General features: G+C 52.3%; 91 protein-coding genes, 1 tRNA gene, 2 pseudogenes and 1 riboswitch (1 of these 95 only partly in view). Of the genes and pseudogenes, 51 read left to right on the top strand and 43 right to left on the bottom strand.

The window, feature by feature from the left end; translation table 11 throughout:
* Window positions 1-684 (top strand): c-type cytochrome biogenesis protein (locus J4645_RS09740; RefSeq protein ID WP_109261956.1); only part of this gene is annotated, 684 nt, incomplete at its 5' end.
* Window positions 685-727: 43 nt separating this feature from the next.
* Here J4645_RS09740 and narP read toward each other — a convergent pair.
* Entirely contained in the window at window positions 728-1375 is a 648-nt protein-coding gene (gene narP / locus J4645_RS09735) for a nitrate/nitrite response regulator protein NarP (RefSeq protein ID WP_001115500.1), read from the bottom strand.
* An 818-nt stretch (window positions 1376-2193) separates the two neighbouring features.
* On the opposite strand from narP, the gene pagL reads away from it, so the two are divergent.
* A complete protein-coding gene (pagL, locus tag J4645_RS09730) occupies window positions 2194-2757 on the top strand; it encodes a lipid A 3-O-deacylase PagL (protein ID WP_077946956.1) in 564 nt (187 codons plus the stop codon).
* 192 nt (window positions 2758-2949) lie between these two features.
* Here the strand turns inward: pagL and J4645_RS09725 are convergent, their stop codons facing one another.
* The 5 genes and pseudogenes from J4645_RS09725 to J4645_RS09710 form a co-directional block, all read right to left on the bottom strand.
* Complete coding sequence (locus tag J4645_RS09725; protein WP_001110923.1) at window positions 2950-3153, bottom strand: DinI-like family protein; 204 nt, start codon at window positions 3151-3153, stop codon at window positions 2950-2952.
* A pseudogene (locus tag J4645_RS22220) lies at window positions 3147-3239 on the bottom strand (hypothetical protein); the annotation flags it as partial. The pseudogene J4645_RS22220 and the gene J4645_RS09725, both read right to left, overlap by 7 nt.
* Window positions 3195-3271, bottom strand: a tRNA-Pro gene (locus J4645_RS09720). The pseudogene J4645_RS22220 and the gene J4645_RS09720, both read right to left, overlap by 45 nt.
* A 73-nt stretch (window positions 3272-3344) precedes the next feature.
* Window positions 3345-5105: an LPS biosynthesis-modulating metalloenzyme YejM gene (gene yejM, locus J4645_RS09715; protein WP_023215257.1), complete on the bottom strand. Its 1761-nt coding sequence runs from the start codon at window positions 5103-5105 to the stop codon at window positions 3345-3347.
* Between the two features lie 31 nt (window positions 5106-5136).
* A complete protein-coding gene (locus J4645_RS09710) occupies window positions 5137-5364 on the bottom strand; it encodes a YejL family protein (protein ID WP_001135904.1) in 228 nt (75 codons plus the stop codon).
* Window positions 5365-5543: 179 nt separating this feature from the next.
* Here J4645_RS09710 and yejK point away from each other — a divergent pair, with 179 nt between their 5' ends.
* Window positions 5544-6551 (top strand): nucleoid-associated protein YejK, encoded by a 1008-nt coding sequence (gene yejK, locus J4645_RS09705; RefSeq protein ID WP_000050812.1) that lies wholly within the window; start codon window positions 5544-5546, stop codon window positions 6549-6551.
* A 120-nt stretch (window positions 6552-6671) separates the two neighbouring features.
* On the opposite strand, the gene rplY is transcribed toward yejK, so the two are convergent.
* Both rplY and J4645_RS09695 read right to left on the bottom strand, forming a co-directional pair.
* The gene (gene rplY / locus J4645_RS09700) at window positions 6672-6956 is read right to left on the bottom strand and encodes a 50S ribosomal protein L25 (RefSeq protein ID WP_000494192.1); all 285 of its coding nucleotides are present in this window, start codon (window positions 6954-6956) and stop codon (window positions 6672-6674) included.
* Window positions 6957-7080: 124 nt separating this feature from the next.
* Window positions 7081-8841 carry a DEAD/DEAH box helicase gene (locus tag J4645_RS09695; RefSeq protein ID WP_023215256.1) on the bottom strand — a complete coding sequence of 587 codons (1761 nt, stop codon included), beginning with the start codon at window positions 8839-8841 and terminating at the stop codon, window positions 7081-7083.
* 151 nt (window positions 8842-8992) lie between these two features.
* On the opposite strand from J4645_RS09695, the gene rsuA reads away from it, so the two are divergent.
* The 3 genes from rsuA (at window position 8993) to J4645_RS09680 (ending at window position 11641) form a co-directional block, all read left to right on the top strand.
* Window positions 8993-9688: a 16S rRNA pseudouridine(516) synthase RsuA gene (gene rsuA, locus J4645_RS09690; RefSeq protein WP_001234836.1), complete on the top strand. Its 696-nt coding sequence runs from the start codon at window positions 8993-8995 to the stop codon at window positions 9686-9688.
* A gap of 27 nt (window positions 9689-9715) precedes the next feature.
* Window positions 9716-10906, top strand: coding sequence for a Bcr/CflA family multidrug efflux MFS transporter (locus J4645_RS09685; protein WP_023215255.1), 1191 nt, complete (start codon window positions 9716-9718; stop codon window positions 10904-10906).
* A 390-nt stretch (window positions 10907-11296) separates the two neighbouring features.
* Window positions 11297-11641: a YejG family protein gene (locus tag J4645_RS09680; protein ID WP_001094639.1), complete on the top strand. Its 345-nt coding sequence runs from the start codon at window positions 11297-11299 to the stop codon at window positions 11639-11641.
* A 3-nt stretch (window positions 11642-11644) separates the two neighbouring features.
* Here the strand turns inward: J4645_RS09680 and yejF are convergent, their stop codons facing one another.
* The 9 genes from yejF to yeiP all read right to left on the bottom strand — a co-directional run bounded on the left by yejF (window position 11645) and on the right by yeiP (window position 22664).
* Entirely contained in the window at window positions 11645-13234 is a 1590-nt protein-coding gene (gene yejF / locus J4645_RS09675) for a microcin C ABC transporter ATP-binding protein YejF (protein ID WP_000203619.1), read from the bottom strand.
* Between the two features lies 1 nt (window position 13235).
* Window positions 13236-14261, bottom strand: coding sequence for an ABC transporter permease (locus J4645_RS09670; RefSeq protein ID WP_001137748.1), 1026 nt, complete (start codon window positions 14259-14261; stop codon window positions 13236-13238).
* Complete coding sequence (locus J4645_RS09665) at window positions 14261-15355, bottom strand: microcin C ABC transporter permease YejB (RefSeq protein ID WP_001634717.1); 1095 nt, start codon at window positions 15353-15355, stop codon at window positions 14261-14263. Before J4645_RS09665 ends, J4645_RS09670 begins: the two co-directional genes overlap by 1 nt.
* Window positions 15356-15364: 9 nt before the next feature.
* The gene (locus J4645_RS09660; protein WP_000561742.1) at window positions 15365-17170 is read right to left on the bottom strand and encodes an extracellular solute-binding protein; all 1806 of its coding nucleotides are present in this window, start codon (window positions 17168-17170) and stop codon (window positions 15365-15367) included.
* Window positions 17171-17276: 106 nt separating this feature from the next.
* Window positions 17277-18833, bottom strand: coding sequence for a cyclic di-GMP phosphodiesterase (locus tag J4645_RS09655; RefSeq protein ID WP_000957765.1), 1557 nt, complete (start codon window positions 18831-18833; stop codon window positions 17277-17279).
* 325 nt (window positions 18834-19158) lie between these two features.
* On the bottom strand, window positions 19159-19731 hold the full coding sequence (gene mepS, locus J4645_RS09650; RefSeq protein WP_000241015.1) for a bifunctional murein DD-endopeptidase/murein LD-carboxypeptidase: 573 nt from the start codon (window positions 19729-19731) through the stop codon (window positions 19159-19161).
* Between the two features lie 413 nt (window positions 19732-20144).
* A complete protein-coding gene (locus J4645_RS09645) occupies window positions 20145-20864 on the bottom strand; it encodes a phosphatase PAP2 family protein (protein WP_000178091.1) in 720 nt (239 codons plus the stop codon).
* Between the two features lie 29 nt (window positions 20865-20893).
* Complete coding sequence (locus tag J4645_RS09640) at window positions 20894-21880, bottom strand: GTP-binding protein (protein WP_023196923.1); 987 nt, start codon at window positions 21878-21880, stop codon at window positions 20894-20896.
* Between the two features lie 211 nt (window positions 21881-22091).
* Window positions 22092-22664: an elongation factor P-like protein YeiP gene (gene yeiP / locus J4645_RS09635; protein WP_001136822.1), complete on the bottom strand. Its 573-nt coding sequence runs from the start codon at window positions 22662-22664 to the stop codon at window positions 22092-22094.
* A 324-nt stretch (window positions 22665-22988) separates the two neighbouring features.
* Between yeiP and J4645_RS09630 the strand changes: the two genes are divergently transcribed.
* From J4645_RS09630 to J4645_RS09620, 3 genes are all read left to right on the top strand, one after another.
* On the top strand, window positions 22989-23243 hold the full coding sequence (locus J4645_RS09630; RefSeq protein WP_001523448.1) for a YkgJ family cysteine cluster protein: 255 nt from the start codon (window positions 22989-22991) through the stop codon (window positions 23241-23243).
* Window positions 23244-23630: 387 nt separating this feature from the next.
* Window positions 23631-23753: a membrane protein gene (locus tag J4645_RS09625; protein WP_001519564.1), complete on the top strand. Its 123-nt coding sequence runs from the start codon at window positions 23631-23633 to the stop codon at window positions 23751-23753.
* Window position 23754: 1 nt separating this feature from the next.
* The gene (locus J4645_RS09620) at window positions 23755-24420 is read left to right on the top strand and encodes a GNVR domain-containing protein (RefSeq protein ID WP_023215252.1); all 666 of its coding nucleotides are present in this window, start codon (window positions 23755-23757) and stop codon (window positions 24418-24420) included.
* Between the two features lie 64 nt (window positions 24421-24484).
* Here the strand turns inward: J4645_RS09620 and setB are convergent, their stop codons facing one another.
* Window positions 24485-25666, bottom strand: a complete 1182-nt coding sequence (gene setB / locus J4645_RS09615) for a sugar efflux transporter SetB (protein ID WP_000551934.1) — start codon at window positions 25664-25666, stop codon at window positions 24485-24487.
* A gap of 368 nt (window positions 25667-26034) precedes the next feature.
* On the opposite strand from setB, the gene fruB reads away from it, so the two are divergent.
* From fruB to fruA, 3 genes are read left to right on the top strand one after another with little or no spacing between them, the layout of a single operon-like run.
* Window positions 26035-27165, top strand: a complete 1131-nt coding sequence (fruB, locus tag J4645_RS09610) for a fused PTS fructose transporter subunit IIA/HPr protein (RefSeq protein WP_000487287.1) — start codon at window positions 26035-26037, stop codon at window positions 27163-27165.
* Window positions 27165-28103 (top strand): 1-phosphofructokinase, encoded by a 939-nt coding sequence (fruK, locus tag J4645_RS09605; RefSeq protein ID WP_000091249.1) that lies wholly within the window; start codon window positions 27165-27167, stop codon window positions 28101-28103. Before fruB ends, fruK begins: the two co-directional genes overlap by 1 nt.
* 16 nt (window positions 28104-28119) lie before the next feature.
* Window positions 28120-29808, top strand: a complete 1689-nt coding sequence (fruA, locus tag J4645_RS09600; protein ID WP_023215251.1) for a PTS fructose transporter subunit IIBC — start codon at window positions 28120-28122, stop codon at window positions 29806-29808.
* Between the two features lie 64 nt (window positions 29809-29872).
* Here the strand turns inward: fruA and nfo are convergent, their stop codons facing one another.
* Complete coding sequence (gene nfo / locus J4645_RS09595) at window positions 29873-30730, bottom strand: deoxyribonuclease IV (RefSeq protein ID WP_000873912.1); 858 nt, start codon at window positions 30728-30730, stop codon at window positions 29873-29875.
* 78 nt (window positions 30731-30808) lie between these two features.
* On the bottom strand, window positions 30809-31858 hold the full coding sequence (locus J4645_RS09590) for a YeiH family protein (protein ID WP_000137966.1): 1050 nt from the start codon (window positions 31856-31858) through the stop codon (window positions 30809-30811).
* 120 nt (window positions 31859-31978) lie between these two features.
* Here J4645_RS09590 and yieE point away from each other — a divergent pair, with 120 nt between their 5' ends.
* From yieE to cirA, 3 genes are all read left to right on the top strand, one after another.
* Window positions 31979-32842 (top strand): DNA-binding transcriptional regulator YeiE, encoded by an 864-nt coding sequence (gene yieE, locus J4645_RS09585; protein ID WP_000548316.1) that lies wholly within the window; start codon window positions 31979-31981, stop codon window positions 32840-32842.
* Window positions 32843-33031: 189 nt separating this feature from the next.
* Window positions 33032-34501 (top strand): lysine-specific permease, encoded by a 1470-nt coding sequence (gene lysP / locus J4645_RS09580; RefSeq protein ID WP_000534999.1) that lies wholly within the window; start codon window positions 33032-33034, stop codon window positions 34499-34501.
* A gap of 344 nt (window positions 34502-34845) precedes the next feature.
* Window positions 34846-36837: a catecholate siderophore receptor CirA gene (gene cirA, locus J4645_RS09575; protein WP_000488258.1), complete on the top strand. Its 1992-nt coding sequence runs from the start codon at window positions 34846-34848 to the stop codon at window positions 36835-36837.
* Window positions 36838-36880: 43 nt separating this feature from the next.
* Here the strand turns inward: cirA and J4645_RS09570 are convergent, their stop codons facing one another.
* Together J4645_RS09570 and serB are read right to left on the bottom strand one after the other, a co-directional pair.
* Entirely contained in the window at window positions 36881-38203 is a 1323-nt protein-coding gene (locus J4645_RS09570; protein WP_208208955.1) for an MFS transporter, read from the bottom strand.
* A 32-nt stretch (window positions 38204-38235) separates the two neighbouring features.
* On the bottom strand, window positions 38236-39123 hold the full coding sequence (gene serB / locus J4645_RS09565; RefSeq protein ID WP_023215250.1) for a phosphoserine phosphatase SerB: 888 nt from the start codon (window positions 39121-39123) through the stop codon (window positions 38236-38238).
* A gap of 216 nt (window positions 39124-39339) precedes the next feature.
* On the opposite strand from serB, the gene J4645_RS09560 reads away from it, so the two are divergent.
* Both J4645_RS09560 and J4645_RS09555 read left to right on the top strand, forming a co-directional pair.
* Window positions 39340-40707: an L-serine ammonia-lyase gene (locus tag J4645_RS09560; RefSeq protein WP_023212313.1), complete on the top strand. Its 1368-nt coding sequence runs from the start codon at window positions 39340-39342 to the stop codon at window positions 40705-40707.
* A 4-nt stretch (window positions 40708-40711) separates the two neighbouring features.
* Window positions 40712-41101: a helix-turn-helix transcriptional regulator gene (locus tag J4645_RS09555; protein WP_000876817.1), complete on the top strand. Its 390-nt coding sequence runs from the start codon at window positions 40712-40714 to the stop codon at window positions 41099-41101.
* On the opposite strand, the gene fghA is transcribed toward J4645_RS09555, so the two are convergent.
* Complete coding sequence (gene fghA / locus J4645_RS09550; RefSeq protein ID WP_000425497.1) at window positions 41090-41947, bottom strand: S-formylglutathione hydrolase; 858 nt, start codon at window positions 41945-41947, stop codon at window positions 41090-41092. The genes J4645_RS09555 and fghA overlap by 12 nt on opposite strands.
* Before the next feature lie 329 nt (window positions 41948-42276).
* On the opposite strand from fghA, the gene folE reads away from it, so the two are divergent.
* The 6 genes from folE to mglC all read left to right on the top strand — a co-directional run bounded on the left by folE (window position 42277) and on the right by mglC (window position 49451).
* Entirely contained in the window at window positions 42277-42945 is a 669-nt protein-coding gene (folE, locus tag J4645_RS09545) for a GTP cyclohydrolase I FolE (protein ID WP_001139611.1), read from the top strand.
* 14 nt (window positions 42946-42959) lie between these two features.
* The gene (yeiB, locus tag J4645_RS09540; protein ID WP_023213877.1) at window positions 42960-44102 is read left to right on the top strand and encodes a DUF418 domain-containing protein YeiB; all 1143 of its coding nucleotides are present in this window, start codon (window positions 42960-42962) and stop codon (window positions 44100-44102) included.
* Window positions 44103-44251: 149 nt separating this feature from the next.
* Window positions 44252-45274, top strand: coding sequence for an HTH-type transcriptional regulator GalS (gene galS / locus J4645_RS09535; RefSeq protein ID WP_000628634.1), 1023 nt, complete (start codon window positions 44252-44254; stop codon window positions 45272-45274).
* A 498-nt stretch (window positions 45275-45772) separates the two neighbouring features.
* Entirely contained in the window at window positions 45773-46771 is a 999-nt protein-coding gene (gene mglB / locus J4645_RS09530) for a galactose/glucose ABC transporter substrate-binding protein MglB (protein ID WP_001036937.1), read from the top strand.
* 133 nt (window positions 46772-46904) lie between these two features.
* A complete protein-coding gene (gene mglA / locus J4645_RS09525; protein WP_023215249.1) occupies window positions 46905-48425 on the top strand; it encodes a galactose/methyl galactoside ABC transporter ATP-binding protein MglA in 1521 nt (506 codons plus the stop codon).
* 15 nt (window positions 48426-48440) lie between these two features.
* A complete protein-coding gene (mglC, locus tag J4645_RS09520) occupies window positions 48441-49451 on the top strand; it encodes a galactose/methyl galactoside ABC transporter permease MglC (RefSeq protein WP_001275101.1) in 1011 nt (336 codons plus the stop codon).
* A gap of 74 nt (window positions 49452-49525) precedes the next feature.
* On the opposite strand, the gene preA is transcribed toward mglC, so the two are convergent.
* The 8 genes from preA to J4645_RS09480 all read right to left on the bottom strand — a co-directional run bounded on the left by preA (window position 49526) and on the right by J4645_RS09480 (window position 56507).
* Window positions 49526-50761: an NAD-dependent dihydropyrimidine dehydrogenase subunit PreA gene (gene preA, locus J4645_RS09515; RefSeq protein ID WP_000956095.1), complete on the bottom strand. Its 1236-nt coding sequence runs from the start codon at window positions 50759-50761 to the stop codon at window positions 49526-49528.
* A complete protein-coding gene (locus J4645_RS09510) occupies window positions 50755-51996 on the bottom strand; it encodes an NAD(P)-dependent oxidoreductase (protein WP_001136398.1) in 1242 nt (413 codons plus the stop codon). Before J4645_RS09510 ends, preA begins: the two co-directional genes overlap by 7 nt.
* A gap of 204 nt (window positions 51997-52200) precedes the next feature.
* Entirely contained in the window at window positions 52201-52446 is a 246-nt protein-coding gene (locus tag J4645_RS09505; protein WP_000605187.1) for a DUF2542 family protein, read from the bottom strand.
* Complete coding sequence (gene sanA, locus J4645_RS09500; protein WP_000920081.1) at window positions 52443-53162, bottom strand: outer membrane permeability protein SanA; 720 nt, start codon at window positions 53160-53162, stop codon at window positions 52443-52445. The genes J4645_RS09505 and sanA overlap by 4 nt, the downstream gene beginning before the upstream one ends.
* A gap of 176 nt (window positions 53163-53338) precedes the next feature.
* A complete protein-coding gene (gene cdd / locus J4645_RS09495; RefSeq protein WP_000553526.1) occupies window positions 53339-54223 on the bottom strand; it encodes a cytidine deaminase in 885 nt (294 codons plus the stop codon).
* Window positions 54224-54376: 153 nt separating this feature from the next.
* Window positions 54377-55072, bottom strand: coding sequence for a CidB/LrgB family autolysis modulator (locus J4645_RS09490; RefSeq protein WP_000989296.1), 696 nt, complete (start codon window positions 55070-55072; stop codon window positions 54377-54379).
* Window positions 55069-55467 (bottom strand): CidA/LrgA family protein, encoded by a 399-nt coding sequence (locus J4645_RS09485; RefSeq protein WP_000045719.1) that lies wholly within the window; start codon window positions 55465-55467, stop codon window positions 55069-55071. Before J4645_RS09485 ends, J4645_RS09490 begins: the two co-directional genes overlap by 4 nt.
* Before the next feature lie 131 nt (window positions 55468-55598).
* Window positions 55599-56507, bottom strand: coding sequence for a LysR substrate-binding domain-containing protein (locus J4645_RS09480; RefSeq protein ID WP_000024658.1), 909 nt, complete (start codon window positions 56505-56507; stop codon window positions 55599-55601).
* A gap of 125 nt (window positions 56508-56632) precedes the next feature.
* On the opposite strand from J4645_RS09480, the gene J4645_RS09475 reads away from it, so the two are divergent.
* From J4645_RS09475 to dusC, 6 genes are all read left to right on the top strand, one after another.
* On the top strand, window positions 56633-57991 hold the full coding sequence (locus J4645_RS09475; protein ID WP_000194217.1) for an aromatic acid/H+ symport family MFS transporter: 1359 nt from the start codon (window positions 56633-56635) through the stop codon (window positions 57989-57991).
* An 11-nt stretch (window positions 57992-58002) separates the two neighbouring features.
* Window positions 58003-59040 (top strand): gentisate 1,2-dioxygenase, encoded by a 1038-nt coding sequence (gene gtdA / locus J4645_RS09470; RefSeq protein ID WP_001289857.1) that lies wholly within the window; start codon window positions 58003-58005, stop codon window positions 59038-59040.
* Between the two features lie 15 nt (window positions 59041-59055).
* Entirely contained in the window at window positions 59056-59757 is a 702-nt protein-coding gene (locus J4645_RS09465; protein ID WP_000170621.1) for a fumarylacetoacetate hydrolase family protein, read from the top strand.
* An 8-nt stretch (window positions 59758-59765) separates the two neighbouring features.
* Window positions 59766-60410 carry a maleylacetoacetate isomerase gene (maiA, locus tag J4645_RS09460; protein WP_000781183.1) on the top strand — a complete coding sequence of 215 codons (645 nt, stop codon included), beginning with the start codon at window positions 59766-59768 and terminating at the stop codon, window positions 60408-60410.
* 14 nt (window positions 60411-60424) lie between these two features.
* The gene (locus J4645_RS09455) at window positions 60425-61618 is read left to right on the top strand and encodes a 3-hydroxybenzoate 6-monooxygenase (protein ID WP_000150103.1); all 1194 of its coding nucleotides are present in this window, start codon (window positions 60425-60427) and stop codon (window positions 61616-61618) included.
* A gap of 108 nt (window positions 61619-61726) precedes the next feature.
* Window positions 61727-62665 carry a tRNA dihydrouridine(16) synthase DusC gene (dusC, locus tag J4645_RS09450; protein ID WP_001264834.1) on the top strand — a complete coding sequence of 313 codons (939 nt, stop codon included), beginning with the start codon at window positions 61727-61729 and terminating at the stop codon, window positions 62663-62665.
* A gap of 57 nt (window positions 62666-62722) precedes the next feature.
* Here the strand turns inward: dusC and yohP are convergent, their stop codons facing one another.
* Entirely contained in the window at window positions 62723-62806 is an 84-nt protein-coding gene (gene yohP, locus J4645_RS09445; RefSeq protein ID WP_000698460.1) for a small membrane protein YohP, read from the bottom strand.
* Between the two features lie 317 nt (window positions 62807-63123).
* Here yohP and mdtQ point away from each other — a divergent pair, with 317 nt between their 5' ends.
* Both mdtQ and J4645_RS09435 read left to right on the top strand, forming a co-directional pair.
* A complete protein-coding gene (gene mdtQ / locus J4645_RS09440; RefSeq protein ID WP_001081457.1) occupies window positions 63124-64560 on the top strand; it encodes a multidrug resistance outer membrane protein MdtQ in 1437 nt (478 codons plus the stop codon).
* Window positions 64561-64625: 65 nt separating this feature from the next.
* Window positions 64626-65387 carry an SDR family oxidoreductase gene (locus J4645_RS09435; RefSeq protein WP_000169608.1) on the top strand — a complete coding sequence of 254 codons (762 nt, stop codon included), beginning with the start codon at window positions 64626-64628 and terminating at the stop codon, window positions 65385-65387.
* Window positions 65388-65435: 48 nt separating this feature from the next.
* Here J4645_RS09435 and J4645_RS09430 read toward each other — a convergent pair whose 3' ends face one another.
* Complete coding sequence (locus J4645_RS09430; protein WP_023215246.1) at window positions 65436-66005, bottom strand: DedA family protein; 570 nt, start codon at window positions 66003-66005, stop codon at window positions 65436-65438.
* Between the two features lie 158 nt (window positions 66006-66163).
* On the opposite strand from J4645_RS09430, the gene J4645_RS09425 reads away from it, so the two are divergent.
* Window positions 66164-66751, top strand: a complete 588-nt coding sequence (locus J4645_RS09425) for a Yip1 family protein (protein WP_001017057.1) — start codon at window positions 66164-66166, stop codon at window positions 66749-66751.
* Between the two features lie 165 nt (window positions 66752-66916).
* Entirely contained in the window at window positions 66917-67864 is a 948-nt protein-coding gene (gene pbpG, locus J4645_RS09420; RefSeq protein WP_023207583.1) for a D-alanyl-D-alanine endopeptidase, read from the top strand.
* Window positions 67865-67922: 58 nt separating this feature from the next.
* On the opposite strand, the gene dld is transcribed toward pbpG, so the two are convergent.
* A complete protein-coding gene (dld, locus tag J4645_RS09415) occupies window positions 67923-69653 on the bottom strand; it encodes a D-lactate dehydrogenase (RefSeq protein ID WP_023215245.1) in 1731 nt (576 codons plus the stop codon).
* A 266-nt stretch (window positions 69654-69919) separates the two neighbouring features.
* Here dld and bglX point away from each other — a divergent pair, with 266 nt between their 5' ends.
* The 5 genes from bglX (at window position 69920) to J4645_RS09390 (ending at window position 76143) form a co-directional block, all read left to right on the top strand.
* Complete coding sequence (gene bglX / locus J4645_RS09410) at window positions 69920-72217, top strand: beta-glucosidase BglX (protein WP_023215244.1); 2298 nt, start codon at window positions 69920-69922, stop codon at window positions 72215-72217.
* Window positions 72218-72397: 180 nt separating this feature from the next.
* Window positions 72398-73315 carry an ABC transporter substrate-binding protein gene (locus J4645_RS09405; RefSeq protein WP_000155876.1) on the top strand — a complete coding sequence of 306 codons (918 nt, stop codon included), beginning with the start codon at window positions 72398-72400 and terminating at the stop codon, window positions 73313-73315.
* A gap of 3 nt (window positions 73316-73318) precedes the next feature.
* Window positions 73319-74488 carry an ABC transporter permease gene (locus tag J4645_RS09400; RefSeq protein WP_023215243.1) on the top strand — a complete coding sequence of 390 codons (1170 nt, stop codon included), beginning with the start codon at window positions 73319-73321 and terminating at the stop codon, window positions 74486-74488.
* Complete coding sequence (locus J4645_RS09395) at window positions 74481-75428, top strand: ABC transporter ATP-binding protein (protein WP_000569166.1); 948 nt, start codon at window positions 74481-74483, stop codon at window positions 75426-75428. Before J4645_RS09400 ends, J4645_RS09395 begins: the two co-directional genes overlap by 8 nt.
* Window positions 75412-76143 (top strand): ABC transporter permease, encoded by a 732-nt coding sequence (locus J4645_RS09390; RefSeq protein ID WP_000824854.1) that lies wholly within the window; start codon window positions 75412-75414, stop codon window positions 76141-76143. The genes J4645_RS09395 and J4645_RS09390 overlap by 17 nt, the downstream gene beginning before the upstream one ends.
* Here J4645_RS09390 and J4645_RS09385 read toward each other — a convergent pair.
* Window positions 76124-76231, bottom strand: a complete 108-nt coding sequence (locus J4645_RS09385; protein WP_001261696.1) for a protein YohO — start codon at window positions 76229-76231, stop codon at window positions 76124-76126. The genes J4645_RS09390 and J4645_RS09385 overlap by 20 nt on opposite strands.
* Before the next feature lie 59 nt (window positions 76232-76290).
* Window positions 76291-77022, bottom strand: coding sequence for an HTH-type transcriptional regulator MlrA (mlrA, locus tag J4645_RS09380; protein ID WP_023215242.1), 732 nt, complete (start codon window positions 77020-77022; stop codon window positions 76291-76293).
* A 225-nt stretch (window positions 77023-77247) separates the two neighbouring features.
* On the opposite strand from mlrA, the gene J4645_RS09375 reads away from it, so the two are divergent.
* From J4645_RS09375 to J4645_RS09365, 3 genes are read left to right on the top strand one after another with little or no spacing between them, the layout of a single operon-like run.
* Window positions 77248-78933, top strand: a complete 1686-nt coding sequence (locus J4645_RS09375) for a sensor histidine kinase (protein ID WP_023215241.1) — start codon at window positions 77248-77250, stop codon at window positions 78931-78933.
* Window positions 78930-79649: a two-component system response regulator BtsR gene (gene btsR, locus J4645_RS09370; protein WP_000598637.1), complete on the top strand. Its 720-nt coding sequence runs from the start codon at window positions 78930-78932 to the stop codon at window positions 79647-79649. Before J4645_RS09375 ends, btsR begins: the two co-directional genes overlap by 4 nt.
* 46 nt (window positions 79650-79695) lie before the next feature.
* Window positions 79696-80163: a DUF1456 family protein gene (locus J4645_RS09365; protein ID WP_000950413.1), complete on the top strand. Its 468-nt coding sequence runs from the start codon at window positions 79696-79698 to the stop codon at window positions 80161-80163.
* 56 nt (window positions 80164-80219) lie between these two features.
* On the opposite strand, the pseudogene J4645_RS09360 reads toward J4645_RS09365, so the two are convergent.
* From J4645_RS09360 to metG, 3 genes and pseudogenes are all read right to left on the bottom strand, one after another.
* A pseudogene (locus J4645_RS09360) lies at window positions 80220-80749 on the bottom strand (YehR family lipoprotein).
* Window positions 80750-80920: 171 nt separating this feature from the next.
* Window positions 80921-81379, bottom strand: coding sequence for a YehR family lipoprotein (locus J4645_RS09355; RefSeq protein ID WP_000703136.1), 459 nt, complete (start codon window positions 81377-81379; stop codon window positions 80921-80923).
* 240 nt (window positions 81380-81619) lie between these two features.
* Window positions 81620-83653 carry a methionine--tRNA ligase gene (gene metG, locus J4645_RS09350; protein ID WP_023215239.1) on the bottom strand — a complete coding sequence of 678 codons (2034 nt, stop codon included), beginning with the start codon at window positions 83651-83653 and terminating at the stop codon, window positions 81620-81622.
* Window positions 83654-83817: 164 nt separating this feature from the next.
* Between metG and apbC the strand changes: the two genes are divergently transcribed.
* The 6 genes from apbC to J4645_RS09320 all read left to right on the top strand — a co-directional run bounded on the left by apbC (window position 83818) and on the right by J4645_RS09320 (window position 90593).
* The gene (gene apbC, locus J4645_RS09345) at window positions 83818-84927 is read left to right on the top strand and encodes an iron-sulfur cluster carrier protein ApbC (protein ID WP_001005424.1); all 1110 of its coding nucleotides are present in this window, start codon (window positions 83818-83820) and stop codon (window positions 84925-84927) included.
* A 277-nt stretch (window positions 84928-85204) separates the two neighbouring features.
* Entirely contained in the window at window positions 85205-85486 is a 282-nt protein-coding gene (locus J4645_RS09340) for a YehE family protein (protein WP_000760404.1), read from the top strand.
* 278 nt (window positions 85487-85764) lie between these two features.
* Entirely contained in the window at window positions 85765-86298 is a 534-nt protein-coding gene (gene yehD / locus J4645_RS09335) for a fimbrial protein YehD (protein WP_000830680.1), read from the top strand.
* A 61-nt stretch (window positions 86299-86359) separates the two neighbouring features.
* Window positions 86360-87040 (top strand): fimbrial assembly chaperone, encoded by a 681-nt coding sequence (locus tag J4645_RS09330; RefSeq protein ID WP_000827109.1) that lies wholly within the window; start codon window positions 86360-86362, stop codon window positions 87038-87040.
* A gap of 28 nt (window positions 87041-87068) precedes the next feature.
* Complete coding sequence (locus J4645_RS09325) at window positions 87069-89555, top strand: fimbrial biogenesis outer membrane usher protein (protein WP_023215238.1); 2487 nt, start codon at window positions 87069-87071, stop codon at window positions 89553-89555.
* Between the two features lie 15 nt (window positions 89556-89570).
* The gene (locus J4645_RS09320; RefSeq protein ID WP_000825909.1) at window positions 89571-90593 is read left to right on the top strand and encodes a fimbrial protein; all 1023 of its coding nucleotides are present in this window, start codon (window positions 89571-89573) and stop codon (window positions 90591-90593) included.
* A 43-nt stretch (window positions 90594-90636) separates the two neighbouring features.
* Here the strand turns inward: J4645_RS09320 and rcnB are convergent, their stop codons facing one another.
* The gene (gene rcnB, locus J4645_RS09315; RefSeq protein ID WP_000837534.1) at window positions 90637-90951 is read right to left on the bottom strand and encodes a Ni(II)/Co(II) efflux transporter accessory subunit RcnB; all 315 of its coding nucleotides are present in this window, start codon (window positions 90949-90951) and stop codon (window positions 90637-90639) included.
* A 281-nt stretch (window positions 90952-91232) separates the two neighbouring features.
* Window positions 91233-91329: riboswitch (TPP riboswitch) on the top strand.
* A gap of 31 nt (window positions 91330-91360) precedes the next feature.
* Between rcnB and thiM the strand changes: the two genes are divergently transcribed.
* From thiM to J4645_RS09300, 3 genes are read left to right on the top strand one after another with little or no spacing between them, the layout of a single operon-like run.
* Window positions 91361-92158, top strand: coding sequence for a hydroxyethylthiazole kinase (gene thiM, locus J4645_RS09310; protein ID WP_023215237.1), 798 nt, complete (start codon window positions 91361-91363; stop codon window positions 92156-92158).
* The gene (gene thiD, locus J4645_RS09305; protein WP_001634636.1) at window positions 92145-92945 is read left to right on the top strand and encodes a bifunctional hydroxymethylpyrimidine kinase/phosphomethylpyrimidine kinase; all 801 of its coding nucleotides are present in this window, start codon (window positions 92145-92147) and stop codon (window positions 92943-92945) included. Before thiM ends, thiD begins: the two co-directional genes overlap by 14 nt.
* A 36-nt stretch (window positions 92946-92981) precedes the next feature.
* Window positions 92982-93728, top strand: coding sequence for a GntR family transcriptional regulator (locus tag J4645_RS09300; protein WP_000434059.1), 747 nt, complete (start codon window positions 92982-92984; stop codon window positions 93726-93728).
* Here J4645_RS09300 and J4645_RS09295 read toward each other — a convergent pair.
* From J4645_RS09295 to J4645_RS09285, 3 genes are read right to left on the bottom strand one after another with little or no spacing between them, the layout of a single operon-like run.
* Window positions 93702-94667 (bottom strand): PfkB family carbohydrate kinase, encoded by a 966-nt coding sequence (locus J4645_RS09295; RefSeq protein ID WP_023215236.1) that lies wholly within the window; start codon window positions 94665-94667, stop codon window positions 93702-93704. The two genes, J4645_RS09300 and J4645_RS09295, sit on opposite strands and share 27 nt — an antisense overlap.
* Window positions 94664-95668 (bottom strand): ADP-ribosylglycohydrolase family protein, encoded by a 1005-nt coding sequence (locus tag J4645_RS09290; protein ID WP_023215235.1) that lies wholly within the window; start codon window positions 95666-95668, stop codon window positions 94664-94666. Before J4645_RS09290 ends, J4645_RS09295 begins: the two co-directional genes overlap by 4 nt.
* Window positions 95665-96936 carry a nucleoside permease gene (locus tag J4645_RS09285; RefSeq protein WP_001656639.1) on the bottom strand — a complete coding sequence of 424 codons (1272 nt, stop codon included), beginning with the start codon at window positions 96934-96936 and terminating at the stop codon, window positions 95665-95667. Before J4645_RS09285 ends, J4645_RS09290 begins: the two co-directional genes overlap by 4 nt.
* 253 nt (window positions 96937-97189) lie before the next feature.
* On the opposite strand from J4645_RS09285, the gene fbaB reads away from it, so the two are divergent.
* A protein-coding gene (fbaB, locus tag J4645_RS09280; protein ID WP_208208954.1) for a class I fructose-bisphosphate aldolase crosses the window boundary here: on the top strand, window positions 97190-97314 show its start. 928 nt of this gene lie beyond the right edge of the window; only the first 125 of its 1053 coding nucleotides appear in the window; the start codon lies at window positions 97190-97192; its stop codon lies beyond the right edge, outside the window.

The raw sequence follows: 97314 nt of genomic DNA, 5'->3' as shown, positions 1-97314 counted from the left end.
TGGATAATCGTTGCCCGCACGCGCCGGCGGGTGCGCCTGCGCCGGGAGCCGCTGCCGGCGGACACCCCGGTTTGCGGCGCGCGCGCCGGGTGGGGCGTTTACGTGCCGGGGGCCGTCATTGCGCTGGTCGTGGCCGCCATCAGTTACTCACAGACCGGCAGCTATCAGCAGGTCAGGGCCTGGCAGCAGGCAACGGCGCAGACGCCCGGGCTGCTGGCGCGGGCGCTGGACCCGCAGGCGCAGCCGCTGAATGAGGAGGAGATGGCGCGGCTGGCGCTGGGGCTGCGCACCCGCCTGCAGAATGATGCCGGCAATGTTGAGGGCTGGCTCATGCTGGGACGCATCGGTATGGTACTGGGTAATGCCGGTACCGCCACCGGGGCGTATGCGAACGCCTGTCGCCTGGACCCGAAAAACAGCGATGCGGCGCTGGGCTACGCGGAGGCGCTGACGCGCTCGTCCGACCCGGAGGATAACCGCCGCGGCGGGGAGCTGCTGCGCCGGCTGGTGAGCCGTGACCACACGGATATCCGGGTGTTAAGCCTGTATGCGTTCAGCGCCTTTGAGCAGCAGCGCTTTGATGAGGCGGTGGCGGCCTGGGAGATGATGCTGAAGTTACTGCCGGCGGGTGACGCCCGGCGGGCGGTGATAGAGCGCAGTATCCGGCTGGCGCAGGATAAATAATGCCCTGACGGCCCGGTGGCGTGGCGCCACCGGGCCTGGCTTGTTACTGCATTCCGCGTGTTTGTAAAAATAGAATGGTCGCCGCGACGCGCGAGCGCACGTTTAGCTTGCGAAGCAGATTACGAATGTGCACCTTAACCGTCTGCTCAGAAATATTCAGTACTGACGCAATCTGTTTGTTAGAAAGCCCCTGCGCCAGCTCATGCAAGACATCTAACTCTCGTTCGGTCAGGATACTAAAGGGATCTTCCTGCGCGCCAAACCGTTCGCGCTCACGCAGATATTCATTGACCCGATCGCTAAAGACTTTACCGCCGTTAGCGCCTTTGCGAATGGCCTCCAGCAGCACTTCTGGATCGCTATCTTTGAGCAGATAACCGTCGGCACCGGCGTCGATCAGCGCGTAGATGTCGCTGGCGGAATCCGAGACGGTAAGAATAATAATTTGCGCCGTCACACCATCCCGGCGTAGCGCGTTCAGGGTATCTAACCCGCTCAGACCTTTCATATTCAGATCCAGCAGGATCAGATCGGGCTCAATGCGATTCGCCAGATCGATCGCACTCGCCCCGTCACCCGCTTCGGCAACGACATAAAAAGCCGGGTCCAGTTCCAGTAATTGACGAATACCTCGCCGCATAAGTGGATGGTCGTCCACAATAAGCACCTGAAAAGGTGTTACTTCAGGCATGCTATATCTCCTGAGTTTTATTAGAATGATTATTGTTTTCAGCGCGGAAATCGTCCAGATTTGCCACATTGTCAAGCGCGTAAATTTTACCTTAATTAGTGCATGGGTAAGTAGTAAAACCTGTGACAGGCGAGTAATTAGCTGAACGATAGAAAGGATAAAACAACCCGTTGTGAGAGAAAACAGAATACTCCCTGAGGTTGAATACTGGTCTGGACGCTTTTTTCGGACAATGTGACATAACAGAAGTGTGGCATATGTAGCTGCGCCCTTGCACCCGTAAGCCCAGACTATCTTTACTGGCAGGAAATTCCTTATTAAAAGTCATAGTGTCTAAAGTTTGTCATTATTAACAAATTATTTTAATTGAATTTATTTATTGTTTTATTAATGTCAATGAAATACATCTGAGCAGAACGAATAAACCGCGACATCTGTTAAATTAAATATTAAGTCAATAGCAGAGGTATTTTTATGCGATAAAGAGATTCTGACGATATTCTTATCATAAATGAAAATGTGGTCAGGAATGAGCGTCATTCACTTATAACTTATCCTGGATGTGCCTGAACAACACTCGCGGCGTTTTGAGCACCCGTTGGGGCGACTCAAGGGGAAAGCGTAGTGAGTATGTTTTGATGTCTGCACACAGTCCATGTCCAGCCTGTTTGCATCAAAAATGCTGGTTGGAGTAATTATGAAAATAATATTAATACTGGATGCTATATCAGCCGTTTCTGTGAGCGTAAGTGTGGCGTAGAAAATTTTAAATATATTAGTCGGTTAAAAATAGCTATTGACATTGAAATGGTGGTGGAGTGTATATGAAAAGAATATTTATATATCTATTATTACCTTGTGCATTCGCATGTTCTGCTAATGATAATGTTTTTTTTGGTAAGGGAAACAAACATCAGATCTCTTTTGCTGGGGGAGAAAGTATAAGGAGAGGAGGGGTTGAGCACTTATATACGGCTTTTCTGACATACAGTGAACCCAGCGATTTTTTCTTTTTACAGGCAAGAAATAATCTGGAGTTAGGAGGATTTAAGGCTAAGGGGAACGATGATTGCAGTAAACATTCTGGCAGCGTTCCCTGCAATAAATATAACCAGGGCGTATTGGGTATCTCGAAGGATGTGGCGCTGGTTCATTTCGCTGGTATCTATACCGGTATTGGTCTGGGGGCTTATATAAAATCTAAGTCGCGAGATGATATGCGTGTCAATTCTGCATTTACCTTTGGGGAAAAAGCGTTTCTTGGTTGGAACTTTGGGGCTTTTTCTACAGAAGCTTATATTCGGCATTTCTCGAATGGATCACTCACGGATAAAAATTCAGGGCATAATTTTGTAGGTGCTTCAATTAGTTATAATTTCTAAAGTTGAATAACAATTAGCGAGTTGCTGGCTGAAGGAGTAATTAATCACAGTACGTTGTCTACAAAAACGTGTTGTGACTAGCCGATCGTTATCGGCCCTATGGCGACAGGGAGGCTAATTGTTAGTGACAAAGAAGTGGTAAGCCATTTACCTTACCAGAACGTTTTATTATTGCTGCAACAGATTGCTTACTCATTTACCTGCCACTGCGAACATTTCTTCCAGCATAGGGTGTAGATGCGCTTTTTCTGTTTTAGTACAAACATGGTTTACGTTATTTGCCTGCATTGACTTTACTGTGACCACTGCACAGGAAAGATGTCCGATCAGTTCATGCAAAATCAGTTCATGCAAAATAACGTCTCTGGCATCAGCTAACTTTTTAATTGCAGGCATAAAAAAACCAGCCCTGAGAGGCTGGTTTTTAAGGGGAATTTTGGTCGGCACGAGAGGATTTGAACCTCCGACCCCCGACACCCCATGACGGTGCGCTACCAGGCTGCGCTACGTGCCGACTTGTGGGTGCTAATACTACCTCTTTCCAACGCGAATGCAAGGGGAAACGGTGCTAACTGATTTATAATTAATCAGTTAGCGATAAAACGTTTCTCTTCTGTTAGCACTTGCAGCAGCAGACTGAGCTGCGGCTTCTGATCTTTGATCTTCTCGCCGTATAAGTCATAGGTCTGATAATGACCGTTATTATTGAGCACCAGGGTCATTTGCGGCGTCGTGATTGCCAACGTACTGCCGTCTGCCGCCGTTACCCAGTTATGGCGACGTGGAACGGTAAAGATGTCCTGGCCCTGTGAATATTCGTTCGCTGGCGTGCTGACATGTAACAGGCGTTGCATCAACGTGGTCATTACATCGGTATGATCGGTAAGCGCATTAATACGCTGCGCAGGCGTCCCCGGCCAGTGGATCACCAGCGGTACTTGCAGATGACCTTGCGACCAGTCGAAGCGATTTTCTTCCGGCGTCAACGGTATGCCGCGTCCTGCGGTAATGATCACGACGGTATTGTCGAATTTACCGGCCTCTCGCAGCGCGTTCAGAACCCGATTGATTTGCGCATCCACGTCGCTGGCGGCGCTGGCGTAACGCTTAACAAAATTCTTCTGATTACTGTCATCAATGTTAGTACCGTTAAACGATACCCATGAGAACCAGCGGTTATCTTCCTGTGCGTAGCGCCCAAGCCAGTCTATCCACTGGCTGGCCGTTTGCGCATCAGACTGCGTCTGCGCTGTCGGCATCGAGAAATCGGACAGTAATGCCTGACGGTAAAGCGGGCTGGCGAAACCATCCGAAGAAAACAGTCCTAGTTGGTAGCCTTGCTGATTCAACGCGGTAATGAGCGCCGCAGGCGTTCTGGTGGATAACACGCCATCCATATAGCCTGGCGATATGCCATAGAACAGGCCGAAAATACCGTTATCAGTGGTATTCCCTGAACTCATATGACGGGTGAAGTCGATGTTTTGTTCGGCAAATGTAGCCAGTTCCGGCATCTGCTTCTCAAAGCGAGAATAGTTCAGGCCGTCTACGGTAATGAGCAGCACATTCTGACCGGTGCCCATATCGCGATAGTGCAAATTGCTGAGCGGGTACTGTACGGAGACCGCTTCCGGATTGCCTTGCTCTACCAGACGGCGCTGATATTCCTGCGCATCCAGCAGACCGTGTTTTTCAAGAAAACGTCGCGCCGTCATCGGATAAGAGAGCGGCAGGTTTGCCCGCTGCATGGTAATCGGCCGGTAAAAATTAGCGTCTGCCCAGATGTAGATAAGATGCGATGCAATAAAGGAGACGAAAAAGAATGCCGCAAGCGGCCTTGCGAAATGGCGGCGGCGCGTGAGACTGCGCAGCTTTTGCCAACTCCATGTCGCAAATAGCATCTCAATCAATAAGATAACCGGCACGCTAATAAACATAAGCTGCCAGTCGCGCGCCGTTTCGTTCTGGTCAGGGTTGATGACCAGCTCCCAGACAATGGGATTAAGATGCAGGTGAAAACGGGTAAAGACTTCGCTGTCGATAAGCAACAACGTCATGCCCGCGGTCGCCAGAATGGCTGATAAAAACCGCATCAGCCGCTGGGACATCACGATAAACGTGAGCGGAAAAAGAATAAGCAAATAGGTGGCGAACACCAGAAAGCTAAAGTGCCCGACAATGCTCAGGTAGGAGTATATGCGACCCGCAAGCGTTGTCGGCCAGTCGGCGACAAACAGGTAACGGCTGCCGAGCAACGTAGCCAACAGTATATTGAACAGAGCGAACCAGTGCCCCCAGCTAACCATCTGGGAGACTTTTTCACGGTAGCGCTGACGATGAGTTACCATACCTGTCGCTTGTTTCTCCGGAGTCGGCTTTTTAGTGCGCGTTGTCTTCGCTAATCGAAGACTGCAAGGCGCGGGCAAAAGAGTTCGCAATCGCCTGGCGTTGAGCCGGCGCAACGCTGGTGTTGATAAGGTTGGTGACCATATTTCCCAGCACCATCAGGGAAAGATCGGTCGGCGCCTTATGTTTTTCCAGTACACTGAGCAGTTCGCTCAGCAATTGTTCAACATGTTCATCACTATAGCGGGAGAGTTGTGGCATAAATCAAAATCTGTTTGTTCATGAAAGGGCAACATATTACCGTAGCAACAGTTTTTTTTCTGCATTTTTATCCCCTAAATCATTCGCGTTACGGATAACGCCTGAAATGGCAGGGCGATTGCTTGCGTCTTCCGGCAGGCGGTGGTTGAATACCGCCCAGTCTTAAAGGAGAGTTTATCATGAGTCTGGATATCAACCAGATTGCCCTGCACCAGCTTATCAAGCGCGATGAGCAAAATCTTGAGCTGGTCTTGCGCGATTCATTGCTGGAGCCGACAACCACCGTTGTCGAGATGGTGGCTGAACTGCATCGGGTCTATAGCGCCAAGAATAAGGCGTATGGCCTGTTTAGCGAAGAGAGTGAACTGGCGCAAGCGCTGCGGTTGCAACGTCAGGGGGAAGAAGATTTTCTTGCCTTTAGCCGGGCGGCGACCGGACGCCTGCGTGACGAACTGGCGAAATATCCCTTTGCGGACGGCGGCATTGTATTGTTCTGCCATTATCGCTACCTGGCGGTGGAGTATCTGCTGGTTACGGTACTGAACAACCTGAGTAGTATGCGGGTCAATGAAAATCTGGACATTAACCCGACGCATTATCTTGATATCAACCATGCGGATATCGTGGCACGTATCGATCTTACCGAGTGGGAAACTAATCCGCAATCGACCCGCTATCTGACGTTCCTGAAAGGTCGGGTAGGGCGCAAGGTCGCTGACTTCTTTATGGATTTCCTCGGCGCCAGCGAAGGGTTGAACGCCAAAGCGCAGAATCGCGGCCTGTTGCAGGCAGTGGATGATTTCACCGCAGAAGCGCAGTTGGATAAAGCAGAACGTCAGAACGTGCGCCAGCAGGTGTACAGCTACTGCAACGAGCAGTTACAAGCCGGGGAAGAGATTGAGCTGGAATCGCTGTCTAAAGAGCTTTCCGGCGTCAGTGAAGTCAGCTTCAGCGAATTTACCGCCGAAAAAGGCTATGAGCTGGAAGAGAGCTTCCCGGCGGATCGCAGTACGCTACGCCAGTTAACCAAATATGCCGGCAGCGGCGGCGGGTTAACGATTAACTTTGATGCGATGCTGCTGGGCGAGCGGATTTTCTGGGACCCGGCGACCGATACCCTGACTATCAAAGGGACGCCGCCGAATTTGCGCGATCAGTTGCAGCGACGCACGTCGGGCGGGAAATAAAGTCGCTTGCCGGATGGGGGAGGAAACGCCTTATCCGGCAAGTGTGATTCATCTTTACCGCGAACTAAATTCCATAAAAAAACCCCGCCGGGGCGGGGTTTTTCTTCAACTTCCAGGCGATTACGCGCGAACGAAGTCGATGTGAGTCAGCTTCGGTTTGTAAGCGTGACGCTGTACAGCCTGAGCTTTAACTTTTACTTCTTTACCGTCAACAACGAGGGTCAGAACTTCGCTGTAGAATTCAGCTTTAGCTTGCATGTTCATCACCTGGTCGTGGTCCAGTTCGATAGCAATCGGGGCTTCAGAACCGCCGTAGATGATTGCCGGGAACTTGTTAGCGGCGCGCAGGCGGCGGCTCGCACCCTTACCCTGCTCTTTACGTACTTCTGCGTTGATAGTAAACATTTAAATCTCTCTTTAATAATTCCTGCTACAGGCGACCCAGCAACAGGTAAGTGATCTGCTTTGCGTATGCAAAGGCGGGCGGGATTCTATACTCAAATCGCCGTTACATCAATGAAAAGTACAATTAACCACGTAATTCGTGCGCCCGGCGGAAGCGGCCTTCATAGTCGAACACTTTTTCACGCACCTGCCAGTACTGGCCTTTCATCCGCGCGACCACAAAGTCGGGATGCCGCAACAGCGCCTGCTGCGCGACAATATCCGCCGCCGTGATCCAGCGTAAAGGAACGCCGGGCGTGCGGGTATGCGGGCGAATAAATAGCTGTTCGAAAGCGGTACGCTGGGCGGGCGTGTGCAAGCGGAAGCGCTCACTGACATCCGCGCCGTCCTCGTCATAGTAAGTGATTTTCAGCCATTCGCCTTTCTCATCCTGCCCATGCTGCATCGTCATTCCGCTACAGCGCAGGACTAACGCATCCTTGAGCCTGAGCGCCGCTTTTAACATATCGTCCGGGTCGACCAGAATGGCGTCACATTCCCGGCAGCGTCGGGCGGCAATATCGTTTTCGGCATTACACTGCGGGCAGTTTTTGAAGCGAAAGCGAAAATCGCACTGCTCGCGATGGCCGTCGTCATCGTCAAACCAGCCCTGGCAGCGACGGCCAAAGTGTTCAATCAGCGTGCCGTCGGCAGTGGTTTTCCCCCAGAAGGTGTTGGCAAAGCCGCAGGCCGGACAAAATACCTGGACAGGGACGTTATCGCTTTTTCCCTTCGGGCTACCGACCTCCGGGGCATACAGGTCGTGCGGGTTGCCAGCGTAATCAAGAATCAGGCAATCGGTCTTTCCCGACGCAAGGCGCAGACCACGCCCGACAATTTGTTGGTAAAGACTAACTGACTCGGTGGGACGTAGAATCGCGATGAGATCAACGTGTGGGGCGTCAAAGCCGGTGGTCAGCACCGAGACGTTAACCAGATAGCGAAAACGCTGCGCCTTGAAATTATCAATCAGCGCATCGCGCTCGGGCCCTGGCGTATCGCCGGTAATCAGCGCCGCGTCGTCCGCCGGAAGCAGACCGACAATCTCTTTCGCATGTTCGACCGTGGCGGCGAAAATCATCACGCCTTTGCGCGTTTGCGCAAATTCCATAATCTGGCTGATGATGTGCGGCGTAATCCGCTGCTGCTTTTTCAGCTCGCGGTTCAGGTCGGCTTCGCTGAACAGCCCATTGCTTTGGGCCTGCAGGCGGCTGAAATCGTATTGGACCACTGGCATATCAAGCCGCTCAGGCGGCGTCAGATAGCCGTGTTTAATCATATAGCGCAGCGGCAGTTCATAAATACAGTCGCGAAACAGAGCGTTGTCGTTGCCGCGCACCATACCGTGATAATGAAATTGATAAATCCAGCCTTTTCCGAGGCGAAAAGGCGTGGCGGTTAGCCCAAGCAGACGTAAGTGAGGATTAACTTTACTCAGGTGAGTGAGGATTTGCTGATACTGACTGTCTTCATCGTCACCGATGCGGTGGCATTCATCGACAATCAACAGCGAAAACTCCTCCTGGAAGGCGTCAAGATTACGCGCCACCGACTGTACGCTGCCGAACACGACTTTGCCCTGACTCTCTTTACGTTTGAGTCCGGCGGCGAAAATATCCGCTTCCAGCCCCAGCGCGCAATATTTGGCGTGGTTCTGCGCGACCAGCTCTTTCACATGCGCCAGCACCAGTACCCGTCCGCGGGCGACGCGCGCCAGTTCGGCGATCACCAGGCTTTTACCTGCGCCGGTCGGCAGAACAATCACGGCGGGCGTACGGTGGCGGCGAAAGTGGTTGAGCGTGGCGTCTACGGCTTCTTGCTGGTAGGGGCGGAGTGTAAAAATCATGGTCTCACTACGTTAAACGGTTCCGGGAATAGTATGCCATGAATCATTTCCCTTGAGGGATATAGTTAGCCCGCTATACTGAGCGGATAGCAATTCCCTTTTTTCGGGTAGAATGCCCGATTTCCGTATTATTACAGGCTAAATCACACACATGCGACTTGATAAATTTATCGCTCAGCAGCTTGGCGTCAGCCGCGCTATTGCCGGGCGTGAAATTCGTGGTAACCGCGTTACCGTCGATGGCGACATCATTAAAAATGCGGCCTTCAAACTGCTCCCGGAACATGCGGTTGCGTATGACGGCAATCCCTTAGCGCAGCAACACGGGCCACGCTATTTTATGCTTAACAAGCCGCAGGGATACGTTTGTTCAACCGATGATCCCGATCATCCAACGGTACTGTATTTCCTGGATGAGCCGGTGGCGTATAAGCTGCATGCCGCAGGACGTCTGGATATCGATACTACCGGTCTGGTGTTAATGACAGATGACGGTCAGTGGTCGCACCGCATTACGTCGCCGCGCCATCACTGTGAAAAAACCTATCTGGTGACCCTGGAGTCGCCGGTGGCCGACGATACGGCAGCGCAATTTGCGAAAGGCGTGCAGTTGCATAATGAAAAAGATCTCACTAAACCCGCTACGCTGGAGGTGATAACGCCTGTGCAGGTCCGTCTGACCATCAGCGAAGGCCGTTATCATCAGGTGAAGCGGATGTTTGCCGCAGTAGGCAATCGCGTTGTGGAACTGCACCGCGAACGGATTGGCGCCATTACGCTGGATGAGAATCTGGCTCCCGGCGAGTACCGCCCGTTGACTGAAGAAGAAATCGCCAGCGTCGGCTAACTATCTCGTTAAATTCAGGAGTTCGATGTGACCACCCGGCAGCACTCTTCCTTTGCCATTGTCTTTATTCTTGGCCTGTTGGCCATGTTAATGCCGCTGTCGATTGATATGTATCTTCCAGCGCTGCCGGTGATTTCTGCGCAATTCGGCGTGCCTGCCGGTAGCGCGCAGATGACGCTCAGTACCTATATTCTGGGGTTTGCGCTGGGTCAGCTTATCTATGGACCGATGGCAGATAGCCTCGGGCGTAGGCCGGTCATCCTGGGCGGGACGCTGGTATTTGCCGCTGCGGCGGTCGCCTGTGCGTTGGCGCAGACTATCGATCAACTGATCGTGATGCGTTTCTTTCACGGTTTGGCGGCCGCAGCGGCAAGCGTCGTCATCAATGCGCTGATGCGGGATATTTATCCAAAGGAAGAGTTTTCGCGCATGATGTCATTTGTCATGCTGGTCACTACGATAGCGCCGTTAATGGCGCCCATTGTCGGCGGCTGGGTGTTGGTATGGTTAAGCTGGCACTATATCTTCTGGATACTGGCCATTGCGGCGATTCTGGCGTCAGTCATGATCTTTGCTTTGATTAAAGAGACGCTGCCCATTGAGCGGCGTCAGCCTTTTCATATTCGTACCACAATAGGTAACTTTGCCGCGTTGTTTCGCCACAAACGCGTACTGAGCTATATGCTGGCGAGCGGGTTTAGTTTTGCCGGTATGTTCTCTTTTTTGAGCGCGGGGCCGTTTGTTTATATCGAAATTAATCATGTTCCGCCGCAGGATTTCGGCTACTACTTCGCGTTGAACATCGTATTTCTGTTTGTGATGACGATTATCAACAGCCGTTTTGTCAGACGGGTAGGGGCGCTAAACATGTTTCGGGCCGGGCTATGGATTCAGTTTGCGATGGCGGTGTGGATGGTTTTCAGCGCGCTGATGGGCATTGGATTCTGGGCGCTGGTGGTCGGCGTTGCGGCGTTTGTCGGCTGTGTGTCGATGGTTTCGTCCAATGCGATGGCGGTCATTTTGGATGAGTTTCCGCATATGGCCGGAACGGCGTCTTCGTTGGCGGGCACTTTCCGCTTTGGTATTGGCGCTATCGTCGGCGCGTTGCTGTCGCTGGCTACCTTTACCAGTGCGTGGCCGATGATCTGGTCGATTGCGCTTTGCGCCGCCTGTTCCATTCTGTTTTATCTCTACGCCAGCCGTCCCAAAAAACGGTGACGGGCGCGCTGTCCCTCAATGGCGACTGAGAATGCGCAGGCGGCGTTGGGGGACGCTATCCGCTACACGATGGCAAAGCCAAACGGCTTTCATAGTTGATGCATATCAATTACCAATTCATCATTTTCCTCATTTATGTTTATTTTATGTAAAATCCATTTATGTAAAAAGTCACATCATTGTAGTTAAAAAGGTTGAGTTAGATCGCAGAAACGGGTACATATAGCCCGCCGCTATCTCCGCGTCGGTAAAACTATTTTAACTCCCGCTTGCTGTAGAGCCACTGACGGAGAGAAGGGCGTTAGCAATCTGTTTAAGGACGGGTTGTCAATGATGTGTTAATATAAATGTAATTAAATTGTGAAGTAATTGTGCTTCCGGGGAAAGAAAGTGAATACATTACAGCTCTCAATTGTTCACCGTCTGCCGCAAAACTATCGCTGGTCGGCGGGTTTTGCGGGGTCAAAGGTTGAACCGATTCCGCAAAACGGGCAGAGCACCGAGAATAGTCTGGTGGCGCTTAAACTGTTGAGTCCGGCAGGCGATAGCGCGTGGTCAGTGATGCATAAGCTCAGCCAGGCGCTAAGCGATATTGAAGTTCCTTGCTCCGTGCTGGAGTGCGAAGGGGAACCGTGCCTGTTCGTTAATCGTCAGGATGAGTTTGCCGCCACCTGTCGGCTGAAAAATTTCGGCGTAGCGATAGCGGAACCTTTTTCTAACAATAATCCTTTTTAGGCGTCAGCTTAACGCGAGTAGCTGACGTGTATAGGCCTGTTGCGGTGCGGTAAACACGCGCTCGCATTGCCCCTGTTCAACCACCTCCCCCTGTCGCAGCACGATAACCTGATGGCACAGCGCGCGTACTACATGCAGATCGTGGCTAATGAAGATATAGGCCAGACGGTGCTTTTGCTGGAGCGATTTCAGGAGGGCAAGAATCTGCGCCTGAACGGTTTTATCCAGCGATGAGGTCGGTTCATCCAGAATAATAAGCGAAGGTTTTAAAATCAGTGCCCTGGCGACGGCGATACGTTGACGCTGGCCGCCGGAAAACTCAGCGGGGTAACGATGCCGCGTTTCCGGGTCCAGGCCGACTTCCATCATGACCGCTTTCACCTGCTGTTCGCGCTGCGCGCCTGAAAGCGTAGGCTGGTGGACGCGCAGGCCTTCTTCGATAATTTGCAAGACGTTTAAACGCGGGTTTAGCGATGAGTTCGGGTCCTGGAATACGACCTGGATACGGTGGCGAACAGGTAAAAGCTGGCGGCGGTTTAACGTATCCAGCGATTGACCGTCAAACACGATGCGGCCTTCGGAGCGGATAAGCCGTAACAGCGCCAGACCGGTGGTACTTTTTCCCGATCCTGACTCGCCGACCAGACCCAGCGTTTCGCCTGGATGCAGGGTGAAACTGATATTGTTAACCACCACATTATGATCCACGACGCGCTTCAGAATGCCTTTGCGGATCGGGAAGGCGACGCGCAGCCTGTCCACCTCCAGCAACGGCGTCTGCCCGGCGGGGAGCGGAACCGGATCGCCTGTGGGTTCGCTGTTGAGTAGTTTTTGCGTGTACGGATGGGTCGGCGCGGAGAGCAGCGTGTCGGCGCGTTGGTTCTCTACGCACTTGCCGTGTTGCATTACCGCCACCGAATCCGCCAGTTTTTTTACAATGCTGAGGTTATGGGTGATAAACAGCAATCCCATATTGAGCTCGCGCTGGAGTTCCCGCAGTAGAGATAAAATCTGCGCCTGTACGGAGACGTCGAGGGCGGTGGTCGGCTCATCGGCGATCAGTAATTCCGGCCGTGTTAACAGCGCCATGGCTATCATGACGCGCTGGCGTTCGCCGCCGGAAAGCTGATGCGGATAATCGCGCAGACGCTGGCTCGCCTGGCGGATACCGACCCGATCCAGACAACCGATCATCTCCGCCCTTGCCGCCTCCCGACGCATTCCCCGATGGAGCGACAGCACTTCATAGAGCTGTTTTTCCAGCGTATGCAGCGGGTTAAGTGAAACCATCGGTTCCTGAAAAATCATGGCGATTTTATTGCCGCGTACGCCGCGTAGCGTCTGCTCGCTGGCATGAAGCAATGATTCGCCGTGAAAGCGAATATCGCCGGAGAGGTAGACGGCGGGAGGGGTAGGCAAAAGACGCAGAATGGAAAGCGCCGTCACGCTTTTTCCTGACCCGGACTCGCCGACCAGCGCCAGCGTTTCCCCGGCGTTCACCTGTAACGAAATGGCGTTAACGACAGGGCGCACGTGCTGTTGCTGACGGAAACCTACCGATAAATTTTCAATCGCAAGCAATGGAGATGTCATCTTATACCGCCTTAGCAGGATCAAAGGCGTCGCGTACCGCTTCGCCGATAAAAATCAGCAGCGATAGCAGAATGGCGACAGACAGAAAGGCGGCGATCCCCAGCCAGGGAGCCTGTAAGTTGTTTTTCCCCTGTAAAAGAAGTTCGCCGAGAGAAGGGGAGCCAAGCGGTAGACCAAATCCCAGAAAATCCAGCGACGTCAGGGTGGTGATGGAGCTACATAAAATGAACGGTAAAAATGTCAGGGTAGCGACCATCGCATTAGGCAACATATGGCGCAGGATAATGTCACGATCGCTGACGCCAAGCGCCTGCGCGGCGCGGATATAGTCAAAATTGCGGGTCCGTAAAAACTCGGCGCGCACCACGCCCACCAGACTCATCCAGCCAAACAGTACGGTTATGGCCAGCAGCCACCAGAAGTTAGGCTGCACTACGCTGGAAAGTAAAATAATCAGAAACAGGGTCGGCATCCCCGACCAGACTTCGATGAGACGTTGCCCCCATAAATCGACTTTGCCGCCATAATAGCCCTGTAGCGCGCCCGCCAGTACGCCCATGACGCTGGAGCAAATCGTTAACATCAGACCGAATAAAATAGAAATGCGGGTGCCGTACAGGATGCGGGCGAAAACGTCGCCGCCATTCGCATCGGTGCCCAGCCAGTTTTTCGCCGAAGGCGGGGAGGGGAAAGGCTGCGTGGTGGCAAAATTAATGGTATTGGCGCCAAAGCGTACGGGGGCCCACAACACCCAGCCCCGATTCTCAAGCTGCCGTTGTAGCCAGGGGTCCTGATAATCTGCCGTTGTCGCCAGCGGGCCGCCGAAATCGCGCTCGCTGTAATTTTTTACCAGCGGAAAATACCACTGGCCTTCATAGCGCACCAGCAATGGCTTATCGTTAGCAATCAGTTCCGCGCATAAGCTCAGGCTGAACACGATCAGGAAAATCCATAGTGACCAGTAGCCCCGGCGATTATGGCGGAAACGCGCCCAGCGGGCCTGATTGACCGGGCTTAATCGCGGCATTATCGTCCCTCAAAATCAATGCGTGGATCGACCAGCGTATAGCTGATATCGCTCAGGATATTCAGTAATAAGCCAATCAGGGTAAAGATATAAAGCGTGCCGAACATCACCGGATAGTCGCGCGAAACGGTTGCTTCATAACCCAGCAGCCCCAGGCCGTTGAGCGAGAACATGACTTCAATTAGCAGCGAGCCGGTGAAAAACATACTGATAAAAGTGGCGGGAAACCCGGCGATCACCAGCAGCATGGCGTTACGAAAAACATGTTTCCAGAGAATGTTTTTTTCACTCACGCCTTTAGCGCGAGCGGTAACGACATACTGTTTACGCACCTCGTCGAGAAACGAATTTTTCGTCAGCATCGTCAGGGCGGCAAAACCGCCGATGACGGTCGCCAACACCGGTAGCGTAATATGCCACAAATAATCGGTGATTTTCTGGTACCACGGTAATGTGCCAAAGTTGGCGGAGACCAGGCCACGTAGCGGAAAGATATCGTAGTAGCTGCCGCCGGCAAAAAAGACGATTAATAAAATAGCGAACAGAAAGGCGGGGATCGCATAACCAATAATGATAAACGCGCTGCTCCACACATCAAAGCGACTGCCGTTATGGACGGCTTTGCGAATCCCCAGCGGGATAGACACCAGATAAATAATCAGCGTGCTCCATAATCCCAGGGTAATGGAGACGGGAAGACTATCTTTGATCAGCGTCAGTACGGATGCGCTGCGAAACAGACTGTCGCCGAAGTCAAAAGAGAGATAGTCCAGTAGCATCTTGAAATAACGCTCATGCAGCGGTTTGTCGAAGCCGTAGCGATGGGTGATCTCCGCGATCACCTCCGGATCGAGTCCCCGGCCGCCGCGATAATGGCTGTCGCTGATATTGCCGACGCCGGTTTGCGCATGACTGGCGCGAACGCCTTCGCCGCTGGCGCCGGGCAACGCGCCGCCCTGGCCAAATTCAATCGCGGCAATCGCCTGATCGACAGGGCCGCCGGGAGCGATCTGCACGATAAAAAAGTTAATGGTAATAATGGCCCATAGCGTGGGGATCACCAGTAACAGACGGCGGATAAGATAGGCGCCCATTGATTCTTACTACCTCCTGGCTGCCGGTAGTTTGGCGGCTTTGTTGACATCATACCACCAGGTATCTAACCCGATGGTATATACCGGGCGAATCGCCGGATGGGAGAATTTATCCCACCAGGCGAGCCTGTCTTGCGCCATATACCACATCGGCAGCATGTAATAGTTCCAGGTCAGCACGCGATCCAGCGCCCGTCCCAGCGGCACCAGTTTCGCTTTATCACCCTGCGCTGCGATAATTTGCGCGATCAGTTTATCCACCACCGGGCTTTGTACGCCGGGAGCGTTATAACTGGAGTCAATGTATTCCGACGCCCATGAGATTTGTAGATCGGAGCTGGGCCAGGGCATCGCCCGCCATAGCCTCGGCATCATGTCATAGTCGCGGCTACGCATCCGGTTGGTGAGTTGAGAATTATCAACCTGACGGATAGTCATCGTAATGCCCAGACGCTGAAGATTATGCTGGAAGGGCAGAACCCACTGGCTATTACTGCTGGCAGGAAGGAGAAGTTCAAACGTCAGAGGCTTACCGGTGACGCTATTGACCCGTTGCTGTCCGTTGATCACCCATCCGGCCTGCGTCAACAAGGCGTCAGCTTTAAGAAGATTTTCGCGATCGTAGCCGTCGCCGTTAGAGACCGGCGGCTGATAGATCTGAGTGAAGACTTCAGGAGGAAGATCTTTTTTCATCGGCGCGAGTAATACCAGCTCATCGGCGTCAGGATAATTTCTGGCGGCGTACTCGGTATTCTGGAAGTAACTGTTGGTTCGGCTCCAGGCATTATAGAACAGCGCTTTATTCATCCACTCAAAATCGAAAGCCAGGGTGACAGCTTCACGTACCCGCCGGTCTTTAAATACCGGGCGCTGAATATTAAAGGCCAGCCAGCGTGTGTCCTGCGCCGACTCGTTTTTCTGCTCTTCTTTAATGATGTAATGATTATCGAAATTTTTACCGATGTAGCGCGTTGCCCAGTTTTTAGCGTCGTTTTCCAGCCGTAGATCAAATGCGCCCGCTTTAAACGCCTCGAAAGCGACATTGTCATCAAGGTAGTAATCGTAGCGGATAGTGTCGAGGTTAAAACGTCCACGATTGACCGGCAGATTAGCCGCCCAGTAGTTTTTGACGCGTGAATAGACAATGTACTGGCCCATTTTCCACTGAGTAATCCGGTATGGCCCGCTGGCTAAGGGCGGCGTTGAAAGCGGATCGCTGAGTTTGTGATTTTTCCAGAATTTTTCGGGCATGATCGGTAGTGAAAACAGACTAAGCATGTCTTCTTTACCAGGCTTCGCCAGCTCAATTCGCACGGTTAAAGGCGCAATCGCCTTCACGGTAGTACCTTTATAGACCAGACGGAACTGCGGTACGCCTTCGGTCATAAACTTATGAAAGGTAAAGGCCACATCGCGGGCGGTAATGGGCGTGCCATCGTGAAAACGAGCACGGGGATTAATCGAGATTTCCACCCAGGAATAGTCGGCGGCATAGCGGGCATGGTCGGCAATCAGCGGATAATAGCTTCCGGGTTCATCATCCGAGGTGGTAAAAAGCGTATCGTAAAGGGCTTCGGTACGTACGCCGGGATTGCCGCGCAGCGAATAGCGATTGAAATTATCGAACGTACCAATGGCGGAAAGCGTCATCTGACCGCCTTTCGGCGCAGCAGGATTCACATAATCAAAGTGATCAAAGTTAAAAGCATACTTAGGTTCGCCGAGTACGGCGAAAGCGTAGCTTTCTTTGATTTCCTGGGCCTGGGCGCCAGCGCTAACCAGTGCGACAAGCAGAAGCATTACGCGCGCAATCATCTGAAGGCGGTTTCCTTATCGTATTGCCCGCTGCAAACCGGCAGGCGTTTCGCTGAATAATAAGTGACGTTGCGTCTGATGTGAATCCGTTAAAACCGTAAGGGGACTACCATTCAGGCACGGAAGGCGCCGACATCCACAGCACGAAATCTTTAAGGGGTAAAGGACGGCTAATCCAGTACCCCTGCAAGTAATTAACACCGTGATCGCGTAGCCAACGGGCCTGCTCCGGCGTTTCAACGCCCTCGGCCACCGTCAGCATATTCAAGCGTCTGGAGAGCGTCAGCACGGTATCCAGAACCGGCGACGTGACGGTTTCCGTGCCGATCGCCTGGATAAAGCCGCGATCGATTTTCAGATAATCTAAAGTAAATCGCTCCAGATAAATCAGGGCGCTATGGCCTGTACCGAAATCATCTATAGCGATTTCAAACCCGGCGGAATGCAGCCATTCGAACAGTTTGGCCGCTTCATACTGCTGAAGCATATCGCGTTCAGTGATTTCCAGCACGATATGAAAATGGTGCGCGGGCAGGGCGTCCCTGAGCCGGTGCATATCCTCTTTAAAACTGTCGCTGTGCAGATGTTCCGGCGCGATGTTAATGCCAAATTTGGCACCGACGGGCATCACCTTCTGTAGCGTGGGCGCGTCGCGGGCGATCAGCTCGAACAGATGCTGCGTTAACGGTACGATAAGTTGCTGCGCTTCGGCATAGTGGATAAAGGCATCCGGCGGAATCTCGCCTGCCGTAGGGTGACGCCAGCGCAGTAAGACTTCAAGCCCGGTGACGCTCAGCGTACGAGTATCGACGACGGGCTGATAAACCACATAAAACTGCTCGTGTTTGATCGCCGTTAAAATCTCTTTGCCCGGTCGCGTCCTGAGGGCATAGATAAAGTAACAGATAAACCCCGCTACGATGCCGCTAATGCAGCCCAGCATCAACGCATACCATAAATCATTGTAGGTCCAGCTATCGGCATAAAGCTGTATTTTAAGCGGCAGGCCGTTGATAGTTGTCTGTCGTGATGGCGTACCCGGCAGCTCCGCGACGGTCAGCAGACGCGAAGAAAAAGTCGACAGCGCGGTATTGCCGACAATCAGCGCGATGCCGTTAAAATCGTCCTGGCGCGTGGTATAGAGTAAGTAGGGCGTCAGGTTAATATTCAGCGATGTGAATACGCCGCTGTCATTTAATAATGGGTTCCGATACCAAATCACCATTGTCGGTTTGTTGGGCATCATTGGCGTGCCGGGCAGAATCGCCATAGCAACGTCTTTGCGGATATCTATATCCGGTACCAGTTGCTGAAGCGGCATATTCATGGCGCCAGTGGCGGAAGAGCAAAACACTTTTTTATCTTTAATCAATAAGAAGGCGCGGACATTAAGGCTAAAAGCGGCTCTTGAGGTAAGTTCTGCGCCAACCTGCTGACAGGTGTTGATCGTCAACGGCTGAAGAATATCGGTGGTGGCTTTCAGGTCGGCGAAATAGCTGGCCAGGTAATGTTGTACATCAGAAAGGAGCGTATTGTATTTAACATCCCGTTTATGCCACGACAGGAAAAATTGCAGGCTACCAATAAGTAATGCTGCTGCCATCCCCGTAATGATACAGGTAAGCAGGATTTTCCGACCGGAAGAGGAGTCGCGTGTAAGCATAATTCCTGGTGTGACCTGAAAAGGCGGATGCCGGTTAATCTGGTTGATTTATAAGACTATAGCCTGGATTACCCCGGATAGTCATGCTTTTCTGTGATGCGCAGGAAAGCGTATTGTCGCAGTAGGCGTTGGGGGAAACGACCTGAATGCCTGATGGCACTATGTTTATCAGGCCTACGTTCGTGTGTGGTAGGCTGGATAAGAGGCCACACGTCGCTATTCGGCAAAACGGGTTCAGAAGGGATAATAAGCAAAAGCACTGCCGAAGCAGTGCTTTTTATGTCGTCTCATCAGGTAAGCCAAGGGAGGTGCTGCCTGATGAAGATTAACTGCGGCTCAGAACTCGACGTGCTTCATTGTAGCGTTTTTTCCAGTACGGTTCGTTCATACTGGAGATAATGACGCCGCTACTGGTAGACGCATGGACAAACTGGTTATTGCCGATATAAATACCGACATGACGACCAGTGGAACCGGCGCGGAACAGAACCAGATCGCCCGTACGCAGGTTATTGCGTGAAACCGCTTTGCCCATTTCCTGCTGTTCATAGGTTGAACGCGGAAGCTCTAAACCAAACTGTTCACGGAAGGTGCGCTGTACAAAGCTGGAACAGTCGACGCCTTTCTTGGTGCTGCCGCCCAGGCGGTAACGCACGCCTTTCCAGTCAGCATACTGATCCATAATCCGCGACTTAACGTCGAGGTTACGCACCATATTTTCAAATTCATCCTGAGAGGCTTGCAGTGAAGAGCTATCGCTATTGCCCACAGCATGCGTCTCAGAATGCATATTCTTTGCGGTATTGGTGGTTGTGCTACAAGCAGAAAGCAGAACCGCAACTGCAATCGCAGGAATCCCGCGCAAAATATATCTCAAAATCGGTTGAGATTTGACCATGTTGTTTGTTTTCCCTTGAAGTCCTTAACGATAAATATCGTTATAAAAATGCCAAACGTGATGAGACTAATTACCTGCACAGCTTGAGACAATTCTTTGTGCACAAATCTGTGGCGGAACGCACAAATTTATTCGCAATGAGAATAATTATCTGGCGAGGCAAAACGAGTTTGAGATTACCCGATTGTTGCTGTCATTGCGAGCGATTTCGCGTGATTTTTTATAAGAATTTATGATACGAAAAGTGAACTATCAGCACGGGTCAAATTAAGCGCAAATCGTTTAAAAATCGTGCAACCTGTTCATTTTGCAGAGGAATAATATGACCGAAAAATGATGGGCTGGGGGAATATCATCATAAATTACCTTCAACGATGTAAAACTATCGCTGAAGGTAATGTTAATTACATGGGTTATTTGTTTAAAATTTGTTTATTTCCGCCCGGGAGATAATTCTCAAAAAGCGCTATCGCCCGGTCGCTGAGCGGGGTCATCAGCCACCAGGGGAGGCCAATCAAAATAACCGTGAGCGACCCGACCACAATATCGGTGAACCAGTGAGCGCCAATCATAACGCGCGGAAACGCGAAAACCACAAATATAATAAGGGCGATAATCCCCGCCGTTTTGCCGAAATAACGCAGCATAAAGGCGGAAAATATCAGCAGCATCATACCGTGATCGCCTGGGAAACTGTCTTTTGACGCGTCTTTTGTCGGGATGTGCAGCAACTCGCTGACGCGATAAATATGCTCAAAAGAGAGCGTTGGGCTGGCGCGCTTGACGGGGATCAGCGCCTGACCGAGTTGGTTAAGCACCACCGCTGTTAGCAGCATGACCAATCCGATTATCACAATGCGCCGCCGACCCGACGCGTCTTCTTTTAGCCAGAAACTGAGCATCAGTCCGCCCATCGCCAGCAGCGAACAGCCGTCAAACGCCCGATTATTGGTAATAGCGACCCACCAGAGGAACGCGTGGCTTTCCACCAGTTTCTGGTTAAAGAAGTGGAATATGCCGGAATCAATGGTGAACCAGAAACCGTGATTGACGGGGAGATACCATGACAAAAACAGCGCCAGACCGGCGGCATTAAGCAGAATTATCAAGGAATAGCGGGTTTTCATCGTCATTTCGCCATAGTTTTTAAACGGTGGCAACCTTACGCGTGCGTCGCTAAACGAAGCTTCAACAAGGCCGTCTGTAACGTATTCCAGTCGGTTTCTGTGCTTGAGATAAGTTCAACCCGGCTATCCGGCGGCGCGACACTCTGTGTTTCGATGTGCAGGTCATCGCCCTGGCGATTGATGCGTACCAGCCCCTCTTGTATGCGCATAACGCCTTTCACCCGGCCCACCGGCGCCAGACGAGCCCATTCGAGGAGGCCAATGGTGTCAAACACGGTATCGGCATCGAAAATCCAGCCGCAGGCCTGATGACCTTGTCCGCTATTGAGGCTGCGTCGCCAGCGCTGCTGGGCGGGCAGATTTAGCGCGGCGAGTCCTTTTTTACTGGCATGAGTGTGAGAATGCGCGGCGCTGGCTGGCAGTTCCGCCAGATTTTGTCGCGGTAAATCCAGAAGCTTACCGTCTATCTGTCCATGTTCGGCATGAATCAGTTGGCGATCGCCGCCGTACTGTCGCCACCACTGTTGCAGGGCGGCATCGCTCTGCGCCGTGGCGCGATCGGTTTTATTGGCGATGATAATATCGGCTGAGGCGAGCTGATCGCGGAAATTTTCATTGGCGACGCTCTGTTGGTCCAGTAGCAGGCGAGGGTCAAGGATGCAGAGCGTAGCGCGTAAATCAATCCACGGCTCATAAACCGGCGCAGTTAATAAATCCAGAATCTGTTTTGGGTGCCCCAGTCCGGTTGGTTCAATCAGCAACCGGTCAGGTTTGCCCTGGCGTAGCAGCGTGTTGAGCCCCACCTGCATAGGCAATCCGTTGACGCAGCACATGCAGCCGCCGGGGATCTCTTTTAGCAGTGCGCCGCTGTCGGCAAGCAGCGCGCCGTCAATACCCACTTCGCCAAATTCATTAACCAGGACGGCCCAATTTTCAGCCGGATCTTTATGGGCTAATAAATGAAGGATAGAGGTGGTTTTTCCGCTACCGAGAAATCCAGTAATAAGATTGGTTTTGGTCACGTCAGCTCCAGAATATTGATACAACATAACAACTTTTAATAATCCTGGCGAATAAACGTGAAAAAGAGAAGCGCTGAGTTGACGAAGTCGTGCTTCTGCCATCTTAAGAGCAGAAAATGTTAAATTTTTAACGTTTCTCTTTCCTGGTGCAGAACAGTCAATAAATAAAAGGTCAGACTGCGCCCTGGGGCGCAGCCGAAAAATGCGAAACTTAATCCGCGCGCCCCATATAACGGCGCTCTTCGATATGAATGCGGATTTTCTCACCTGCGCTCAGGTATTCGGGAACCTGAATCACCAGACCGGTGCTTAATGTCGCGGGTTTGTTACGTGCGCTGGCGGACGCTCCTTTAATACCCGGCGCGGTTTCGACGATTTCCAGATCCACGGTCTGCGGAAGCTCTAGCGCCAGCAGTTGGCCGTCCCAGGTCAGAACCTGCATATCCGGCATTCCGCCTTCAGGCATAAACAGCAACTCTTCTTCAATCTGATCTTTGGTGAAGGTATACGGCGTATAGTCTTCTTTATCCATGAACACATATTCGTTGCCATCGACATAAGAAAAGTCAACGCCGCGACGGCTCAGGGTGACGGTATCAACGATATCGTCGCCTTTGAAACGTTCTTCCACTTTCAGACCGGTGCGGACATCAGAAAAACGCATTTTATACAGTGTGGCGGCGCCACGGGCGGTAGGCGACTGAATGTCGATATCTTTCACAATCAGCAATTTGCCGTTGTAGTTCAGTACCATACCTTTTTTGATTTCGTTCGCTCTTGGCATCGAGGAGATCCTGTTGTAGAGATTATCTAAAATATCGCGTAAAACTACTCGCGCCGGGCCGTCCAGGCAAGTGGAATTGTCACTTTTGCTGGTGCAAAAAAGGTGATACTGTTCGCCCGCTTTCCGCTCCGCGTTCAACGAGAATACGCGATGGCATGTCGCCCGGAGGGGGGAGGTGTGCTGTGTTGTCCCTTCTGTTTCCAGCCTTGTCTTCGGAATGTCTGAGGGCAGGCCTGATCATGATGACGTCCACATTTTAAATCTGGATTTTTCTTTGGACAAATTCTGTTATCTTTCATTCGGTTATAAATAGAGGGGCTGAGCATGGACTGTCGTAGCGGTTGTGGCGCTTGCTGTATTGCGCCTTCAATTTCGTCGCCGATACCCGGAATGCCGAATGGCAAGCCGATGAATACCAGATGCGTGCAGCTTTCGGAAGATAACTTGTGCCTTATCTTTGGCTCGCCTTTACGCCCAAAAGTGTGCTCTGGTTTGCAACCGACAGGGGACATGTGTTTAACGACCCGGGAAGAGGCCATTATTTATTTGCTGGAACTCGAACAGAAAACTTTACCATGAGCTAAGCCGCTTTTGATAAATGCGTAGGGGCTTATGTTATATCCCGAAATAGTCTGAAAAAGCTGCGCATCAAATTACCTCCTTTTACCATTAAATAGCGTAATACATGCTTCCCTTATTTCGTGGCTTCTGAAGCGGTAGATGTCGCCGCTCAACCCCGTTGGTGACTGAGCGTGTACCGAATAAACCGTCACACAAAACAAAAACGATCAATTTTATTTATATGATAGTTTCTATCTATTAAAAAGAGGGGTTTTGATCGATTTTAATTATTTATAACGATCGATATCGTGAATTTGATAGTTTATATCTATCATTGATGTATTTACCGATCGATATAACCAGTGTGAATGTGTTGTTATTTTCCTTTAAAATACTCGAATTCTTATGTGTGGGTTTTATCTTATGAAGAAATATACGTTCGCAGCCAGGGCGTTTATTTTTACGCTGGTGTTGCTTTTTGTTATTTCAGTATTCGGGTTGACTATTAGCGTTTTAAAAGGGATGTGAAATGCGGGGAGAAAATAGTGAAATTGATTTAGTCGACGTTTCCTTATTCCTTATAAGAAAATGGCTAAGTATCATGATCGCTACCTTTATTTTTGTTGCCATTGGCTATGTTTTTGTGAGCGTGCAGCATGATACAAAGGTTGTGAGTATGACAATCAAACCTAATCTGGATACGCCTGCTACCTATGCGTTATGTGGCTATGCTAATGATATTCAATGTAAAACAACGGTTATCCTTAACCAGTTTAGCCGTTTCTTGCCTGCGGACTATAAAAATAAAATAAGTTTTGACGCGAAAAATCAGCTTGTCCTTTTTAAGGGGCAGGGGAGGGAAGAAAGCGTCAATAATATTATTTCCACCCTGAAAAATAGTGTCGATAAAATGGCAGAATGGTATATCGATGATGGTGACATTAAACGCTATAGCGTGCATAAAAATATGTTACAAACGGAAACATACGCAAAGCTATCATTGTTGTCGGAGGCGGTTAAAAATAATGCTAACATTGAAGTGATAGATGTTGCTGTAACACCAAAATATAAGATGCGGCTGGTGCTGGTCCTTTGCGGGCTGATGGGCGTAATTTTCTCAATAACCGGTCTTTTATGTAAGAGGGCGCTTACAGAATATCGTATTGAGAAAAAGACAATGAATGACCGCGCATGAACATTGCGCAGAGATAAACTCTGCGCTGAAATGTGTCGAAGAGTAAAAGTATCAGGCTTGCAAGTTAAACATCTTTAATACGCGCCAGGCAGAACATGGTGGCGACAATCATAACTAACGCAAACCAGAAGACCGCATGATAATTCCAGATTTCTGCAGCGATTCCCGCCAGCGAACCGGCAATGATCCAGCCGACGCGAATGGTATTGGTATACAGCGTGGTGGCTGAACCCGCCTGGCCTGGCATGAGATCCTGAAAATAGAGCATGCCAATCCCGCCAAGAATGCCGATGTAAATCGCGTTCAGCAACTGCAAGCCGAGCAACGTCGCCGGTGCGTGCGCCAGCAACATACCCGCATAAAAGCACAGTCCGGCGACAACGGCGATGCACATTAACAGGCGTTTTCCCAACCGTTTGGCGAAGTAACCTGCAATCAGCATTGTGGGAATCTCCAGCCCGGCGGCGGTGCCCATCATCACGCCTGCAAGTTTTTCCGGAAGATGCAGCTCATTGATGATAAACAGCGGCATATTAATGATATACAGGCTGTTAGTTCCCCACATTAACGTACAGATGACAAACAACAACAGCGTATCGCGGCGATTACGACGCGGTGCTTCCAGCGTACCGGTTGCCAGCGGCGCATCTTTGCGCATTGACGGTAAAAAGAACCACACCATGACGCCGCAGACGATAAAAGCTACCGCCGCGCTCAAATACATCACCGTAAAGCTAAAACCCATCGCCAGAGCATAGGCCAGCGGCGGCCCAATGACCCAGGCCAATGAGACCTGGGCGCGGAGGATTGAGCTGAACATCACCGCTTCACGACCTGTACGATCGGCATGTTCACGGGCCAGCGCAAACATCTGCGGGTTGGCGGTAGAGCCGAAGCTACTGAGAAAGACGCCGATGAACAGCAAAATAAAGTAGTTGCGGTTCCAGGCAAACAACACGCAGGCCAACATGCCCAGCACGCAACAGAAAACGATCAGTTTTTTGCGATCGCCTTTTTTATCTGAGCGACCCGCCAGAAACTGGCTCACGATAATGCCGATAACCGCGCTGCCGGTAAAAAAGAATCCCACCATGCCGGGACGGGCGTGAACCTCATCCGTCAGAAAAATACTGAGCGTCGGCGTCTGTAACGCACCGGCAATACCGGTGAGAAAAGCGACGATCAAAAAGGCGGTAGACGTCAGGTCAAATGATTTAGGCGCAGCGGCGGCGGGACTGTTGTGCATGTTTCTATATCAGTGGTGTGAAGAGAGGCGGAGTTTACGCTGCCCGTCAGAAAATAAACAGGCGTCTGAATCAAAATCGACACGAAAAATCAAAATAGCATTCCAATTTGTTACCAGGGTGTGCTGACGCAAGCTGAAAGAAAAAAGCTGAAGCCTTTTATGCGTCAGCTATTGAGGGGCTGTTGGAGAAAAAATGTGCTTCACCTCAAAAAATTGCTACAAAACCGGTAACTTTTCTTGCGTGCTGAAGCAGAAAGATCCAGACTTCTTGAAACGTTTCAGCGCGATCTGGTTTTTTTGATAACTCAGATTGGCGCTTTTTTTCTCATAGTGGCTGAATCGTTTCAATTCAGCAGGAGAGGAGACACATGTTCCAGTTATCGGTTCAGGACATTCATCCGGGCGAGCAGGCCGGAAATAAAGAAGAGGCCATTCGGCAAATCGCCGCCGCGTTAGCGCAGGCGGGGAATGTGGCGGGCGGCTATGTTGACGGTATGCTGGCGCGCGAACAGCAAACCTCGACCTTTCTTGGCAATGGTATTGCGATTCCCCATGGCACAACAGACACGCGCGATCAGGTGCTGAAAACCGGCGTCCAGGTCTTTCAATTCCCGCAGGGCGTTACCTGGGGAGAAGGCCAGGTCGCCTATGTGGCGATTGGTATTGCCGCCAGTTCGGACGAACACCTCGGCCTGCTGCGTCAGTTGACGCATGTGCTGAGCGATGACTCCGTGGCTGAACAGCTGAAATCCGCGACAACGGCGGAAGAGCTGCGCGCATTGCTGATGGGCGAGAAGCAAAGTGAACAATTAAAACTTGATAACGAGACGATGACGCTGGATGTCATCGCCAGCTCGCTGGTCACATTGCAGGCGCTAAATGCGGCGCGTCTGAAAGAGGCGGGAGCGGTTGATGCAGCGTTCGTCGCAAAAACGATTAACGATAGTCCGATGAATCTGGGACAAGGCATCTGGCTGAACGACAGCGCGGAAGGCAATTTGCGCAGCGCTGTTGCGGTAAGCCGTGCGACCCAGGCGTTTGACGTAGAGGGTGAAAAAGCAGCCTTATTAGTCACTGTCGCGATGAACGACGAGCAGCCGATTGCCGTGTTAAAACGCCTCGGCGACCTGTTGCTGAACAATAAAGCCGATCGTCTGCTGAGCGCCGACGCCGCGACGCTGCTGGCGTTGCTGACCAGTGATGATGCGCTGACGGATGACGTACTGAGCGCGGAATTTGTAGTGCGTAATGAGCATGGTCTCCATGCCCGTCCGGGCACCATGCTGGTGAATACGATTAAACAATTTAACAGTGAAATTACCGTGACAAACCTTGATGGAACCGGCAAACCGGCAAACGGACGTAGTCTGATGAAAGTGGTGGCATTAGGCGTGAAGAAAGGCCATCGTCTGCGCTTTACCGCGCAGGGTGAAGATGCTGAACAGGCGCTGAAAGCGATTGGCGATGCGATCGCCGCCGGTCTCGGGGAGGGCGCATAATGAGCAGGCGTGTTGCCACCATTACCCTTAATCCGGCTTACGATCTGGTTGGGTTTTGCCCTGAAATCGAACGCGGCGAAGTGAACCTGGTGAAAACCACGGGTCTGCACGCGGCGGGCAAAGGCATTAACGTTGCCAAGGTGCTGAAAGACTTAGGCATCGACGTCACCGTCGGCGGTTTTCTCGGTAAAGATAACCAGGACGGTTTTCAGCAATTGTTCAGCGAACTGGGCATCGCTAACCGCTTTCAGGTGGTTCAGGGCCGGACCCGCATCAACGTGAAGCTGACGGAAAAAGATGGCGAAGTGACCGACTTCAACTTTTCCGGCTTTGACGTGACCCCCGCAGACTGGGAACGCTTTGTTAACGACTCCCTGAGCTGGCTGGGTCAGTTCGATATGGTCTGCGTCAGCGGTAGCTTACCGGCTGGCGTGAGTCCGGAAGCGTTCACCGACTGGATGACGCGTCTGCGCAGCCAGTGTCCATGCATTATCTTTGATAGTAGCCGTGAAGCGTTAGTCGCCGGTCTTAAAGCTGCGCCGTGGCTGGTGAAACCGAATCGCCGCGAACTGGAAATTTGGGCGGGTCGTAAGCTCCCGGAAATGAAAGATGTGATTGATGCGGCGCACGCGTTACGCGAACAGGGTATCGCCCATGTGGTGATTTCGCTGGGGGCGGAAGGCGCGCTGTGGGTTAACGCCTCAGGAGAATGGATCGCTAAACCACCGGCAGTTGACGTGGTAAGTACCGTCGGCGCAGGCGATTCCATGGTTGGCGGATTGATTTACGGCCTGCTGATGCGCGAGTCCAGCGAACATACGCTGCGTCTGGCGACGGCGGTTGCCGCGCTGGCGGTCAGCCAGAGCAATGTGGGTATTACCGATCGTCCTCAGTTGGCCGCAATGATGGCGCGTGTCGACTTACAACCGTTTAACTGACAGCAGGAGAGGCATAATGAAAACGCTGCTGATAATTGACGCTAATCTCGGCCAGGCTCGCGCTTACATGGCGAAAACCCTGCTTGGAGCGGCGGCGCATAAAGCAAATCTGGAAATTATCGACAATCCGAATGATGCTGAGCTGGCGATCGTGCTGGGCGAATCTCTGCCGAACGACAATGCTCTGAACGGCAAAAAGGTTTGGCTGGGGGATATTGGTCGCGCCGTCGCGCATCCGGAACTGTTTCTGAGTGAAGCCAAAAGCCATGCGACCCCTTACAGCGCTCCTGCTGCGGTTGCTCCTGCGGCGAGCGGCGGTCCGAAACGCGTGGTCGCGGTAACGGCCTGCCCGACCGGCGTCGCCCATACTTTTATGGCGGCTGAAGCCATTGAAACCGAAGCGAAAAAACGCGGCTGGTGGGTAAAAGTCGAAACGCGCGGCTCCGTGGGGGCCGGCAATGCCATCACCCCGGAAGAGGTGGCGGAAGCGGATTTAGTGATTGTGGCGGCGGATATCGAAGTGGATCTGGCGAAGTTTGCCGGTCTCCCGATGTACCGCACGTCGACCGGCCTGGCGCTGAAAAAGACGGCGCAGGAGCTGGATAAAGCCGTAGTGGAAGCGACGCCGTATCAACCGGCGGGTAAGGCATCGCAAGCGGCGACCGAAGGGAAGAAAGAGAGCGCTGGCGCATACCGGCATCTGTTGACGGGTGTTTCTTACATGCTGCCTATGGTGGTTGCCGGGGGACTGTGTATTGCGCTTTCCTTCGCTTTTGGTATTGAAGCCTTTAAGGTGCCGGACACGCTAGCGGCGGCGCTGATGCAGATTGGCGGCGGTTCGGCGTTTGCGCTGATGGTGCCGGTACTGGCGGGTTATATCGCTTTCTCCATCGCGGATCGCCCAGGCCTTACGCCAGGTCTGATTGGCGGTATGCTGGCGGTTAGTACCGGTTCCGGTTTTATCGGCGGGATCATTGCCGGCTTCCTTGCCGGGTATATGGCGAAGCTTATCAGTACCAAACTGAAACTTCCGCAAAGTATGGAAGCGCTGAAGCCAATCCTGATCATCCCGTTAATTTCCAGTCTGGTGGTGGGGCTGGCGATGATTTACCTGATCGGTAAACCGGTTGCCGGGATTCTGGAAGGGCTCACCCACTGGCTGCAAACGATGGGGACGGCAAATGCGGTGCTGCTGGGCGCGATTCTCGGCGGGATGATGTGTACCGACATGGGCGGCCCGGTGAACAAAGCGGCGTATGCGTTTGGCGTTGGTCTGCTGAGTACGCAAACTTACGCGCCGATGGCGGCGATCATGGCCGCAGGTATGGTACCGCCGTTAGCGCTGGGTCTGGCGACGATGGTGGCGCGTCGTAAATTCGACAAAGCGCAGCAGGAAGGCGGTAAAGCGGCGTTGGTGCTGGGGCTGTGCTTTATCACTGAAGGCGCTATTCCGTTTGCGGCGCGCGACCCGATGCGTGTACTGCCGTGCTGTATCGTTGGCGGCGCGTTGACCGGGGCCATTTCTATGGCGGTAGGCGCAAAATTGATGGCGCCGCATGGCGGTCTGTTTGTTCTGCTTATCCCAGGCGCAATTACGCCGGTATTGGGATATCTGCTGGCAATTGTGGCCGGTACGCTGGTGGCAGGGCTGGCTTATGCCGTCCTGAAACGTCCGGAGACGGAAGTCGCGGCAAAAGCGGCGTAAGAGAAACACGCTAAAAAAGGCAGAGCGCGCTCTGCCTTTTTTATTGCCTGAAGAACATTGAGCGTCAGGCCACCGCTTCGGCAATTTGCTGGGCTTTTAACCACGCAATCTCTTCCGCCCAGATATCAGGATTGATGGTCTCCAGTATCAGCGGAATACCGTCAAAACGCGCATCCTGCATAATCCAACGAAACGCATCGTGGCCGATATTGCCTTCACCCAGACTGTGATGGCGGTCAACGCGGCTACCGAAGGCGCTTTTGGCGTCGTTCAGGTGCATTCCGCGCAAATACTGAAATCCGACAATTTTCCCGAATCCGGCGAACGTTTTTTCGCACGCCTCTGGCGTACGCAGATCATATCCGGCGGCAAAGGCATGGCAGGTATCGATACAGACGCCAACGCGCGACTTATCTTCCACGCCGTCGATGATGGCGGCTAACTGTTCAAACTCAAACCCCAGATTACTGCCCTGACCGGCTGTATTTTCGATAACCGCCGTAACGCCCTCGGTCTGCGCGAGGGCAATATTGATGGATTCCGCGATCCGCGCCAGGCAATCCTCCTGTGCAATCTGCATCAAATGGCTACCGGGATGAAAATTAAGCAAGGTTAAGCCGAGTTGTTCACAGCGTTGCATTTCATCGAGAAAGGCATCACGTGATTTTTCCAGTGCTTCACTGACCGGATGGCCCAGATTAATCAGGTAACTATCGTGGGGAAGAATTTGCGCCGCCGAGAAATGATACTTTTCACAGGCGATTTTAAAGTCATCAATGACCTGGGGAGTAAGGGGGGCGGCACGCCACTGACGCTGGTTTTTTGTGAAAAGCGCAAAGGCCGTTGCGCCAATTTCAGCCGCGCGGGCAGGGGCGTTAGCCAGACCGCCAGCAGCGCTGACGTGCGCTCCGATGTATTTCATAAAAGACTCCTGTTAAACCCGCTAACGGTTCATTACGAACGCTATGATAACGGGTTAACAGGCGTGAAACGTAATAATTTATGCGATAAGGCTATGGATTAGGACGTTAATGGCGCCACCGCCAATAATCAGCCAGGCGAATAATGCCAGCGCCATCAGCAGCGGTTTCGCCCCCGCTTTTTTCAATGCGCTAACGTGAGTGGTCAGACCCAACGCCGCCATCGCCATCGCCAGCAGTACCGTGTCCAGCGTCACCAGCATATCCACCACGGCTTTCGGCAGCAGGTGGAAAGAGTTGAAGATCGCCACTACGATGAAGAAAATAGCAAACCACGGAATGGTAATTTTGCTTTTTTCCGCGCCGGTCGCCGGGGAAAGCTGTTTAACGCGTGCTGCCAGAATGATCAGGAACGGCGCCAGCATCATGACACGCAGCATCTTAGCGATAACTGCCGCATTTTCCGCATCCGGGCTAACGGCATGACCCGCTGCGACCACTTGCGCGACTTCATGCATGGTTGAGCCGATATAGATGCCGTAAGTTTCCGGGCTGAACCAGTGCGCCAGCAGCGGATACATTGCCGGGTAAAGGAAAATAGCGATGGTGCCGAAAATAACGACAGTCGCGACGGCTACAGTAACCTTACTGGCTTCCGCTTTTACCACCGGTTCTGTCGCCAGTACCGCTGCCGCGCCGCAGATACTGCTACCGGCGCCAATCAGCCAGCTGGTATGCCTGTCCAGACCAAAGACTTTTTGGCCTAAGAAGCAGGCCAGCATGAACGTGCTGGAAAGCGTTAATACGTCAATCACAATACCGCTAATGCCCACATCGGCGATTTGTGAAAAGGTAAGGCGGAAGCCGTAAAGGATAATCCCTAAACGCAGCAGATGTTGTTTTGCAAACAGCACGCCGCCGTCGCATTGTTTCCATATTTGTGGATAGACGGTATTCCCGATAACCATACCCAGCAGGATAGCCAGGGTCAGGGCGCTGAACCCCGCGCCTGCAACGGCAGGGATAGCGCCGCCCCACAGGGCGACTCCTGTAATGACGGCGCTCAGAGCGAGCCCCGGTATAAAATGCCACATTGTACGACGATGATTCTGCAAGGTGAGTTCTGTCATAACCTTCTCCTGTATATGGACAATAAGGTTACGGTGATCTGGTTTAAAAATAAAATTGATTATATATTTATAATTAATCTTTATAAGTGGTAAGTGAAACGCTATCGGTGGGATACGACTATGCATATTACGCTACGACAACTTGAAGTGTTTGCTGAAGTACTGAAAAGCGGTTCAACAACCCAGGCGTCGGTCATGCTGTCATTATCGCAGTCCGCCGTTAGCGCCGCGCTCACCGATCTGGAAGGTCAGCTCGGCGTACAGTTGTTTGATCGGGTGGGGAAACGGTTGGTGGTCAACGAACATGGGCGCTTATTATATCCGCGCGCGCTGGCATTGCTGGAGCAAGCGGTAGAAATTGAGCAGCTATTTCGTGAAGATAACGGCGCGATACGGGTTTATGCCAGTAGCACCATCGGCAATTACATTTTACCCGCCATGATTGCCCGCTATCGCCAGCATTATCCGGCCTTGCCGCTGGAACTCAGCGTGGGAAACAGCCAGGACGTGATTAACGCGGTGCTGGATTTTCGGGTTGATATCGGCCTGATTGAAGGACCATGTCACAGTACAGAGATTATCTCTGAGCCGTGGCTGGAAGATGAGCTGGTGGTCTTTGCCGCGCCGTCCTCGCCGCTGACGCAGGGGCCGGTGACGCTGGAACAGCTTGCGGCATCCCCATGGATTTTACGCGAGCGCGGTTCCGGTACGCGGGAAATTGTCGATTATTTGCTGTTGTCGCATTTGCCGCGCTTTCATATGGCGATGGAGTTGGGGAATTCAGAAGCGATCAAACATGCGGTGCGTCACGGACTGGGGATAAGCTGTTTATCGCGCCGGGTGATTGCTGAACAACTCCAGGCGGGAACCCTGGGCGAAGTCGCGGTGCCGTTACCGCGCCTGGTGCGCACGTTGTGGCGTGTTCATCATCGGCAGAAACATCTTTCTAACGCGTTGCAGCGTTTTTTGAGTTACTGTGAATAAAGGTGAAGAGGAGGGCTGCCCGGGCGGCATCGCCATTTTTAGTATCCGCTTACGTATACGTTATTCTCTGCTTTACTTATAATCCGTGGCCGGTCATGAAGGTCTCTTATAACCGCGCATTTGTGTCGGAAGGATAGTATTTCGTCTGTTACAATCGCGCCTCATTTTTTGGATGGATAGCATTTTCACATGGGTTCCAAAACTAAAACCACAGAAGCGCCCGCGCTACGTCGCGAATTAAAGGCGCGTCACCTGACGATGATTGCCATTGGCGGCTCCATCGGGACAGGTCTTTTCGTTGCATCTGGTGCGACAATTTCTCAGGCGGGGCCAGGCGGCGCGCTGTTTTCTTATATTCTGATTGGTTTGATGGTCTACTTCCTGATGACCAGTCTTGGCGAGCTGGCGGCCTATATGCCGGTATCTGGCTCGTTTGCGACATATGGTCAGAACTATGTGGAAGAAGGCTTTGGTTTCGCGCTGGGCTGGAACTACTGGTACAACTGGGCGGTGACTATCGCTGTTGACCTGGTTGCCGCACAATTGGTGATGGGCTGGTGGTTCCCGGATACGCCGGGCTGGATCTGGAGCGCGCTATTCCTCTGCGTCATTTTCTTGCTGAACTACATTTCCGTACGCGGTTTTGGCGAGGCGGAGTACTGGTTCTCGTTAATTAAAGTCGCGACCGTTATTATCTTCATCATCGTTGGCGTAGCGATGATTATCGGCATCTTTAAAGGTGTCGAGCCGGTCGGCTGGAGCAACTGGACGACGGGCGATGCGCCTTTTGCTGGCGGTTTTGCGGCAATGATTGGCGTCGCGATGATCGTGGGCTTCTCTTTCCAGGGAACTGAGCTGATTGGTATTGCCGCCGGGGAATCTGAAAACCCGGAGAAGAATATTCCGCGCGCGGTGCGTCAGGTGTTCTGGCGTATTCTGCTGTTTTATGTTTTCGCGATTTTGATTATCAGCCTGATCATTCCTTATACCGATCCAAACCTGCTGCGTAACGACGTCAAAGACATTAGCGTCAGTCCGTTTACCTTAGTGTTCCAGCATGCGGGCTTGTTGTCTGCGGCGGCGATAATGAATGCGGTTATCCTGACGGCGGTACTGTCTGCGGGCAACTCCGGAATGTATGCCTCGACCCGTATGCTCTACACCCTGGCCTGTGACGGTAAGGCCCCGCGTATTTTTGCGAAATTGTCCCGCGGCGGCGTACCGCGCAATGCGCTTTATGCCACCACCGTGATTGCCGGTCTTTGCTTTTTGACCTCAATGTTCGGCAACCAGACGGTCTATCTGTGGCTGTTGAACACCTCCGGTATGACGGGCTTCATCGCCTGGCTGGGGATTGCCATTAGCCATTATCGTTTCCGTCGCGGTTACGTGATACAAGGGTATGATGTGAATGATTTGCCGTACCGTTCCGGGTTCTTCCCGCTGGGGCCGATTTTCGCCTTTGTACTGTGCCTGATTATTACGTTGGGGCAGAACTATGAAGCGTTCCTGAAAGATACCATCGACTGGGGCGGCGTCGCGGCGACCTATATCGGTATTCCGCTGTTCCTGCTTATCTGGTTCGGCTACAAGCTGATAAAAGGCACGCATTTCGTGCGCTATAGCGAAATGCACTTCCCGGAACGCGTTAAAAAGTAACGCGGTATTCTCGTCATGGCCGGATAAGGCTTTATACCGCTATCCGGCACTGACTGCCTGAACCTGACTCTTCTAACCCTCTCATTCGAGAGGGTTTTTTGTTTTTTCTTCATGATTGGTTCAAATGACATAATTATTAACAATTAAATTGATAATTATTATCGTTTGCTTTATCGTTACGCTCGAAATCAGAAAGGATGAAGATTCGGGCGCGACCGTCACTCATGAGCCCGACTCGCCTGCATAAAAAGAGTTCGCCGTGATAACTGTTATCGCAGGCGAAACGTAATGCGTTGTGAGCGATAACCGATTTTTTTGTCGTATTTACCTCATGGAGAAATGGAATGTTTAGGTTTAACCCTTTCGTTCGGGTAGGGCTTTGTATGTCCGCAGTTACGTTGGCCTGGCCGGTTGCCGCGGCAACGGATGATGGTGAAACCATGGTCGTTACCGCGTCCGCTATCGAACAAAATCTGAAAGATGCGCCAGCAAGTATCAGCGTCATTACCCAGCAAGATTTACAGCGCAGGCCCGTGCAAAACCTGAAAGATGTCCTGAAAGAGGTGCCGGGCGTACAGCTCACTAACGAAGGGGATAACCGTAAAGGCGTGAGTATTCGTGGTCTGGACAGCAGTTATACGCTGATCCTGATCGACGGTAAGCGCGTTAACTCCCGTAACGCGGTCTTCCGCCATAATGATTTTGATCTGAACTGGATACCGGTTGACGCTATCGAACGCATTGAAGTGGTGCGTGGCCCCATGTCCTCGCTGTATGGCTCCGATGCGCTGGGCGGCGTGGTCAACATTATTACCAAAAAAATTGGTCAGAAATGGCACGGTAGCGTCACGGTTGACTCCACTATTCAGGAACATCGCGACCGTGGCGATACCTATAACGGCCAGTTCTTTACCAGCGGTCCGCTGATCGACGGCGTGCTGGGAATGAAAGCCTACGGTAGCCTGGCGAAACGCGGAAAAGACGAGCAGCAGAGTTCCGCCACCACCGCTACGGGTGAAACGCCGCGCATTGAAGGATTTACCAGCCGGGATGGAAACGTCGAGTTTGCCTGGACACCAAACGAAAATCATGACGTTACCGCAGGCTACGGTTTTGATCGCCAGGACCGGGACTCCGACTCGCTGGATAAAAACCGTCTGGAACGGCAAAACTACGCGTTGAGCCATAACGGACGTTGGGATCTCGGTAACAGCGAGCTCAAGTTCTACGGCGAAAAAGTGGAAAACAAAAACCCCGGCAACAGTAGCCCTATCACGTCAGAAAGCAATTCGATTGACGGGAAATACGTTCTGCCGTTAGCGTCTGTCAACCAGTTCCTCACCTTCGGCGGCGAATGGCGTCACGATAAACTGAGCGATGCGGTCAACCTGACCGGCGGTTCCAGTACTAAAACCTCCGCCAGCCAGTATGCTCTGTTCCTTGAAGATGAGTGGCGCATCTTCGAACCGCTGGCGCTGACCACCGGTATTCGTATGGATGACCATGAAACCTATGGCGATCACTGGAGCCCGCGTGCTTATCTGGTCTATAACGCAACGGATACCCTGACGGTGAAAGGTGGGTGGGCCACGGCCTTTAAAGCGCCGTCGCTATTGCAATTAAGTCCGGACTGGGCGACCAACTCCTGCCGTGGAGGATGCCGCATTATCGGTAGCCCGGATCTGAAACCTGAAACCAGTGAAAGCTGGGAGCTCGGCCTTTATTACCGTGGCGAAGAAGGCATACTGGAGGGCGTGGAAGCGAGCGTTACCACGTTCCGTAACGATGTGGACAATCGCATCAGCATTAGCCGTACCGCTGACGTTAACGCCGCGCCCGGCTATTCCAACTTTGTCGGTTTCGAAACCAATAGTCGGGGACAGCGCGTTCCGGTCTTCCGTTATTACAACGTGAATAAAGCGCGTATTCAGGGTGTGGAAACCGAGTTGAAAGTTCCGTTTAACGAGGCGTGGAAACTGTCGTTGAATTACACCTATAACGACGGACGCGACGTCAGTAATGGCGGGAACAAGCCGCTTTCCGATCTGCCGTTCCACACCGCGAACGGTACGCTGGACTGGAAACCGGCGCAGCTCGAAGACTGGTCATTCTACGTATCAGGGAATTATACCGGGCGTAAGCGGGCCGACAGCGCAACGGCGAAAACGCCGGGTGGGTACGTGGTCTGGGATACCGGCGCGGCATGGCAGGCGACGAAAAATGTTAAACTGCGTGCGGGCGTTCTGAACGTGGGCGATAAAGATCTCAAACGCGACGACTACGGTTACACCGAAGACGGACGTCGTTACTTTATGGCGGTGGATTACCGTTTCTGACAGAGACTGGCGACAGCCGCGTTTTGCCGCTGTCGCCAGAATGTTATAACCGATGCAGCCTGGAGAGCAGCGCCAGCGACAAAGTCGTTAGCAGAATGGCGATTAACGCATAGATATAAACGCCCGACCACGCCCAGCTATTTTTCACCATAATTACCGGCACACCGGCCATTGCCGCGCCGACATAGCTGAACAATCCCCGAAAGCCGGTAATCGATCCCGCCGCATCCTTATGGGTCACAGCCAGACAGCCGACGGCAAAAAGCATATGCGGTCCGTATAAGGCGAAGCCCATGATGGTGAACAGAATCGCGGTGAGGGTGTAAGAGGTATCCTGAACCAGCGGCACCAGCACGATGCATATGCACAGCGCTAACGCGAAGATTAACCCGGTCATCCAGCGGTTACTTTTGAACATAAAGTCAGACAAGTAGCCTGCCAGCAACCCACCTGCCAGTCCGCCCGCCTCAAACCAGGAAATAATCGAGTTCGCTTTTATCAGGCTCCAGCCGTGAACCTGCGAATAGTAAATCTGCGGCCAGTCGTTAAGGATGGTGCGCGCAATATAAACCGACATATCGCCGATAATAATGATCCATACCAGTGGATTGGTCAGGATATATTTCACAAAAATCTGCCAGAAGCTCAGGTTGACCGGGCTGGCCTTGACCTGGGCCAGTTCCGTCGGGTCGTTACGCCACTGCCCCACGTTGGGCAAACCTAACGTACCGGGACGATCTTTAATGGTAAATAGCGCCACTATCCCCATCAGCAGCGAAATGGCGCCGGGAACATAAAACCCCATTTTCCAGCTACCGCTAAAGGCGATAGCAAAACTGGTCAGCAGCGGCGCGAGGCTGCCGCCGATATTGTGCGCCGCTTCAACGATAGCCCACCAGCGTCCCCGTTCGTTTTTCGAAAACCACGAGGCCATAATTTTCGCCATCGGCGGAAAGCTGGTGCCCTGTAATATCGCGTTGAGGCTGTACAGTACGTAGAATGCCGCCACGCTATCGGAAAAGCCGAACAGAATATTTACAATCCCCACGCCAATCAGCACCGGGCCGGTCATGGCTTTCGGGTTAATTTTATCGACCAGCATCCCGCCGACAAACTTCATCGCGCCATAAAGAATGTAAAAAATAGAAGACATAATGGCGAAGTCTTCTGCGGTCAGCGACGTTTGCGTCAGCATGGCCGGCATCGCGGCGGAGAAGTTTTTACGGGTAAGATAAAAGACGGCATAAGAGATAAAGACCGAGGCGATAATCTCAAAACGAAATTTTTTATAGGTCTGGTCTATCTCTTTTTTCTCTTTTACAATCGGCTTATCGGGCTGGCTGAAAATAAATGTTTTTATACTCATTTTAAAATTCCCTTCCGGCGAGGTGAGTCGCGTTATAATTCATCTTCAATAAGAAAAAGAAGCAATTCGAAACCGTGATAATTAATCTGATGGTGGATTTTTTCCCGTACAACCGGCTTCGCTTTCCAGGCAATACCGGTGCCAGCATGTTCTAACATCGGCAGATCGTTGGCGCCATCGCCGCAGGCAATAATATTCTCCGTGGCAATATTTAACCGGGCAGCCAGGTCAACCAGCGTCTGTTTTTTGTTTGCGGCGTTCATAATCGGCAAGGTAATGTTATCCGTCAGAACGTTATCGCGTATTTCAACCGTATTCGAAAAGGCATAATCCAGTTGATACCGTTCTTTTAGACGCTGGGTGAATATATCCAGTCCCCCGGAGATAATCGCGGTTTTAAATCCTTTGGCCTTGATGACTGGCAGAATAGTTAACAGGCCTGGCGAAAGGGTCATGCGATCGCATACGGCGTTCAGCACTGCTTTCGGTGTGCCTTTCAACATTCCGATACGTCGGGTAAAACTGGCGTTAAAATCAAGCTTGCCCTCCATCGCCTGTTGGGTAATGGCGGTGATTTGCGTCGACATGCCAAGCTCGCGGGCAATTTCATCCACGCCTTCTTCCGCAATAAATGTCGAGTCCATATCAAAAGCGATAATACCGTTAGCAGGCAGTGGCTGCGGCTTAATAAAAAATTCAAACTGCCATTGTAATGAGAGTTCGCGTAAATAGCGATAAAATTCAGGCGTCAGACATTCCGTTGGCAGCGTAAGCTTTAAATAAGCGGTATTGATAAGCGCGGCATAACGTTTATCAAATAATAGCGGAAATGGCATGGTGACGGCATCAAATAACGTTTCCTGTAATTTTTTCTGAAACGTATCGATATCCTGTGTAGTAATAAAATAAATAATGCTCATATGATAACTCCCTTAATTTAAGGGTATTATAATGGCTCTTTTGCGGCGTGGAATCTCGTGCTATCACAGATATCACAGCCAGAAAAGGGCTAAAAAAGCGTTGTTTTTGATACCAGGTAAAGTTCAGACACAAAAGGTATCACTTTTGATATGCCAACTATGCGAGGATGTTATTTATTACTGAACGCGAATGACACTGAAAGGATTGATATAACGATGGAGAGTTGCCTTGATATATTCAAAATAGTAATAGGTCCATCCAGCTCACGTACCGTAGGGCCGATGCGCGCCGCCTGTCACTTTATTTCATTGCTCAGAGAACAAGAGACGTTGCCGCTAATTCGGGAAATAGAAATCGAGCTGTATGGCGCGTTATCGTTAAGCCGCAAGTGCCACAATGTGGATACCGCCCTTTATCTTGGGCTGCTGGGCTACCAGCCGGAGAATGTCGATCTCCGTTCGCATATGGCGGTGATTAAGCGTGCGGAAAATGAAAACAAAATCGAGCTCCCGCTCTCTGACGCGGGCGGAATCACGATAAAAGTCAAGATTATCGCCAATCACCAGGCGCATCCAGGTCATCCTTATGCCATGACGTTTCGCGCCAGAGATGATTATTTCACGGTGTATGAAGAGACCTGGTTTTCGACCGGCGCCGGGCAGGTCCGCAAACATGGCGAGCCGCTGACGCCATCGCTTCCTTTGCGTACAGTGTCGCCCTTTGAATTTAGTCATGCCGCGCAGTTGCTGGCGCTGTGTCGGCGTAACGGCCTGTCCGTGGCGGCGCTGATGATGAAAAATGAGCTGTGCCGCCACTCGCCACAAACGTTGCAGAATTATCTGGCGCAAATATGGAACGTGATGCAGCAGGCGGTTTATCGCGGCCTGCATACTGAGGGGGTATTACCCGGTCCCTATCAGGTACCGCGGCGCGCCTGTGCGTTACATAAGACGTTACAGGCTAACCGTTCCGCCAGCGATTTTTTAACCGCGCTGAACTGGGTCAATGCCTTCGCGATTGCGGTAAGCGAAGAAAATGCCAGCGGCGGACAGATTGTTACCGCGCCAACCAATGGCGCGTGCGGCATCATTCCGGCAGCGCTCTGCTGGTATGATAAATTTGTCACGCCGCTGGAGCCCGGTGCTCTGACCCGTTTCTTCCTGACCGCCGCCGCTATCGCGATGTTGTTTAAACAAAACGCCTCTATTCTGGGATCTGAAGTTGGCTGTCAGGGGGAAATCGGCGTGGCATGCTCAATGGCGGCGGCGGGCCTGGCTGAACTGATGGGCGCATCCGTGGAGCAAACGCTGAGCGCCGCTGAAATTGCCATGGAACATCATCTGGGATTGACCTGCGATCCGCTGGGCGGACAGGTACAAATTCCCTGCATAGAGAGAAATGCCATCTCTGCCGTGAAAGCGATAAACGCGGCGACGATGGCGATGAGTCGCGTAAGCGAACCCTGTATTTCGCTCGATGAGATCATTGCTGCGATGTACGAGACCGGTAAAGATATGAGCGCTAAATACCGTGAAACGTATCATGGTTCGCTGGGGAAAATTCAGCCGCGCAAGAGAGGGTAACAGCGTGAAATACAATACGATGAATAACGACGAGATTATCCTGTCGTTGTGCGCTCGCTTAAAGGAGACGCGTCTGTCTCTTTCGATGACCCAGCAGCAGCTTGCCGATCGCGCGCACGTTGGCATCGCCACCATCAAGCGTATCGAGAAGGGGGGAGGGCTCAATCTTGATACGTTAATTTCTCTCCTGCGGGCGCTGGATAAGTTGCATAATCTTGATGCGGTGCTGTTTGAATCCGAGCTGCGTAATTTTCACGAAAGTTATGAAGGCGGAGAGGGGAGCGGCCGCCTTCAGGTACGCCAGCAGGCCGCGGATTTAAATAATAAATCTTCCGCGCCGCAGTCGGAGGAGGTGAATTACAGCGCGGCGCTGGAAAATTCATTATGTTGGTGACGTCTCACGCTCGCCCCGTAAATACCGGGCATGAAAGCGCAGATGGTCCTCGATGAAGGACGCAATAAAATAATAGCTATGATCGTAACCGGGCTGGATTCGTAGCGTCATCGGCCAGGCGGTTTGCCGCGCGGCTTCCGCCAGTACGGCTGGCTGAAGTTGATCGGCGAGGAATTGATCGCTGTCGCCCTGATCGATGAGCACAGGAATGGCGTCCTGCGGCTGGCTGGCCAGCATTAATTCGCAGCTATCCCACTCACTCCAGGCTGATTCATCTTCGCCGAGATAAGCGGTAAGCGCTTTGATTCCCCACGGCACGCGGCTGGGGTTGACGATAGGCGCAAAAGCAGAGACGCTGGTGTATTTACCCGGATTTTTCAGCGCCATGATTAACGCGCCGTGGCCGCCCATCGAGTGCCCGCTGATGGCGCAACGGTCGCTGACGTTAAACTGTGTCTGGATGAGCGCCGGAAGCTCATCGCGCAGGTAATCGTACATGCGATAATGGCTGGCCCAGGGCGGCTGTGTGGCATTGAGATAAAACCCGGCGCCGTGGCCTAAATCGTATCCGCTATCGTTGGCGACCTGTTCACCGCGTGGACTGGTATCCGGCATCACCAATACAATGCCCAGTTCTGCTGCGATACGCTGCGCGCCTGCTTTGGTGGTAAAGTTCTCATCATTGCAGGTCAACCCGGACAACCAGTACAGTACCGGAGGCGGTTCATTATCCTGAGTCGGCGGAAGAAAAATGCTGAATGTCATGGCGCAGTTTAGCGTGGCGGCATGATGACGCCAGCGCTGCTGCCAGCCGCCAAAACATCGGTGCTCTTCGAGCATTTCCATGCGGGGGCTCCTTTTATAGTGAACCTGATAAGGTATGCAGATTCTTCATAATACAGATTATTCACCGCGTTGTGAGTAACTTTCACTTCCGTAATACATAAACATGCTTCATCATTTAAATAACGTTGCGTTAACAAATATGACCTTTGTCCTGCCAGCATTCTCGCACCGGAAAAGATGTCATGAAAGGCAGCGACAATTTCAACAATTATGGGCGTGAATACTGGATTATGTGCGCTACCTCACGCACAATAATCACACTGTCACAATATTGACAAACTTTGCCCCATGCAGGGCAGAGGCGCCACACCTGCAGGAGAACACGATTAATGCCATCACTCAGTAAAGAAGCGGCCCTGGTTCATGACGCGCTGGTTGCCCGGGGGCTGGAAACGCCGCTGCGCCCGCCTATGGATGAACTGGATAATGAAACGCGAAAAAGCCTTATCGCAGGGCATATGACTGAGATTATGCAGTTGCTGAATCTAGATTTGAGCGATGACAGTCTGATGGAAACGCCGCATCGTATCGCTAAGATGTACGTTGACGAGATTTTCGCCGGCCTCGACTACGCCAATTTCCCGAAAATTACCCTCATTGAAAATAAAATGAAGGTGGATGAAATGGTCACCGTCCGCGATATCACGCTGACCAGCACCTGTGAACATCACTTCGTGACCATTGATGGCAAAGCGACTGTCGCGTATATCCCCAAAGATTCCGTGATCGGCCTGTCGAAAATTAACCGTATCGTGCAATTCTTCGCCCAGCGTCCGCAGGTTCAGGAACGTTTGACCCAACAAATTCTGACGGCGCTGCAAACCTTGCTCGGCACCAATAATGTAGCGGTATCGATTGATGCGGTGCATTACTGCGTGAAAGCGCGCGGTATTCGTGACGCAACCAGCGCCACGACGACGACATCGCTGGGCGGATTGTTTAAGTCCAGCCAGAATACGCGCCAGGAGTTTCTGCGTGCCGTTCGCCATCATCCATGATTAAGGCGGAGACGATGGAGCGTAATGTCACGCTGGATTTTGTACGTGGCGTCGCCATCCTCGGTATCCTGCTTCTTAACATTAGCGCCTTTGGATTGCCTAAGGCGGCTTATCTCAATCCCGCCTGGTACGGCGCGATCGTTCCCGAAGACGCCTGGTCCTGGGCGATTCTCGATATTGTGGCGCAGGCTAAGTTTCTTACGCTGTTCGCGTTGTTGTTTGGCGCGGGGCTACAAATGCTGCTTCCGCGTGGTAAACAGTGGATTCAGTCGCGCTTAACGCTATTGGTACTGTTAGGTTTTATCCATGCGTTATTCTTTTGGGACGGCGACATTCTGCTGGCCTACGGTCTGGTCGGGTTAATTTGCTGGCGACTGGTACGCGACGCGCCTTCGGTAAAAAGCCTGTTCAATACCGGCATACTCCTTTATCTGGTCGGGATTGGCGTGCTACTGCTGCTGGGCGTAGCATCGAGTAGCGAAACCAGCCGCGCCTGGACGCCGGATGCGTCGGCAATATTGTATGAAAAATACTGGAAGCTGAACGGCGGCATGGAGGCTATCAGCAACCGGGCAGAGATGCTGTCGAATAGTTTACTGGCGCTCGGCGCGCAGTATGGCTGGCAACTGGCGGGTATGATGCTGCTGGGCGCCGCGCTAATGCGTAGCGGCTGGCTGAAAGGTCAGTACAGTCTGCGGCACTATCGCCGTACCGGGATTCTGCTGGTGGCGTTAGGGCTAATGATCAACCTGCCTGCGGTCATCTTACAATGGCGGCTGGACTGGGCGTACCGCTGGTGCGCCTTCTTATTGCAGGCGCCGCGCGAACTGAGCGCGCCGTTGCAAACGCTGGGCTATGCCGCGCTGATGTTTGGCTTCTGGCCGCAGCTTAGCCGATGCAGACTGACGCTTGCCATTGCCTGCGTAGGGCGAATGGCGCTGACCAATTATCTGCTGCAGACGATCATCTGTACCACACTGTTTTATCAGTTTGGCTTATTTATGAAATTCAATCGACTGGAACTCTTGTTCTTTGTCGTTCCGGTATGGGCAATAAACCTTCTCTTTTCCGTCATCTGGCTACGTTTCTGGCGACAGGGACCGGTCGAGTGGTTATGGCGTCAACTCACGTTGCGCGCGTCAGGATCGTTCAGATAACGATCTGGATCACATTCATTAACAAAATGGCTGTAACCGTTTCCATCCCTGTGATGTTTCTCACGCAGCCCTGGGCAGGGTGCTGACAAAATAGCCGCCTGCTAACGGGGCATTTGTGAGCATTTTTGAACTCAAACAGGGCAGTGAATATGATCACCATTCGTGATGTAGCGCGCCAGGCTGGCGTGTCTGTAGCGACCGTTTCCCGCGTACTGAATAACAGCGCGTTGGTCAGTCCCGACACCCGTGACGCCGTTATGCAGGCCGTCACCCTGCTGGGATATCGGCCAAATGCGAATGCGCAAGCGCTGGCCACCCAGGTGAGCGATACCATCGGCGTCGTGGTCATGGATGTTTCCGATGCCTTTTTCGGCGCTCTGGTGAAAGCCGTAGATCTGGTCGCGCAGCAGCACCAGAAATATGTTCTCATTGGCAACAGTTATCATGAGGCGGAAAAAGAACGTCATGCGATTGAGGTCTTGATCCGTCAGCGTTGTAACGCATTGATTGTTCACTCAAAAGCCTTAACCGATCGCGAGCTGAGCGACTTTATGGATCAGATCCCTGGTATGGTGCTGATTAACCGTATCGTGCCGGGTTATGCGCACCGTTGTGTCTGTCTCGACAATGTGAGCGGCGCCAGAATGGCGACCCGAATGTTGCTGAATAATGGACATCAACGCATCGGCTACCTGGCCTCCAGCCACCGTATTGAAGATGACGCGATGCGCAGAGAAGGGTGGTTACACGCGCTGCAAGAGCAGGGGGTTGCTGCGTCGGAGAGCTGGATTGGCACCGGCACGCCGGATATGCAGGGCGGCGAGTCGGCAATGGTTGAGTTGCTGGGACGCAATCTGCAACTGACGGCGGTATTTGCCTATAACGATAATATGGCGGCGGGCGCGCTGACGGCGTTAAAAGATAACGGCATCGCCATTCCCTTGCATCTGTCTGTCATCGGTTTCGATGATATCCCTATTGCTCGTTATACCGATCCTCAGTTGACTACCGTGCGCTATCCTATTGCTTCTATGGCGAAAATCGCGACCGAGCTGGCGTTACAGGGGGCCGCAGGCACCCTGGATATCACGGCGACGCACTGCTTCATGCCGACGTTGGTACGGCGCCATTCGGTGGCGTGGCGACAGAATGCGGTACTGATCACTAACTGATTACGCACCGCATGTAACCGTTTTCAATCTGTGAGTAAATTCACAGTTTATTAACATTGTGATAGCTATGATGACAACGTTTGTCGCACTGTAACTAATGTGTAACAGTTAGTTGTCAGTTTTGCTGGGGTATTTCGCTTATAAAAACCGTTATCACAATATCCCGCGACTACCGGACAAAAATAAAGAGTTGAATAAGAGCCTATCCCATTAGGGCTATTTTACTTGCCATTTTGGACCTGGGCAGTGCTCGCCAAAACGCGTTAGCGTTTTGAACGCCGCTAGCGGCGGCCCGAAGGGCGAGCGTAGCGAGTCAAACCTCACGTACTACGTGTACGCTCCGGTTTTTGCGCGCTGTCCGTGTCCAAACTGGCTGCGCCAATAACGCCTGGTGGGATAGGCTCTAAATACGCTTCGGCGTTCAGTAACACGCGTTAACGTGCTGAACAGCCGGGCATTTTTTTACGCTATACCCTACATAATAAAACCGGAGCTACCATGAATAAGAAGGTACTGACCCTTTCTGCCGTGATGGCAAGTCTGTTATTCGGCGCGCACGCGCACGCGGCTGATACTCGTATTGGCGTGACGATTTATAAATATGACGATAACTTTATGTCCGTGGTGCGTAAGGCTATTGAAAAAGATGGCAAATCCGCGCCGGATGTTCAGCTACTGATGAATGACTCGCAAAACGATCAGTCCAAACAGAATGATCAAATTGACGTTTTATTGGCGAAAGGGGTTAAAGCTCTGGCGATTAACCTGGTCGACCCGGCAGCCGCCGGTACGGTGATTGAGAAAGCTCGCGGGCAAAATGTGCCGGTGGTGTTCTTTAACAAAGAGCCTTCCCGCAAAGCGCTGGACAGCTATGACAAGGCGTATTATGTCGGGACTGACTCTAAAGAATCCGGTGTGATTCAGGGCGACTTGATTGCCAAACACTGGCAGGCGAATCAGGGTTGGGATCTGAATAAAGACGGTAAAATTCAGTATGTTCTGCTGAAAGGCGAGCCGGGGCACCCGGATGCGGAAGCCCGTACGACGTATGTGGTGAAAGAGTTAAATGCTAAAGGTATTCAGACCGAGCAACTGGCGTTAGACACCGCCATGTGGGATACCGCGCAGGCAAAAGATAAGATGGATGCCTGGCTGTCTGGCCCGAACGCTAACAAGATTGAAGTGGTTATCGCGAATAACGATGCGATGGCGATGGGCGCGGTAGAGGCGCTGAAAGCGCATAATAAATCGTCGATTCCGGTCTTTGGCGTCGATGCGTTACCGGAAGCTTTGGCGCTGGTGAAATCGGGCGCGATGGCCGGTACGGTACTGAATGACGCCAACAATCAGGCGAAAGCGACATTCGATCTGGCGAAAAACCTCGCCGAAGGCAAGGGCGCGGCTGACGGCACCAACTGGAAGATTGAGAACAAAATCGTGCGCGTGCCTTATGTCGGCGTGGACAAAGACAATCTGAGCGAATTTACCCAAAAATAACTTTTCCGTCTGTGGGCGCAATTTTGTTGCGCCCTGAAACCGTGGAAGGGTGACGCGTCGCAGACCGGATAACGTATTTCTTTTGCCATCCGGCGCGGATAGTCATAATTAAAAAGGCCGACAGGGTATCATTATGGGCAGCACGATTTCTCCGTCGTCGGGTGAATATTTGTTGGAAATGCGTGGCATTAACAAATCATTTCCCGGCGTGAAAGCGCTTGATAATGTCAACTTAAACGTTCGTCCGCACTCTATTCATGCATTAATGGGCGAAAACGGCGCAGGCAAATCAACGTTATTAAAATGTCTTTTCGGTATTTATCAAAAAGACTCCGGCAGCATTATATTTCAGGGAAAGGAAGTGGACTTCCATTCGGCGAAAGAAGCGCTGGAGAATGGGATTTCGATGGTACACCAGGAGTTAAATCTGGTATTGCAACGTTCGGTCATGGATAACATGTGGCTGGGGCGTTATCCCACCAAAGGTATGTTTGTCGACCAGGATAAAATGTACCAGGATACCAAAGCGATATTTGATGAGCTGGATATCGATATTGACCCGCGCGCGCGCGTGGGAACGTTATCCGTTTCGCAAATGCAGATGATCGAAATTGCGAAGGCGTTTTCCTATAATGCTAAGATCGTTATTATGGATGAACCGACCTCATCGTTAACTGAGAAAGAGGTTAATCATCTGTTCACCATTATTCGCAAGCTGAAAGAACGCGGCTGCGGAATTGTTTATATCTCGCATAAAATGGAAGAAATTTTTCAATTGTGCGATGAAATTACTATCTTGCGCGACGGTCAGTGGATTGCCACCCAGCCGCTGGAAGGGCTGGATATGGATAAGATCATTGCGATGATGGTCGGGCGTTCCCTGAACCAGCGCTTCCCGGATAAAGAAAATAAGCCGGGCGACGTGATTCTGGAGGTCCGTCACCTGACCTCGCTGCGCCAGCCTTCCATTCGTGATGTCTCCTTTGATTTGCACAAGGGCGAAATTCTGGGCATTGCCGGTCTGGTTGGGGCAAAGCGTACCGATATCGTCGAAACGCTGTTTGGCATTCGTGAGAAGTCGTCCGGGACAATCACTTTACATGGCAAGAAAATTAATAATCACACTGCGAACGAAGCGATTAACCACGGTTTTGCGCTGGTGACGGAAGAGCGTCGTTCCACCGGAATTTATGCCTATCTGGATATCGGGTTTAACTCATTAATTTCGAATATCCGTAATTATAAAAATAAAGTGGGGTTACTGGATAATTCCCGGATGAAAAGCGACACCCAATGGGTCATTGATTCCATGCGGGTAAAAACGCCGGGGCATCGCACGCAAATTGGTTCACTTTCCGGCGGCAATCAGCAAAAGGTGATCATTGGTCGCTGGCTATTAACGCAGCCGGAAATATTAATGCTGGACGAACCGACCCGCGGCATTGATGTCGGCGCAAAGTTTGAAATTTATCAGCTTATTGCGGAACTGGCGAAAAAAGGCAAGGGGATCATCATTATCTCTTCTGAAATGCCGGAGCTGTTAGGGATTACCGATCGTATCCTGGTGATGAGTAACGGTCTCGTTTCCGGCATTGTCGATACTAAAACAACAACGCAAAATGAAATTTTGCGTCTTGCTTCTTTGCACCTTTAAGATCAGGGGCTCCTTATGAGTGCGTTAAACAAGAAAAGCTTTTTGACCTGGCTGAAAGAAGGCGGAATTTACGTCGTTCTTTTAGTGTTGCTGGCGATTATTATTTTCCAGGACCCGACTTTTTTAAGTTTGCTGAATTTAAGTAATATTCTGACGCAATCTTCGGTACGTATTATTATCGCGCTGGGCGTGGCGGGACTCATCGTCACCCAGGGGACAGACCTGTCGGCGGGGCGTCAGGTAGGGCTGGCGGCGGTTGTGGCGGCAACATTACTGCAATCAATGGAAAACGCCAACAAAGTGTTTCCGGAAATGGCGACCATGCCGATTGCGCTGGTCATCCTGATTGTCTGCGCGATTGGCGCGGTGATTGGCCTGGTGAACGGTATCATCATTGCTTACCTGAACGTGACGCCGTTTATTACCACGCTTGGCACGATGATTATCGTTTATGGAATCAACTCCCTTTACTATGATTTTGTCGGCGCTTCGCCCATTTCCGGCTTTGACAGCGGCTTTTCCACCTTTGCACAGGGCTTTGTGGCGATGGGCAGTTTCCGGCTCTCATACATCACCTTTTACGCCCTGATTGCGGTAGCGTTTGTCTGGGTGCTGTGGAATAAGACCCGCTTTGGTAAAAACATTTTTGCTATTGGCGGCAACCCGGAAGCGGCGAAAGTTTCTGGCGTAAACGTGGCGCTGAACCTGCTGATGATTTATGCGCTCTCCGGCGTGTTTTATGCCTTCGGCGGCTTACTGGAAGCAGGGCGTATTGGTTCTGCCACCAACAACCTCGGCTTTATGTATGAACTGGATGCGATTGCCGCGTGCGTGGTCGGGGGCGTATCGTTTAGCGGCGGAGTGGGGACGGTCTTCGGCGTGGTGACCGGCGTCATTATCTTTACCGTCATCAACTACGGCCTGACCTATATCGGGGTAAACCCGTACTGGCAGTACATTATCAAAGGCGGCATTATCATTTTCGCCGTGGCGCTGGACTCGCTGAAATACGCGCGTAAGAAGTAGTTCTCCAGACCTATTGCCTTGCTTATCAGATAACCCGGCGCAGCGAAACTGCGCGCCGGGCTTCATACCGCGAGCTACAGCGTTAACGCGTGCTCTTTTTCGCCTTTTTTAAATTTGACCTCGCCTAAATCAATACAGGCGACCGGGCAGACATGACCGCACAGCAGACAACCGACGCATTTTTCCGTATTGCAATGCGGCGTGCGGCTGTGTTCATCCCACTCCATCGCCTGATGACCGCCGTCATAGCAGGAGATATAGCAACGTCCGCAGCCGACGCATTTCTCCTGATTAATCCGCGGATAGACGATATAGCTGCGATCCAGGTCTTCCGCCGGGATAATATTGCCATTCGCCAGCCCGATCATCTCCTGTAATGAGGCAAATCCCTGATCGGCCAGATAGTGGCTGAGGCCGCTCGCCATATCTTCTACAATGCGGTAACCGTATTGCATAATGCCTGTCGTCACCTGTAGGGTCGCCGCGCCCAGCAGCAGAAATTCGGCAGCGTCTTCCCAGGTTTCAATGCCGCCGATACCGCTAATCGGGAAATCGCGCAGTTCAGGGTGCATTCGCAACTGCTGGATAAAACGCAGCGCAATGGGTTTCACCGCTTTTCCTGAATAACCGGAGATGCTGGATTTACCGTTAACCACCGGCATCCCGATTTTGCGGTTCAGGTCGATGTTAGTAATGGATTTCACGGTGTTGATGGTGGCGATACCGTCGGCTCCGCCGCGTTTGGCGGCCAGCGCGACTTCGCACATATCGCCAATATTCGGCGTCATTTTCGCCAGCATTGGCAAAGATGAACCGCGTTTTACGGCGCGGCAGTATTTTTCAACCAGCTCCGGGCTTTGCCCTACATCGCTTCCCATGGCGTGCGAGGTCATCTGCGGGCAAGAGAAGTTACACTCAATCATATCCGCGCCGGCTTCTTCAACCAGACGCGCCAGTTCCTGCCACTGCTGCTCATTTTCCCCCATGATGGAAGCAATCAGCACCTTATCCGGATAATCCTGTTTTAGCCGTCGAATGGCGGCCAGGTTCTCTTCCAGCGGATGCTCAGCAATTTGCTCCATGTTTTTGAAACCAATAAAACCGGTATCTTCTTTCGTCAGGTGGTCAAAACGTGGAGAGACTTCGTTGGCAATAAAAAAACCAATGGTTTTAAAAACGATCCCGCCCCAGCCGGTATCATAGGCTTTGGCGCACATCTCATAACAATTGCCTACCGGAGAAGAAGAAAGACAAAACGGATTGGGAAACTTAACGCCGCAAAAGGTAACAGACAAATCTTTTGTTAACATGAGCAGGCCTCCTCTAAATAATGATGAATAGCCTGAGCGGCTTCTTTTCCGGTTTTTACCGCATAAACGACGGTCTTATCGCCTTTAACAATATCGCCAGCGGCAAAGATCGCCGGGTCGTCGGTTTGATAATTGTGCGTGTCGATAATATTATGCTGCGCTTTTATCTCCGCAAAGGTATCCAGTCGCGCGTGCTGACCCACGGCCAAAATAATATTTTCCGCTTCCAGCGTCAGTTCTCCTGAGTGGCGTACATGGTGGAAGGTCACTTTATTTCCGCTGACGGCGACAGGCGTAAAACCATCAATAATCGATACGCCTAATGCCTGCGTGCTGGTAAATTCTTTTTCGCTGGCGGGGAATTCGGCTAATTCTTCCCGCGCCACGCAGGTGACGGAAGGACAGCCGAGAATTTTTAACGTACTGGCGACATCCATCGCTACGTCGCCGCCGCCAATAATTAATGCGCTACGCGGAACGCTAATATCGCCGTCGGCCTGACGGGCGCGCTGTAAAAAATCAACGGCAATCTCTACGTGACTGGCTTGCTCAAATAACGGTAAATCAGATCCATAGGACATCCCGATGGTCATCAGCACGGCGCGATATTCGGCTTTGAGTTGCGCAAGCGATAGCGACCCGCCCACGTCACAATTACATTTAATATTGACGCCCATTTCTACAATGCGGGCAATTTCCTGATCGAGTACGCTTTGCGGCAGACGAAATGCCGGGATGCCGTGACGCAGCCATCCGCCGGGCTGCGGCTGTTTTTCGTAAATGGTGACGTCATAGCCTAAATGCGTTAGCGTCACGCTTGCCTGCAAACCTGCCGGACCCGCGCCAATAATCGCGACTTTCCCGCGTGTTTTACTCCCGGGCTGATAAATCTGCATGGCAGTCTGCTGTTCAAAATCGGTAATAAAACGTTGCAGGCGTGCAATATCAATAGGTTTATCTATTCCGGAACGTGTACATCCGCGCTGGCACAATTTTTCCGTCGGACAGACTCTGGCGCAGACGGCGCCAAGCGCGTTATTTTCCCGGATAGTTTCCGCTGCGCCTTTAAAATTGCGAAAGTAAATAGAACGAATAAATTTCCCCGGATCGGTTTGCGCCGGGCAAGCCTGACTACAGGGCGCATCGTGACATAATAAACAACGGGAAGCCTCTTTTATTGCCAGTAATGGCGTAAAACCAGGCGTGAGTTCATCCAGATAATTTTGTTGCGGCATATAATCTTCCTTAATGCTTGAATAAATTAAGGCGAAACGCAAATAACGCGTTTTAATGATCCAAAATCTACCGCCAGCCTAAGCATTGAAAGAAGGGTATTCTGTGAAAGAATTCACAAAAAAATGAAACCAGAATGCAAAACAGCATTTGTTCCTTATATCATAATAATAACTATTCTCAATTTTAAAGGAGTAATAAATAGATTAACGATAAAAAAGAAGATAAATAATCATTCCAGTAAATAAAAAACCGCAACCGGTATAAAGAAAAAGATAAGACCAATATTGTACGGGATCGGCATGGCGATAAACATAAACCGGTTTTCGCGCATTTTTGACAACTTTATCTACCGCGCCGGTTCGCCAGCCTTTCCAGGCCTCACGGAAGCAAAAAAGCGGGAGTAGCAGAAAGGCTAATATGACAAATATCGTCTGTACATCCATGATCATTTCCCTTTTTTCTTTTCCAGTTCAAGCAATTGTTCCGGCGTAACGGCCGGATACCCCTGGGCGTCATTCGGCACCTGATGCTGCGTGGGAATAGGTACCAGCGGGCCTAAAAAACGCGGTTCGCGTTTAAAAATATAGAGATCCGCCAGCGCGCTAAAGCGGGCGCCAAATTCGCGCAGGCGCACTGTCAGCATATTTTTGGGCGAAGGTACCGCGTAACACTGCGCCTGAATGCCCATATGCAACGCAATAAACAAGGCGCGTTCGCAGTGGAAGCGCTGAGTGATGATAATAAAGTCGTTGGTATCAAACACTTTGCGGGTACGCACAATGGAGTCAAGCGTACGGAAGCCAGCGTAATCAAGCACAATGTCCGCAGGATCGACGCCCGCCGCGATAAGGTCTTTGCGCATGGTCATCGGTTCGTTATAGCTTTGCAGGGCATTGTCGCCGCTGAGCAGCAGGTAATTGACTTTACCGCTATTGTAAGCGTTTAACGCGCCCTGAATACGGTAACGATAGTACTGATTAATGACACCCTTGCGATAGTATTTGGCCGTCCCTAACACGACGCCAACCTGGCGGTAGGGGAGATCCTGTAGCTCGTCATAGATATAGGGCGCTGTTTTCCAGCTCATCCACCGATCGAGGCCAAGCACCGTCAACAGCAGCAAGCCTACCAGGACCAACAGGCTGTAAAACACGCGCTTTAACATGCAGGAAACTCGATACCAGGATGAAAGTACGATCAGGCTACTGTACCCGAAGACGTAGCGCAAGAAACCGCCGTCTGATTGCGGAGATTTTCAGCATGATTTCCCTTGTATCGGGTCGCGGGAGAGGAGAGTCAGGCCGGATAAGACGCCAGGGCGTCGCTATCCGGCACATTTGCTTAGCCGAGAAGCACGCGGTCAATATTATGGCAACCTAACGCTTTCAGCGTTGCGGCGGTGGCATCCCATTGAATTAATGCCGCATCGCCTTTTTCCGCCAGAATCGCGCGCTGAATATCCGCATAGTCATAGCCATTGAGACTCAGCAGGTTTAGCGCGCCTTGCAGTGGGGGAAGCGTAGGGTTAAAGGCGGCGTTTTCCGCATAGCTGCCGGTGAAAATACGGCCATCTTTACATTCCAGCGCCACGCCGCTCGGTGAGTGGCTATAAGGCATATGGCTCTTATTGGCTGCCGTAATCGCCGCTTGCGTTAGCGTATCGCCCGTTAACGTAAAGCCATGATCCTGCTCGTCCATCAGCAGCGTTTTGATCTCCAGATCTTTTGGCCCGAAAGCGTCAGGCAGATAATCGCGTAACGTATGCGGCGCGCGGCCCGGCAGATGAATGCGCAGATCCAGACCGCTGTTCAGCTCGTTCATAAACTGGCGACAGTGGCCGCAAGGCGTGTAGTTAACGGTGACGGCGGCGAGCCCTTTTTCGCCGCGTAGCCAGGCGTGGCTAATCGCGCTTTGTTCAGCATGCACAGTTTGTTGCATGGTGGCGCCCAGGAACTCCATATTCGCGCCGAAATACCAGTTGCCGCTAACGCCGCGCGCAATCGCGCCGACGTTAAAATGGGACAAATCGGTACGGGCGCAGGCCGCCGCCAGAGGTAACAGTGCGAAAGCCAGCGCGTCTTCGTCCAGTCCCGCCGTATTTTTAAGCGTCGAGACCTGCTCTGCGGTTAGCATGGCGGGAAAATGGTGGTCCGCCAGGATAGGGGCCAGCGCTGATTGCAAATTATCCGCAAGCTGGGCAAAAGCAGTTTGAAAACGTGGATGCATGGCGTTGCCTCATAACAATGTAATGGAACCGTAGTTTACGGGCCTGCTATGTCTTAATATGTGATCTAAATCTCATTGCTTATGCAACTTGTGAAACTTCAATGAAAAATGCGCGACGTATCGCAAATTTTAACCCGGTCTTTTGTCCCGTCGTTAGCGCATTACCGCCAGAATGAGCGGAAACAAAAAGGGCGCTACCAGCGAGGTAATAATGCCGCAGATCACCAGCGCCAGGGAGCTAAACGCGCCTTCCTGGTAATCCAGCTCGGCGCAGCGCGCAGTACCGAGCGCATGTGAGGCGGTCCCCATTGCCAGCCCGCGTGCGGCTTTAGTACGGATGTGCATCGCGTTTAACAGCGTGTGGCCAAACACCGCGCCCAGAATACCGACAAAAATTACGCATACCGCACTGATCGCAGGGATGCCGCCGATGCTGCCGCCCACCGCCATCGCGATAGGCGTAGTCACGGATTTAGGCAGTACCGATGCCGCGATTTCAGGCGTTGCGCCCATCAGCAAGGCAACGGATGTTCCGGTAATCATCGCTACCAGACTGCCGACAAAACAGATGCTAATAATGGATTTCCAACGCGCGCGAATCTGGTGCAACTGTTCATAAAGGGGATAGGCCAGCGCCACCACCGCCGGTTGCAGCAGATCGTTAAGTACTTCGCTGCCTTTGAAGTAGTGCTCGTAGGGAATACCGGTCAGCAACAGAAAAGGAATAATGACTACCATTGCCACCAGCAGCGGATTCAGCAACGGCATTTTAAAATGCGCCGCCAGTCTGCGGGCGGCGAAAAATACCGCCAGCGTCAGCGGTAACGACCACCAGATATATGTCATCATTTTTTCGTTCCCTTCTGCCCAACCACTTTACGCTCACCGTGTATCAGATGTGAACTCCAGCTTACGACCACAAAAACGACCAGCGTACTGATAGCGCAAGAGACCACCACCGGGCCGAATTGCGCGCGCAGTAAGTCAAAATATTGCATGACCCCAACGCCAATCGGCACAAACAGCAACGCCATATAACGAATCAGCACATAACAGCCGGGGTTAACCCACTTTGCCGGCAGAATTTGCAGCGCCAGCAACACAAACAGAATTAACATCCCGATAATGCTGCCGGGAATAGTGATAGGAAGCAGTGATGCAAGAAAAATGCCTGCGTACAAACAGGCATAAATCAATACAAAAGCGCGTATATATTGCCAGATAATATTCAGTGACTTACTCATGTTTAAAGCCCTTGATGAGATGGATTCATCATACAATTAAACGTTAAAACGTGCTACCGATCACATCATGAATTCTTAGCATAGTGGGTATAGACAGCAGGAACATCGGGCAATGCCCCTGGTCGGCGGCGTTAAACCTGGGCTAAAAAATACAAAAAGCGACTCAGGGCCAAAGACGGCGTCTCATTCTTACGCCAGAACATCCCTACGCTGCCTTTTTGCTCAATTTTTGGCAAGTTTAAAATCGCCAGTTGCCCCTGGCTGGCATAGCGTTGCGCCAGCCGTAAAGAAAGAATAGAGATCATATCGCTGCTTTGCAGCAAATTGGTGCTGACGTTCATTGACGCCGATTCAATGGTGTTTTCCGGGAGCATGACGCCGTTATCGACGAGGGCGTTATCAATACTGATGCGAATAGGGGTGCCGGTTGGCCAGACTATCCACCGCCAGTGCGCCAGATCGCTCCAGGCGATCTGCGCTCGCGCGGCCAGCGGATGGTGCGGACGCGCCACAAAGCAGACCGGTTCGGTATAAAGTACCTGATAATTAAGCGGCAGTTGCAGGGCGCGGCCGCCGACACGCCCTACCACCACATCCACCTGACCGGCAAGCAAATCGTGCAGCAGCGGCGTCATTACCTTCTCTTCAATATTCAGATGCAGCGTCGGCATTTCGTTAAGCAGGCTCAGAATCGCCTGTGATACGCAGTCAGTCGCCACGGGCGAACAGCCGATCTTCAGGCTGCCAACCAGGCCGCCCTGCTTGAAACGGGCGATTTCATACTGTGAACGCTCCAGATCGTTAATTAGGCGCTGGGCGTGCTGGAGCAGTAATTTACCGCCTTCCGAGGGCCGTAGCCCTTTACTGTGGCGCTCAAAAAGCGTGATGCCTATCTCATCTTCGAGTTGAGATAACCACTTCGATAGCGCCGGCTGGGAGATATTCATCATCCGGGCGACGTGCGTCAGGTTGCCCTGTTCGCCCAGCGCAACCAGCGTTTGCAGGTGATGTAATTTCAATTTCTGCGCCCAGTTCGCCATTCGCTATAACCTCCAGGTTATGTCTCTGCCTGAAAAGCCATTGTACATTTTATCGCTCACTCTACAAACTCGTAACATAGCAAACATAAAAACAACATCTATCTCCCTGCACTGAGGCATTAGCTATGACTCAACGACGTGATCTACAAGCCCTTATTGATGCCGCGCCCGTCGGCAAAATGCAGTGGCGCGTTATCATCTGCTGTTTTCTGGTGGTTATGCTCGATGGTTTCGACACCGCCGCGATTGGCTTCATCGCCCCGGATATTCGTACTCACTGGCAGCTAAGCGCCAGCGAACTTGCGCCGCTGTTTGGCGCAGGGCTGCTGGGGCTTACGGCCGGCGCGCTGCTATGCGGGCCGCTGGCGGATCGCTTTGGCCGCAAGCGGGTCATTGAGCTTTGCGTGGCGCTATTCGGCGCATTGAGCCTGCTTTCCGCTTTCTCGCCGGATATAGAAACCCTGGTGTTGCTGCGCTTCTTAACCGGTCTGGGACTGGGTGGAGCGATGCCGAATACCATCACCATGACGTCGGAATACCTTCCCGCTCGTCGACGCGGAGCGCTGGTCACGCTGATGTTCTGCGGTTTTACCCTGGGGTCGGCGATGGGTGGGATTGTGAGCGCGCAACTGGTGCCGCTGATTGGCTGGCACGGAATTCTGGCGCTAGGCGGCATCTTGCCTTTGATGCTGTTTTTCGGCCTGTTGTTCGCGCTGCCGGAATCTCCCCGCTGGCAGGTACGTCGCCAACTACCGCAAGCCGTTGTCGCCCGGACGGTCAGCGCCATTACCGGCGAGCGCTATCACGATACGCACTTCTTTCTGCATGAGACGGCAGCCGTCGCCAAAGGCAGTATTCGCCAGCTTTTTGCCGGGCGACAGCTTGTCATTACCCTGATGTTATGGGTGGTGTTCTTTATGAGCCTGCTCATTATCTATCTGCTTTCCAGCTGGATGCCGACGTTACTTAACCATCGCGGTATTGATCTGCAACAGGCGTCGTGGGTGACTGCCGCATTCCAGGTTGGCGGCACGCTTGGCGCGCTGTTACTCGGCGTGTTGATGGACCGGCTTAACCCGTTCCGGGTACTGGCGGTGAGCTATGCGCTGGGCGCGGTTTGCATTGTCATGATAGGCCTGAGCGAAAACGGCCTTTGGCTGATGGCGCTGGCGATTTTTGGTACCGGCATCGGTATTAGCGGTTCCCAGGTAGGGCTGAATGCTCTGACGGCGACGCTGTACCCCACCCAAAGCCGGGCGACGGGCGTGAGCTGGTCGAACGCCATTGGACGCTGCGGGGCGATTGTCGGTTCGCTCTCCGGCGGCATGATGATGGCCCTCAATTTCTCTTTCGATACGTTGTTTTTTGTCATTGCTATTCCGGCGGCTATCAGCGCGGTAATGCTTACCCTGCTGACGGTGGTTGTCCGCCTTTCGATTTCTGTACCTGACGACCTGCCGCGTGCCAGCGTCGTAAACGAATAAGGAGAATCTCCATGTCTGAAATAAATCAGAACGTAAAAGATAGCCGTCAGCAGTATTACCAGCATATTTCCGGGCAGAATCTGACGCCGCTGTGGGAATCGTTACATCACCTGGTACCGCAGACGCCAAACGCCAACTGCGCGCCGGCCTACTGGAATTATCAGGAAATTCGTCCGCTACTGATGGAAAGCGGCAATGTCATTGGCGCGAAAGAGGCGATCCGCCGGGTGCTGGTGCTGGAAAATCCGGCATTGCGCGGTCAGTCGTCGATCACGGCGACCTTATATGCTGGTTTACAGCTGATCCTGCCCGGCGAAGTCGCGCCGAGTCATCGCCATAACCAGTCGGCGCTGCGTTTTATCGTCGAAGGTAAAGGCGCATTTACCGCGGTGGACGGCGAGCGCACGCCAATGCATACCGGCGATTTTATCCTGACGCCGCAGTGGCGCTGGCACGATCATGGTAATCCGGGGTCAGAGCCGGTGGTATGGCTGGATGGTCTGGATCTGCCGTTAGTCAACCTCCTGGGCTGTGGGTTTGCGGAAGACTATCCCGAAGATCAGCAGCCGGTAACGCGAAAAGAGGGCGATTATCTGCCGCGCTATGCAGCGAATATGCTGCCGCTGCGCCACCAGCGCGGGAATTCGTCGCCGATTTTCAACTACCGTTACGACCGCAGTCGCGAGGCGCTGCACGATCTGACCCGTATGGGCGATCCGGATGAGTGGGAAGGTTACAAGCTGCGTTACGTTAATCCCGTCACCGGCGGTTATCCGATGCCGTCAATGGGCGCGTTCCTGCAACTGCTGCCAAAAGGCTTTGCCTCGCGTGTGGCGCGGAGCACCGACAGCACTATCTACCACGTCGTTGAAGGGGCAGGGCAGGTCACTATCGGCAACGAAACTTTTCATTTTTCCGCAAAAGACATTTTTGTGGCGCCGACCTGGCATGAGGTGTCGTTTCGCAGCAGTGAAGACACGGTGTTATTCAGCTTTTCGGACAAGCCGGTTCAGGAAGCCCTGGGGCTGTTCCGCGAAGCACGTTATTAATTAGGGAGAGAGAACATGACCAAATATGTATTCCAGCCGCAGGCCCCGGTGACAGTACCAGTGGCGGGTAGTGATGAGCAGTTTCCGGTACGTCGCGTTTACTGCGTGGGTCGCAACTATGCCGCCCATGCCCGTGAAATGGGCTTTGATCCCGATCGCGAACCGCCGTTCTTCTTTTGTAAACCAGCGGACGCTGTCGTCCCGGTAGCGGCGGGGGATACCCTGGAACTGCCGTATCCGGCGCAGACCGATAACTACCATTATGAAATTGAGCTGGTGGTGGCGATTGGTAAAAAGGGGAGCGATATCCCGCTGGAAAAAGCCCATGAATATGTCTGGGGATACGCCACCGGTCTGGACATGACGCGTCGCGATCGTCAGATGGAAATGCGTCAGATGGGACGCCCGTGGGAAATTGGCAAAGCGTTCGATCTCTCCGCGCCCATTGCGCCATTACACAAAGCCGCTGAAACGCATAATGTGGATAACGCCCCTATTTGGCTACAGGTTAACGGCGAAGACCATCAGCGCAGCGATATTCGTCATCTGATTTGGTCGGTGAATGAAACCATCAGCTATTTGTCCGGCTTCTTTGAATTGCAGCCAGGCGATTTGATTTTCACCGGTACGCCAGAGGGGGTGGGCGCAGTGGTGAAAGGGGATGTCATCACCGGGAACGTAGAAGGTCTGACGCCGATTGCTGTGAAAATTGTCTGAGGTGAACGATGAAGCTGTACAGTTTCTTTAATAGTTCGGCGTCTTATCGTGTACGTATTGCGCTGGCGTTAAAGGGGATTGATTACCAGACGGTGGGCGTCAATATTCGTATCGGCCAGCAGAATGCGCTGGCCTACCGACGGATGAATCCGGTAGGCCTGGTGCCGACGCTGGTCACTGATGATGGCGAATCGTTGGGGCAATCACTGGCCATCGTCGACTGGCTGGACCGACATTTTCCGCAAACGCCGCTGCTGCCGACGAGCGACCCGGCGCGCAGCCAGGCGCTGGAAATTGTCTACGCTATCGCCTGCGATATACACCCAATCAATAACATGCGCGTGTTGCGCTACCTGACCGATGAGCTGAAGGTTAGCGAAGAGGATAAAAAACGCTGGTACGCCCACTGGATACAGCAAGGGTTAAGCGCGGTAGAGCAGCTATTGCGTAAAAGTCAGTCCGGACGATTCTGCGTGGGCGACGCGCCAGGCCTTGCGGACTGCTGCCTGATTCCGCAGTGGGCGAATGCGCTCAGGATGGGCTGCGATTTATCAGGCTATCCGCGCTGTAAAGCCGTTTATGACGCCTGCGTACAGCTACCGGCGTTTATTGCCGCCGCGCCGGAAAATCAACAAGATAAAATCCCGGCCTGAAAAGGAGAATGACCATGACTCACGTGACAAGCGCAATTATTGTAGGTGGCGGAATCGGCGGCGCGGCGACCGCGCTGTCGCTGGCGCGCCAGGGAATAAAAGTCATGCTGTTGGAAAAAGCGCACGAAATTGGCGAGATTGGCGCGGGTATTCAGCTTGGGCCGAACGCTTTTTCGGCGCTGGATAGTCTCGGTGTGGGCGATGTTGCCCGCCAGCGTGCGGTGTTTACCGATCACATTACCATGATGGATGCCGTGAATGCCGAAGAAGTGGTATGCATTGAAACCGGACAGGCGTTCCGCGACCATTTTGGCGGGCCGTATGCGGTAATTCACCGGGTAGATATTCATGCAACGGTATGGGAAGCGGTGCTGACGCACCCTGGCGTGGAGTATCGTACCTCGACCCATATTGTCGATATCCGCCAGACGCCGGATGACGTTACGGTGTTTGATGAGCAGGGAAATAGCTGGACGGCGGATATTCTCGTGGGCTGCGACGGCGTTAAATCGGTCGTGCGGCAAAGTTTACTCGGCGATGCGCCGCGCGTAACGGGGCATGTAGTTTATCGGGCGGTGATTGATTGCGACGATATGCCGGACGATTTACGTATTAACGCACCGGTGCTGTGGGCAGGCCCGCATTGTCACCTGGTCCATTATCCGCTGCGCGGAGGCCAACAGTACAATCTGGTGGTGACATTCCACAGCCGCCAGCAAGAAGAGTGGGGCGTGAAAGACGGCAGTAAAGAAGAGGTGCTCTCTTATTTTGCCGGTATTCATCCCCGCCCGCGCCAGATGCTGGATAAGCCGACCTCCTGGCGCCGCTGGTCGACCGCCGATCGCGAGCCGGTCGCGAAATGGGGAACCGAGCGTATCACTCTGGTGGGCGACGCCGCGCATCCGGTGGCGCAATATATGGCCCAGGGGGCCTGTATGGCGCTGGAAGACGCCGTCACGCTGGGCAAAGCGCTGGAACGCTGCGACGGCGACGCGCAGCAGGCATTTGCGCTGTATGAGTCGGTGCGTATTCCCCGCACGGCGCGTATCGTCTGGTCTACCCGCGAGATGGGGCGTCTCTATCACGCCGCCGGGGTGGAGCGTCAGGTACGTAATCTGTTGTGGAAAGGAAAATCGCAGGAGGCGTTTTATCGCGGTATCGAATGGCTGTACGGCTGGAAAGAAGATAACTGTCTTGAGCCGCGTTGAGCGCTTTACGTGACGTAGCGTGGCGTTTGCGCCGCCACCCGGCAAAAAGTTTTGCTCATCGCAGAGAGGCGTTATGATAGCGCCTCTTTTTTTGCTGTGGATACCGATATGCGTGTTTTACTGGCGCCGATGGAAGGCGTGCTCGACGCGTTAGTGCGCGAGCTGCTGACCGAAGTGAATGATTACGATCTCTGCATCACCGAATTTGTGCGCGTGGTGGATCAGCTGCTGCCGGTAAAAGTGTTTCATCGCATCTGCCCGGAGTTGCATCATGCCAGCCGCACGCCGTCCGGCACGCCGGTGCGTATTCAGCTTCTGGGCCAGCATCCGCAGTGGCTGGCGGAAAACGCCGCGCGGGCGACGGCGTTGGGATCGTATGGCGTGGACCTGAACTGCGGCTGTCCGTCAAAAGTGGTGAACGGCAGCGGCGGCGGCGCGACATTGCTCAAAGATCCCGAACTCATCTATCAGGGCGCGAAAGCGATGCGGGCCGCGGTACCGTCGCATCTGCCGGTGACGGTAAAAGTGCGTCTCGGCTGGGATAGCGGCGATAGAAAATTTGAAATCGCTGATGCGGTGCAGCAGGCCGGCGCCAGTGAACTGGTGGTGCATGGCCGTACCAAAGCGCAGGGCTACCGCGCCGAGCATATCGACTGGCAGGCGATCGGCGAAATACGCCAGCGTCTGACTATTCCGGTTATCGCGAATGGCGAAATCTGGGACTGGCAGAGCGCGCAGGCATGTATGGCGGCCAGCGGCTGCGATGCGGTGATGATTGGCCGTGGGGCGTTAAATATTCCTAACCTGAGCCGGGTGGTGAAGTATAACGAGCCGCGTATGCCGTGGCCGGAAGTGGTTGCATTATTACAAAAATATACCCGACTGGAAAAGCAGGGCGATACCGGTTTATACCATGTCGCGCGTATTAAACAGTGGTTGGGATATTTACGTAAGGAATATATTGAGGCGACGGAACTCTTTCAGTCGATTCGGGCGTTAAACCGTTCGTCCGAGATTGCGCGGGCGATTCAGGCTATTAAAATCTAATCTCTACAGCGTCCAGAACGTGTGCCGGACAGATACTATCGCTGCCCGGCGCAGGAATCAGAAAATCATCTTAAACACGCCCGTTACCACCAACAGCCCAATCAGAAAAATAATTAAGATTGCCCATAGAAGAATTTTCATTGTTTGTCCCTTTATTGGTAAATACAAACAAAGTATAGGAAAGTATTAAGCCATCTGCTGCTTTGTTGGGCGCGGCGACGTTTAACTCATGAAGGCTGCTGGCGCGTATTGCAGCAAAATCGTTCATTTATTAACGGGTTAATGGGACTTTACATTGAATCATTACATCAAAAAATGTATCAGATGAAATTATTTGCTAATCATATAAATTTCAAAATATGTCTTTTGTTGTCTGATGATGTATTGCCACGCGTAACTAAAAAATAGATCGTCGTAAGACGTACTCTCTGCGCACCTTTTTTTATCAGAACACCTCCATGAATCGTAATTCTTTCCTTGCCGCGACAGCGAGCTTACCGCTTTTTATTTTGCTGGCGGGCTGCGCCCCTATGCACGATACCCGCCAGTCGCTGACCCAGCAGACGCCCTCTTCTCATGTTGATTCCAGCCTGCCGGCGGCATTGAAAAACGGTTGGCCGGATAGCCAGTGGTGGAAGGCGTATCACGATGCGCAGCTTGACGCGCTGATTGATAATGCCATACAGCATTCGCCGGATATGCAGGTGGCTGAACAGCGTATTCAACTGGCGGAAGCGCAGGCGAAAGCGGTTGAGGCGCAGGACGGCCCGCAGCTCGACTTTTCTGCCGACATTGAGCGCCAGCGAATGTCCGCGGAAGGGCTGATGGGGCCATTCGCGATTACCGACCCCGCGGCGGGAACGACCGGGCCGTGGTATACCAACGGTACATTCGGCCTGACGGCGGGCTGGGATCTGGATTTATGGGGGAAAAACCGCGCTGAAGTTACCGCGCGGATCGGGGCGGTCAAAGCGCGCGAAGCGGAGCAGGAGCAGACCCGACAATTGCTGGCAAGCGGCGTGGCGCGACTCTACTGGGAGTGGCAGACGCAGGCGGCGCTGAAAAATGTGCTGATGCAAATCGAGCATGAGCAGCAAAACGTGGTGACGGTAAACCGGGAGCTGTATCAACACGGCATTACTTCTTCTGTTGAAGGGGTCGAGACCGATATCGACGCCAGCAAAACCCAGCAGCAGCTGAATGACGTTAACGGTAAAATGAAGGTTATTGAAGCGCGGCTCAGCGCGTTAACCAATACGCAATCGGCGGCGCTCAAGCTGCGTCAGGTGAGTCTCCCCGCCGTTGAAAGCCAGTTACCGTCGCAACTGGGGTATTCGTTGCTGGCGCGCCGGGCGGATCTACAGGCCGCGCACTGGTACATTGAATCCTCGTTGAGCAGCATTGACGCCGCGAAGGCCGCGTTTTATCCCGATATCAATCTGATGGCTTTTTTACAGCAGGATGCGTTACATCTGAGCGATCTGTTCCGCCATTCCGCACAGCAATATGGCATTACCGGCGGGCTGACGCTGCCGATTTTCGACAGCGGCAGGCTGAATGCCAACCTCGATATCGCCAAAGCGCAAAGCAACCTTTCTATCGCCAACTACAACAAAGCGGTGGTAGATGCGGTTAATGATGTGGCGCGCGCCGCCAGTCAGGTAGAGACGCTGGCGCAGAAAAACCAGCATCAGCAGCAGATTGAGCATGACGCGCAGCGTGTGGTCGGTCTGGCGCAAGCGCGCTTTAATGCCGGCATTATTGCGGGTTCCCGCGTGAGCGAGGCCAAAATCCCGGCACTGCGCGAGCAGTGTAACGGCTTGCTGTTGCAGGGCCAGTGGCTGGATGCCTCCATTCAGCTTACCAGCGCGCTGGGCGGCGGTTATCATTCCTGATTTTTCCGGATGATTCAGACAGGGTTCCTATACTTAGGCTGTGTATGAATCATCCGGAGAGGAATATGACCAAAGTCGCAATTGTAACGGCATCAGATTCGGGAATTGGCAAAGCGTGTGCGTTGTTATTAGCACAAAACGGTTTTGATATTGGTATCACCTGGCATTCCGATGAACGCGGCGCGCAGGAGACGGCGAAAAAAGCGGCGCAGTTTGGTGTGCGGGCAGAGACCATTCATCTTGACCTGAGCCAGTTACCCGAGGGCGCGCAGGCCATTGAACATCTTATTCAGCGCCTGGGGCGCGTTGACGTGCTGGTCAATAATGCCGGGGCGATGACCAAATCCGCGTTTATTGATATGCCGTTTACGCAGTGGCGGCAAATTTTTACCGTGGATGTCGATGGCGCATTTCTCTGCGCGCAGATCGCCGCCCGGCATATGATTAAACAAGGAGAGGGAGGGCGTATTATCAACATCACCTCCGTCCATGAGCATACGCCGCTTCCGCAAGCCAGCGCCTATACCGCGGCGAAACATGCGCTGGGGGGATTGACTAAATCCATGGCGCTGGAACTGATTGAACATCATATTTTGGTCAACGCCGTCGCGCCAGGCGCTATCGCCACGCCGATGAATGATATGGATGACAGCGACATTGAGCCGGGATCGGAACCCTCGATCCCTATCGCCCGACCGGGTTCTACGCATGAAATAGCCAGCCTCGTCGCCTGGCTGTGTTCGGAAGGCGCAAGCTATACCACCGGTCAGTCGCTGATTGTCGACGGCGGGTTTATGCTGGCGAATCCGCAATTCAACGCAAAATAAACGCCGGGTGCCGGATGGCGGCGTTATGCCATCCGGATACCATCGGGTTTAACGGGCCTCCGCTTTGCCGCGGCTTTTCAGCCACCAGCGCACGCCCACCACCAGGACGATGGCCAGAATCAGCCAGACCCCGTGCCTGAGATGCTGATCGAGGTCGTGCAGCCATGGCGCGATCACCTCGCCGCCAAGATATCCCAGCGTGGTAAACAGCAGCGCCCAGATCAGCGCGCCTACAATATTCAGCGGCAGAAAAATTTTAGGCGGCAGGCGGCTGGCGCCAATCAGCAACGGGCCAACCACCCGGAAGCCGTACATAAAACGCGTGCCGATCACAAACAGATACGGATGGCGTTGGATCATTTTCTGCGCGCGACGAATCTTCGTATGATAACGCGGGAAACGACGCAGGATCTTCCCGCCATAGCATCGTCCTAACAGGTAAAGTAGCTGATCGCCCATCATCCCTCCCAGCGCGACGGCCGCCGCCACCAGCGGAAACTTGAGTAATCCCTGATGCGCCGCGACGCCCCCCAACAGGGTAACGGTTTCACCTTCGGCCATACTGCCGATAACCAGCGCCGCATAGCCATAATGCGTAATAAGCGTGTTGATATCCATGCGTAAACCACCTCCGGCATTAAGCATACACCCTGGCAAGAGGCGTGCGCGGCAAAGCCGACGTTTTGCCGAAGACTATTTTGCCATTGCTCATAAAATAACCAGAAACTGAATTATACTTGAACATACTGGCATCTGAGGCAGCAGAAGGGGGTAGTATGAACCATGTATGGGGGCTTTTTTCCCATCCCGATCGGGAAATGCAGGTGATCAAAAGCGAAAACGAAACCGTTTCGCATCACTATACGCACCATGTTTTGCTGATGGCGGCGATTCCCGTCGTCTGCGCCTTTATCGGCACGACGCAAATCGGCTGGAATTTTGGCGACGGCAACGTGTTACAACTCTCGCTGTTTACCGCTTTTGCGCTGGCGGTCTTGTTCTACGGCGTGATGCTGGCGGGCGTCGCGGTGATGGGACGCGTCATCTGGTGGATGGCGCGAAACTATCCGCAACGGCCATCGCTTGCGCGCTGTATGGTTTTTGCCGGCTATGTCGCGACGCCGCTGTTTTTAAGTGGTCTGGTGGCGCTCTATCCCCTGGTATGGCTATGCGCTTTGGTCGGCGCTGTCGCGCTCTTTTACACCGGCTATTTGCTGTATTTGGGTATTCCGACTTTCCTTAACATTAATAGAGAGGAAGGATTAAGCTTCTCCAGTTCGACGCTCGCTATCGGCGTGCTGGTCCTGGAGGTGCTACTGGCGATCACCGTGATCCTGTGGGGATACGGCTACCGCCTGTTCTGATGCGAAAAAGGGCTGGCGCAAAAGCCAGCAATGCAGCATTTGCTGACGATTCTTCTGTAGCGGCAACGCTGGCGTGCCGCTATGATGCCACTGCTAGCTTGAGTATAATCTTAGCTCAGGCGGTGTGCGTTACGACGCGCGTGAATCATTATCAGAAATCTCATCATGCTGAAATTCCGAGCTTCATTCCTGAGCCTTGCTCTGATGTTGGCCGTACCTTTTGCCTCGCAGGCCGTGGCGAAAACGGCAGCGACAACCGCGGCGTCTCAACCTGAGATTGCCTCCGGTAGCGCAATGATTGTTGATCTCAACACCAATAAAGTGATCTATTCGAACCACCCGGATCTGGTGCGTCCGATTGCCTCAATAACCAAATTAATGACGGCGATGGTCGTGCTCGACGCGCGATTGCCGCTGGATGAAATACTGAAGGTCGATATCAGCCAGACGCCGGAAATGAAAGGGGTTTACTCCCGCGTGCGCCTGAACAGCGAAATTAGTCGCAAAAATATGTTGCTGCTGGCGTTGATGTCATCCGAAAACCGTGCGGCGGCAAGCCTGGCACACTATTATCCTGGCGGTTATAACGCGTTTATTAAAGCGATGAATGCGAAGGCGAAAGCGCTGGGCATGACGCATACCCGCTTCGTTGAGCCGACGGGGCTGTCGATTCATAACGTCTCGACCGCGCGGGATTTAACAAAACTGCTGATTGCCACGAAGCAATACCCGCTGATTGGCCAGCTAAGCACCACGCGCGAAGACATGGCGACATTCTCGCATCCGGCGTATACGCTGCCGTTTCGCAATACCAACCATTTGGTCTACCGTGATAACTGGAATATCCAGTTAACGAAAACCGGCTTTACCAATGCGGCGGGGCATTGCCTGGTGATGCGTACCGTGATCAATAACAAACCGGTCGCGCTGGTGGTCATGGACGCGTTCGGCAAATATACCCACTTTGCGGACGCCAGTCGCCTGCGTACATGGATTGAAACCGGTAAAGTCATGCCCGTTCCGGCTGCCGCGCTGAGCTATAAAAAGCAAAAAGCCGCGCAAATGGCGGCAGCCAGCGCCAGTGCCGGGGCGCAAACCGCACAGAACGATTAAATCGCCGTAGGCCCGGCAGGCATCGCGCCGCCGGGCATTCACGGTAAACCGCACGGTGTTAATGCGCTTCGTCGGGCGTATTTTCCTGCCAGAATTTCCGCTTACTCGTTTTGCCGATACCGGGGTTCATACTGTTGGTCGGGTCATTTTGCCGATAAAAACGCGTCAGCGTTTCCGGCGCTTTATACAGATGTCCCACGTTGTGCTCCGCCGGGTATTGTGCCCCGCGCGCCTGCAACAGCTCCAGCATTTGCGCTTTCAGCGCATGGACGTCGACGCCTTTCTTCACGATATAGTCCTGATGAAAAACGTGGCACATAAAGTGACCGTAATAGAGTTTATGTACCAGTTGGCTGTCGATTTCCGGCGGCAGATGCTCGAACCAGTCGGTATCGTTGCGGCGCAGAGCGATATCCAGCGCCAGGATATCTTCCACTTCATCAGCGTGTACGGCCTGATAACGAATCGCCGCGCCAGCAGCGGCGAAGCGGTGCAGGAAGGCTTTGCTGCCTTCTTCCGGCGTACAGGTGAAGAAACCGCCCTCAGCGGATTTAAAAAATTCATTCAGCCAGCGTTGCGCTTCTGCGACGCCGTCTCCCGCCATTTTTAACAGCAGATGATGCTCATATTTATCGCGCCAGTTTTTCATTCGCGGCGGCAGATGGCTGGGAAACAGATGGCCGAATTTCTGCATCGCGCGGTCGGTGAAATGCGGTCGGAAAAATTTTACTTTTTCCAGCATCGCATCGGTTCGGCCTTTTAGCGTGAAAAAGAATGGCATCTTGTCGGTGCCGAGTTTATCGATCATCAGAAAGGTATCTTTACCGTACTGCTCCGCAATATCGTAGATATCGCGATGCATATATTCTCCCGCCACTGGCAGATTGTCGAAGTTCGCCAGAATATGCCGACGGATTTCAGTCAGTACCGCGGGCTGATTGGTGCCGATATAAAAAACCTGCTGATTTTTTTCCGCTGCAAAGGTATCAAGGCGAACGGCAAAAACCGCCAGTTTTCCGGCGCAGCCGGAAGATTCAAACAAACGGTCCGGGTCGGCGTTATAGCGGGCGGGCGTATCGGCGTTGATATCTCGTACCCGCGTCACGTAGTCGTGATCGTGCGCATGACGACCATCGTGACGCACATCCTCATCTTTAATCCGTTCGTCATCCAGCTTGCTCAGGATCTGCTCCGGCGTATGCCCAAGATCGATACCCAGATGATTGACCAGTTGCAGTTTGCCTTGCTCGTCAATACGGGCAAAGAGCGACATCTCGGTATAGGCCGGGCCGCGCTGCACCAGCGAGCCGCCGGAGTTATTACAGATGCCGCCGATGACCGACGCGCCGATACACGACGAACCAATCACCGAGTGCGGTTCACGGCCCAGCGGTTTAAGCGCTTTTTCCAGCGCATAGAGCGTCGTACCGGGCCAGGCCAGAACCTGTTGGCCGTTATCCAGTAAGTGCAGCTTATCCAGCCGCTGGGTGCTGATAATCACAATATCGCGATCGTAGTCGTTGCCGTTCGGCGTGGAGCCTTCCGTCAGACCGGTGTTGGCGGCCTGCATCAGAATAATTTTGTCAGCGTTAACGCAGGCGTTGAGCACACGCCACAGTTCCAGTAACGAACCCGGGAAAACAACGGCCAGCGCGTCGCCCTGACCGGAACGGAAACCCTTGCGATAGCGGGCGGTTTTGGCGGGGTCTGTCAGCAGGTGAGAATGGCCTACCAGGCGGGCCAGCTCATTCAGGAACGTTTTATTATCAGTCATTGTTATGGAAGACATTCTCCACTCCTTGTGGTGGGACAAAATATCAGCGTTAAGCATAGCGCTTTGTATGACAATACGCTTTCTCATTCAAATTGTCTCTGTGTTGGTAGTATTCATTTGCCGCCTTGATACCATTTGCTGGCGGTTGCGTATTCGACTGTGCGGAAAATTAGGAGAATAACCTTCGCTTTCTTCTCCTCTCGCGTTTAGGCTTATGGCAAACTGCGGTTTTTATTCTGTTTTTACCGCCTCGTCGGGATAAAGATAAAGAGAGACTCAACATGAAATGGTTATGTTCAGTAGGTGTTGCTGTGAGTCTGGCGATGCAGCCAGCATTGGCGGAAAACCTGTTTGGCAATCACCCGCTGACGCCCGAAGCGCGCGACGCGTTCGTCACGGATTTACTCAAGAAAATGACTGTCGATGAAAAAATTGGTCAGTTACGTCTGATTAGCGTCGGCCCTGATAACCCGAAAGAAGCGATTCGCGAGATGATCAAAGACGGGCAGGTAGGGGCGATTTTCAATACCGTCACCCGCCAGGATATTCGTCAAATGCAGGATCAGGTGATGGCGTTGAGCCGCCTGAAAATTCCTCTCTTTTTTGCCTATGACGTGGTACACGGCCAGCGAACCGTCTTCCCGATAAGCCTCGGTCTGGCTTCTTCTTTTAATCTGGATGCGGTAAGAACCGTAGGACGCGTATCGGCGTATGAAGCGGCGGACGACGGTCTGAATATGACCTGGGCACCGATGGTGGATGTCTCCCGCGATCCGCGTTGGGGGCGCGCCTCCGAAGGCTTTGGCGAAGATACATATTTAACCTCCATCATGGGCGAAACCATGGTGAAAGCGATGCAGGGCAAAAGTCCGGCGGATCGCTACTCGGTGATGACCAGCGTGAAACATTTTGCCGCCTATGGCGCCGTTGAAGGCGGTAAAGAATACAACACCGTGGATATGAGTTCCCAGCGTCTGTTTAATGACTACATGCCGCCGTACAAAGCGGGGCTGGATGCGGGGAGCGGCGCGGTGATGGTGGCGCTGAACTCGCTGAACGGCACGCCTGCGACGTCAGATTCCTGGCTATTGAAAGATGTCCTGCGCGATGAGTGGGGCTTTAAGGGAATTACCGTTTCCGACCACGGCGCTATTAAAGAACTGATTAAACACGGCACGGCGGCCGACCCGGAAGATGCGGTGCGCGTGGCGCTAAAGGCAGGGGTGGATATGAGCATGGCGGATGAGTATTACAGCAAATATCTGCCGGGCCTGATTAAGTCGGGCAAAGTGACGATGGCGGAACTGGACGACGCGACGCGCCATGTGCTCAACGTAAAATATGACATGGGATTGTTTAACGACCCCTATAGCCATCTGGGGCCGAAAGAGAGCGACCCGACGGACACCAATGCCGAAAGCCGCCTGCATCGTAAAGAGGCGCGGGAAGTGGCGCGGGAAAGTGTGGTACTGCTGAAAAACCGACTGGAAACGCTGCCGCTGAAAAAATCGGGCACCATTGCCGTTGTTGGGCCGCTGGCCGACAGTCAACGTGATGTAATGGGAAGCTGGTCTGCTGCTGGGGTCGCGAATCAGTCGGTGACGGTGCTGGCGGGTATTCAAAATGCCGTCGGCGACGGGGCGAAGATCCTCTATGCCAAAGGGGCGAATATCACTAACGATAAAGGCATCGTCGATTTCTTAAACCTGTATGAAGAGGCGGTGAAAATCGATCCGCGCTCACCGCAGGCGATGATTGATGAGGCGGTGCAGGCGGCGAAACAGGCCGATGTGGTGGTCGCAGTGGTAGGCGAGTCGCAGGGGATGGCGCATGAAGCCTCCAGCCGTACCAATATCACCATTCCGCAGAGTCAGCGCGACTTAATCACCGCACTGAAAGCCACCGGTAAGCCGCTCGTACTGGTATTAATGAACGGCAGACCGCTGGCGCTGGTAAAAGAAGATCAACAGGCCGATGCGATTCTGGAGACCTGGTTTGCCGGGACGGAAGGCGGCAACGCCATTGCCGATGTGCTGTTTGGCGATTACAACCCGTCAGGCAAACTTCCGATATCTTTCCCGCGTTCGGTGGGACAAATTCCGGTCTATTACAGCCATCTCAATACGGGACGCCCGTATAATCCTGAAAAGCCAAACAAATACACCTCACGCTATTTTGACGAAGCGAATGGCCCGCTCTATCCGTTTGGTTACGGTCTGAGCTACACCACATTTACGGTGTCTGACGTCACGCTCTCCTCACCGACAATGCAACGCGACGGCAAAGTCACGGCCAGCGTAGAGGTCACGAACACCGGTAAACGCGAAGGGGCAACGGTCATCCAGATGTACTTACAGGATGTCACGGCATCAATGAGCCGCCCGGTGAAGCAATTAAAAGGTTTTGAAAAAATCACCCTCAAGCCCGGCGAACGTAAAACCGTGAGTTTCCCGATTGATATCGAGGCGTTGAAGTTCTGGAATCAGCAGATGAAATATGACGCGGAACCCGGCAAGTTCAACGTCTTTATCGGCGTGGATTCCGCTCGCGTTAAACAAGGATCGTTCGAGCTACTGTAAGCCTGCCGTCAACAGGGCGCGATAGATGCGCCCTGTCTGGCAATGACTTTTCCTGTCCCCCCTTTTATTGCCTGTCACGTCACTTACACTGGCGGAAAATCCCAGGTTAAACGCAGACTTTTCAACTATGCTTTTTTCTCAAGTCTCTGAAAAAGGCCGTAAAAGGATGAGGAAAGCATCATGACGATCTCAAAGCTATGGGTAAGTTCGCTGGCGTTGCTGGCGACGGTGAGTTTACCTCTACAGGCGGCATCGCCCGTGACGGTCGGGTCAAAGATTGATACCGAAGGCGCGCTGCTCGGCAACATGATTTTGCAGGTACTGGAAAGCCACGGCGTTAAAACGGTCAATAAAATTCAGCTCGGGACCACGCCAGTCGTTCGTGGCGCGATTACCGCCGGAGAGCTGGATATCTATCCGGAATACACCGGTAACGGGGCGTTCTTTTTTAAAGATGAAAACGATCCGGCATGGAAGAATGCAAAGCAAGGCTTTGAGAAAGTCAAAAAACTGGATGCGGAGCAGAATAAGCTGGTCTGGTTGACGCCTGCGCCGGCAAATAACACCTGGACCATCGCGGTACGCCAGGACATCGCGGAAAAAAATAAACTCTCCTCGCTTGCCGATCTCAGCCGTTATCTGAAAGAGGGCGGCACTTTTAAACTGGCGGCGTCTGCGGAATTTATCGAACGGGCGGATGCGCTGCCGGCATTTGAAAAAGCCTATGATTTTACCTTGAATCAGAACCAGCTCTTGTCGCTGGCGGGCGGCGATACGGCGGTCACGATCAAAGCCGCCGCGCAACAAACATCCGGCGTTAACGCCGCGATGGCGTATGGCACCGACGGCCCGGTCGCCGCGCTGGGTCTGCAAACCCTGAGCGATCCGAAAGGCGTCCAGCCTATCTATGCCCCCGCGCCGGTAGTACGTGAATCGGTGTTACAGGCCTATCCGCAGATAGCCGACTGGCTGCAGCCCGTTTTCGCCAGCCTTGATGAGAAAACGCTGCAACAGTTGAATGCCAGAATCGCCGTAGAAGGGCTGGATGCGAAAAAAGTCGCCGCAGATTACCTCCGACAAAAAGGGTGGGTGAAGTAATCTGTGAGTGATGCTGCCAAAAAAATTACGGTTAATCGTGTGCTGTTGCTGTTGGTTGTTCTGACCCTGCTTGCTGTCGCGCTACCTTTCATTAATTACGCCCCGAATCGTCTGGTGAGCGGCGAGGGGCGCCAGTTATGGGAGATCTGGCCGGCGGCCATCTGGATGCTGACTGGCGCGGGATGCGCGCTGTTTACGCTGTGCTTTGTACCCGGTAAACGCGGTAGCGTACTGACGCTGATGATGGCGCAGACGCTTTTTATTGTCATGCTGTGGGGAGTCGGCAGGGCGGCGACCCAGTTGGCGCAGGAGGGCAGCCCGCTGGCGCGTACCAGTCTGGGAAGTGGATTGTGGCTGGGCCTCGGTCTGATGTTGCTGGCCTGTAGCGATGCGATCCGCCGTATTACCACTGGGCCGCTGTGGCGCTGGTTGCTGCACGCGCAAATTGTCATTGTCCCGCTGGTGCTGCTGTTTTCAGGCACGTTCGACAACCTCTCGCTTCTGAAAGAGTATACCAACCGCCAGGATGTTTTCGATGCCGCGCTGGTGCAACATTTGATGTTACTGGCGGGCACGGTGCTGCCGGCGCTGGCGATCGGACTACCGTTGGGCGTCTGGTGTTATTTTTCCGCCTCACGCCAGGGGCCGGTGTTTACCGTGCTGAATGTGATCCAGACTATCCCTTCCGTCGCGCTGTTTGGCCTGCTGATTGCGCCGTTGGCCGGGCTGGTGAAACAGTTTCCGTGGCTTGCCGAATTCGGCGTCGCGGGAACCGGCATGACGCCTGCACTGATAGCGCTGGTGCTCTATGCGTTATTGCCGCTGGTGCGCGGCGTGGTCGCCGGGCTCAATCAGGTGCCGCGCGATGTGCTGGAGAGCGCAAGAGCAATGGGAATGAGTAGCGGCCAGCGCTTCAGGCATGTGCAACTGCCGCTGGCGCTGCCGGTCTTTTTACGTAGCCTGCGGGTAGTAATGCTCCAGACAGTGGGAATGGCCGTCGTCGCCGCGCTGATTGGCGCGGGAGGTTTCGGCGCGCTGGTGTTTCAGGGGCTATTGAGCAGCGCCATTGATTTAGTCCTGTTGGGCGTCATTCCGGTGATTGCGCTGGCGGTAGTGATCGACGCGCTGTTTGATTTATGGATCGCGTTTTTGAAGGGAGCAACCGATGATTGAATTTAACCATGTCAGTAAAACCTTCGGCGATCAACAGGCTGTTAGCGACCTCAATTTGCACTTTAGCGAAGGCAGCTTTTCGGTGTTAATTGGCACCTCCGGTTCGGGAAAATCGACCACTCTGAAGATGATTAACCGGCTGGTAGAGCATGATAGCGGAACGATCCGTTTTGCCGGGGAAGAGATCCGCAGCCTGCCGGTGCTTGAACTGCGTCGTCGCATGGGCTATGCCATTCAGTCTATCGGCCTTTTTCCCCACTGGACGGTGGCGCAAAATATCGCCACCGTACCGCAACTACAAAAGTGGTCGCGTGCGCGGATTAACGATCGTATTGATGAACTGATGGCATTATTGGGTCTGGAAAGCGCGCTGCGCGATCGTTATCCGCATCAGCTTTCCGGCGGGCAACAGCAGCGGGTCGGCGTTGCGCGGGCGCTGGCTGCCGATCCGCAGGTATTGCTGATGGACGAGCCTTTCGGCGCGCTTGATCCGGTAACGCGCGGCGCATTGCAGCAGGAGATGACCCGCATTCATCAGCTACTGGGGCGCACCATCGTACTGGTGACGCACGACATCGATGAGGCGCTACGCCTCGCCGACCATCTGGTGCTGATGGACGGGGGCCACGTTATCCAACAGGGATCGCCGCTTTCTATGCTGACCTCGCCGGAAAATGATTTCGTGCAGGCGTTTTTTGGCCGCAGCGAGCTGGGCGTAAGGCTGCTTTCGTTACGTAGCGTAGGCGATTATGTACGTCGGCATGAACAGCTCAGCGGCGACGCGCTGGTGGAAGAGATGACGTTACGCGATGCGCTATCGATGTTTGTCGCCCGCCGGTGCGACGTCCTGCCGGTGGCGAATCAGCAGGGCGAGCCCTGCGGTACGCTCCATTTCCGCGATCTGCTTTCGGAGACGTCCCCCCGTGAAACGACTGTGTGATCCGCTTCTCTGGCTTATTGTTCTGTTCTTGCTTCTGCTGTTTGGATTGCCTTATAGCCAGCCGTTCTTCGCCGCGCTGTTTCCCGATTTACCGCGCCCGGTCTACCAACAGGAGAGTTTTGCCGCCCTCGCGCTCGCCCATTTCTGGTTGGTGGGCATCTCAAGTTTGTTTGCCGTCGTGGTGGGCGTCGGCGCAGGGATTGCGGTCACGCGAGAAAGTGGGAAGGAGTTTCGTCCCCTGGTGGAGACTATCGCCGCCGTCGGGCAGACCTTTCCGCCGGTCGCGGTACTGGCGATCGCGGTACCCGTCATGGGTTTTGGTCAGCAACCGGCCATTATCGCCTTGATCCTGTATGGGGTGTTGCCCATCCTGCAGGCGACCCTGGCCGGGCTGGGCGCGGTGCCTGCCAGCGTGATGAGCGTTGCCAGCGGTATGGGAATGAGCCGTCGCCAACAGTTGTATCAGGTTGAGCTGCCGCTGGCCGCGCCGGTGATTCTGGCGGGCATCCGAACCTCGGTGATTATTAATATTGGTACGGCGACCATCGCTTCAACGGTGGGGGCCAGTACGTTAGGCACGCCGATCATTATCGGGCTTAGCGGCTTTAATACGGCCTATGTTATCCAGGGGGCGCTGCTGGTGGCGCTGGCGGCGATCATTATCGATCGCCTGTTTGAAAGGCTGACGCGCGCGCTTACCCGGCACGCAAAATAAAACTGTAACCTGCCAGCATCACGCCGCCGATACCGCCAATAGCCATCAGCAGGAAAAGGGCGATCACCCCGATTTTCGCTACGCGCATTATGTACTCCTTATGTTAATAAAAGGAGTATACATTAAAGCGAATTTGTTAGCTGCTGTTTAAATGCCAAGGGGATGAATGTCGCGTCCCTGGGCGCGCCATGCCAGGAGTTGCTGCTGCTGCGCCAGCGTCTGGTTTTCTCCGCACCATACCAGTAACGTCTTGCCGTCAAACAGTTCCGGGCGGAACTGGCTAAGCGAGTGCGCCAGCACGTCGATTCGCCATCCCTGTTGGCTGGCGACCCAACCTTCCAGCCACAGGCGGGTGGTATCATGGATATTCCAGCCGATCACCAACGCATCTTTTCCCTGTTTCTTACGCGCAGACGCCAGGCAGAGCGCAATATAGTTGATCAGGATACCGTCAAGAATGCCGAGCAGCGCCTGAAGGGCGGGTTGTTGGCACTGTAACCGTCGCCGCAGGGGGACGAACAGGTTAGTGGTCAATGTTTGGGCTGGATAATCCTGACCGCGTTCTTTGACCCATAGCCGTAAACTGTGCAGATTACTGCTTTGCAGGTAGTGCAGCAGGATCTCCTGCTGTTCGCGCCAGCCGTTAGGTTGTTCGCTACTGTCGCTACTGAGCAGCACTTTGACTTTGCTGACCTGGACGCCGTTATCTATCCAGCGCTTGATTTCGCGGATTCTGTCGATATCGGCATCGTTAAACAGACGATGACCGCCATCCGTTCGCTGTGGTTTTAAAAGTCCATAACGTCTCTGCCACGCGCGCAACGTGACAGGATTGATATCACAAAGCAAAGCCACTTCACCAATTGTGTAAAGCGCCATCGTTTCACCCTTGCTCGCGAGGTCCCAGTTTAACTTTAGACGCTCTTTTACTAACCAGGAAGTTTTGCCTGTTTTTTATGCATTAAAACGCGAAGTAGCGGGTTGCGGCGCGGCGTTTTAAAAGTGATCGTATTCACGAATTCATATTTTTATGCAACAGTTCAAAGAAAGTTAATCGTACTCAATGTATGTTACGCGCTTTTAATTGAAGTGTGGTTTGCGGGTATGTACGAGTTTAATCTGGTGTTGCTGCTGCTTCAGCAGATGTGCGTGTTTCTGGTCATTGCGTGGCTAATGAGTAAAACGCGCCTGTTCATCCCGCTTATGCAGGTCACAGTTCGTCTGCCGCACAAGCTTCTGTGTTACGTCACGTTTTCTATCTTCTGCATTATGGGCACTTATTTTGGGCTGCATATCGAAGATTCGATTGCCAATACCCGCGCGATTGGCGCGGTGATGGGCGGCCTACTCGGCGGACCGGTCGTCGGCGGGCTGGTCGGTCTGACCGGTGGGTTACATCGGTATTCTATGGGCGGCATGACGGCGCTGAGCTGTATGATTTCCACCATCGTCGAAGGGCTGCTGGGCGGGTTGGTACACAGCGTTCTCATACGTCGCGGACGCCCGGACAAAGTGTTTAGCCCGCTGACGGCGGGAGCAATTACGTGTGTTGCCGAACTGGTGCAGATGCTGATCATTTTACTGATAGCCAGGCCGTTTGACGATGCCCTGCATCTGGTCAGTAATATTGCCGCGCCGATGATGGTGACGAATACCGTTGGCGCCGCGCTGTTCATGCGTATTTTGCTCGATAAGCGCGCCATGTTTGAAAAATATACCTCGGCATTTTCTGCTACCGCGCTGAAGGTCGCCGCGTCAACGGAGGGGATTCTGCGTCAGGGATTTAACGAAGTGAACAGTATGAAGGTGGCGCAGGTGTTATATCAGGAGCTGGATATCGGCGCCGTCGCCATCACCGATCGCGAAAAACTGTTGGCTTTTACCGGTATTGGCGACGATCACCATCTACCGGGCAAACCCATTTCATCAGGTTATACGCTGAAAGCGATTGAAACCGGAGAGGTGGTTTATGCCGATGGCAACGAAGTGCCGTATCGCTGTTCGCTACACCCGCAGTGTAAACTCGGCTCGACGCTGGTGATCCCGCTGCGTGGCGAAAATCAGCGAGTCATGGGCACCATTAAATTGTACGAAGCGAAAAACCGACTGTTCAGCTCAATTAACCGTACTCTGGGGGAGGGTATTGCGCAGCTTTTATCCGCGCAGATCCTGGCCGGGCAGTATGAACGGCAGAAGGCGTTGCTGACGCAGTCAGAGATCAAGCTGTTGCACGCGCAGGTGAATCCGCATTTTCTGTTTAACGCGCTCAATACCATTAAAGCGGTGATTCGCCGCGACAGCGAACAGGCCAGCCAACTGGTGCAGTACTTGTCGACCTTTTTTCGCAAAAATTTAAAACGCCCGTCGGAAATCGTCACGCTGGCGGATGAAATTGAACACGTGAACGCTTATCTGCAAATTGAAAAAGCGCGCTTTCAGTCGCGTCTGCAGGTACAGCTTGATGTTCCATCGACGCTTTCACGTCAGAAATTGCCCGCGTTTACGTTACAGCCGATTGTTGAGAACGCCATTAAACATGGCACGTCGCAACTGCTTGATATCGGCAACGTCGCTATTCGCGCCCGGCGCGAAGGGCAGCATTTGATGTTAGATATTGAAGATAATGCGGGACTGTATCAGCCTTCCGCCGGCAGTAGCGGGCTGGGGATGAGTCTGGTGGATAAACGTCTGCGCGAACACTTTGGCGATGATTATGGTATTAGCGTGGCCTGCGAGCCGGACTGTTTTACCCGAATTACATTACGACTTCCACTGGAGGAGGACGCATGATTAAAGTGCTGATTGTGGATGATGAGCCGTTAGCGCGGGAAAATCTGCGGATTTTGCTCCAGGGGCAGGATGACATTGAGATTGTGGGGGAATGCGCGAACGCGGTAGAAGCGATTGGCGCGGTACATAAGCTGCGACCTGATGTGCTGTTTCTGGATATTCAGATGCCGCGTATCAGTGGGCTGGAGATGGTAGGAATGCTTGACCCGGAACACCGCCCGTATATCGTTTTTTTGACCGCGTTTGACGAATACGCCATCAAAGCCTTTGAAGAACACGCTTTTGATTATCTGCTCAAGCCGATAGAGGAGAAACGGCTGGAAAAAACGTTACATCGTCTGCGTCAGGAGCGCAGTAAACAGGATGTTTCGTTGCTGCCGGAAAACCAGCAGGCGCTTAAATTCATTCCCTGTACCGGACACAGCCGGATCTATTTGTTGCAAATGGATGATGTCGCCTTTGTCAGTAGCCGTATGAGCGGCGTTTATGTGACCAGCAGTGAAGGTAAAGAGGGGTTTACCGAGCTGACGCTGCGCACGCTGGAAAGCCGGACGCCGCTACTGCGTTGTCATCGTCAGTTTCTGGTGAATATGGCCCATTTGCAAGAAATTCGGCTGGAGGATAATGGGCAGGCAGAGCTGATTTTACGCAACGGCCTGACGGTGCCGGTAAGCCGTCGCTATCTGAAAAGTTTAAAAGAGGCGATTGGCCTGTAAAAGACTGTTAGAATATCGTTTTGCCATAGAAACGACCGAAGGCCTCATGCTGAGTAACGATATTCTGCGTAGCGTGCGCTACATTTTAAAAGCTAATAATACCGATCTGGCGCGCATCCTGGCGCTGGGTAACGTTGATGCTACGCCGGAGCAGATTGCAATCTGGTTGCGCAAAGAAGAGGAAGAGGGGTTTCAGCGTTGCCCGGATATCGTGTTGTCCTCATTTCTCAATGGCCTCATTTATGAAAAACGCGGCAAAGATGAGGCGGCGCCTGCATTGACGGCGGAACGTCGTATCAACAACAATATTGTGCTGAAAAAGCTGCGTATTGCCTTTTCGCTAAAAACAGATGATATCCTGGCGATACTTACCGGTCAGTTGTTTCGTGTCTCAATGCCAGAGATCACCGCGATGATGCGCGCGCCGGATCATAAGAACTTCCGCGAATGCGGCGATCAGTTTATGCGTTATTTTCTGCGCGGTCTGGCGGCCCGTGAACACGCGGCGAAGTAATTCTGCGGTATTGTTCCCGGCAGCGTCCTGTCTGACCGGGAAAACGCATTATTATACTAATTGATTCTATGATACCCGCTCTCTTCCAACAGCTTCTGCGAGCGAATCATTGACAGATAGTGCGCGGAACAGTTGTCAATTGATGATCCTGGCAATTTACAGAGGTCGCTCATTTTTGCCTGGGTAAAATCAATATTCACATATTCCGTAGCATAGCTATCATAATAGTCGATTCGCTCAGTCAAACCCGGTATACCCTGATAAGAGTCGCTGACTTGATTAGCATTTTTTGTGCTTCTTCTTTATTATTGGCTTTCAGGATCTTATAAAGTATTTTATTTTCAGATGCTTGACGTAAAACGATATCCCCTTTGTAGTAATAGGTTAACTTGATTTCAATACCGTTGAGATTACCTACATAGCGTTGTGTTTCCTCTGACTCTTTGTTAGCGGCTATCTTTTTGATAAACGCTGTCATGTTATTTTGCTTTCCCTGGAGAGTATCGTTTTTCTGATCGCAGCCAGTTATGCTAACCGATAGAGAGAGCGCGAATAGTGGCAGCGCCATAAGGCGTAGAATCCGCATAACAATTCCTTGTCGTTAAGTATTGGTGTAGCCAGGAATTCAGGGATTATAGGCTTTGGCGAGGGGACTTACAGCGAGGCTGTCTTTTTTCGGAATTCATAAAGAAAAGACGCTGCCGAAGCAGCGCCCTGAGCGACTTTATCAGTCGATGCAATACATTATGCCTGCCAGTTATTTCGCTTCTTTAAAACCAGCAGCTTCCAGCAGCGTCTGGGTTTGTTTCATGCTGATACCTTTGCTGGTATCGCCGGACACCATTGTCCCAGAGATTCCCTGTAACGCTTTAAAGTCCACTTTTTCCATATCCACAGAGACGTTTTCCTGGGCATAGGTATCTTCATAGGTTAATTTTTCTTCTACTCCGGCGATATTTTTATATTTCGCGCTCAGCGGATCGAGAATTTTGGCGGCATCTTCTTTCGTTTTAGCGCCTACAGTGGCATAGCTGATTTTACTTTCAGACGTCTGCTTAATGATTTTGTCACCTTTATAGGTGTAGGTAATTGAAATTTCTGTCCCCGCCAGGTTTGCGTTAAAGGTCTTTGATTCTTCTTTATCGCCACAGCCAGCAAGAGAGAACACCAGTACGGAAGCCAAAGCCGCGGACAATAACTTGCCAGAAATTTTCATCTAAAACTCCATTTTATATAATGATTGGGTTTTTAAAATAATTTCAATGAATTAATTTAACCCAGTAATAGCAATGTATCAGGGAGGGATAGAATATGACTTTTAGCCGTTATTTAGCAGTCCGGATATGGAGTCTTGGCCCTATTGCTTATTAAGGAAAAAGTTAAAACGTGCGGAGGGGGCGATATGCCAGTCAGGATTAAGCGGTTAAAAAAGCCGGAGCATGCTCCGGCTTGTTGCTTATTTCACCTGCTGGCCAGGCTTCGCGCCCTCATCAGGGCTTAACAGGAAGATATCTTTCCCGCCAGGTCCTGCGGCCATCACCATTCCCTCGGAGACGCCAAAGCGCATTTTGCGCGGCGCGAGGTTGGCGACCATTACCGTCTGGCGGCCAATCAGCGCCTGCGGGTCCGGGTAGGCGGAACGAATGCCGGAGAAGACGTTACGCTTCTCGCCGCCCAGATCCAGCGTCAGACGCAGCAATTTGTCAGAGCCTTCCACAAACTCGGCATTTTCAATCAGCGCCACGCGCAGATCGACTTTCGCAAAATCGTCAAAGGTGATGGTTTCCTGAATCGGGAAGTCGGCTAACGGGCCGGTAACCGGCGTGGCTGCGGCTTTCACCTCTTCTTTAGACGCTTCAACCAGCGCTTCAACTTGCTTCATGTCGATGCGATTGTAGAGCGCCTTAAAGGTGTTGACCTTGTGACCGAGCAACGGCTGTTCAATAGCATCCCAGTTCAGTTCGCTGTTCAGGAAGGCTTCAACGCGTTCAGAAAGCGTCGGCAGTACCGGTTTCAGATACGTCATCAGCACGCGGAACAGGTTGATGCCCATCGAGCAAATGGCCTGCAGGTCAGCGTCGCGGCCTTCCTGTTTAGCCACCACCCACGGCGCTTGCTCGTCAACATAACGGTTAGCGACGTCGGCCAGCGCCATAATCTCACGGATAGCTTTGCCGAATTCACGGCTTTCCCATGCTTCGCCAATCACCGCAGCGGCGTCAGTAAAGGTTTTATACAATTGCGGATCGGCCAGTTCAGCCGCCAGCACGCCGTCGAAACGCTTATTGATAAAGCCTGCGTTACGGGATGCCAGGTTGACTACTTTATTGACGATATCGGCATTGACGCGCTGGACAAAGTCTTCCAGGTTCAGGTCGATGTCATCAATGCGTGAAGAAAGCTTCGCGGTGTAGTAGTAGCGCAGGCTGTCGGCGTCAAAGTGTTTCAGCCAGGTGCTGGCCTTAATAAAGGTGCCGCGAGACTTAGACATCTTCGCGCCGTTCACCGTCACGTAACCGTGAACGAACAGGTTGGTCGGCTTACGGAAGTGGCTGCCTTCCAGCATGGCAGGCCAGAACAGGCTGTGGAAATAGACGATGTCTTTGCCGATAAAGTGGTACAGCTCGGCGTCGGAGTCTTTCTTCCAGTATTCTTCAAAGCTGGTTGTGTCGCCGCGCTTATCGCACAGATTTTTGAAGGAACCCATATAGCCAATCGGCGCGTCCAGCCAGACGTAGAAATATTTGCCCGGCGCGTTCGGGATTTCGAAACCAAAATACGGCGCGTCGCGGGAAATGTCCCACTGCTGCAGGCCGGATTCAAACCACTCCTGCATTTTGTTCGCCACCTGCTCCTGCAGCGCGCCGCTGCGGGTCCACGCCTGCAGCATTTCGCTGAATGACGGTAGGTCAAAGAAAAAGTGCTCGGAGTCACGCATTACCGGCGTCGCGCCGGACACCACGGATTTCGGCTCGATAAGTTCGGTCGGGCTGTAAGTTGCGCCGCAGACTTCACAGTTATCGCCGTACTGGTCCGCGGATTTACATTTCGGGCAGGTGCCTTTCACAAATCGGTCCGGCAGGAACATGCCTTTTTCCGGATCGTAGAGTTGAGAGATAGTGCGGTTCTTAATAAAACCGTTCTCTTTCAGGCGCGTATAAATCAGCTCGGACAGCTCGCGATTCTCGTCGCTGTGCGTTGAGTGGTAGTTGTCGTAGCTAATATTAAAACCGGCGAAATCGGTCTGGTGCTCCTGGCTCATTTCACCGATCATTTGCTCCGGCGTAATACCAAGCTGCTGCGCTTTCAGCATGATCGGCGTGCCATGAGCGTCATCGGCACAGATGAAGTTAACCTCATGGCCGCGCATTCGCTGGTAACGGACCCAGACATCAGCCTGGATGTGCTCCAGCATATGGCCGAGGTGGATAGAGCCGTTGGCGTACGGCAGCGCGCACGTTACCAGAATTTTCTTCGCGACTTGAGTCATAGTGGGTATTACTTCTTCTGTTGTAAAAAAGGGCTTTGATAGTACCAAAATGGTAATTACTGCGCCAAGCGATAAGGGCATTTATCCGTAAATGAATAATTGTTACCGCTGGAGTAAACTACAAAGTTACAATCGTACTTTTCAGAACTACAAAAGGAGTCGGGATGAACGAACAATCCCAGGCCAAATCACCAGATACACTGCGAGCGATGGTCGCCGGGACGCTGGCGAATTTTCAGCACCCAACCCTGAAGCATAACCTCACCACGCTTAAGGCGTTGCACCACGTCGCCTGGATGGATGATACGCTGCACGTTGAGCTGGTCATGCCGTTCGTCTGGAACAGCGCGTTTGAGGTCTTAAAAGAGCAATGCAGCGCCGATCTGTTACGTATTACAGGCGCAAAAGCGATCGACTGGAAACTGTCGTACAACATTGCGACGCTGAAACGCGTCAAAAATCAGCCTGGCATTAATGGCGTGAAAAACATCATTGCCGTGAGCTCCGGTAAAGGCGGGGTGGGTAAATCGTCCACGGCGGTAAACCTGGCGCTGGCGTTAGCGGCTGAAGGCGCAAAGGTCGGGGTTCTCGATGCCGATATTTACGGCCCGTCGATCCCAACCATGCTTGGCGCAGAAGATCAGCGCCCGACATCGCCAGACGGTACGCATATGGCGCCGATTATGTCTCACGGCCTGGCGACCAACTCGATCGGTTATCTGGTGACTGACGATAACGCGATGGTATGGCGCGGCCCAATGGCCAGTAAGGCGCTGATGCAGATGTTGCAGGAGACGCTGTGGCCGGATCTGGATTATCTGGTACTGGATATGCCGCCGGGAACCGGGGATATTCAGCTAACGCTGGCGCAGAACATTCCTGTTACCGGCGCGGTGGTGGTGACTACGCCGCAGGATATCGCGCTAATCGACGCCAAAAAAGGTATCGTGATGTTCGAGAAGGTGGAAGTGCCGGTGCTCGGCATTGTGGAAAATATGAGTATGCATATTTGTAGCAACTGCGGCCATCACGAACCGATCTTCGGCACGGGCGGCGCGCAGAAGCTGGCGGAAAAATACCATACTCAGCTTCTGGGTCAGATGCCGTTGCATATTAGTCTGCGCGAAGATCTCGATCGCGGTACGCCGACGGTGGTTAGCCGTCCGGAGAGCGAATTTACCGCGATCTATCGCGAACTGGCCGATCGCGTTGCGGCACAGCTTTACTGGCAGGGTGAAGTGATTCCGGGAGAAATCGCCTTCCGCGCGGTGTAATCCTCCTGACGTATTCTAAAGAGAATATGGCATTCACTGCATTAATATATATTGATGCAGTGAATGTATTAATAAAATAATAGCCCCCGCATTGTTAATTCCTGCTTAAACAGACAGGTGTTTATCTGAAATAATCGGCAAAAACATTATTTGAATTGATCATACCTATCCTACTGATTTATTTTTTCAATTGGTTTTAAGGTATCGATACGTTCATCCTGCTCATCAGGACGGCCTGCATACTGTTTGACGTTCACCAGAGGAACAATTGCTCACTATGAAAAAATATTTGCTGATGGGAATTATAGTTTCGGCTTATGGGATAAGCGTACCTGTTTTTGCCTCCGACACCGCAACATTAACCATCAGTGGAAAAGTGACCGCGCCAACGTGCAGTACAGAAGTGGTAAACGCACAGTTGCAGCAGCGTTGCGGCAACACTATCCACGTTTCAACGCTGCAAACACCCGCCGCTACGCCGATGAGAGGTGTGACAACGCAGCTATACACGGTGCCTGGTGATAGCACCCGACAGATTGTTGTTAATCATTACGACTAATTCTTATTAATTCCGCAGGCCCATATCATTGACATCAATGATATGGGCTTTTTTATTCGTTGTGTTTATATGTAAGGGCAGTAAATTTCGGAAATTAATAAGTTTACAAAATAATGATAAGCAATGATTATTTGTTGCAATTATATTGCAATCTGTAAATTGTTTTAAATCAACAAAACATCGTGTTTACATTGCGATAACTTCCTGTCTGTGAGAATTTTCTTTGCAAGGGTTAATAACTCTTAACAAATAGAAATTACTTCATTAAGGAAGAGATTATGAAACGTTCACTTATTGCTGCTTCTGTATTGTCTGCTGTATTTATGAGCGCTGGGGCTTTTGCTGCTGATGAAGATATGGGTGAATTAAAAATCAACGGAGAAGTGGTAGGAACATCCTGTACGTTCGAAGGCGCAAATAGCGCGACTATTGAATTATCCCAGGTAGGTGTTGATAGATTGACTGACTTAAACCCTGGCGATATATATACAGGATACACTAGTCCAGAAGCGATTTTAAAAGTAAAATGTTCGAATACAGCTAATCCACGAATTAGTTTTAACCGTTCTCAATTTGTGGATAATATGCAAATCACCAAAAATAATGCTACTAATAATGGCGCGGGCTTCGCTGTTTATCTTGATGGTATTCAGGTGAAACCTGATGAGTCGGGGAATTACACTCTGAATTCAAGTAAGTTTGAAAATGGTGTATATACCCTGAACTTTTCTGCCCGCTATGCCGCCGTTGAAAATACTGTAACACCAGGTTCTGTTGAATCTGTACTGACAATGACGGTATTAACTGATTAACAATCTTTTTTTGGCGGCTAAGCTTTTAGCCGCTTGTATCTCTTTTATAAGGTTATCGGCCATGAAACGGATGATTGCATTATGCCTGGCTTGTGCCGCTATGCCTGCGTGGAGCGGCATTTATATATATGGTACACGTATTATTTATCCGGCGCAGAAAAAAGATATTACCGTACAATTAATGAATGACGGTAAACGAAGCTCACTCATCCAGGCGTGGATTGATAACGGTGATACCAGCCTGCCGCCAGAAAAATTACAGGTTCCATTTATTATGACCCCACCTGTAATTAGAGTCGCGGCAAATTCAGGTCAGCAATTAAAAATAAAAAAACTCGCTAATAACTTGCCTGGCGATCGTGAAAGTCTTTTCTACCTCAATGTACTGGATATTCCACCAAATTCAGACGAGAACAAAGATAAAAACATTATTAAATTTGCGCTACAAAACCGGATAAAGTTGATCTATCGCCCACCCGGGGTACAGAAAGTCGATAAAGCAACATTTTCCCGCTTGCAGTTGCTTCGTGCGCCAGGGAGTATTAGCGTGAAAAATAATTCCGCAAACTGGATCACTATTCCAGAAGTTAAAGCAAAAAGTAAAGTAAATAAAGAAACCTTATTACTGGCTCCATGGTCATCGCAGAGTATCACCACAACGGCAGTTGTAAATAGTTATACCGTGACGCTAATTGATGATTCTGGGAATTATTTAAACGAGACTATCAAAATAGAAAATTAAAAGCGGGGAATTAACCTAAGGATAGATAATGGAAAAGTTAAACGCCATCACGCTGTCACTTTTTGCAGCGTTGCTTACTTCACCCGCCTGGGCTGAAGAAGAAACATTCGATACTAACTTTATGTTCGGTGGGTTGAAAGGTGAAAAGGTGTCCCGTTATCAGATTGATAGCACCAAACCCATGGCTGGCGTTTATGAGATGGACGTTTATGTCAATAAAGAATGGCGTGGAACTTATGAGGTTAATATTCAGGATGACCCCGATAGTACCTGTATTTCTCCGGATCTGATCGCCAGCCTGGGAATTAAATTTACCCCGCAGAGTACAACAGTAGAAAATGAATGTATTGCGCTGAAAACGGTGGTTCATGGAGGTAGTGTTTCTTATGACACTGCCGCTTTTAACCTTTATCTGAGCGTCCCTCAGGCTTATGTGTTGGAATATGAAGCGGGCTATGCGTCTCCAGAGACATGGGACCGTGGAATTAACGCTTTTTATACATCGTATTATGCCAGCGAATATTACAGCCATTATAAAAGCGGCGGTAGTGAGAAAAATACTTACGCAAATTTTGTCAGCGGATTGAATCTGCTTGGATGGCAATTACATTCTAACGCTAATTTTTCCAAAAGTGACAATTCAGCTGGCAAATGGCAGAGCAATACTCTGTATCTGGAACGTGATTTCCCGGCGGTACTGGGGACAATGCGTCTGGGGGAACAGTACACTAGCGGGGATATGTTTGATACGGTGCGCTTTCGCGGGGTGCGCTTCTGGCGTGATATGCAAATGCTGCCGCACTCTAAGCAAAATTTCGCTCCGGTTGTGCGTGGCGTGGCGCAAAGTAACGCCCTGGTGACGGTTGAACAGAATGGCTTCATTGTTTATCAAAAAGAAGTTCCGCCTGGCCCCTTTGTATTTGAAGATCTTCAGCTGGCAGGGGGGGGAGCCGATCTGGACGTGAGCGTTAAAGAGGCTGACGGTACTGTTTCACGGTTTATTGTTCCGTATTCTTCCGTTCCCAATATGGTGCAGCCCGGCGTAGCAAAATATGATTTCGCCGCCGGACGAAGCAGAATTGAAGGAGCCTCTCAGCAAACTGATTTTCTCCAGGGAACCTATCAGTACGGGGTCAATAACCTGCTAACGTTGTATGGCGGAACGATGTTAGCCAGCAATTATCGCTCATTTACCCTTGGCACCGGGTGGAACACGCTGATTGGCGCGGTATCTGTCGACGGTACGTTGTCTCATAGCAAGCAGGATAATGGCGATGTTTTTGATGGGGAAAGCTACCAGATTGCCTGGAATAAATATCTCCCGCAATCAGCCACCCATTTTTCTCTGGCAGCATATCGCTACTCATCACGTGATTATCGCACTTTTAACGATCATGTCTGGGCTAATAACCGGGACAACTATCGTCGCGATGATGACGATATTTATGATATTGCAGATTATTATGAGAATGACTTTGGGCGTAAAAATACTTTCACTCTCAATATTAATCAGACGCTACCCGATGGGTGGGGATATTTTACTGCCAGCGCCCTGTGGCGCGACTATTGGGGGCGTAGCGGTACAGGCAAGGATTATCAGTTAAGCTACAGTAATACCTGGCAGCGGCTCAGTTTTACGCTATCGGCAACCCAGACTTATGACAGCGATAACCGTGAAGATAAGCGCTTTAATATCTATTTATCGATTCCCTTAACATGGGGAGTAAAGGAGAATGGGGGAAATCGTGATATCCATTTATCGAATTCTACCACCTTTGACGATCAAGGTTATGAGGCGAATAACACCAGCCTTAGCGGCACGTTCGGTAATCGCGATCAGTTTAATTATACGACTAACCTCAGCCAGCAGCGACAGGAACACCAAACGACATTCGGGGGATCAGTAACCTGGAACGCCCCGCTGGCGACGGTCGGCGGCAGTTACAGCCAATCCAATCAATATCATCAGGTGGGCGGAAATATTCAGGGAGGGCTGGTTGCATGGGCCGATGGCGTGCATTTAGCCTCTCGCCTTAATGATACTATCGCGATTATTAACGCGCCGTACCTGGAAGGCGCGGCGGTGCAGGGGCGTCCCTATTTACGTACCAATGCAAAAGGTTATGCCGTATTTGAAGCATTGACGCCATACCGGCAAAATTTTATCTCTCTTGATGTCTCCGAGAGTGAAAGTGATGTCGCTCTGCTGGGAAACCGTAAAGTTACAGTGCCTTATCGCGGAGCCGTAGTGGTGGTTGATTTTGAAACAGAGACCAGTAAACCTTTTTATTTCCTGGCGCAGCGCGCAGATGGCGAGCCTTTAACGTTTGGTTATGAAGTGGAAGATGACGAGGGAAATAATGTAGGACTGGTAGGTCAGGGGAGCCGGGTATTTATTCGTACTGAAAAGGTTCCCGTTTCGGTAAAAGTCGCAACAGATAAACAACAGGGTCTTTTCTGTAAGATCACTTTTGATAAACAGATTGATGAAAATAACGTTTATATTTGTCGGTAATCTTTAGGTGACGCCATGAAAAGACTACTATTTTTATTAATAATGATGCAGTTTACGCAGTTGGGTTACGCGGCGTGTAATGCGACCTTAACCAACACGAAGGATTATACGATTCAATCCGATAGCTTAATGCTGGGGGGGGAGGAGTCAGCCATTATTACAAATGGTTTCACTGATGCCAATTGTTCTAATAGTGATGTTGTGACTAAATTAGAGACATCCGATCATATTATTGGTATGGGGCCGAATGATAGTGTTAAGTTAAAATTAAAAGTTGAATGGCAAAGCAGTAGTGCGATAAATATGCGCAACCAAAACGGTGTAATTGAAGCCCCCTATAAGATAACGATTTCAGAAATAAACTCACTGGAGGCGGTGACTGTGTCTGCCAGGGGGGGATACTCGGTTACGATAGATAATATAACGGTGATGTCGGGTGCAAAGAATCAATGGAGCGGTAGCGATTGGGTGGTATTTATTTTAAAATATATTGGCTGTTGGGGGAATAGAGAGTGTGTTGCGAACGTTATCACTGATCTGAATGGGAAAGGCGTTTATAAAGCCAATTTAACGATAAATTACAACCGTAAAGAAACTACCTGCGCCCCCCAGAATCTCACCATCACGCTGGACCCGGTGCCTATGACTAAACTCCGCACTAAAGGAGAGGTTAGTGAATTTTCTAAGCAGGGTGATATTATTCTGGATTGCAAAAATCAGGTACGGAATGCGATGCTGACATCACGGCAAATAGCGGTGAATCTACGTAGTGATTTAGTCTGGGATGAGAATGAAGCAGTCCTGAAACCGGATAACGATAATGGCGTTGGGTTTATCTTAAGAGATTCAAATCGGAGCCTGCTTAAAATAAACAAAGGAGCAGCGATAAACAGTATTTTCAAAACCTATGCCAAAGGCAGTGCAGTGAATTCGGTGGAAGCTATTCCTGTCTTTGCCACATATTATGTTCTTGATCCTGCAAAAGTTAAAGCGGGGCCATTACAATCGAAAGCATTAATCGTGGTATCTTATAATTAATTTTATGCTGTACGCACTCTTTATACAAAGAGTGCGTATATCATTATCGATGATAAAAAATCTCGCCATCATAGGCTTTGATGATTTTTCCATCGGTATCGTTAATCAGTACATACGCGCCGCCCATATAGGTCCAGTGAGTACCGGCATCTGGCGCGGGCAGATTACGTAATTTCCACTGTTTAATATTATACTCATCGGTGCGGTACATTTGCGGAACGGTATCGCCGGGCTTGAAGTGGGTGAAGTCGGCGATAAAACTTTTTAACTCATATTGATCAATGCCCGTTGTCGCGGGGGCGGCCCATGCAAAACTGGTTGCAAGCAACAGCGCGCAAGGCAGCAACTTACTTTTCATACTTTTACCCTCCACATATGCGGGTCAGTTAACATCGTGTGTATCATTTCTGCTGGTGGCGTATCTGACAAGCGCTATTTTGTTATCTCACGCCCCTTTTCGTAAAAAGTGTAAACGAAAGCGTCGTGCAGCAACATATCCGCCAGCAAGTTTGCCAGAACCGAATAGGTTTTGAGAACTATCTGATAACGCTGAAATTATCGTCCGCCGTTGGCTGTAAATTTACATTGTCTGGCGCAGACAGTATGCTTAATAGCGAAACCCCGCTTAACACGGTGGGGCTTGACGACTCGGGGTGCCCTTCGTTGTGAAGGCTGAGAAATACCCGTACCACCTGATCTGGATAATGCCAGCGTAGGGAAGTCTGACACTGCTCGTGTCCCTTCTTCACGCGGGCAGGAGCTGAACCATGCAGCCTGACCTGCACTGCCGCACGCTTGCGGCGCATACGTTAAAACACTTTCGCGCGCACTCCCCGCTTACGCACTGTATGACGAATGACGTCGTACAAACATTTACCGCCAATACGCTGCTGGCGCTGGGCGCTTCACCCGCCATGGTGATTGATCCTGTCGAGGCCAGACCGTTTGCCGCCATCGCCAACGCCTTGCTGGTTAATGTCGGAACCTTAACCGCCTCACGCGCTGACGCGATGCGTGCGGCGGTAGAAAGCGCTTATGATGCCAAAACGCCGTGGACGCTTGATCCTGTCGCGGTGGGCGCGCTGGAATTTCGTCGGCGATTTTGCCTAGATCTCTTGCCCCTGCGCCCGGCGGCAATACGCGGCAACGCCTCGGAAATCCTGGCGTTATCCGGCATGGCGCTGGGCGGACGCGGCGTAGATACCACCGAGGCGGCGTTGGCCGCACTGCCTGCGGCGCAGGCGCTGGCGCGTCAGATAGACTGCATCGTTGTGGTTACCGGAGAGGTAGATTACGTCACTAACGGTCAGCGCACGCTGAGCATTCCCGGCGGCGATCCGTTAATGACTCGCATTGTAGGCACCGGCTGCGCGTTGTCGGCGGTCGTCGCCGCCAGTTGCGCGTTACCGGGCGCCGCGCTGGACAATGTCGCTTCGGCCTGCTGCTGGATGAAACTGGCTGGACAGGCCGCGGCAGAGCGTAGCGAAGGACCGGGCAGCTTCATCCCGGCTTTTCTTGATGCGCTCTATCATCTGGATGTGGAGGCGGCCAATGAAGAGAATTAACGCGCTGACGATTGCCGGTACCGATCCCAGCGGCGGGGCCGGTATCCAGGCGGATCTCAAGACCTTTTCCGCGCTGGGCGCATATGGCTGTTCGGTCATCACCGCGCTGGTGGCGCAAAATACCTGTGGCGTACAGTCGGTGTACCGGATAGAGCCGGACTTTGTCGCCGCTCAACTTGATTCCGTGCTCAGCGATGTGCGCATTGATACCACGAAAATCGGGATGCTGGCGGAAACCGATATTGTCGAGGCCGTGGCGGAACGACTACAGCGCCATCATGTACGTAATGTGGTGCTGGATACGGTGATGCTGGCGAAAAGCGGCGATCCGTTGCTCTCGCCCTCTGCGATAGAAACATTACGCGTCCGGCTGTTGCCGCAGGTATCGCTGATTACGCCTAATTTGCCGGAAGCCGCAGCGTTGCTGGATGCGCCCCATGCGCGTACGGAACAGGAGATGCTGGCGCAGGGGCGGGCGTTACTGGCGATGGGGTGTGAAGCGATATTAATGAAAGGCGGGCATTTAGAGGATGCGCAAAGCCCGGACTGGCTCTTTACCCGTGAGGGCGAGCAACGTTTTAGCGCGCCGCGTGTGAACACCAAAAATACGCATGGGACGGGCTGTACGCTGTCGGCGGCGCTAGCGGCGTTACGGCCCCGGCATCGCAGTTGGGGAGAGACGGTAAACGAGGCGAAGGCATGGCTTTCGGCGGCGTTGGCGCAGGCGGACACGCTGGAAGTGGGGAAGGGCATTGGTCCGGTACATCATTTCCACGCGTGGTGGTAGTATACTGCCTACAGACCCGTCGTCAGGAAATGATAAATGGAACAAGCGCATACCCGGCTCATCGCGCAACTGAATGAACGAATTTCAGCGGCGGATAATACGCCGCTATACATGAAATTCGCCCAGACGGTAAAGGATGCCGTGCGCAGCGGTATTCTTGAGCACGGTAATATTTTGCCTGGCGAACGCGATCTCAGCCAGCTTACCGGCGTCTCGCGCATCACGGTACGGAAAGCGATGCAGGCGCTGGAAGAAGAGGGTGTCGTCACGCGCGCCCGTGGCTACGGTACGCAAATCAATAATATCTTTGAATATTCTCTGAAAGAGGCGCGGGGATTTTCTCAGCAGGTTGTCTTGCGCGGCAAAAAACCGGATACGCTATGGGTTAACAAACGCGTGGTAAGTTGTCCGGATGAGATCGCGCAGCACCTGGCGATCCCCGCAGGCAGTGACGTCTTTTTACTCAAACGCATTCGTTATGTTGATGAGGACGCGGTATCGATTGAAGAGTCCTGGGTGCCCGCGCATCTGATTCATGATGTCGACGCGATTGGCATTTCGCTGTATGACTATTTTCGTCGCCAGCACATTTACCCTCAGCGTACCCGATCTCGCGTCAGCGCCCGGATGCCGGATGATGAGTTTCAGTCGCATATTCAAATGGATGGTAAAGTGCCGGTGCTGGTGATTAAGCAGGTGGCGCTCGATCAGCAGCAGCGGCCTATTGAATACAGCATCAGTTATTGTCGTAGCGACCTATACGTTTTTGTGTGCGAGGAGTAGCGCCTCGCGTGTGGGCGCGCAGTCGCCGCCGCGATGCCCGACCACCCAGCTCGCCACCGCATTTCCCAGCAGTACGGCATCCGCGAGCGACCAGCCTGACGCCAGTCCTGCCAGCACGCCGCCAGCATGGCTGTCGCCTGCGCCGATGGTATCCACCACGGTTGTCGGAAACGCTGGCACAACGCCGGAAGATTGCGCGCTAAAATACCACGCTCCGTCTTTATCGTGGCGCACCACCAGCGGCGCGGAAAAGCGTTTTACCCATGCTTCGCCGAAAGTGCGCGTATCGGTCGCAAGCCCGGTGCGTTCCGCAGCGATGATGGCTTCCTGGCGGTTGAGGGAGACGATGGGCCGGCAGGCCATAATGCGCGCCATTGTATCGTCTGTAATATCACCGATTCGTGGGCCAAAATCGATAAAAGGCGTTACATCGTCGACGGTTTCCAGCCACTGGATCAGTGGTTCGCCACAGGACGAGGCCAGTTGATAGCCGGACAGGTAGACAAGACTGCCCCGCGGTGTCCTGAGCTGCGACAGCCAGTCCGCATTCCACTGGTTTTCCACGCCGCTAAAAGACATAAACGTGCGTTCGCCATCCGGTTCGACTAACGCCAGACACCAGCCGTTATCCCCTTCAACCGCGTCAATCACGCTGGATAATCCCTCTTTTGCCAGACGGCGGCGAATCCTCTCCGCCCACACGCCCTGGCCCAGCGGCAGCGCATTGCTGGCGTCAATCCCCAGTCGTTTCAACGCCACGGCAATATTCAGCGCACAGCCGCCGACATTGACGCTCTGTTGTTGCAGTTCAATATCGCCTCCGCGACGCGGCAACGTCCAGGCGTCGGCAATGATATCGATCACTGCCGCGCCGATAACGGTGAGCGGACGCCGGGTATGCAGGGTCGGTAATAATGTCAGCAACCGTGCGCCGTTCATAGTGCCTCCCGCCGTTGACGATAACTCGCCAGCGCAACGGCATAGCGCGCAAAATCCAGCTGATTAACCTCGTCCAGCGTTTGCTTTAACTGGGGGGTAATGGCGCTTACCCCGTGCAACGCGCCGCAAATGGCGGTAGCCATCGCGCCGATAGTGTCGGTATCGCCGCCGAGGTTAGCGCACAGCACGGCACAGCGGTTAGGATCGGTATTCGCCAGTTCCACCATGGCGATAGCGCAGGGAACCGATTCAATGGTGCTGGTTCCCGCGCCGATGATCTGATAGAGCTGTTCGCTGGCAGATTCGACGCCGTCGGCGCGGCGGACAATGTTTAGCGCCAGTTCCAGACGTGCCGATAGCGAGGCGCTAAACGTGGTAATACGCGCTGTCTGCGCCTGATGGGCGACGGCGGGGAGCGAGTCGGCAATACTTTGCCACGTGTCGCCGTTAACCGCTCGCGAGACGGCCCAGGCGACAACCACGGCGCCAGCCACCGCCAGATCGGATTTATGCGTCGGGCTGGAGGCTAACGCTACTTCTGCTATAAAGGCTGTCAGGTTAGTTGGCGGCAACAGGCAGCCCAACGGCGAAACGCGCATGGCCGCGCCGTTAGTCACGCCGTTATTTTCCAGCGCCGCGATGGGTTTGCCGTCGCGAATCGCATTCAGCGCAATTTTTGACGTCGGGCCGAGTACATTTTTATTGAACGCATCAAAGCGTTCTGCCCAGGCGAGGATGTTACGTCCAATAATCTCAGGATCAATGCTGCCTTCGCATTCGAGTAGCGCGTCGGCCAGGCAGAGCGCCATTGCGGTATCGTCCGTAAACTCCGCGCGGTTAAAATAGCAGGCGGCATTATTCTCTTTTGGCCCGGGCAGAAAGCGGTCAATCCAGCCGAAATGCGCTTTGACGCGCGTTCTCGGCCACAGCTCAGAGGGCATTCCCATCGCATCCCCTAACGCTTGCCCGTAAAGAGCACCGAGAATACGTTCTGCTTTCATTTTACTTCCCCTTGTGTCAACGCAATATCGCGATCGTCAATAGCAGTGATCTCTTTGTCCGATTCGCGAAAGAAAATCATAAACAGTAGCGCGATGACGGCAATCATCACCGCGCCAAACGTCCACATGCCCGCCCAGTTGAATGTCAGACCGTTAACCGGTTGCGGATAAGCAAACATTTTTTCCATCATCACACCGCCGAGGCGATAGCCCAGCAGGCTGCCGAATCCCTGACAGCAGAGGGTGATAAGCCCTTGCGCAGCGGTACGCATATGAACCGGCGCTTTTTTATCGACATAAATGTAGGCGGTGACGTAGTAGAAATCGTAACTTACGCCGTGCAGCAAAATACCGAGGAACAGCAGGGCGTAAGTGAAGTACGTCTCCGCGCCGCCATAGACAAAAAAGCCGTAGCGGATCGCGGCGGTAATAAGACCAAGTAATAATACCTTTTTAATACCAAAGCGCTTAGTGAAAAAGGGCAAAGCCAGCATAAAGAAGATTTCAGAGAACTGGCCGAGCGTCATCCAGCCGGTGGCGTTTTTCATTCCCACTTCTGTCAGATAGCCGTTAGCGAAGATGTAGTAGAAGGCCAGCGGCATCGCAAACAGGAAGGAGCAGATGAAGAAAACGAGAAAGTTTTTATCGCGCAGCAGGATCAGCGCATCCAGCCCCAGCATCACTTTAATATCCATCTTGCCGGTGCTTTTTGGCGGCGTGTCTGGCAGACAGAACGCAAATACGCCCAGCAACGCTGAACTTGCGGCGGTTATGAGCAGTGGAATGTTGGTGGGGGAAATATCGTTATAGCCTAACATTTGCGGCAGGAATCCACAGGCGAGGCCGGAGGCAATCCACCCAATGGTTCCCATAACGCGAATGCGTGGAAAATCGCGTTCAACGTCCGGTACGTTAGCGAAGGCAATGCTGTTTGTCAGCGCGATGGTCGGCATATAGGTCAATGAATAGGCCAGAAGCAGCGGAAAGAATCCGGCAAAGGTGGTTTGCTGCGCCGCGAAATACATCAGTACGGCCCCCGCAAACATCAGTACCGCCAGGACTTTTTGCGCCGAGAAAAAACGGTCGGTAACGGAGCCGACCAGAATCGGCGACAGGATCGCCGCAATGGCGGTACAGGCATAAGACCAGCCTATTTCACCGGCGGAAAACCCGCTTTTATTTAGCCATAGCCACAGGGGGACGAACCAGGCGCCCCAGATAAACCACTCCACGAACATCATGAACGACAGTTTAAAGGTCGTTTTCATTTTTGAATCCTTCATGACAGGTAAGGTACGCCACGACAATACCATTTAATAATACCTTTTAAATACCATTGAGCATTAATTTTGACCGATCTAACACTTTTTCGGACGTGAATCGAGTCAGCAGATAGCGCCGAAAAAATGCGCTAAAGTTGGCAAAAATGGTCGGTCAGTACCAGGCTTATTGCGACCCGCAATCTGCGGGGCAGGACTATTCACCTTCCGATACCCTATCGGAACTTACGGGAGCATAGCTATGACTGATATTGCGCAGTTGCTTGGCAAAGATGCCGACAGCCTTTTACAGCATCGTTGTATGACCATTCCGTCCGATCAGCTTTATCTACCCGGCAAGGATTACGTTGACCGGGTGATGATTGA

The organism is Salmonella sp. 32082101201600294FB01SM01 (assembly GCF_017572865.1).
Lineage (GTDB): Bacteria > Pseudomonadota > Gammaproteobacteria > Enterobacterales > Enterobacteriaceae > Salmonella > Salmonella enterica.
This window is presented reverse-complemented; position numbering and strand designations above follow the sequence as displayed.

What these genes read in the sequence shown, in the direction of transcription:
- narP (WP_001115500.1), bottom strand. Translation starts at nt 1,375, where the DNA reads ATGCCTGAAGTAACACCTTTTCAGGTGCTTATTGTGGACGACCATCCA.
- J4645_RS09725 (WP_001110923.1), bottom strand. Translation starts at nt 3,153, where the DNA reads ATGCCTGCAATTAAAAAGTTAGCTGATGCCAGAGACGTTATTTTGCAT.
- yejM (WP_023215257.1), bottom strand. Translation starts at nt 5,105, where the DNA reads ATGGTAACTCATCGTCAGCGCTACCGTGAAAAAGTCTCCCAGATGGTT.
- J4645_RS09710 (WP_001135904.1), bottom strand. Translation starts at nt 5,364, where the DNA reads ATGCCACAACTCTCCCGCTATAGTGATGAACATGTTGAACAATTGCTG.
- yejK (WP_000050812.1), top strand. Translation starts at nt 5,544, where the DNA reads ATGAGTCTGGATATCAACCAGATTGCCCTGCACCAGCTTATCAAGCGC.
- rplY (WP_000494192.1), bottom strand. Translation starts at nt 6,956, where the DNA reads ATGTTTACTATCAACGCAGAAGTACGTAAAGAGCAGGGTAAGGGTGCG.
- J4645_RS09695 (WP_023215256.1), bottom strand. Translation starts at nt 8,841, where the DNA reads ATGATTTTTACACTCCGCCCCTACCAGCAAGAAGCCGTAGACGCCACG.
- rsuA (WP_001234836.1), top strand. Translation starts at nt 8,993, where the DNA reads ATGCGACTTGATAAATTTATCGCTCAGCAGCTTGGCGTCAGCCGCGCT.
- yejF (WP_000203619.1), bottom strand. Translation starts at nt 13,234, where the DNA reads ATGACATCTCCATTGCTTGCGATTGAAAATTTATCGGTAGGTTTCCGT.
- J4645_RS09670 (WP_001137748.1), bottom strand. Translation starts at nt 14,261, where the DNA reads ATGCCGCGATTAAGCCCGGTCAATCAGGCCCGCTGGGCGCGTTTCCGC.
- J4645_RS09665 (WP_001634717.1), bottom strand. Translation starts at nt 15,355, where the DNA reads ATGGGCGCCTATCTTATCCGCCGTCTGTTACTGGTGATCCCCACGCTA.
- J4645_RS09660 (WP_000561742.1), bottom strand. Translation starts at nt 17,170, where the DNA reads ATGATTGCGCGCGTAATGCTTCTGCTTGTCGCACTGGTTAGCGCTGGC.
- J4645_RS09655 (WP_000957765.1), bottom strand. Translation starts at nt 18,833, where the DNA reads ATGCTTACACGCGACTCCTCTTCCGGTCGGAAAATCCTGCTTACCTGT.
- mepS (WP_000241015.1), bottom strand. Translation starts at nt 19,731, where the DNA reads ATGGTCAAATCTCAACCGATTTTGAGATATATTTTGCGCGGGATTCCT.
- J4645_RS09645 (WP_000178091.1), bottom strand. Translation starts at nt 20,864, where the DNA reads ATGACGATGAAAACCCGCTATTCCTTGATAATTCTGCTTAATGCCGCC.
- yeiP (WP_001136822.1), bottom strand. Translation starts at nt 22,664, where the DNA reads ATGCCAAGAGCGAACGAAATCAAAAAAGGTATGGTACTGAACTACAAC.
- J4645_RS09630 (WP_001523448.1), top strand. Translation starts at nt 22,989, where the DNA reads ATGGACTGTCGTAGCGGTTGTGGCGCTTGCTGTATTGCGCCTTCAATT.
- J4645_RS09625 (WP_001519564.1), top strand. Translation starts at nt 23,631, where the DNA reads ATGTGTGGGTTTTATCTTATGAAGAAATATACGTTCGCAGCCAGGGCG.
- J4645_RS09620 (WP_023215252.1), top strand. Translation starts at nt 23,755, where the DNA reads ATGCGGGGAGAAAATAGTGAAATTGATTTAGTCGACGTTTCCTTATTC.
- setB (WP_000551934.1), bottom strand. Translation starts at nt 25,666, where the DNA reads ATGCACAACAGTCCCGCCGCCGCTGCGCCTAAATCATTTGACCTGACG.
- fruB (WP_000487287.1), top strand. Translation starts at nt 26,035, where the DNA reads ATGTTCCAGTTATCGGTTCAGGACATTCATCCGGGCGAGCAGGCCGGA.
- fruK (WP_000091249.1), top strand. Translation starts at nt 27,165, where the DNA reads ATGAGCAGGCGTGTTGCCACCATTACCCTTAATCCGGCTTACGATCTG.
- fruA (WP_023215251.1), top strand. Translation starts at nt 28,120, where the DNA reads ATGAAAACGCTGCTGATAATTGACGCTAATCTCGGCCAGGCTCGCGCT.
- nfo (WP_000873912.1), bottom strand. Translation starts at nt 30,730, where the DNA reads ATGAAATACATCGGAGCGCACGTCAGCGCTGCTGGCGGTCTGGCTAAC.
- J4645_RS09590 (WP_000137966.1), bottom strand. Translation starts at nt 31,858, where the DNA reads ATGACAGAACTCACCTTGCAGAATCATCGTCGTACAATGTGGCATTTT.
- yieE (WP_000548316.1), top strand. Translation starts at nt 31,979, where the DNA reads ATGCATATTACGCTACGACAACTTGAAGTGTTTGCTGAAGTACTGAAA.
- lysP (WP_000534999.1), top strand. Translation starts at nt 33,032, where the DNA reads ATGGGTTCCAAAACTAAAACCACAGAAGCGCCCGCGCTACGTCGCGAA.
- cirA (WP_000488258.1), top strand. Translation starts at nt 34,846, where the DNA reads ATGTTTAGGTTTAACCCTTTCGTTCGGGTAGGGCTTTGTATGTCCGCA.
- J4645_RS09570 (WP_208208955.1), bottom strand. Translation starts at nt 38,203, where the DNA reads ATGAGTATAAAAACATTTATTTTCAGCCAGCCCGATAAGCCGATTGTA.
- serB (WP_023215250.1), bottom strand. Translation starts at nt 39,123, where the DNA reads ATGAGCATTATTTATTTTATTACTACACAGGATATCGATACGTTTCAG.
- J4645_RS09560 (WP_023212313.1), top strand. Translation starts at nt 39,340, where the DNA reads ATGGAGAGTTGCCTTGATATATTCAAAATAGTAATAGGTCCATCCAGC.
- fghA (WP_000425497.1), bottom strand. Translation starts at nt 41,947, where the DNA reads ATGGAAATGCTCGAAGAGCACCGATGTTTTGGCGGCTGGCAGCAGCGC.
- folE (WP_001139611.1), top strand. Translation starts at nt 42,277, where the DNA reads ATGCCATCACTCAGTAAAGAAGCGGCCCTGGTTCATGACGCGCTGGTT.
- yeiB (WP_023213877.1), top strand. Translation starts at nt 42,960, where the DNA reads ATGGAGCGTAATGTCACGCTGGATTTTGTACGTGGCGTCGCCATCCTC.
- galS (WP_000628634.1), top strand. Translation starts at nt 44,252, where the DNA reads ATGATCACCATTCGTGATGTAGCGCGCCAGGCTGGCGTGTCTGTAGCG.
- mglB (WP_001036937.1), top strand. Translation starts at nt 45,773, where the DNA reads ATGAATAAGAAGGTACTGACCCTTTCTGCCGTGATGGCAAGTCTGTTA.
- mglA (WP_023215249.1), top strand. Translation starts at nt 46,905, where the DNA reads ATGGGCAGCACGATTTCTCCGTCGTCGGGTGAATATTTGTTGGAAATG.
- mglC (WP_001275101.1), top strand. Translation starts at nt 48,441, where the DNA reads ATGAGTGCGTTAAACAAGAAAAGCTTTTTGACCTGGCTGAAAGAAGGC.
- preA (WP_000956095.1), bottom strand. Translation starts at nt 50,761, where the DNA reads ATGTTAACAAAAGATTTGTCTGTTACCTTTTGCGGCGTTAAGTTTCCC.
- J4645_RS09510 (WP_001136398.1), bottom strand. Translation starts at nt 51,996, where the DNA reads ATGCCGCAACAAAATTATCTGGATGAACTCACGCCTGGTTTTACGCCA.
- J4645_RS09505 (WP_000605187.1), bottom strand. Translation starts at nt 52,446, where the DNA reads ATGATCATGGATGTACAGACGATATTTGTCATATTAGCCTTTCTGCTA.
- sanA (WP_000920081.1), bottom strand. Translation starts at nt 53,162, where the DNA reads ATGTTAAAGCGCGTGTTTTACAGCCTGTTGGTCCTGGTAGGCTTGCTG.
- cdd (WP_000553526.1), bottom strand. Translation starts at nt 54,223, where the DNA reads ATGCATCCACGTTTTCAAACTGCTTTTGCCCAGCTTGCGGATAATTTG.
- J4645_RS09490 (WP_000989296.1), bottom strand. Translation starts at nt 55,072, where the DNA reads ATGATGACATATATCTGGTGGTCGTTACCGCTGACGCTGGCGGTATTT.
- J4645_RS09485 (WP_000045719.1), bottom strand. Translation starts at nt 55,467, where the DNA reads ATGAGTAAGTCACTGAATATTATCTGGCAATATATACGCGCTTTTGTA.
- J4645_RS09480 (WP_000024658.1), bottom strand. Translation starts at nt 56,507, where the DNA reads ATGGCGAACTGGGCGCAGAAATTGAAATTACATCACCTGCAAACGCTG.
- J4645_RS09475 (WP_000194217.1), top strand. Translation starts at nt 56,633, where the DNA reads ATGACTCAACGACGTGATCTACAAGCCCTTATTGATGCCGCGCCCGTC.
- gtdA (WP_001289857.1), top strand. Translation starts at nt 58,003, where the DNA reads ATGTCTGAAATAAATCAGAACGTAAAAGATAGCCGTCAGCAGTATTAC.
- J4645_RS09465 (WP_000170621.1), top strand. Translation starts at nt 59,056, where the DNA reads ATGACCAAATATGTATTCCAGCCGCAGGCCCCGGTGACAGTACCAGTG.
- maiA (WP_000781183.1), top strand. Translation starts at nt 59,766, where the DNA reads ATGAAGCTGTACAGTTTCTTTAATAGTTCGGCGTCTTATCGTGTACGT.
- J4645_RS09455 (WP_000150103.1), top strand. Translation starts at nt 60,425, where the DNA reads ATGACTCACGTGACAAGCGCAATTATTGTAGGTGGCGGAATCGGCGGC.
- dusC (WP_001264834.1), top strand. Translation starts at nt 61,727, where the DNA reads ATGCGTGTTTTACTGGCGCCGATGGAAGGCGTGCTCGACGCGTTAGTG.
- yohP (WP_000698460.1), bottom strand. Translation starts at nt 62,806, where the DNA reads ATGAAAATTCTTCTATGGGCAATCTTAATTATTTTTCTGATTGGGCTG.
- mdtQ (WP_001081457.1), top strand. Translation starts at nt 63,124, where the DNA reads ATGAATCGTAATTCTTTCCTTGCCGCGACAGCGAGCTTACCGCTTTTT.
- J4645_RS09435 (WP_000169608.1), top strand. Translation starts at nt 64,626, where the DNA reads ATGACCAAAGTCGCAATTGTAACGGCATCAGATTCGGGAATTGGCAAA.
- J4645_RS09430 (WP_023215246.1), bottom strand. Translation starts at nt 66,005, where the DNA reads ATGGATATCAACACGCTTATTACGCATTATGGCTATGCGGCGCTGGTT.
- J4645_RS09425 (WP_001017057.1), top strand. Translation starts at nt 66,164, where the DNA reads ATGAACCATGTATGGGGGCTTTTTTCCCATCCCGATCGGGAAATGCAG.
- pbpG (WP_023207583.1), top strand. Translation starts at nt 66,917, where the DNA reads ATGCTGAAATTCCGAGCTTCATTCCTGAGCCTTGCTCTGATGTTGGCC.
- dld (WP_023215245.1), bottom strand. Translation starts at nt 69,653, where the DNA reads ATGTCTTCCATAACAATGACTGATAATAAAACGTTCCTGAATGAGCTG.
- bglX (WP_023215244.1), top strand. Translation starts at nt 69,920, where the DNA reads ATGAAATGGTTATGTTCAGTAGGTGTTGCTGTGAGTCTGGCGATGCAG.
- J4645_RS09405 (WP_000155876.1), top strand. Translation starts at nt 72,398, where the DNA reads ATGACGATCTCAAAGCTATGGGTAAGTTCGCTGGCGTTGCTGGCGACG.
- J4645_RS09395 (WP_000569166.1), top strand. Translation starts at nt 74,481, where the DNA reads ATGATTGAATTTAACCATGTCAGTAAAACCTTCGGCGATCAACAGGCT.
- J4645_RS09385 (WP_001261696.1), bottom strand. Translation starts at nt 76,231, where the DNA reads ATGCGCGTAGCGAAAATCGGGGTGATCGCCCTTTTCCTGCTGATGGCT.
- mlrA (WP_023215242.1), bottom strand. Translation starts at nt 77,022, where the DNA reads ATGGCGCTTTACACAATTGGTGAAGTGGCTTTGCTTTGTGATATCAAT.
- J4645_RS09375 (WP_023215241.1), top strand. Translation starts at nt 77,248, where the DNA reads ATGTACGAGTTTAATCTGGTGTTGCTGCTGCTTCAGCAGATGTGCGTG.
- btsR (WP_000598637.1), top strand. Translation starts at nt 78,930, where the DNA reads ATGATTAAAGTGCTGATTGTGGATGATGAGCCGTTAGCGCGGGAAAAT.
- J4645_RS09365 (WP_000950413.1), top strand. Translation starts at nt 79,696, where the DNA reads ATGCTGAGTAACGATATTCTGCGTAGCGTGCGCTACATTTTAAAAGCT.
- J4645_RS09355 (WP_000703136.1), bottom strand. Translation starts at nt 81,379, where the DNA reads ATGAAAATTTCTGGCAAGTTATTGTCCGCGGCTTTGGCTTCCGTACTG.
- metG (WP_023215239.1), bottom strand. Translation starts at nt 83,653, where the DNA reads ATGACTCAAGTCGCGAAGAAAATTCTGGTAACGTGCGCGCTGCCGTAC.
- apbC (WP_001005424.1), top strand. Translation starts at nt 83,818, where the DNA reads ATGAACGAACAATCCCAGGCCAAATCACCAGATACACTGCGAGCGATG.
- J4645_RS09340 (WP_000760404.1), top strand. Translation starts at nt 85,205, where the DNA reads ATGAAAAAATATTTGCTGATGGGAATTATAGTTTCGGCTTATGGGATA.
- yehD (WP_000830680.1), top strand. Translation starts at nt 85,765, where the DNA reads ATGAAACGTTCACTTATTGCTGCTTCTGTATTGTCTGCTGTATTTATG.
- J4645_RS09330 (WP_000827109.1), top strand. Translation starts at nt 86,360, where the DNA reads ATGAAACGGATGATTGCATTATGCCTGGCTTGTGCCGCTATGCCTGCG.
- J4645_RS09325 (WP_023215238.1), top strand. Translation starts at nt 87,069, where the DNA reads ATGGAAAAGTTAAACGCCATCACGCTGTCACTTTTTGCAGCGTTGCTT.
- J4645_RS09320 (WP_000825909.1), top strand. Translation starts at nt 89,571, where the DNA reads ATGAAAAGACTACTATTTTTATTAATAATGATGCAGTTTACGCAGTTG.
- rcnB (WP_000837534.1), bottom strand. Translation starts at nt 90,951, where the DNA reads ATGAAAAGTAAGTTGCTGCCTTGCGCGCTGTTGCTTGCAACCAGTTTT.
- thiM (WP_023215237.1), top strand. Translation starts at nt 91,361, where the DNA reads ATGCAGCCTGACCTGCACTGCCGCACGCTTGCGGCGCATACGTTAAAA.
- thiD (WP_001634636.1), top strand. Translation starts at nt 92,145, where the DNA reads ATGAAGAGAATTAACGCGCTGACGATTGCCGGTACCGATCCCAGCGGC.
- J4645_RS09300 (WP_000434059.1), top strand. Translation starts at nt 92,982, where the DNA reads ATGGAACAAGCGCATACCCGGCTCATCGCGCAACTGAATGAACGAATT.
- J4645_RS09295 (WP_023215236.1), bottom strand. Translation starts at nt 94,667, where the DNA reads ATGAACGGCGCACGGTTGCTGACATTATTACCGACCCTGCATACCCGG.
- J4645_RS09290 (WP_023215235.1), bottom strand. Translation starts at nt 95,668, where the DNA reads ATGAAAGCAGAACGTATTCTCGGTGCTCTTTACGGGCAAGCGTTAGGG.
- J4645_RS09285 (WP_001656639.1), bottom strand. Translation starts at nt 96,936, where the DNA reads ATGAAAACGACCTTTAAACTGTCGTTCATGATGTTCGTGGAGTGGTTT.